Source organism: Salinibaculum sp. SYNS191 (assembly GCF_037338445.1).
In the GTDB taxonomy this organism is placed as follows: Archaea; Halobacteriota; Halobacteria; order Halobacteriales; family Haloarculaceae; genus Salinibaculum; species Salinibaculum marinum.
In genome coordinates this window covers 3,020,936-3,136,278 of record NZ_CP147838.1, presented here as the reverse complement: position 1 = coordinate 3,136,278, position 115,343 = coordinate 3,020,936, and the positions used below count along the sequence as shown (strand labels likewise).

Sequence of the window (115,343 nt, the reverse complement as noted above, 5' to 3'; positions counted from 1 at the left end):
GTGAACGGGTCACCGGCGTCGGGGGCTGACTACCTCGAGAAGCGAACATGCTTGTGATAGCGAAACGCGGCACGCCTCGACCACGCAATTCCGATGGGGAGCCCGAGCCACAGAGTCACAGTGGGAGTTCCTCCAAGACGCGCGTGTTGACGACGTGTTCCGGAACTTCGCCGTCGAGCACTGTTCGGACGTTCTGTGCAACCCGGTGGCGGAGTTCCCGCAAGCTCTCCTGTGAGTAGTATGCCATGTGTGGCGTGAGTACGACTGAGGGTTCGTCGAGGAGCGAGTCATCCGACGATGGTGGTTCCTCTGTCAGCACATCCAGACCCGCGCCACCGATCGTCCCGTCTTCGAGCGCTCGAGCGAGTGCGGGCTGATCGATGAGCCCGCCGCGAGCCGTGTTGATCAGTATTGCCGACTCTTTCATCACCTCCAGTTCACGACTGCCGATCATCTTGGCCGTTTCGTCAGTCAGGGGTGTGTGCAGCGAGACGACGTCAGACAGCGCAAGGAGGTCGTCGAGCGGGACCCGCTCGACACCGTGTTCTTCGGCCAGAGCCGGCTCTGGGTACTGCGTGGTGAGGACGTCCATTCCGAGCGCCTGCGCCTTGCGCCCCAACTCCTGTCCTGTCTGTCCGAATCCGACAACACCGAGAACCTGGCCGTCGATTCGGTGAATTGACTTCGTCGTTCGATTCCAGTGGCCCTCCCTCACTTCGGAATCGGACTCGACAATTCGCCGCTGGACTGCGAGCATCAACCCGAGTGTATGGTCAGAAACCTCGGAGATGCAGTGGTCTGGAACGTTCGTGACGACGATTCCGCGCTCTGTCGCCGCTTCCAGATCCACGTAATCAACGCCGATTCCAGTTCGTGAGACCACCTGACAGTTTGGCATTCTGTCCATGAGAGTTGCATCGACGGTCTGGTGACTCGAGATGATGGCGTCAGCATCGACAACCAGCTCCTCTACCGTCTGTTCGGATGCTTCAGCGTTGACAACCTCCGCGTCGATCTCGGTGAGAATCTCCCGCTCGATGTCGAGCGTTCTCGGAACGTTGTCCGTGAAAACGACTTTGTAAGTCATACGCACCAGTACCCAGCAATAAGTAATAATTGTTCGCCTCTCCCCGTTCGACATCTCCGATATGTCCACTGAGAAAGGCTAAAACTAAGTATGTCATGCACAGAGATTGAGAGTACTGGATTATATGTCCAAATTCCGTATCGAGGAGAGAAGGGCTCGGTTGACCGAGTCACTTCGCGAATTGGCGAGCGAGGGGAGGGGGTGGGCCCTGACCGTCGTTGCCCTCGGGTGGCTGTTATTGCTGGGAACACGCCTGATATTTCCAGCACTCCTCCCGGAGATCAAGACTGCGTACGGACTCAACAATGCAACGGCGGGCGGTATCATCTCCGCTATCAGCATCACAGTCGCGACGATGCAGTTCCCGTCGGGCGTGCTCGCCGATCGAGTCGGAGAGCGTATCGTCCTCGTCATCGGGATGGTCGTCGCGGCAATCGGGCTGACTATCCTCTCGACACTGCCCGTGCTACCGGCGTTCCTCGTCGGCGGCATTCTGTTTGGGATTGGGATGGGCTCCTTTGGCTCCCCGCGGGTAATGGTACTCTCGAACCTCTACCCGAAACGTGACGGGACGGCGATTGGCATCACGTTTTCCGCAGGTCACGTCGGAACGTCAACTCTCCCCTTCGTGGCTGGAACGCTGATGATTCTGTTTGGGTGGCAGGTTGGCTTTCTGTACGTCATTCCGCTGTTTCTGTTCACCGCGTTCGGTTTGTGGCGGTTCGTTCCGGCCCGGACCGAGCGAGCGAGCAGCGAAACGCATAAATCGAGAAAAGCAGCAATCAGAGAGATTCTGTCGGTCGTTACTCGGCGACAGATCCTTCTCACCTTCCTGGCACTGTCACTCTGGTCGTTCACGTTCGTCGGTATCACAACCTTTCTGCCGACGTATCTTATCACGGAGAAGGGTCTCAGCCCGCAGTCAGCGACGGCAATCTACAGCCTGCTGTTCGTAACCGGACTTTTCGCCCAGGCAGGGGCTGGGAACGTTGCCGACCGACACGGGTATCGGCGGGTGTTACTTCCGCTGTCGGCAATCAGTATCGTCCCGCTGTTTGTCTTCCCCTTCGCCGATGGCGTGTGGCTTCTTGGCGGACTCGTACTCCTCATGGGAACACGGCTAGGGTTGATGCCAGTGACGAATGCGTATCTCATCTCGGCTGTCCCGGATGAAAGTCAGGGGTCGAGCTACGGGCTTGTTCGCTCTTTCCAGGCATACATCGGCTCGACCGGGGCAGTATTCGTTGGCTTTTTGGCCGATAGCGGGCTCTTCGACGAGGCGTTTCTCATACTGGCCGGCAGTACAGTCATCATGACAGTGATCTACCTCGCGCTTCCCGTCGAAGGGTCATGAGGAGAGGAGGGAAAATCCAGAAGGACAAAACGCCAGCGGGAGAGCCGATTTAGACCGTTATTATTTTTCTCGGATAGTCACCGAGGACTTCACACCCGTCCTCGGTCACGACATACGTCTCGCTGTGGAGCATCCGGAGTCCTTCCTCCCCGATACCGCCCGGATAATTGAGCGTGTCGATAGACGGGTTCGAGTGGAACGTCATGCCAGGTTCGAGAACTGTCTCGTCGCCTTCAGTGAAGCTCGCGGTACCCTCCCCCCAGCTCGTCAGACCGAGGCCGATGGCGTACCCGCTTCGAGAGGCCTTCGGATGAGTGGCTTCGTTGCGATAGATTTCCTCGACTTCCTCACAGGTTCGTCCCGGTTCGACGGTATCGAGAATGAGCTGAAGGTCCTGATTCAGTTCCTCCCACAGCGCCACAAGATCGTCCGGTGGATCGCCGACATAGACGGTGCGGCACAACGGACTGTAGTAGTTGTGGAGACACCCTGAGAACTCGATGCCGAAGACGTCTCCATCCTGGAACTGCCGACCATTCGCAAAGCGGTAGTGATAGGGACCATACGCCGGCGTTGACGCTGGCATCTCACCTCCAGATTCCTCGGTACCGTTGAGCAGTGTGTGTAACACGTCAGCCACAGATTCGTTCTCACGAACGCCTTCAGCGATGGCTTCCTCGGCAGCTTCCATCCCCAGGTCTGTAATCCGGGCAGCCTCCCGCATATACTCGAGTTCGCGGTCGGTCTTGACTAGATACTGTCTGGTGACCATCTTGGAAACGTCCTGGAACGTCGCATTCTCGAACGACTTCTGGAGGCGTTCGAACGAATCAACGGTCAAATAATCGCTCGATTTTTCGACGCCGATTGTCCCATCAGCACAGCCCTCCTCTTCGACCAGTTCTTTCACCCACTCGACGGGGTGATACAGTGAATTGGGAGCGTAGTCGTCAGAGTAACACTGGACATTCTCATCATCCATCCACGTGGTGATTTCGGCTGCACGAATCTCCATGTTCCGTCCCGTGAACACCGGCTGCTCTTTATCACGGAAGACGAGCAGCATCTGGAACGTGAACCAGGAGTCGCTTTCGTATGCCGAAAGGTAATGCTGGTTCGTCGGGTCCGTCAACAGGAGAACGTCGAGACCCCGCTCGGCCATCTTTGCCTGGGTTTGTTCAACACGCTCTCTGTAGACTCTGTCTGGAAACGGCCGTTCGTAGTCGCTTGCAATCAGCGGCATCAAGCACTACTGCGCAAGATAGATAAATAAACTTATCCATCCAGTTAATAGATAATTGTGACTTTCACCGGACACACAACGTAAGTATGTACAGGAAAAGCGACGTGATAAGAGACACCCCCCACTTCCGCTGGGCCGCTCTGACAGGCGCCACTGGTTCTGTTTCGAATCTCGTTTAGCCTCGTTAAATTGTGTGGGTGTCTCACTGGACGTCATCGCTTCTCGAATATATCCACCGCGTGCCGACCGAGCGAAACGTGGAGTAGGCTGCGAGAGACGCGTAAATTACAGATACGACACGTTGATACCGATGACAGTGGCCGCTTGTTTGACCAGCTCGGGAATCTCGTCCCTGAACCGCGTGCCTTTCAATCGACTGGCAGGGCCCGAAACGCTCACCGCACCAAGAACACGGCTATCGTTGTCCGTAATCGGTGCAGCAACGCATCTGATGCCTTCGGCCCGTTCTTCACCGTCGAACGCGACACCGTTCTCCGCGACGGTATCGAGAATCTCCCAGAACGTGTCCCGATCGGTAACAGTATTCGGGGTCTGAGCAACGAGACCGTGCCTGTCAATAATCTCCGTCGTACGGTCCTTGGGGAGATGGGCCAGGATTACCTTTCCAAGCGCCGACGAATGGAGATATTGCCGAGTGCCGATTTTCGTATCCAGATTAATTGCTTCGTCACCCCTGGCAATGTAGAGGTAATATCCGCGGCCGTGTTCCTCGATCATCAGATTGGCCAACTCACCAGTCTTATCCGCCAGCTTGTCGAGTTCAGGTTTAGCGACTTCGTACAGATCGTGTTCCTGCCGAGTAGCTTCGCCCAGCTGAAACACCCTCATTCCGAGATGGTATTTGCCGCCTCTCTTCACGACGTATTCGTGTTCCTCAAGCGTGCTGAGATGGTGGTGGACAGTTCCTTTCGTATACCCTAGCTCGTCGGCTAATTCGGTGATCCTCGCCCCATCAGAGCCACTCAACGCATCCAGTATCGTGAGCGTCTTTACGCTGGTTTTTATAGGATTTTTCGCGACTGTCATTCGTTTCTATTCCCGGAGAGGGTTTTCAACCTATTAAATCCTGCCGTTTTGAGTTTACACATAGCCACTAGTAACCCATAAAAGTAGACGACCATAGAGAAAAATTCGAGGATATCAAAACAGCGGGTGCGCAATATGAGTGTGCATTTCACGTCGTTAAATCTCGATATTTGACCCGGTGCAACAAGCGAAAGAATCATAAGACGCTCAGCAGCGTAGAGCTCCATTACAACAATACGGTTGTAATTTCTAATCCACGCAAGTGAGACCGTGTTGAGCCGGCATAGATAACACCTTTTGCCTCAAATGGCATATACCGCTTCATTGGATGTTTGCCGACAAATAGTGGTATTTTAAGTCCATAGTGTGGAAGATATACATAATTGATGGGATAGAGTTCAGATATAGGTTTGGATTTTATCGGCCAAATATGTTTAATACGGTATAAAATATAAAAGGCCAGTATGAGATGTTTATGGCCCATATTCGCCCATTATTTTGTATTTTTAGCTCCAATTTTCGAGAACCCATCCTATAAAGTCCACAAGATGGGAAGCTGCCAGGAATGAACAGACGAAACGTACTCTCTCAGTGTGTGCTGTCAGAACAATTAAGCTCCAAGATATAAAGCGGATGCTTGCGGTTCAAAGCAATACGTTCACATATATCCAAGCTATACAATCGAATAGGTGTAGAACAGATGATTTTGTCATTATCCACTACACGTCCCTAGTAGTACCCGACATATTGCGGCAATCCAACTAGACTTTTACCGTAGTCGGCGACAACCCTGCCACGGGCATCCCCCACGTTCCGTTCGAGCGCTGGAAGCCCGTTAATCCAGTCTTCTTTGCCGTTCATGTGGCGTCAGCGCTACTCGATTCCGCCGGGCTGGATAGTTTCCCCACTCGGGAAGACAACAGCGAGACTGGCAGGTGCAGCGCCTGTGTACTCAAAAGACGTGAGAGTGGTCCCGACTGCCTCGAGAGCCTCACTCTCTGCTAGCCTGGACCGAGTGGCCGTTTCCCCGTTCGCTATGGTCTGACGCGCCAGGCGGATCTCGAGGCGGTCATCCTCCAACTGGGTATCCGACGGCCAAAAGTACGCAGGTGTAGCGATACCGGTTCGAAGGCTCGTCAAGAGAGCGAACTCGCCGGAAGAGAGAGCCTCAGTACTTCACAAAGCCGGTTAGTTGAGACGTCTGCTTGCTGACGGTGTGTCCAATACCCAGCAAGCAGACGGTGAAATCCACGAGGACCAGCTCCTTAACTTCCTCGTCAACCAGCTTGACGAGGAAGTAGGGCTCAGCCTCGGTAGCAACGCAGAAATCGATACTGAAGACATCTACGAGGTCCTCGTCGGCGCCTGCGCCGACGGGACCTCAATCTCCGAACTCTGTGAATCCAGTGACGATTCACCCCACAAAAACACGGTTCTGTACCATCTCCGCGAGAAATTCGACCTTGCGTCCGTTGAACGAGTTGGGAACGCGCTTCTCCAGAAGGACGTGCTGGAGATCCTTCCCGAGCAGGTGGAGGTCGTCGCCGACCTCCACCTGCGGCCCTACTACGGTGACGAAGACGAGACAGACGGCCTCTATCATTCAGAAGCCAAGCGTGGAACCACCGCGTTCCACGCCTACGCGACACTCTACGCGCGTGTGAAGAACAAACGCTACACGCTGGCGGTGCGCCGTCTCGTCGACGGCGACACCGCCAGCACTGTCCTCGCAGCGTTTCTCGGAATTCTTGACGGCCTTGACCTCAGCGTCAAGGCCGTCTATCTCGACCGCGAATTCTACGATAGCAAGTGTCTCACGCTGCTTCAGGTACACAACCACGCCTACGTGATGCCGATCGTCCGGTGGGGAAAGAAGATCAAGCAGGTCCTCTCGGAAGGATGGAGCCGTGTCATCCAACACGATCTGACGGCGAAACTCGACGGTCACAGCTGGACCGTCGAGTTTCCCGTCTATATCGACTGTACCTACCAGAACGGGCGATACGACGAACACGGGGTGGCGCGTCACGGCTACGCCGCTGACGCGCCGTTCATTGACACGCCACGTGAAGCCCGATACCACTACGCCAAACGCTTCGGTATCGAGGCCAGTTATCGGCTCTCCGAACAAAGTATTGCGACGACCACAACGCAGAATCCGGTCGTACGGCTGTTGTACGTCGTAGTGAGCCTGCTCCTACAGAACGTGTGGCGGTATCTGCACTGGGAGTTTGTGGCGACGCCCCGCCGTGGCGGGCGTCGCCTCTGGAAGTGGCCGTTCACGGAGTTCATCAGGATGATGTGTCGGGCAGCGTGGACGGCCCTCGCGACGCGTCGGGCCGTCCCCGCAAACCGGCCACCTGACGACCGGTTCCACCGGTAGTCACCGACCGAGCACGCCTCCACGTGAGTGGCGACGCTGTCGCGTCGGCGGCTGACCGCCGCCGACAGCGACAGCTCCCTCTTTTCCCAGCGTCACTTGCTCGCTACTAACGGCTCATCAGGACAGACTGGTGAGCTCAGATCGGGTTAGCTGGCGACACCTTGTGAGGTACTGAGCCTCGACTTTCTCCGCAAACGACGCGGCACCTTCCGTATCGGTCACGCGGAGTGACATACCAGGCTCGACCAGCCGAGCGTAGAGCTACTGGTCGGTGTCGGCGGTAAGTCCCTGCCGCACGAATGGCTCGTCGATCGGCCGTAAGTTTCGCCGGTTTGAGACCTCTCGGACCGTCTCGGAGCCATCATTCGATGCATCCGCCGTCGTGGAGGACGTCGACAACTCCTCCGAAGCGGGACCCAGGTTGCAACCTGCCAGCGGGGTGATGCCGCCGGTGAGACCGGCGAGGAGGGCACGTCGGCCCACATGCAAACAGGTTTCCAATACTACATGAGAGTTGTTCTGAGCTGCGAAGGAGGACTGTCCGCCCAGGCGGCCCGGAACGACTTGACAGCGGTGTCCAGCTCTCGGGTTTGTCCGCGGAGTACACCTCCGAGACCACGGGTGAACGGCAGCCCCTGACGAACTGGGCAACTCCGAACAGCCCAACCCGGGACGCCTCGATTCTCCTTACCCATAGTGAAAATTCATATTACCAATCATTCACACACGCCCACATATGACGAACGGTGACGCGGGTTCAGATTCGGACAGTGACGCCGACGAACTCCCACCGGGTCCCGACGGGCTCCCAGTGCTCGGCAATACACATCAATACATCAAACAGCCCATGGGGTTTTTCGACGAGCTGGCTGCGTACGGGGATGTCGTCCACTGTGAGTTTCCTCGGATCGACGCGGTGGCCGTCTTCCATCCCGATTACATCGGTGACGTACTGCTGGGACAGGGCACCTACGAGCGGTGGAACTTCGACGAGCTCAAAGAACTGCTGGATTACGAGATTGCACCGCGAGGACTCACCTTCACCCGTGGCGAGGAGTGGAAACGACAGCGACACTTCCTGCAGCCGATGTTCGGGCTGGACCGCCTGAAAGGGTTCAGTTCGGCGATGGTCGCCGCGACGGAAGAGATGGTGGCGGAGTGGGACGACGGCGAGGAAATCGTCATCAACGAGGAGTTCTCGCGGCTGACGCTCTCGATTCTGACGAACTCGCTGTTCGACTTCGACCTCGGGAAACACCAGCAGGTGATTACCGAGGCTGCTGACGAACTGCAGGCCATGGCCGATATGAGTGGTCTCGGCGCCGTCGAGATGCTCCTGCCGTCGTGGGTGCCGACTCACAGGAACCGTCGCTATACACAGGCCATGGATGCCTTCGATGCGACCGTCGACACGCTCATCCAGGAGCGTCGGGCGCATCCGGACCAGTACGACGACCTCCTGACGATGATGCTCGAAAAGGAAGACGACCACGACTACACGATGACCGACGAGGAAATCCACGATCACCTGATCACGTTCCTCATCGCCGGTCACGAGACGACAGCGATGGCGTTGACCTTCACCTGGCTGTTACTGGCGACCAACCCGGACGAACGCAGTCGGCTGGAGACAGAAGCGACGACCGTCCTAGACGGCCCACCGACCGCCGAGGACCTCCCCGACCTCACCGTCACCGAGCGAGTAGCCAAGGAAGCGATGCGGCTGTATCCCCCGGCGGGGCTGCTGTTCCGCGAGGCCGTCGAGGAGACAGAACTCGGTGGGTATCGAATCCAGGAAGGGACGAAGATCCTCCTCCCTCAGTTCACCGTCCACACTGACGACCGGTGGTTCGACGACCCCGAACAGTTCCGGCCCGAGCGCTTTCGTGCGGACCGGAGCGACCAGCGGCCGGACTTTGCGTACTTCCCGTTTGGCGGTGGCCCCCACCAGTGTATCGGGATGCACTTTGCGATGATGGAACTGAAACACATTCTCCCCATCATCGCCCGACGGGTAGAACTGGATCTGTTGAGTTCGCCACAGCCCGACGTGAACATGGAGTTGACGCTGCAGCCCTCCGACGACGTCCGGATGCGTGTCCACAAGCGATGACAGCGTATCGGGCAGGCGCTCCACTCGAAGAGACGCGCCTCGAAGGCGACAGACACCAGTTCACAACCCCACCCGAATCGCTCACGAGAGCTTCTAAGGCGCGAGAAAACCGGATGCTGTCCGCCTAGAGCAGCAAAGAGAGGTTATGCAGCGTGGCTGTGACGCCGATGACTGTGAGTGCCACAGGTGGCAAGTACAGCAAGAAGCGATCGTCGTCGCGAACGCCCCAGAGACTGATTCCCGCACAGAATCCGACAGCGAGAATCTTGACAGCGAGAAGTCCGAACCCACCAGAGGCACCGATAGCAGCGGTCAGAATCGGATTCGCCTCGCGATAGAGCGGACTCACCCAGACGATGATAGCCGTCGTCACGCCGTCGCCCACACCGTAGGTCGTGACTGCAAAGAGCCACAAATATCGAGTGAGACCCGTGGGGATGGTGAATCCCTCGAACGGCAGCCACGTTGCGTCCGTGGTGGACATACCAGAGCTAAGAAAATGGTGTAGTAAAGCCTTGACACCACAGAATCAGAGTTGAGATTAGGGTGGCTCGTCATCAGGGAACTCGAAGATTTCCGTACGATTCCGAGGCACTCACCTTGTCTGTAGACACTCAATCTCTGGAAAGCAGGGGGATTTTCGCTTAAATACACATATCAACGCAAATATATAGGTTAGTGTTCAGGACATCTATATGGCTGAGAGCACTCTCGGCACGATCGAAGAATTGCTGAACAGCACGATGGAAGAAACAGACGATGCCGAGGTCCATTACAAGCTCAGGAGTGCGCAACAACTCCTCGAAGTCGTCCAACAGCGTCACGACAATCTCGACCACGCCATCGAAGATGCTGTGACCGACGGAGAGCTACGAGAGAACCTCAGCGAACTCGGCTACCTAGAGTGAGGCTTTGTCGCCACCACTCGTCTGCAAAAACGGAGAGCCAACCCCTCCAAGGGCCCGTACCAGATGCACCCTATTCCGAAAGCTCTGCAGCTGAGACGCGCTCTCCATTACGTCTGAGGACGAAGTCGATGTCACCACTGACACGCTGGAAGTCGACAATCCGGCCGTCGATGCGGTAGGCGTCGCCGTAGCCTGGATTGCCTGTCTCTCCGTCGATGACGACCGTGCCGTCGCTCCGCCGGCGAATGTCGTCGTTCTCGCTGGCCCCAACCCGCTCCGAGAGTTCAGCCTTCTCTGCACTGCCGTCGACGATCACCTGATAGTGCACTTCTCCTTCCTCCTTGGCGATGATTTCGAAGAGTGAATTTCTCGACCGCTCGGGTGGGAGTGGCGTCGTCGGTTCGATTGTCTCTGGACCTGATGGGGTACCCGGCTTAACCGTCTCCACACTGTCCGCTGGGCCTCGGGAGAGTTCTTCGGCCGATACGGGCTTTCCATCGAATCTGAGTACGAACCCTATGTCACCGCTGACCCGCCGGAAATCGACCATGTCTCCATCGATACGGTAGGCATCGCCGTACCCTGGATTACCCGTCTCTCCGTCGATGACCACAGTGCCGTCACCCTGCCGGCGAATGTCGTCGTTCTCGCTGGCACCGACCTGCTCAGAGAGTTCAGCCTTTTTGGCATCCCCCTCGACGACGACTCTGTAGTGCACTTCACCTTCCTCCTGCGCAATTATCTCGAAGAGTGACGTTCTCGAATCGGGCGTTGCCGGAGGCGCTGAGGTATCCGGAGAGACGCTGCCTCCAGGAGTCCCTGCCGAGAGGTCGCCAGCAGACACCGGCCGACCATCGAGTCTGAAGATGACGTCGATATCACCGCTGACGCGCTGGAAGTCGACGATCTCTCCATCGATCCGGTAGGCGTCACCGTACCCGACGTTCCCCGTCTCTCCGTCGATGACGACGGTCCCATCACTCCGTCGGCGGATATCGTCGTTTTCGCTGGCACCGATGCGCTCCGAGAGTTCGGCCTTCTCGACGCTGCCGTCGACCACGACGCGATACTCGAGTTCCCCGTCTTCCTGCGCCACGATTTCGAACAGCGAGGAACCACCACGGCGGTCAGGTGCAACCGGAGTGTCCGCACTGCCGCCCCCGATACCGCCTGGGGACACTGGCGTGGAGTCGCCGCGGTCGGGCACGAGAGGCGTTGCAGGCGGGACGGGCGTCATTTCGGTGCCGTCCGGGGTTGCAGTCTCAGCAGGGCGCTGAGTCGGCGTGTCGCCACCGTCTACCGGGAGGATGGGCGTGAGTGTCTCGTCCGTTCCGCCAGCTGTGGACGTAGACGTATTGGCGCCAGTGAACGCACGAATCGACCCGTCTTTCAATATGTAGAGAGTCCCGTCGACGACGACCAGAGAGCCATCGGTATCACCAGCCTTTCGTGACCACTGAACAGTGCCTGTTTGCGAATCGATTCCAAATAGCGTCCGATCGTTGTTCGCGATGATTGATTTGTTCGTACTGCGAGCGTAGACGGTATCGTCGACGACAGTTGGCGTGTAGAAGAATCCACCACCGGCAGCTTCCCACTCTTTTTCGCCGGTTTCGGCATCAAGTGCATGTAGTTCGTTCTCGCTGTCGGGAACAAAAATCAGACCATTCGCGGCAGCAGGACTGTCGATCGCAGCATATCCAACCTCCCTGGAAATCGGATACGTCCATTTCTGACGACCTGTGCGTGCATCGAAAGCCTCCACGGTCGCAGAAGCCACATAGACTGTTCCGTTCATGACGACGGGCGAATAGCGTCCCTCACTGGACTGTCGCCACAGTTGGGCACCGCTGCGCGCATCCACTGCATACAGGCCAGAATTGCGACTTCGGAAATACACAGCATCGTTGGCCACAGCTAACGAGGAGGTGATTCTACCGGATGTGTCGAAGGTCCACAGTGTCTGGCCAGTTCCGGCATCCACAGCAGAGACAGTGCCGTTGTTATTCCCGACGTACACGCGGTTGTCGGAAACCGTCAACTCAGACCATTCTGTTCCCGCAAGTTGTCGTGACCACCGCTCGTCTCCTGACTCCGTTTCAAGCGAAGAAAGAGTGCCACTCTCCGAGAGGACGTAGATGCTCCCCTGCAGAACGACTGGAGCCGAATCAAGTCCGTTTCCAACCGCGATGGTCCGGATAGGGTCGCCAGTTCGGGCATCGAGCACGTAGAGCGAGCCATTCGCACCTCCAAAGTAGATTCTTTGATCAACCACCGTTACCAGTGTCTCGGCAGTAGCACCGTCGAAGGTCCATTTTCTGGTGAGGTTCCCCGAGAGACCGAACGATTCAGAGTTGTCGTGACTATTGGCTGGATTGTCCCCGGCCATGTGCCAATCGCCGTCAAATTCTCCCGAAGGCGAGGACTCTCCAGAGACAGATATATTCCGTGCCGCGGTGGCTTCGTTCGTGCTGGTATCTGTCACTGGTAGCTGGACGGAACGCTGTCGGGACCTGTCCAACGACCATCCAGCCGTGGTTCCTGATTGACCAGGTCGTCCATCGCCGTCGAAATCCCGGCCATGACTCTCGAGAGAACCGTTGGAGTCCGTCGAATTCGACGTCGAGAAGGTTATCGACTCGTCACGAGTGACAGTCGAGTGTCTGAGCGGGACGTTCCACGCCTGAGTGACCGAAGTGGGGTCGAGTACGCCGCCATGATTGGAGACGTTGTAATTATTCACTGCCCTGACTTCAGCGCTCGTTGCAGTGCTCCCAGAGTTTTCCGAATGTATCGCAGCAAACCTACGCACAACCCCTGGCAGCGGGTCTGTCGGCGAGAGAGCCAGGCTGTCTGCCGGCTCAGCAACTGAGTTGGGTAGGATGTCTGTGTTCCCCGTCTCGACACCACTGAATTGCAACGACATTTCGTGATGGGGCGTGGGCTCGGCTATCAGCCCGGGAGTCGCGACGGCAACACCACTGAAACCGCAGATAATCAAGAGAGTCAGCACTGAACCGATTACCAGCGGTTTATTCATGCCATTGCGTACCACAAATTGAAGGATGATACTACTCCACGCACTGTGTGCAGGGCTCTTTCAGTGTGCACCCCGCGTTCACAGAACGGCGAAGGGGGTGGAACGCCCGAATAGCTGAAATCCTCACTGGAGAGGCTCGGCGACTTGTTTGAACTGGGAATACCGCTGCTCAGCCCACTCCCGTACCGACTGGGACTCACTCTCGACGAGTGCCCTGGGAATCTGCTCAGCGTCTTCGACACCGATCTGGACTATATCATCGATCAACCCCAGGTAGAACGGAATCTCACCGTCGTACACGTACACGGAAAGTGCCGAAGTGCCCCGGATGTTCTCGAATAGCTCCGAGTACGTCGAATCCTCCTGGATGCTGGAGAGCGCACTCGCGGTGACGACGACCTCTCCCTTCCCACCATCGTCGACGACGCGCCGCCAGCTTTGTTCCATGGCGTCCCTACCAATGACCGAGGTACAGATACGAAATTCGTCGGCCGACTGCAACGCGTCGACGTGTCGATTCACGGGTGCATAGGGATTGTTCGAGGAGGCAACCGTCATCTCGGCGTCTGCAAGGTGCGCAATGTCGAGGTCGAACTCGTCGGGCGGCAGCCACCGGAGAAAGGGCTGCAGACGCTCTATCGTCTCGACCGAATCGGCAAACTCCGAAAAGGTCTCATAGAGTCGCTGTCCGGACGCATTGAGTTCGTATCCGTCGTTGTGCTCCCGGACCCAGCCCTGCTCGACGAGTGCGTCGAGATTTCGCTGGACAGTCGTCCGGGAGACACCGAGGTGTTCCTCACAGTCTCGACGACGACAGCACTCGCGGTCGTCGAGGAGTTCCAGAATCCGAGCCCGGTTCTGCGACCGAGTGAGGAAGTCGATGGCCTCGAAGACCCCGGACACCGATGACTCGTCTGGCACTGTTTTCGAGCGCGCGCCTCGCACCAATTGTAATTGAGCGGCTACCGTTGTGGCTCCGTTCCTAATCCCACCTTTGTCAGCGCCATCGAAGCCATTGCTCGTGAGTCCAGACCGAACAACAGCTTCTCAACTTCAACCGCCTAGCACAATACCCGAATGAACGTCTCGCTATACTAGGAAAATTAGGATGTATACCCACTAATCTTTAGTAAAGAAGTGTGTTTGACTGCTACTATGGGTGAAGAGCACTCATTCGTCAATTCCGAGATGACCACTTTCTCACGAGACATCGCCATCCTGGATAGCGATCCCAGACGGGCGGGATGGTGCTACGGTGAGGGCTTGCCGCTCGTGTACGCTCCCGGACTCGACTCGTACAATTGCCACACGGACGAGAGAGGGCGCTGAATACCCGAGAGACTGGCTATGTCCATCACCAATCTCCGTCGGATTCGCAAAGCGCACCCGGCCGCATTTGTCTGCGAGGAGTGTGGCTTGACGAGCGAGTTCAACCGGTACACCTGCCCTGGCTGTAACCTCGATACGCACCACTACCCATGACCGGCCGAGAGAACGCACACTCAGCAACGAAATACCACCCAGAGAATGTCTGAACGGCCCGAAGACCAGAGACAGGCCCACAGTAGTGGCATAGTTTCACCAGCCGAACCCGCCCCAGTTAGGCGAAGTGTCGAAGTGGAATACTGGGTCGTCGACGACGAAGGGTGGCTGACCGAGCCCGGCGACCTAGTCGAGGCATCGCCAGGGGTAGAGCGGGAGTTCGTCGCTCCCTTGCTCGAAATCAAGACCTCTCCCTGTACCTCGACAGGCGAACTTCGCACGGAACTCTTCGACAGACTGGCTCGCGTGCTCAGACAGGCAACGTCCCAAGGCAAACACCTCGTCCCGCTCGCAACGCCGGTGTGTGAGCAGTCTATCGAGAACCTCCCAAGCGAGCGCACGGAGATACAGGACCGCATCATCGGCGAGAACTTCGACTACGTCCGCCACTGTGCCGGGACGCACATCCACGTCGAGCAGCAACCCGAACGCGCAATCGACCAGCTGAATACGCTCATCGCACTCGACCCGGCGCTGGCGCTGGTCAACTCCTCGCCGTATTTCGAGCGGGAGTACCTGGCAACAGGGGCCAGGTCAGAGCTGTATCGCTGGAAGGCATACGAGACGCTACCACATCAGGGGCAACTCTGGCCTTACGTCGACGATATGGAGGAGTGGGCACAGTTGCTCGAGCGTCGCTACGGCGAGTTCGTCACAGAAGCAATCGTCTCGGGGTTCGACCGCGAGCGTGTCGAAGAGCACTTCGAGCCGGAGAGTGCCGTCTGGACGCCAGTCAAACTCCGCGAGGAGTTCTCGACTGTCGAATGGCGCTCGCCAGATACGACGCTGCCGAGTCAGGTCATCCAGTTAGCCGACGACGTTTCTGGGATTATCGAACACCTCGTCGACGCAGACGTCCACGTTGCGGGCACGACTGGCCGCATAACGGACGAGGAAATCATCCTGCCGGAGTTCGATGCAGTCCAGGAGTACGTCGCAGCCGGTATCCGAGCCGGTCTCTCCTCGAGTTCGGTCCGTTCGTATCTCGAGCGCATGGGATTCGACGTCTCGGCTTACGAGCCGATGTCGGAAGTGATCGGCTCCGAAGGGGACCTGACGGCGAGTGAGGCACGACAACTCCGTCTCGAATGTGCCGACCGCCTGGAGAAAGACGTTCGCCAACGGCGGGCGTTGCACTCTGAATAAGACAAATCGGTCAGGTCCGGACTGTCTCAGTGGTGAGGACTCAATCGTCGTTTCCCGATGAGACAAGTTGGTCAGGTTCGCAGCCGGCTGCCCCGATGGCAGCCGTCGCGAAGATATGGGACAGAATACCCGTGTGTTGTGCGCGCCGTCAGTACCGCGAGCGCGACGGGTATTAACCGTGTGTGCCGCGCCTACTCCTGCGTGAGGAGGCGGCGGAGCACGAGGTGGAGGACGCCGCCATTCTCTATATACTTGACGGCTGCCGGCGTGGACACCTGTGCCGTGACGGTGAACTCCGTGATTTCACCGTCTTCGCCTTCGGCAACCACGGTGAGTTCGTCGTTCATCTCCAGACCATCGTCCAGACCCTCGATTGAGAACACCTCGGTGCCGTCGAGGCCGAGTTCCGTCCAGCCCTCGCCCTCGTCGAACTGCAGGGGAAGCACGCCCATGCCGATGAGGTTGTCGCGGTAGATGCGCTCGTAGCTCTTTGCGATGGTCGCCCGGATTCCCAGCAGGTCCGTCCCCTTGGCAGCCCAGTCACGGCTGGAGCCGGTCCCGAACTCCTCGCCGGAGAGGACCACCAGCGGGATGTCCTCGTCGCGGTAGCGCCCGCTGGCCTCGAAGACGGTGGTCTCCTCGCCGCTTGGCAGGTGCTTGGCGTAGCCACCCGTCTTCCCGTCGAGCATCTGGTTCTGGATGCGGACGTTCGCGAAGGTGCCGCGCATCATAACCTCGTGGTTGCCACGGCGGGAACCGTACGTGTTGAACTCGTGGGGCGCGACGCCGCGGTCTTTGAGCCACTGTCCGGCGGGCAGGTCCTCACCGAACGGGCCGGCGGGACTGATGTGGTCGGTGGTGACCGTATCGCCCAGCGTCATGAGACAGCGGGCGTTGGCGATGTCCTCGACGCCCGGTTCTTCGAGCGGGAAGTCCTGGAAGAACGGCGGTTCGCGGATGTAGGTGGACTCGTCGTCCCACTCGTAGACGTCGCCGGTCGGCGCGTCGAGTGCCTCCCAGCGCTCGTCGCCCTCGTAGACGGAGGCGTACTTCTCCTCGAACATCTCGGGGGAGACACTGTTGTGGACCATATCGTGAATCTCCTCGGTGTCCGGCCAGATGTCCTCGAGGAAGACCGGTTCGCCCTGATCGTCGTGGCCCAGCGGCTCCTCTTCGAGGTCGATGTCCATCTTCCCGGCGAGGCCGTACGCCACGACCAGCGGCGGGCTGGCCAGGTAGTTGGCGGCAATCTTCGGGTGGATACGCGCCTCGAAGTTCCGGTTGCCCGAGAGGACGCTCGTCGCCCAGAGGTCGTGCTCGTCGATGGCGTCCTCGATCGGGTCCGCGAGCGGCCCGGAGTTGCCGATACAGGTCGTACAGCCGTAGCCGACGACGCTGTAGCCCAGTTCCTCCATGTAGTCCATGAGGCCGGACTTTTCGAGGTAGGCCGTGACGACGCGGCTGCCGGGTGCCAGACTCGTCTTGACGTAGTCGGGCACGTCCAGGCCCTTCTCGACGGCGTTGCGCGCCAGCAGGCCGGCAGCCAGCATCACCGAGGGGTTCGAGGTGTTCGTACAGGAGGTGATGGCGCTCACCAGGACGCTGCCGTGGCCGATCTCGACCTCCGTGCCATCTTCGAGCGTGACCGGAACCCTGTCACCAAGATCGAGGTCGTGCTTGACGGGGGCCGCGCCGTCGGCCTGGACGATGCCCTGCTCTTCGAGCAGGTTCGGGAAGTGCTCGTCCATGTCACCCATCGGGATGCGCGAGTGGGGCTTCTTGTGGCCGGCCAGACTCGGCTCGACGTCGCTGAGGTCGAACTCGACGGTCTCGGTGTACTCGGGTTCTTGCTCGCCAAAGAGACCCTGGGCGTCGAGGTACTCCCTGACGACTTCGATGTGGTCTTCGTCACGGCCCGTGAGTTCGAGGTACTCCAGGGTCTTGTCGTCGACCGGGAACATGCTGATGGTCGACCCCTGCTCGGGTGCCATATTGGCGATGGTCGCCCGGTCGGCGACGGTTAGTTCCGGCACGCCGGGCCCGTAGAACTCGACGAAGCGGTCGACGACGCCGACGTCACGGAGCTTCTCGGTCAGGTGGAGGACGAGGTCGGTCGCAGTCGCGCCGTCCGGGAGTTCACCTTCCAGACGGACGCCGACGACTTCCGGCAGGCCCATCGTGATGGGCTGGCCGAGCATTGCGGCCTCTGCCTCGATACCGCCGACACCCCACCCGACGACGCCGATGCCGCCGATCATGGGCGTGTGGCTGTCCGTCCCGACGAGCGTGTCCGGGAAGAGCCACTCGTCGCCGTCTTCCTCGCGCTCGTGGACGACCTGGCCGAGATGTTCGAGGTTGACCTGGTGGACAATCCCGGTTCCCGGCGGGACGACCTCGAAGTTCTCGAAGGCCTGCTGTGCCCACTTGATCGAGCGATAGCGCTCTTCGTTGCGCTCGTACTCGAGTTCGACGTTCTTCTCGTAGGCGTCCTCGCTACCGAAGTAGTCGACCTGCACGCTGTGGTCGATGACGAGGTCGCAGGGAATCTCGGGTTCAACGAGCGTCGGATCACGGTCCTTCCGGTCGACGGCCGAACGGAGTGCCGCCAGGTCCACGACGGCCGGGACGCCCGTCAAATCCTGCAGCACGACGCGCGACGGCTGGAAGGGCAGTTCGACGTCCGGCACGTCCGGTGCCCAGGAGGCAGCATTGCGCACGTCTTCTTCGGTGACGTTCTCGCCGTCCACGTTCCGGAGCACAGATTCCAGCAGGATCCGGATGCTCACCGGAAGACTATCCAGATCGCACAGTCCTTCCTCTTCGAGAACCGTGAGGTCGGCCATCTTGTATGCTGTCCCGTCGACCTCGAAATCGCGAATCGCGTCGAACGGATCGTTCGTTTGCATACGAGACCTACCACACACCCAATTATATATCATCGTATTCTCCCGTGAGACGGATACCGGGAGATAGCGGCTGTTTCGGGCGGGTTATACAACGATTTAGTGAACTGACCTGATATTTAGTGAACTGACCTGTTCGTGACGATGGAAACACTGCGGTTTTGTATAGAGAGTACAACAGTGAATCGAATGAGTGGGATTCGTCCCGACGAGCTTGACGAGCGACTCGACTCGAGTGCAGACGAGCCGTTTCTGCTCGACATCCGACCCCGAGAGTCCTATCGCGGACGTGCAATCGAGGACAGCCACAACATCCCCGTTTACAACGAACTGCGAAAGGGAGACGAGTCCGCACTGCGTCGACGACTGGGCGAGATACCCTCCGACGAAGAAATCGTCGTCATCTGCAAGATGGGTGTGGTCGCGAAACGCGCGACCAGTCTGCTCGACGACGAGGGATACGACGCAGCAACCCTCCGTGGCGGCATGAGCGGGTGGACTGGGTATCAAAGAGGGTCGCTCGGGTACAAATTACGGTCGTTGCTCTGGAAAATCTGGTAGTGTCGAGTCATCGAATATACGACTCGACTTCGACTCCGTCGAATTGGTCGAAATCATCGATATTCTGGGCGACAACAGTGGCACCGGTTGCTTTTATAACGGCGGGATTCTCTCCTCGAAGGACGATAAATTCATCAGTTATCATCGCGTTTGAGATAACAAGATAGACGATGACGAAGACCGACTTCATGGATCCTACCGCTGCAAAGGTCGTCTTGGCCGCACAGTGTGGCGATTCAGTCAATCGAATATCGAAGAAGATCGGCACGTCGTATTCGTGGGTCTACGACTGGGTCGAACGCTTGGCCGAAGAAAAAATTATCTCCAACACCGATAATGGAATTCGAGTCTGTGACTACGAGATGCGTCGGCGATACGAGGAGATGATGGGGACGTTGTTCAGCCGCGACGAAATTTCGCAGGACGACGCGTACATGATCCCGCACTTCAGCGGGATGGAATTCGCCTACACAGAGATTGACGCCGCCTACGTCTGGACGAACGGCGGCTTTCAGATCGCCAGAGGACACGACGACTATCCCGTATTTATCGAGGTTCACGACCGCGACGTCGACCGGTGGATCGAGTTCTTCGAGCGGTTCGGCGTTGACAGTAGCGTGGGTGAACGCCCGGACGCAGCCGATGTCGACGGGCGCGTCCACTACGTTTTGTTCCGGCAAACAGAGGGGTTCGATGTCGCGTGGGTCGACGGCAATCCCGTGATTCCGTTAGACGACGCGGTCAGCCAGATGATGGAGACCCGGTCGGCGTACGAGCCGGCGTTGGAGATAATCGCCAACGAGCACGACGTGGACATCGACGCAACTCATCACGACCAGATGAGTAGCGAGTAAACGATTCACAATGAGCCTGCAAGAGCGGCGAGCCAAACTCATCGACGTACACCGCGCCGTGAGGACTTCGAGTTATCTTCTGGCGAATCTTCTCCATCCCATCGTAACGTAGTCAGTCACACAGACAGACACCGCCTTCTCGGATCTGACTCACTGAGAACTGATGGACAGCGCTGGCGAGGTCGGTCATTGCTTCGGCCTGTTCTTCAGTTGGACGCCCGCCGCCATAGTAACTCTCTGTCCGGTTCTCTCTGTAGAGGTCCTTCATCTCCTCTGCAGTCTCCCTCTCAAACAGCCCGATCTGGTGGGCACGCTCGTAGGTAAACTGGTGGTCCTGAAAGTCCTGAAGCGTATCGTTCGTCATCGAGAGCGCGTACGCCTCGATCGACCGTTCAATAGCGCCGAAACAGACCTCGATGACGGCCGTGTAGTACCCGTCCTGTGACTGGAGGGTTTCGACAACCTCGAGGAGGCGACACGCTTTCGTCAGCTGTGTCTTCCAGTCTGCATCCGCACTAATCCCGTCCTCGAACGCGGTCCGACCGCGTCCGACCATCTCGAAGGCATCCTGTGCGCGTTCGAGTGCTGCGAGTACAGCGATCGGGTCCGAGCCGTTATTCATCGGCGGCCCTTTCCTCCAAGAGGAGGTTTTCGACGGTTTCGAAGTCACTCGTCTTGTAGACCGGAATTCCTGAAACGATGATTTCCCGAATGTCATCGGTGTAGGTCGGAATCGCCTGGGCGGCTTCGACGTCGATATCGTAGGCGTATCGGTCACCATCGAACTCAGCGTCCTCGAGATCACGTGCAATAGCGTTCGCTTCTCGCTGGCTTTCGGCCCGCCCGGCGCGAGTCAGTACCCAGAGATCGATATCGCTCCGTCGGTCAGCGTCGCCCCGAGCGACACTTCCGTACAGGATGATGCCGACGACATCACTGATGTTCTCGCGAAGCTTCGTGACCGCAGCTTTGACCGGGTGGTGATACTCCGGTTGGGGAATCCTGAGGATCGGATCGTCCGGGATAGACAGACGCTGTCTGTTGATCTGGATGAGTCGCTGGTTGCTTTCGGGGGATTCGACGACCAGATCATTCGCACTGAGAACGTCCACTGCCCGTCGGACGGACTGGTGGGAATGCCCGATCTGCGTTGCGAGTTCTCGCAGTGAGAAATCACTGAATCGGTGATTGGTTAAAAAGAGAAGGACATCGCTCGTCGCTTTGTGTTTGAATAGATCCGGATCCAAAGGAGGTATTGAAAGCGAAATAGATGTCCCGGCCGAATGATTACTTTCCGTCTCGCGGCTCATATGCCGTATTACGGACCATTACTATAAAAACATTATATGTGAATCGGGGTTAGCTTAAGTATTTCACGAACACCAAGTGCGTGCAGAGAAGGAGGCCAATCAGCTGGTGGCCTCACTACGGCAGTAATTCGACGATTGTCTGGCGATTGCTCCACCCGAAATCCGCCTCGCGTTGCAAGACAACCCCGAACTGTGGTTCTGACCGCTCACCGGCGTCGAGCGCGGCGACCGCTCTTCGTGGTCGTCGAAGACCCCCTCAGCTGCGCCAACCCGAACGGTCGTGCGGTCCCAGACTGTGCAGTCCGAAACTCACAGCTCGTCCAGTTGTGCCTGGTTCATCGCGAACTTCGCGTTGTCGCCGCCGCTGGGGACCATGGGATAGACGTCCTCTTCGGGGTCGATGTGGGCGTCGACGACCGACGGGCCGTCGTAGTCGTAGGCCGCCTGCAGCGTCTCGTCCACCTCGTCGTAGGTTTCGAGGCGGAAGCCCTTCGCACCGAATCCCTCGGCGATGGTATCGAACTGTGGCACCCACTGGTACTCCGAGGCCATGCGACGCCCCTCGAAGAAGGCGTCTTGCCACTGGCGAACCATCCCGACAGCAGCGTTGTTGAGCACGATGACCGTGATGTCGAGGTTCTCCCGGGCGGCCACCGCGAGTTCCTGAAGCGACATCAGGAAGGAGCCGTCACCGTCGAAGCAGACGACCGAGCGATCATCTTCAGCAGCGACGCGCGCGCCGATGGCTGCCGGCAGGCCGTAGCCCATCGTCCCCAGCCCGTGCGAGGAGACCCACGTCCGCGGGTGTCGGTACGTCCAGTACTGCATCGCCCACATCTGGTGCTGGCCGACGCCCGTCGTGACGATGGTGTCGTCTGGGGTCAGTTCGTCCATCGCTTCGACGACGAACTGCGGTTTGAGGAGCGCATCGTCCGGGATCGAATACTCCATCGAGTACTCGTCTTTCCACTGCTGGCACTGCTCGCGCCACGCCGCGGCATCCGGGGCGCGCGGTATCGCATCGAAAAGCTGGGTAAGGACAGTCGAGGCGTCCCCAACGAGCGGATAGTCCGCGGGGATGATCTTCGAGATCTCTGCGGGGTCGATGTCGACGTGGATGATCTCGGCGTCGGGTGCAAACGTCTCGACGCCGCCGGTCAGGCGGTCGTCGAAGCGCGTCCCGACCGCGAGCATCACGTCACAGAGCTGGAGCGCCAGATTTGCGTACCCCGTGCCGTGCATGCCGGCGACCTCCATCGCGAGGGGGTGATCTTCCGGGAACGACCCGATGCCGGGCATGGTCGTCACCACGGGGACGCCGTACTCGAGGGCGACCCGCCGGAGTTCGTCCCACGCTTCCCCTTTGATGACGCCACCACCCGATAAGATGACAGGTCGCTCGGCATTCGCAAACGCCGCAGCGGCGGCGGCCACGTCATCACCGTCGGCTGCATCCGGGACGTCGAAACTGTCGGGGAGTTCGGGTTCGGAGGGTGTCTCCGTCGTCTGGCTATTCGTGACGTCTTTGGGGAGGTCAACCAGCGTCGGCCCGGGCCGACCCTCGCGGGCGAGTGCGAACGCTTCGCCGACGGTCGCGCCGACAGTGTCCGGGTCGGACTGCAGGTAGTTCGTCTTCGTGACGGGCATCGTTATCCCCGTGGTATCCGCCTCCTGGAAGGCGTCGTTGCCGAGTAAGGCCGTCGACACCTGTCCCGTCAGGGCGACCATCGGGTCCGAATCCATGTTCGCATCAGCCAACCCAGTCACCAGGTTCGTCGCTCCAGGTCCCGACGTCGCCAGGCAAACGCCCGGCTCTCCCGAGACGACGCCGTATGCGTCGGCAGCGTGCGATGCACCCTGTTCGTGTCCCATCGTGATGTGCTGGATGTCGGCGTCGTACAGCGCGTCGTAGACCGGCATGATCGCGCCCCCCTGGACGCCGAAGATGTGTTCGACGCCCACGGTGTCGAGTGCGGCGACGACGGCCTCGGCGCCTGTCGTGACTGGTTGCGTGGACGATTCGTCGGTCGCTTTCTTTCCTGCTGCGGTGTTGTTTGCCATTCGTTGGGGTCGGGTGCTGTGATGTGAGGTCGCCGCCGAGAGCGATACTGGCGGTAGTTGTCGTCCGTTGCCGGCTGAAATCGAGGAATAGTGTGAAATAGGGCTACTGGGAAGCCCCAATAATCGCGAGCGTGGCGCCACCGCTGCCCTCGACTGCAAGTGCAACTGCGGTGGTAGTCGTCATCTACTGCTACGATGTATGGTCAGGTGTATTAAGGTTCCGTTCAGCGCCGGCGCTAACGTTCACGGAGAAATCCTCAATCTCCTGAAATACAAATACACTCGTGGCCCTGCGGTGAGCGGCCAACAACGAAGGCATGGATTTCGTTCGCCAGCGCGTACATCTTCTCAGCTCTCTCGGCGGCAGCGAGGCCGTCCTGGTAGTACGTGTTCGCCCGATGATAACGCCAGAGATTGTCGAGGTTCTCGGCGATGAGGTGATATATTTGGGAAGAAAATACTAATATAGTTTTACTATTTATTTTATATTGTCACTAGGTACAGTACATGTATATCTATGTAAATTAAGCTTATTCAAATCTAATTCTATTCATATTTTTGTAATAGGTTTTAATCTTGCAAATAGAAATTTAATAAAAGGACTTGGAGTGCAACGTGTGCCAGATAATAAAGACGATCTTAATGATAGTAAAGAATCTAATAACGTAAGTAAAGTAAATAAAATAAGAAAAAAAGAAGCCCAGCTTGGGAAAAAAGAGGGGATGAGATCAGTCAACCGGCGACAAATGCTACACCTAACGGGGGTTGGAATTGCTACAGGCCTAATCTCTGCTGGAGTAGGTGCGAATACCACTGACTTTCCGAATACAATCGTTTTTGATGGAACTGTGTCACGTGGAAAGTCAAGCTACGAGTTTGAAGTCTCAGGATCAGCAGAACCACATCCTGAAATTGGATCAGTAGAGGTGAAAGATACCATCGAAAATGGACGAGTTACGGGAGCAGTCCACCGTGATATAGACGCTTATCGCTTTAGCGGCAATCTCACGTATCTGGACGTGAAGGGTGATGCTGAAGTCTCTCTTAATTATGGTGACGAAGGAGACATCAAGGCCGACCGCATTGAGATCGTCGCATCTACCGACGCAACCGTTGACTATACTTTCGACGTGACTGACCGGATTAGTAAAGTCCTCAATAACGGTGACTACTCAGCCGAAGAAAACGGAGATACAGTCACAGAAAACAACGACGGGACGTGGACTGCCAAGGGTTCGACCAACAACGGGTCCGGTGACACCTACGACTTCTGGGGAGAACTCACTTACTTCGAACCAGTCACTGGCGAGTTTACCTTGTTCGTAAACGGCGCAGAGACAACAGTGACGGAGCTGACTGGGCAGGAGCCAAAGGAGACAACATATCCACTGACTGTTGACGACTTCGAGGATGGGATTAGCAGCAAGTGGGGGAATGCGAGCAACCACGCCACCACCACCAACTTCGCCCAGTCGGGTAGCAACTGTGCTTATCGGACCAGTGGGAGTTCACTCTACGATGACGGCACTGGTTTCCCTGACACGGTTCAGGAAGGTGGCCGATTCTTCTCTTGGTCGTACTACGTCGATACGATGGGTAACTGGACTTCTTCGCGTATAGGGTTCAACGCTGACGGCCCACCGGCACCAGCCAACTTCAGCGAGTGGTACGTGGACTTCGCCAACAACGAGATTCTACTGCGTGAACGGGTCAATGATGGTGGGACACAGATCACTGCCCGGACGACCACACAGACGTTATCGGCCGGTGAGTGGTACGAGATTATTGTCTGGTGGAACTACGACGCGATGGAGTGCTGGGTTTACGATAGCGCAGGCACAGAAGTCGGCCACCTACAAGTGTCCGACCACAGCTATCACGGTGATTACTGGTGGATTCTTGACGGGGAGACTGGCACTGCAACGGGCTTCGACGACGTTCGCTTCCACGAGACGCATCCACATATAGACCGCCACTACGATGACGATCCATCAGCGACGACCCAGCCACCAGAGACAGGTCTGCACGTCTCGCCTGATGGGAGCGATAGCAACGACGGGTCTTCCGACAACCCCTGGGGGAGTATCCTCTACGCTCTCACTGAAATGGAGTCGATGGATGCTTCGGGGGTGACACTTCACGTCCACGAGGGTACCTACAACGAATCCGCCTCCGCCAGCCAATATATCGAGATCGCTGGCTCAGAGAGCGACCCAGCGAAAATTGTCGGCTACGGTGACGCCATCGTCAATCTCTCTGGGATCAGCTCTGGCGAGTGGGGTGCTGCCATACTATTATACAGGTGCGAGCACCTGATTGTCGAGGGACTCACGTTCGAAGAGTCTCCGGGCTACGGCCTCCGAACAGAAGGTGAGTGTCTCAACGTCACTATCAGTGATTGCGTCGCGCGGTACAATGGTCTCTCCGGGTTCCTAATGAACCCTTATGGCGGTGTTCCAGAGGAGAGCGTCGTAGTCGAAGGCTGTGAATCCTACGCCAACTACCACGGCTCGAACCACGCCGACGGTTTCGGTGTCGGTCCTGATCATGAGTATCGGAGCGTTGTCTTCAGAGATTGCGTTGGCCACCACAACGAAGACGATGGCTTCGATACACACTTCGCAAACGGAGACAAGTTCGTCCGCTGTGTTGCCTACCGCAATGGGTTCGACCTCAACGAAGAGTTGTGGAATCCAAGCGATCCCGATGGCGACGGTTGGAAATGCGGTAGCGACAGTGCAAATGGCCCAATCTTCCTGTATGAGTGTCTCGCATGGGATAACTACCAGTTTTCCTTCCTCATGAACGCCCATCCAGACGCTTGTGAGTTCCATAATTGTACGGCCTTCAAAGAGGCACCAGACACATCGTCTGCGGCACATTGGGGTGAGTGGAGCGGAAGTGGACAACACGAACTCCGGAACTGTCTATCGTTCCACAAAAATGGCAATCACTTAAACAATCCAAATGAATTCGACGATCAAAACAACAGCTGGAACCTTGGAATATCTGACCCTGCAGTCCAGACGAAAGATACTACCAGCGAACTATTCCTGCATCTCACCAGCGGATCTGCAGCACGAGACGCTGGCATTGATGTCGGACGTGAATTCGGTGGTGAGGCACCGGACCTAGGTGCATACGAATATGCTCTGGACACGAACCCACTGCTCTAAACTCTTCGCACCGTTCAACTTGCCCTAAAGTAAAGTCTGGAACGGTGATGTCCTCAGGTTTCTGCCAAACCTGATGGGCTGTACGAGCGCTTCGCTCTCGTGAACGCCGAAGCGTGGATTTACCACCTACCCTGACGGGTTTGAGGCCGAACTCACGGACAGAACCCGCCCTCAAAGCACCGAAGGCGCTCATGATGGGGTAGTTGACCCAAAATATCGTATTCTTTAGCGGTACAGGCCAGTCACTCGGTAGGCCCAGATCTTCCCAATATTTTCCACCATTTGTTCCCCCATACACCACATAATTTATACAATATTTGTTTTCATAAAGTCCTAATACGACAATCCAGAGGAACTAATCGAACCGATGAAAATACTCTACTGTGCAGGTGAACAGGCCAGAGTGACACTCGATATACTCTCTCGGACTGAAAATGAAGAAACGATTGGACTATTAGACGATGATCAGGAGCGACACGGAGAATTGATCCATGGTCACGAAGTTCTCGGTGGCGCGGAGATGCTCGAGACCCTTACTCCCACAGGAAACCAAATGTTGGTCACACTTGGCCGGATCGACAGTGACCGAGTTGCCATTGCAGAGACCATCCGTGAAGCAGGGTTTTCGTTCTTCTCCGCTGTTGACCCGGAGACAACGATTGCAGAGACCGCGTCGGTCGGTGAAGGAGTCATTATCAATGCTCGTACATACATCGGCCCGGATGCTGTCCTTGCCGACCAAGTTCTCATCGACAGCACAGTAAACATTTCTCACGACGCGCACATCTCAGAAGGCGTGACAATTGCACCAAACGCGACGCTTGCCGGTGGGGTGACGATAGCAAAAAATGCCTACGTCGGGGCTGGTGCAACAATTCTTGACCACCATACCGTCGGTGAAGATGCCGTCGTTGCTGCTGGTGCAGTCGTCACCGAAGACGTCCGACCAGGAACAACCGTCGCAGGTGTGCCTGCTGAACAGATCGGACCGTGAGTTTCTCACTGCTTCTGGAAATAATACTGCGGCTGGGATATTGACGGTGCATCTAACTCTTCCCAATGATACCCGTGATCGTCAAACAGACGAAGTATCTGCTCTTCAGATTCGTCGGGTTCGAGCATTCGTGGATGTACTTCCAGGATTCCAGAAATATCTCTCCCATCTAGTTGGACAAGATCCCGTATGATTTTCTGTTCTTCTCCCTCCGCATCTATCTTCAGGAATGGCCGGTGCAGATCGTTGTATTGGATAAATTCACCGATTGATACCGCGTCTTTTTCGACTTCTTTGACAGTCATCTCACTTTTTGTCGCCGAGTGACTCTGCGAACCATTCTCATCAGACTCATAAAACGTGATTGTACCAGCCGTTTCAGATACAACTTCTGGCCGCACCTCTGCGCGGATATCGTTAATTTGTAATTGATGCTGGACCATTCTACGATTGAAATCATTGGGTTCGAAACAATATATCTCAGAATCGGGATTGAGTGTTCCCACAACAACCGAGTAAATACCATAATGCGCCCCAATATCGATAAAAGAGTCTTTACTACCAGAGAATTCCAGCATTTTGATGTTCGTTCCCTCGAATGTCAACACGTCACCGCTAATCAAGTTCCGGTACAGATGAAATCCGGTCTTGTCTGTGTACTCGAAAAGAATCTTCTTACCACGAAGTTCATACTCATACCTATTGTTGTCGAAGAGCTCATTTATACGTACGATTACCTCGGCTCCAAGATGGTTGAGAATCGATGGAGTGAGATAGACCACCCGGGATTGCAACTTGGATAGCGGCATAACTTCATCTACGCGAACGAATAATCTAATTCTTGGGATCAGCACTCCACTGACAGGCGTAGTTTGAGTGGCATGTGCCACGACAGATTGGTGGTCAACTGGGAATCCGGGATGTAGACCTCTGTTACATCCACAGAATCTAAATGAATCGTAGGTACCACTCATTTGTCATCGAGAATTACACGTTGTTTTGTCTCCTCTGATGGACCCCCTGTGTTTGGGCTGCCCTGTTTGTCAACGAGTGATTTTCAGTCAACAGCGAGGGACTATTTTCTGTTCAGAAGAATCTACTTACTCATGTTTTTCATCAAACATTTCATCTTGCTCTCCATAAATGAAAGTAGCCAAGCAAACTTCAGATTGTCTATCTACGTCTTGAGCCAATTTTCGCACCTTTACCATTACAACTCTATATATGTAAACATGAGCTTACCACTGTCTCCAAGGTGATTCTCCTTCTGGCCGTTGTCGCGAGTAGAGGTTGTGATCAGAGACGCCAATCAGCGGAACTCGATTTTTGTGAGAAATTCTTTGTCGATCTATGTAGGGGTGTTGACTCGCCAGCCTTCAAATCCTCCATTCTCGTATAATTTATTTACTGTTACGTCATCATGAAGTTTAGCTTTGTCCGATTCATTGAAAATAAATAAGGATTCCTGTTGATCAGGGAAAAAATACGACGCCTCATAGAACTTCGTATCGGCTTCCTTCGTCACGAGGAAGGCGTTTCCGAATGTTTCTGCCGCTGTATTATTCTTTGTATAGCCCAATCTATGTGGTAACTTCTTTCCTAAGCCACCGAAGTGGTAGGTCTCAATTTCGGATCTGGGAACTGAATGAAGATAATCTTCCATGTTGTCTGTCATCCTAACATTATATACACTGGCTGATGAGGCGTGGTATTCGTTCACGTATTTAGCTCCTTCAAATTCCGATTTAGTCATATGAATATTAGGTTGGTAAACAATGGCTACCGAAAGTGCGATGGCGACGATGATTGCCCCCGTAATGATGACAGTAAGGCTTCGCTGATAGTCCGTATATGTTGCCGAAACGAGAGCTGTTGAGACAAGAAGTACCGCCATAACTATCAGAAATCGAGAACTTCTAATTGGTGCAAACGATTCAATCGGCGAGATCAGGAGCGTGAGCGCGGAGAAAAATCCCATTACAAATAGCAATGATAGATACATCCCAGGGAACGTAACGCTGCCACGGGAGATTCGAAAGATCACTACCAATGTGACTATGGCCGCAATAATCAGATAAATAAACACGGCACCGTACAATTGGACGAAGCGTATCATTATTTGCTCAAAGGTGAGTAGTACAGTCTCCTCTGTCGTGGCCCCCACAGGAGACGCTGTGGCACCCGTCAGGGTCTTTAATTTCTTGTTCAGCATAAACCAGGTTTTGTCGAAACCCGTATACCAAATAAACAGTAACGGAATCATTGCAAGGGCAAGATTCCAGTCAGGGGTCGGAATGCGATGGCCGGTCAGCCACTCATAAACTTGGCCGAACAGCCACGTAGAGCACAAAATTCCTATCACGAATAACGAGGTGACCGGATGGAAGAGGATGATTGCGAATAATATAAGACAGAGCAAAAAGAAATATCGTTTATCCAGCGTTCGACGAAACCGATAACTGAACGTCAGTAGAATCGGTAGAAGGAAGACCGAAAAGATCGACGGCTGGGCGCTGACGGTGAAGGACGCCATCAATAACGGTGTCGCGGCGGCAGTGCCCGCTGCAAGAGCGAAGTTGCGTCGCAGTACCGAACGGAGAAAAACACCCGCAGTCGTAACAAAAATCAGTAAGAAAACCAGTGTAAACAACATGCTGGACTCTTCTAGTGGGACGCCAAACACCGCGAAGACCGCCATCAGTACGTGTTCGAAGGGGTACCAGAGATCGGGAACGTTCCCTTCCACGACGATTGTTCGGATATGCCCAAGATGGACGAGAATGTCACCATTGGCGTTATCGTGGAGCTGGTATCCCCGGAACGTTGGCAAGAACAAGAGTATCCCATAATTGGCGGCCAATAGTATCAAAGCCCGTCCGTAAAAGGACCGTGAACTGACCGATGCTGTGAGTAATACGACCACAATGAGCGCTATGCTCAGGAAGAGCGCGATCCAAAACGTGAGAGGATACGGCTCGTAAATCGACGTTTCGTAGCCGCTGACCGGTGGGACGACAGCGATGTAAACACCCTCAATCATCAGACAGACCGCAGCCAGAGCCAGCAGATACAGTTGTACCCTGCCAGAGACAAACAAACCTCGGATGAAGCGATAGACACGTGTCCTCGTCCTCATCCTATCTGTTGTTGACCGCTGAACGCGTAACTGGAGATCTGGACCATACTCAACGAGAACGTAATGCATTAACAAACCATTTTTGTTCACTCGTCTGTCTCAAATGGTACCTTGCCTGCCGGACCAATGTTTATTCCGTGAGAGACTCGAATTGGCTGTGATGGAATCTGAGACCCGGCTCGCATTTTATGTGCCATCTCTGACCGTTGGGGGGGCGCAGAGAGTGACCGTTAATCTCGCGAACGGATTTGCCGAACGGGGTGTGAACGTAGACTTGCTGGTCTCCTACCGCAGAGGGGAACTTGTCGAACAGGTAAAAAACGAGGTTACCCTTGTCGATCTCCAAACACCGCGCATTCCTCTCGTCGGTGCCGGTGCAAGTATTCCTGCACTCGTATTTTATCTCCGAAAGGACTCACCCGATATCCTTTTTTCCCAAATGCACTACGCTAACGTTGTCTCGGTCGTCGCCGATCAGCTAGCAGCCGGTGAGACGAAACTTGTGTTGACCGAACATACGATGTTCGGACAAGTGAGCCAGCAGAAGGATCGGTTGATGTTCGCACTCGCCCGCCGACTTCACCCGCTTGCAGACCACATCCTCGCAGTTTCCTCAGGGGTTGCGGAGAGTCTACAAAATGAAGTAGGTATTTCTGACGATAAGTTGACTGTGATTAACAATCCTGTTGTTACCCCCGCTGTCCGAACCGGTGCCGAAGCTTCGGCCGACCATCCATGGTTCAACACCTCCCACGTTGACGTTGCTTTAGGTGTTGGGCGGTTAGCACAAGAAAAAGATTTCGAGACGCTGACCAAAGCTATTGCCATTGCTCGGGAAACCAGCCCGTCTCTCCACCTCGTAATCCTGGGAGAAGGCCCCCGCCGTGAGACGCTGGAAACTCTCGCAGCTGACTTGGGCATCGAGGATAAAGTCTCTTTCCCGGGCTACGTTAAGAATCCGTACGCATACATGCGCTGTGCCGATATCTTTGTACTCTCCTCAAGACGGGAGGGTCTCCCGACCGCGCTAGTTGAGGCGATGGCCTGTGGCTGTCCGGTCGTTGCCACTGACTGCCGAAGCGGCCCTCGAGAGATTCTAGCCGACGGGACCTTCGGCCCGTTGGTGCCGGTCGGAGATGCAAGGGCGCTCGCAGCGGGTATAGAGGACGTCTTGCGAGAGCCAGCCTCATCAAAGATATTGAAAGAACGAGCTGAAGACTTCTCTGTCAACACAGTCCTCAATGAATACGAACATTTTGTAAACCGAATCTACTGATGGCTATACAATATCAGTACTAGCAAACTCCAGGCCAACTTTTGGTCAATATTGTGTTCTAAGCGTTGTAATCCGACGCCAACTAGTAGAAGAGTTGCTTCCACTCGACACTCATTCGAGTAAAAACGTTTTCACAGCCTCTGCCAACGATGTCCATATGGATGAACGAGATCAAGACCGGCTTGTGAACGGGTCGCTCAGGAAACTCGTAGGCAGTAACTCGCTCCTCTATAACCGTCTCAAACGAAATAACGACCTCATCTGACGATGTCTGTATCACCTGGCAACGACCAACTGCGGATCCTTCGCGTGAGCAGCGATACCTATCCGGAGGTTACCGGTGGGCTTGGCCTTCACGTTCATCTCATGTCAAAGCGGCAGGCCGAACGAGGGCATGAAGTAACGGTACTAACCTCAGATCACGGCGCACACGATTTGCCGAGACGCGAGCGTCGAGAAGGATATAGGATCCAAAGACACCGAGAGTTAGTGAACATCTGTGGAAACAGTATCCCACCTGGGCTCGTGCGGATGATCTACAATGCCAGTGATCAATACGATATTATTCATGCACACTCGCACCTGTTCTTCTCGACAAACGTTGCCGCAGCACTCAGCTATGTTGACGATACGCCGTTGGTGATTACGAACCACGGTGTGCGGTCGCAAGTGGCGCCAGAGTGGATACAGCGCGTGTATCTGCCGACCGTCGCACGATTTACACTCAATGCTGCCGACCGGGTCCTTTGTTATACGGACACAGACCGACAGCGAATTAGAGAACTCGGGGTGGATTCAGCTACTGCCGTTATCAGCAATGGCGTCAACTGCTCTCGTTTCCGACCAATGGCCGTCAACGCGAATAGTTCTCAGCTCCTCTACGTGGGCCGACTCACTGAAGGGAAAGGCGTCGACGTCCTTATCAAAGCGTTCAGTCAGATCGCTTCTGTGATTCCCGAGGCAACCTTGCTTCTGGTTGGCGGTGGCACAAAAGAGACCGAACTCAAAGCACTCGCCGCCGAAGAAGGAGTTGCACAACAGGTATCCTTCACGGGCGTCGTTCCAAACGAGCAACTGCCGAAGCTCTACAATGAGAGTGCGGTGTTCGTCTTGCCAAGTTTCAACGAAGGATTCCCCCGAACCGTCATCGAAGCAATGGCCTGTGGAACGCCAATTGTGGTGACAGATCTTGAGCAGCTTCGATCTGTCGTTCCGGATGTCGGCCGCACTGTCCCGACCGATGACCCGACAACCCTAGCCAATGCAGTGGTCGAACTGCTGTCCGATGATGGACTGCGCCAGCAACTCGGAGAGACAGCACGTGATCTTGCAGTCAGTCGTTACTCTTGGGAGACTACCGTAGAAAAGACGATTGAGGAGTACTACGATTTGTTGAACTGTGGGCCTGCCGAAAAAGAGTCCGTCGTACAGTGAGCGGTGACTGAGTTCACTTGTCCGTGATGTCATATAGTGGTGGGGCTCACCGGAGATTTATCACGATGAGTCGTTTCGATAGTACGTATGAAATTGATAGTCCTGTCACCGTGCCCCCGTCATGCGTCTGGAAACGTCGGTGACCAACTCCTCCTCGAATCTGCACTCGAACTCATCGAGGAGATTCACGGCTCGACCGAGTTTGAGATTCACTGGCGAGGGGAGGATTTCACATCTCGCTTGGAGTATCTAAATAGCGCAGACGCTATCCTCCTCTGTGGATTCGAATATCCGGAAGTCACCGACCCAATCCAGTATCGTCTAACCGAAGACCTTGACAAGATCAAGCCGCCGATGATACCCCTCAGCGCAATTCACCGGTTTTTCCCCGGGGATAAAAAAGAACTCACAAAACAGCGGATAGACACACAGACCAGATCGTTCTTGGATAGAGTCATTCAGAACTGTCCGAATGAACAGATCCCAGTCCGAACAAACTGGGTCGGTCAAGTGTTGCGCCAGAATGACTTCCAGACGATACTTACCGGCGACCCGGCTTGGTACGACCCCGATTTCATCGGAGAGCCGTTTCACGCGCCGGATGAAATCAACCAGCTCGTATTTACAACGCCACACTCAACGCTGTATGTCGAACAAGCCAAGGAGCTACTTCAGCGGTGTTCGAGGGTTTTCCCGCACGCTGACCGAACCCTAGTGCTCCACTCTGCTCCAAATGACGTCGACCGTGAATTGAGCCATGCCGGACGTAAGTCAGGATGGCAGACTCACTATGCTAGCCATGAGGTCAACAACATCGATTTTTATCGTAACTCAGATCTTCACATCGGCTATCGGTTCCACGGGCACCTCGCTCATCTCCGATGGCGTCGCCCATCAGTAATTCTCGCCGAGGACTCGCGCGCCCAGGGGTTGAATGAGACGTTCGGTACTGCCGGCGTCCGAGCATTCGACCCGAGAGAGGGGCTCGTTCGGACACTGGGTGAGATACACGACTGGTTCCCTGTGCAGGGAATTTATTACTTTTTTAAAAATTACGGAGCCGATGATCTGCTGCCACCCCAACAAAGTCTCATCGCGGGACCAAATCCAACTGCGATTGACGAAGTCTTTGAGTTCGTCCAGGAACAACGATCAAACGACTGGAAAGCCTACACAGCAGTACGGGACACAATCGACGAGACATATAAAAACGGTATGAAACCGTTTCTGAAGTCTGCATTGATGCCCTTCAGGAAATCCGAGCAGCTCTCACCATGATCCAAATTATAGAGAGCCCAATTCTGAACTCGGTTGACACCGGGATGGCTGAACTCCCGCTGCAGTGCGCAAACGATGTCAAGTGCGTGGATAACGTCTATTGAACAACCACACGAACTGTTAGCTAGCCAGAAAGCACAATTATTGGTTGTGTGAAGTTAACAATACCCATCATCAAATATGAAAGTTGAATATTTAAAGGACAGGTACAGCGGAGAACGCATCTTTATTCTTGGAAATGGACCAAGTCTCAAACATACGCCCTTGGAGCGTCTCTCCGATGAGTATACCTTCAGTGTGAACAACATCGCGAATATTTTCGACCAGACAGACTGGCACCCATCATTCTATCTCGGCATCCATTCGCCGCCTAGTATACCAAAAAAGAACATCATGAAGATGGTTAATCTAGACATCCCCTGTTTTTTACCTATGGATGATCTGAACTTCGTTCCCGACCGTGATAACACGATGCGGCTTACACTCAAAAATCTGGTCGATATGGATAAGGTAGACATCTCTGTTTTGGACGTCAACTGGGAGTCGGTAGATGATTTCCACGACATCTGGTCTATAGACGTCACAGATATTGTCTATCACTACACGACTGTTCTGTATCCCGTGATGCAACTCGCTCACTATATGGGTTTTTCCGAGTTCTATTTGCTCGGGTGTGATATGTACGATGAGTGGAATTTGCACATGCTTTTCGACAAAGGAGACGATCCGGCACTCTTCCGATCCGACAAGCCTACGAAGATCGGTCGGATCTACGAGTTCTTCTCCTCAGCCGAGTATCCTCTCCGATCGTGTCTAAACGGCGTAGCCTACGAATTGTTAGATTCGGTGGTCTTTCGAAAGGCACAGCCACATCTCATGAAGATCGACGACTGCTTTGCCAACCCAGCACATTTCTACGACACGTATGACGTCGGGCAGTATCTCGCTGGTAACAAACGTCGAAACAAAGAGATATGTCAGAGCCACGAACTGGCGAGAGAGGCCTCCTCGAAATTAGGCTTCAATATCTACAATGCCACTCTGGGTGGAGATCTCGAAGTCCATCCGCGAGTAGACCTGTATGACCTCCTGAACATCAAACGACCACCGGAGCCCGAGACTACTATAAAGTAACAGACAGAGGACCGAACAAAAATGAGGCTTCTCTGCAGTCATCGACATCTGAGTGGTATCTGTTTTAATAGGTCAGCCGCTTCCGGAGCAGAGAGGGGTTCAACTCAACTGTCGCGAGGCGGTCTGCGATCTTTGAGCCCGCGCCGCCGTAGTCATAGGGATTCTCACACACGGCTACCTGCTCACGTAGTGCGTCGTTGGTGAGACAGTCGCGTACGGCGCTCCGAATCGCGTCTATCTCGTGTGGCACTTCGACAGTGTTCGCCGATCGCTGACGGCTGTTCTGTCGAGGGCCGATATCGACCACGGGTAAGTCGAGCGAGGGCGCTTCGATGATACCGCTACTCGAGTTTCCGACCATCGTATCGGCGGCGTCCATGAGACCGAGAAAGTCGTGCCGTGGGAGGTTGGGGAACGTCAGAATCGAAGATTCCGCTTCGAACCGATCAATTACGTCGATCATCCGCCGACTGCCAGGATCAGAATTGGGGTAGACAACGACGATGTCGGGAGCGGATTTAATGGATGTGACTGCTTCTAGCGTGGCCGCCATCTGGTTGCCAGCCTCCTCTGCCATCGTCGTGACAGGGTGTTGGACGACGAGGACGAGCGAGGGGTCTGCATCGATCCCATGCTCCGCCAGAACTGCGTCCGGATCAGTGTACTCTCTCTTTCTGATGGCGTCAAGTCCAGGTGCTCCGACTAAGGTCACTCGGGCGTCCTCCTCGCCCAGTTCGAGAATCCGATTGCGACTTCGTTCCGAGGCCGGGAAGTGAAGATGGGCAAACTTCGTCAGTGCATGTCGAATACTGTCGTCGATCATCGCACCTTCCATCGCATCGCCGCCGTGTATGTGTGCGACTGGGATGTTCATATGTGCTGCTGCGACTCCGCCTGCGAATGCCTCGTCACGATCACCGAGAACGAGAACGATATCAGGATCAAGATCCCCGTAACTCTCTGCGAGACCACTGATTCCAGCTCCGAGTTCCTTCGCCATTGTCAGGCCCGAATCACCGGCCATTTCAGTGTGTACGCGCTGCGACACGTCGAACCCATCAGCCTCGATGTCTTCGACAGTACAGCCGTGTCGAGGGTCAAGATGCATCCCAGTGGCGACCGTAGTCAACTCCAGTGTATCGTGTGCTTTGATTGCTGCCATCGAGGATTTGAGGAGCCCATATTCAGCTCTTGTACCCGTGACGACCGTGACTCGCCGGACACTCATTGGAGGTCCTCCTCGGTGATCGGTTCGTCACGATTCACTGCTGTTGCAAGGGATCGACCGATGGCTGTCTGGAGTTCTCCCGGCGAGATGCCGTCGGCGGGACGCTTGATCGTAATGTCATCTGGCGAGAGAGTAGTGTCGGTAGCAAGATCTCGTGCCGCATGTAGACTTTTTCGCGTGACTCGCTTCATCTCTTCCTCGCCGGGCGTCGGCCGCTTCTCCGGGGAGCCTCGGACAATTGCTGCCTCACGGGCAAGCGACACGGCCCGATCTAATTCTGCAGGTTCGAGTGACGCGTGGTGATCCGGACCCGGAAGCGACTGATCAAGCGTGAAGTGTTTCTCGACGATCAGCGCACCGGCTGCTGTGGCGTACCCCGGCGTCGTAAGCTGTGTCGTGTGATCCGAATACCCAACCGGTACGTCGAATTTCTCAGCCATCCGATTCATCGCCCTGAGGTTCACCGTCGAAGAAGCGGCCGGATACATGCTCGTACAGTGGAGAAGGGCCAGATCGACATTTGAATTCGTCTCCCGAATCGCGGTGACGGCGTCAGCGACTTCACCCATTGTGCCCATCCCCGTACTAACGATCATGGGTTTGCCGAATTCAGCGACGTGGCGTAACAGCGGATGGTTCGTCAGTTCCCCCGACCCAAGTTTAATTGCCGGGACACCCATCTCATTCACAATGTTAGCACTTATCCGATCGAATGGGGTTGAGAGAAAAGTTATCCCGCGGTTCTCAGCGTACTCTTGTAGCAGTTGGAACTCATCCTTCGACAACTCGTGTTCCTGCAGCAGTTCGTACTGCGAATCTACATTGGTACTCGCTTTTTGATAGTCGGCGGTCTTCGCCCCCTTGCTGACGAACCGGTTCGCGGTGAACGTCTGAAACTTCACTGCGTCTGCGCCGCTCCCTCGCGCAACGTCGATTAGTTCACGCGCTTGGTCAAGATCGCCGTTGTGATTGACGCCAGCCTCAGCAATGAAGTACACAGAGTCCGCATCAAGACTGTTCCTCTCAATATGTAATGACGGCTCTGAGTTGTGCATCATTCCTTCCATGTATTCTTTCCACTAATAACAGTTGGCACCAAAGAAGCCAACAAAGAGAGTGACTCGAGTCTTTAGCACTGTCTAATTGTATAAGATTAACCGACAGGGGGAATATTTGTTGGGTGCTTTGAAGCGGACACAGATTAAAAATCAAAGATACCCCATATCTTGGAGACGTTCCACAGTTTCGTCATCTAATTCACGATTGCTCTGCTCGCTCCTGCTAGTGAATAGCGTGTCGATACTGGCACGTGCATCATTGCGGTCGAAATTTGGCTTCCCATACGTTTGATGACCGGGCGCAAAGCGTCGAAATAAATCCCTAAGTCCACCGTTGTGGAGGAGTTGGTTTCCAATAGGGCTCTGCACCAGAAGAACCAGGTAGACGAGCAAGGTAGGGAAGTATCCGCCCTCAACGAAAACCTGACCGCCGTGCTTGTCCCACATACTCTGGACTGTGCGTTCGAAGGTGCCAATGTGGTCGATGGCAGGTTCTACTATGTTGGGGAGATCCCCGTAGCGGACGTGTTCGAAGTGATTATACCCTCGCTCTCGACCCTTGCCAAACGGCTTGCCTCGCATCCTCCCACAGTCGAGGGGTTGATCAAGGATTTCAGATGCAGTGGGAAGCAGGTCGATATGATGTAAAAGGGAATCCATATGACCTTCATCCAGATCTGGATGAATGAACGTTGTCGGAACATAGACGATCTCTGGCGTCGCGAGATGCGTATGTCCGAAGAACCCATACTCGCCGAGCAATTCCCCGTGATCACTTGTATAGATGACGAGTGTCTCATGCCTCAAATTTCGATCATCGAGTACCTCCAAAACCCGTTTGAACTCGGCAAAAGAGCGTTCGACGCCCCTCGCGTAGTCCTCACGTGCTTTTTTTGGCTCGTCAGAGATCTCCCGAAGATATTCGACTGCAGTTTGGTCACAGTACTCGTAGGTATCCCACTCGAACCCGTTGTAAGGCGCGTGACCGCCAGGACGACGAACGATGTGAAAAAACGGAGGCTCCACCGCTTCAACTGACTCACGTGGTGGATTTCGAAATATGTCGGCGATAGAGTGATTCATACCGCCTTCTTCCGCGATGGTTACGTTGTGTCTTCTCCCGCCGAAGACAGACTGAACCGTTGATGGAGCAGTGTGTTTGAAGCTCAAAATGCCGTTCTCTGGGGGGTAGAGGCCAGTAAGTATACTACCAAAGGACGTTGGGGTATGCGTCGATGCAGCGACTGTCTTGTACGTTGGACCGAGTGACGCCAGTTCATCAACTATCGTTTCGTACCGAACGGCGTCGTCAACGTACAGGAGGACGTTTCGAATTCTATTGCCCATAGTATAAAACTCAGATGGAATGGTTATGAGGCTTTTCTGTCGTTGAAACGAGATACAACCTGTTGACTGAGGTACGATGTGCCCTTCAGCACGATATCTGTAGATCAGCTCTGTCGCGGTACGAGCAATGCATCAGTAACATCCTCCACCAATGCTGTGTATTGCGCCTGTTCAGCGGAAGGATCACAGCACAAGTTCAAGAACAATCTTTAATGTCTCTTTGCTCTCGGGCTTGTACTTGGTACATTGGGTACACCCCCTTTCGTTCCTGGGTCGCCCACGCAGGACGACTCTTCAGTGCAGGTTGCTTCGAGTGCGTGGCTATAACATCGCTCGGAAGTAGTGTTCGATTAGCCGACACACTAATGTTAATCGGTGCATTTCGGGCAAACACGGTGCGTCAAAAATGCTGTCTCCTGCAAAAACCCGCCAAGGGGATAATTGATGCGTATTCCACAACCAGAGGACTTTGAGGCGATCACCAACTGGGGAATGGTCGAGAACCCACACGCGGCCATCGACGATTTCTCTGAAGAAAAAGAACAGAGCCGGTGGAACAACGATTACCACTGCCGAGCGCGTCAGGTATACATCCAAAACCAATCTGAGGAAGCCGTCAACAACCCTCAATCATATCACCGAACAGTCGAACGTCCGATTGACCGGACAAAGTGGGAATATCTCAAGTGTAGAAAAGCGTGGTTCCACCCCCCAGTCGGGTGGAACCGGTTCAGCGCGCCGGGCGTCTCAAGAATCGTTGACTTCGGATGTGGGGACGGCGACCTCACGCAGCGCGTCGCGGATCACATCGCTGGAAACTGGTTGCGGGCAGGGTACGACGGCTTTCCGATTGAGATTGTCGGAGTTGATATCAACGAATCCCGCCTCAGCAACGCCCGCTCTCACACCCAATCGCCTCACGATGCTATCACGATGCGGTTCGAACAGGCAGACATTCTGGATGGTGTCATGTACGATGACGATTACTTCGACTACGGCCTCATGATCGGGTTCTTGGAACTATTCGACGACAACCAGCTCGAGAATGTGTTGACTGAGGTAACGCGACTCACAGCCGGCGGATTCTACATTCGAGACATCCTCGACGATTACCCCGGGATGTACCCGCGTCCCGAACTCGACTCGCTTCTCAGCGAACGAGGTTTCACGGTCCAAGAACAGCACAAAATCCTCAAAGAACCCTTCAGCAAGGATGGAACCAACGATCCGTTAGCCGTCTGGCCGATGGATCTCAATCAAGTTGCGTTCGCTAGCGCGGACTCCCTGACACCGCCTGAAGAGAGATATTGATATTCGCCAAGTCGCGCGAAACTCTGAAAGTCACTCACGCTGTCTGCCCGCCTCAACGAGGTAACAATTTGTAATAGGACTTCAGAGGTCGACAGTACTTATTTTGATAACTTCGTCAGAAACGTGGGCCCGTCGACCAGCGATAAGCGTTCGGATGACAGTCAGTGTCTCTTCCGGTGGGATAGCCGGGGATTTGGTTCGAATACTCTGGATGAAATGATAGAGTGTCCGCCTGAATGCCTGAAAGTTATCGGTGAGTTCGTGTCTTGTCGTCTTCTCCGAACCATAAATATCGATGTCGAACACGACGGGTGCATCTCCCAGGGCGTCGATCTGAATCGAATAGGCCGCGTCGGTCTCAATGGTCAGTGATTCGTGATCTGACGGCGTTGAGAAAACCGCTGTTGGTTGGGCGTCGACGACCGAGAGGATTGCCTCGAGGACGTGAATACCATAGTGCGTCCAGTCGAAGACAACACTTCCACGAACAGCTCTTAAGTCGCCGTAGGCTGCAAGATCACTCCGTGCATCGTCGAGTTCACGCGCGTACCGCAGCCCGGAGCAGGACATCAGCTGACCACTCCGGAGCGCTGGCTCGAACGCTGCGAGCTCCTCTACATCCATCGTCAGGGGTTTGTCAATGAACACAGGGGTATCGGCGTCAAGGAATGGCCGGGCGAAGTCAAGGTGAGTTTCATAGTCGTCTCGGAGGAGTAATATCCCGTCTAACTCGAGGTCAATCAATCTCTCAGGATTGTCGACTGTATGTGGAATCTTGGCGGCAGCACGGAGTTTTTCTGTTTCTTCTGGATCCTGGGTCCAAGCGTGGCTGACTTCGACGTTGCAGAACCCAAACTCCGCCGGATCGCGCTCCTCAAGATAATCGAGGATGACTTCCCACTCCGATTCGGCGAAGCCATCGGCCGAATAGCCGTTGACGATTGAAGCGAACGAGTACGGGTGGCCATTCCCCTTACTGATTCCGATAACGCCCAACCGAAGATCATCCTGGCTCATGGCTTGGGTCGGTAGGGCTCCCTGTCGAGTACACGCGTCATCTGCTCACTTCCGATCCCTTCCATCCACTGGACGTCGCCTAATTCGGGGAACAACGGGACTTCGTAGCCGAGCCAAAAGAACCGCCCAGTTGGACCGTCCTCGTCTATGGAGAGGAGGTAATCGACAGTAGGATGGCACGCGGCGGGATCGAGCGGCCCCTCCGGCGCCATCTCCGTTCGACACGGGCCGGGGCTCATCAGGTTGATCTTGATGTTTTCATCTTCCCACTCCGCTGCCGCCGTCACGGTCAGGCTGTTGAGTGCCCCTTTTGAACTGCTATATGGCCCAGCGCCCTCCGGACAGTTCAGCGGCGCTCCAGAGGTAACGTTGATGACACGCCCAAACCCCGCGTCTGCCATGCCGGGAAGGACCTCTTGGAAGAGCACAATGGGTGCGAGCGCGTTAACCCGCATCGAGCGGAGCACTTCTTTAGGATCAAGGTGGGCAATCTCCGCACTGATGTTGATACCAGCGTTGTTGATGAGATACAGCGGATCACCGTGTGTTTCCCGGATCTCGGCCATCCGATTCCGGATAGTGTCGAATTTCTGGAGATCAAGTGCATACGGCGTGACGTCGGGGTTCTCGTCGAAGGCTGCTTCCATTCGTTCGATTCGGCGAGAAAGGGCGATAACGTGGTACTCATCAGCGAGATGATGTGCAAGCGAGCGACCGATTCCGCTACTCGCCCCTGTCAGTACGAGTGGTTCCGCCATGGCGGAGCATGGCCTTGATTTCACATAAATGACTGGGTCAATGACGTCTGTCGGCGATCAGGCGAGCGAATTCGAGGTCAAGAGGTTGGTCAATATCCACAGAACGCTCGGGCGGCATTGTGATCGCCCCAGAGTGGCCAAACAATAAAGCCGGTCCGCTGTCGGGGAGCGCGTCCATGACGAACGCGTACACGCCGCCATTCAGTTCATACGCCTCGGGCAACGCCTGCCGCGGTTGCCAGGGACTTGCGGCGTCGGTGACCGTCCGCGGCTGATTATCTTCGATAGTCCAAGCTCGGTGCGGATTGAGTTTTGCGTCCGTGAAGCTGGCAACCGAATCGAAGTTCTCTTTCATGAGCAGGTCAAGAGCCGACTGGACATCCTTGGGGGCGCGAAACGGACACGTCGGTTCCAGCATCGCCATATACTTCGCTTGTTCGCCATCGCGCCGAAGTTTCTTGATGAGGTCTCTGAGCGTGTCGATAACCAACGCGTCGTCGGCTGCCAGCCGAGCAGGGCGCTCAGAGACCTCTGCCCCGTACTCTTTTGCGACGGCTGCAATCTCGTCACTATCCGTCGACACAATCGTTCGCCCGATTGCGTCTGTTTCGATTGCGACCTCGATCGACCAGGCCAGAAGTGGCTTTCCGCCGACCTCGCGGACGTTCTTTCGTCGCACCGACTTGCTTCCTCCACGTGCAGGAATGGCCGCTACGACGCGCTCTGCATTACTCATACTGTAACACTACGGGACTCTCAAAAAAAGAAGGGGGGCACTTAGTCATGCTCTCCTGACCTCGGGATGACTAACAGATAGTCCATCCGCCGTCGACAAGGAGATTGTGACCCGTTACGTATCTGGATGCGTCCGACGCCAGAAATATAATGGGGCCTTTGAAATCCTCGGGTTCAGCCATCCGACCGAGCGGCGTCCGGCGCTTGTACTCCTCGACGAAGCGCTGAGCCTGGTCGTTGAAAATCCCACCTGGACTCAGTGCGTTTGCACGGATTCCGAACTTCCCGAGATACGAGGCGAGATATCGCGTGAGGTTGATGACGCCCCCCTTGATACCTGCATACTCGACTGGACTCGTCATGTCTGTCCCTTCGTAGATAGAGAAATCCGGCGCTTGAGTGCCGTACGTCGATCCGATGTTGATAATGCTCCCACCATTGCCGTCCGTCATCATCAGCTTCGAGACGGTATAGGAGGTAAAGAAGTACCCGTCAAGGTGCATATCGAGGTTCTGTCGCCAGTTATCAAACGTCACCTCTTCGTACCGCTGTCCGTACGTATCAGTTCGGGGGTAAGCACTGTTGACAAGAACGTCGATTCCATCGTAAGTCTCGTGAACGTCCTGAATCGTTCTTTTGATTGACTTCTCCGACGTGATATCCAACTCTCGGAACTCGGCGTCGGAACCAAGATCACTTGCCAACGCAGATCCAGCTTGAACGGCTGTATCGCCGATTACCACCGAGGCGTCGTGTTCAGCGAGTCCCTCAGAAAGCGCGCGGCCGAGCAGACCGGCACCGCCGGTTACGAGCGCGACCTTTCCGCTCAGGTCGAACAGGCTTGCCATGTTGGTAGTGGTATTGCCTACAATAAATAGCTAGATATAGTGCGCTAGCGTCACAGGAAGGAATGCAATTCGAACGTGCCACTTGTACCAATGAATCCAACATTACGTCAGTAGGTAACGAGACGTTGACCGACGACGGGTGAAACTGTTCTCAATGTCGGTTGCGACACGAGGGATCTAGAATTGATTCCAACAAAGCGTTAGAGAACTACAAGAGCAAGGGATTGCAGAAAGGGAGGGAGGCCCCGAGATTATGATGTCCTGCTCAGCGAGCCCACCGCTGACGCATTTGATGATTCTCTCACGAACGAGTCCGCTCTCACGACCACAAAGCCGCGCTTGAGAGCTTAGGCAATTGATGCTTCGCCGTGTTCGTACTCATTGCAGTCTTTGCGGGGTAACGTAAGGGGTGCCGTTTGCATGTCATCCGGGGAGAAATTTCCAGCTTCGGTAGTGAAGGCGAGATCGCAGTCTTCCTTATCGAGTATACTCACTGTTGTTTTGTTGTACATCTCCGAGCCACCGTAGGGGTACGCGAAAGTGCGTACCGGTGGATCAGCGACATCCTGAATAAACTCGAGCGAACGATGGATCTCTTCACGCTGTGCTTCCGGTGACAGTCTCGACAGTGCCGGGTGAGTGACTGTATGCCCGCCTAAGAGCATCCCCGCCTCAGAGAGTTCGCGGAGTTGTTCACGAGTCATATAAAACTCAGCTGGGTCGACCTGCGTTGTCCCAGCCACACGATCATTCAGTTCCTCGAATATCGCCGGCAAACGGTCGTATGGGACGAGATAGTTCAATCCCCGTTTGAATCTCTGCGTTCTCTCCGCCGAGTCGTACTCCGAGTAGATCTCTCCGAATTCCTCAACTCCTGCGTCAGTGATATCCGACTCGTCGACGATATCCTCGTACACGTCGATTAACTCTTTATGGTCGACAGTTCCCAGTATTGAATGGATACGATGGACAGGCAATAGATGTTTCTGGAGCGGTCCAGATATGAAAAATAGCCCCCAGAGGCCTCGTCGCCGCAACTCCGGCAGCACCCACTCGTGGTGATCCCGCAAGCCATCGTCGAAGGTCAGGATGATCCCTTCACCTGTGGAACCAGTCTCGCCGTTCAGACATGACAAGAAGGTTTCCCGGCCGACGAACCCGTATTCTTCTTCGAAGTAATCGAGTTGACGCCTGAAATCCTCGAGATCGAGGTAGTAATACTCGTATGGCGGCTGATCCGTGTTCGGCCGGACGTAGTGATACATCACTGCCTGCATGTGTGAAGCTATACGCACCACCGAATAAAGAATTTATTTCGTGTCGCAGTTCGGTAACCGACGCTGTACAGGGACGTCTGCCGTTGCAAATCCATCTGTCAACAGGCCTTGTCGTAGATTACATTCATTCTACCCGATAAGAACGGTGATAGCGGTCTCTGTGGCCAACATTGATGTCTAGTCCTAATCTATGACAGTTTCAGTAAAAATTGAATTTATACGGCTGTAGCACTACACTCGACTCAGTCAGTATGATGAGCTTCGACGACCGTACTGGACGATCTTCTCTCCCGTCGTGGACGGCCTTTGTGCGATATGGAGCAGAAAAATAATGAGAAAAGATGACAAGCAAAGACACGTGCTCGAATCGCTAACGCGCCGGCAGCTGCTGGCAGCAGCGGCGCTCACCGGAAGCATTGGGGCAGTCGGCGCAACGACAGTCGAAAACATCACCGATTCCAACAATGAAAATCACCAGCCTGCAGGTACCCCTGATGGGAACGGGAGCGAAAGCGGATCTCCGATTGTCATAGACGATTTCGACAGTGGGGAGATACACAACAAGTGGGGAAATGGGGGAAATCACGCTACGACGACAAAATTCGCTCAATCGGGAAACCACTCGGCCTATCGTATCAAGGGGAGTTCGCTCTACGACGATGGGACCAGATTCCCGGCCACAGTGAAAAATGGCGGTCGGTTCATTTCCTGGTCGTTCTATGTTGAGCAAATGAACGAGTGGACATCCACCCGATTGGGGTTCAATGCCGACGGCCCGCCCGCACCCGCTAACTTCAGCGAGTGGTATATTGATTTCGCCAACGACAAACTGCTGTTGCGCGAGCGCGTCAACGGCACGACAAAAGTCACTGCACGGTCGCCGACGCAGCCGTTGACAGCAGGAGAATGGTACGAGATTATCGCATGGTGGAATCACGACACAATGGAGTGTTGGATCTACGATAGCGCTGGCACTGAGGTTGGCCACCTGGCTGCAGACGACCACCGTTATAAGGGTGATTACTGGTGGCTCCTCGATGGGGAGACTGGCACCGCAACGGGCTTTGATAGCATCAAGTTTCACAAAACGCACCCGCACAAAAGTCGCCACTACACTGCCCAGCCACCAACGGAGACGAACACGGACCAGCCGCCACGTTCGGGTTTACATGTCGCCCCCGACGGAAGCGACAGCAACGACGGCACTGCCGACAGCCCCTGGGGCAGCATCATATACGCTCTCAAAGAGCTGGCATCGATGGATGCTTCGGGGGTGACGCTGCACGTCCACGAGGGTACCTACAACGAATCCGCCTCCACCAACAAGTACATAGAAATCGCGGGTTCGAAGAGCAACCCGACAAAGATCGTCGGCCACGGTGACGCCGTGATCAACCTCTCTGGCATCGGTACTGGGGAGTGGGGTGCGGCGATCGCCCTCTATCGGTGCAAGCACCTAACGGTCGAGGGACTCACGTTCGAGGAGTCTCCCGGTTATGGCCTCAGTTCGCAAGAGGCGTGCGTCAATCTCACGATCCGCGATTGCGTGGCCCGCCGAAACGGTCTCTCCGGGTTCCTGATGAACCCCTATGGCGGCGTCCCGAAGGATGCTGTCGTGGTCGAAAATTGTGAATCCTATGCCAACTACCACGGTGCCAATCACGCCGACGGTTTCGGTGTCGGTCCAGACCACGAACATCGGAGCGTTGTCTTCAGAGAGTGCGTTGGCCACCACAACGAAGACGATGGCTTCGACACACACTTCGCCAACGGCGACAAGTTCGTCCGCTGTGTTGCCTATCGCAATGGCTTTGATCTTAACGAACAGCCATGGCATTCAAACAACAGCTCAGGTGATGGTTGGAAACTCGGGAGTCCAAATAGTGCCAGTGGTCCAGCTCATCTGTATGAGTGTGTCGCCTGGGATAACCGCGATTTCCAGTTAACCCTCAATGGCAACCCTCATACCTCCACGTTCTACAACTGCACAGTGTTTAATGAAGCCACGGACACTGCCGGGAGACCGAATGTCGCGGACTGGGCGGGCGCAGATCACGAACTTCGAAACTGTCTCTCACTACATAAAGACGGCAACCACCTGAATAGGCCATCTGAATTCGACGATCAGTATAATAACTGGAATCTTGATATCACTGATCCATCGCTCCAATCACACGAACCCAACAACAAACTCTTTTTGCACCTCACAGAAGGGAGTCCATGTATCGACGCTGGCGTTGACGTCGGACTCGAGTACAGTGGCCGCGCACCGGACTTAGGAGCCTACGAATATGCCCTCGAAACCACGCCGTTACTTTGAGTAGGAACTCACGGCGAAAGCGACGCACAGCGGAACAACTAATAGGGGTTGCCCGAGCCACGGCGTTATAGCCAGAGATCATCGTTATGTGACATCTTGTTACCGGATCAGAAAAACAATTACTATTGTTGAACTTCGTTATCACAGGTATGAAGACAACGCCACCGCAGCGCTTCGCTGTTGCACAACTCTCTCTGATGTTAGTGCTCCTCCTCTGGTTGGCGTTGACCGGAAACCTGCGCCTCGATGGTTTTCTCATCACCTCCTTCGCCCTATTCATTTTACTGAAAGAGTACACGGCGCCATATTCGATAAACCTACCATGGCGAAACCGGATGAGGTGGGCCAGTATCGTTGGATACGCCGTGTTTATTGCGTATGCACTTTACCTCACGTACACATCAGTCGACCAAACAGTTTTAGCGAGGCTATTGTAGCTGAATTCAAGCAGCAACCACTACCTGTGAAGAACGTACAACAACGCGCGAGTAGGGTGGGATAGGTCACCCGTCTTCGGAGAGAGAAGACACAGATTTCGCTCGGAGTCGACTCCGTTTCTCTTCAAGCCAAGCCCATTCCTCCCACCGACACGATATCGAGATCGAACCCTCCTCTACTCCCGTTTGCTCGACGATGACTGGTCGATCAAGGCCGTAGGCGAACACGGCACCGACGAAGGACGTGACAGGGTCGTCGAACCGCTGGCTGGGTTCGATAATACTACCTTCAATCTTGATGTCAGCCCGCTGTTTCGACCGATCGACGTCGCAGGTGGCTGTCGTTGCGAGTTCAAGTCCGTTCTTGAGGCCGTCAATCGTCTGCTGGGCGAGTTCCGTGGGCACATCAGACACTTCTCTTGAGAGTATTTGACAGTACTCGTCAAGGAGTGCGTCGCCAGTCGTGTAGAGCAGGGCGCCCGACCGTTCCTCGTGCACCTCCGACAGCGAGGGACAAGCGGACATATTATTCGCGGGCTCAACGGTATCGACATCTTTGGGAAGAAAAATCACTACCGCTCCGTTTCCGGGCTCCGTGCCGTTGCAGGGAATATAGAAACGCTCACTCTTGCGCTCTGCACTCGGGTAGTACAGTCCCATGTTCGAGGCCAAAACACCGTGTATTTGCTCAAACAGAGATGCGCGGACGAAGAACTGGGGCGTTATGAGATACAGCAACGCACCCGCAATGAGCCCTGTGGCCCCGAGCGCGAGGAGAACTGTCCGCGGAGCTGGCGCAGCCACACCGCTAATAATCGCTGTGATGCCGAAGCCTGCAAAGAGAGCCCAGATGCCCGGCATCTTCCAATAACGATTAATTCTACTCATCTAATTCATCTTTGGTGAGTGGAGTTATAGTTGCTTCCACTAAAACTCATATTAACTCATATAAATTCGTAGTTTAGACCCACTCGTCGGTGATGCTACCTAGCAAGGGGAGCGGGGAATTGAGAGGAGCCAGCGGTTCAGCTACGAACATCGTACAATCGGGCGTACGTTCCGCCCTGCTGGAGGAGTTCACTGTGGGGCCCACGCTCAACAATCTGGCCGTCTTCCATCGTGTAGATCCGATCAGCGTTGATCACAGTCGATAGCCGGTGTGCAATAACGAGTATAGTGTAATCCCGGTCGAGACGTTCGATGTTCCGGTGGACGCGCTCTTCCAGTTCTGTATCGAGATCGCTCGTGGCCTCATCCAATACCAGTAGCTCGGCGTCCTTCAGGAGTGCGCGAGCGATAGCGATTCGCTGGCGTTGTCCGCCCGAGAGCTTGATTCCGTCGTCGCCTAACACTGTATCATAGCCCTGTGGGAGGTCATCAAGGAACTCAGTCACCTGCGCGATCCGGCAAACGCGCTCAATCTCCTCTTGGGTTGCGTTGCGATTGCCGATGGTAACATTCTCTCGAAGGGTTTCGTTGAAGATGTGAGGATTCTGTCTCACGACTGAAATATGTGACCGCCACTTGGAGAGGTCGAACCGATCAATCGGAACTTCGTTCGCTTTGATCACCCCACTATCTGGCCTGTACATCCGGGCGATCAGGGAAACGATCGTTGACTTACCTGCGCCGGACGGCCCGACGAAAGCGGCGAATTCACCACGTTTTACCTGAAATGAGACGTCACTGAGGATCGCGTCGTCTTCTGCCTCGTAGCTGAAGTTGACCGAGTCGAAGGAGACAACATCTATCGGATCAGGGACAGGCTTTTCGCCGCGATTCCACTCATGGTTTGCTTCGAGTTCGTCGATAAACTGTTGTGTTCGAACGAGATGGGGAAGGTCCCCTTCAACGTTGTAAAGTTCCTCGTTGAGTTTGCTCAGGTAGGGTCCAAGTCGAAAGACAGCAAACAGGAAAATACCGAGCTTGCCGACCGTCAGCGCAGTAAAGGTTATTGCGAGATATATGAGAATGAAAACCGACATCGCAGTCGAGAGTTCGTGAAGATTTCGGATGCCCGCTGCGTTGCGCGAGAGCCGGATTTTCGAGCGTTCGAAACTCTCGACAGCGTCGGTGAACTGTGAGAGTAACTCCTGGCGCATCCCGAAGAGCTTCACATCGCGAATTCCCTGCGTACCTGCCTGCGCGGCTTCCTGAATCTGCTCGTTTGCACCGGCGACTTCGTCTCCAAGCGAATACGCACCCTCAAGAGCATACCTGAAGAGGAGTGTTAATCCACCGAAAAAGACCGCGAACAGAATCGTTAATACCGGAGCGACGATGAGCGCAACGGTGAGGAACATCGCAGCCATGAATCCCTGCTGCAGGATTTCAATCGAGCGCCTGATCACCTTGCCGGCGTATTCCGACTGCGTGACGATTGCGTTCAGGATGTCATCTGAGCCTTCATTATCGAAATAGGAAATACGAGCATCAACCGCGCTTTCGAAGCCCTCCTCCTGTAGATACCGGATGTATTGCGTCTGAATCGCCACTTTGAGCCACGCGACGAGAAAACTCAGCGTAAATCGAACCGTCATGACTATTCCGACTCCAGCGACAAGATAACCTAATGTGAACGGCACCCCTGCGGCTTGATATACGTTTAAGAACAGCCCGAGAAGCCCCTCTGCATCACCAGGGCTAATCTGATTATTCTGCGCAAGTTCGATGATTGGGAGAATAAAACTAATACCGATGCCCTCAAAAACTGCTGCGCCTATGCTGAGGATGATGATACCGGTTGTGTACAGAGGGCGAAACTGAGCGACTCGGTAGAGTGCAGTGAGTTTCGCCCGACGGGTGTAATTATCGCTCATCTTTTCATTGCATGCTAATTGTGGTCATAGATAGGACACGCTTGATACACTAAATAATTGATGAAGAGGCGGTACTCACACCCATCAGTCGCCCAGAGGAGATGGCACGTATCTCACCCAATTGCCTTTGAGTCCGTGCCACGCAGGGACAGACAGCCTTGCTGGAGGATGTATTTATCATGAACACTGTTAGTCTGTTCACGGGCTCAACGTATGGTAGTGACGGTTGAATACTGATCAGCCACGCTGGGCAGCGCGAACGAAGACTTTTATTTTCAGAGACAGAATCGCTGAATACCGATGGCTATCTCGACTGTCCGGCAGAGCGAAGACCTCGTTGCCGTCATGCTGGCTGCCGTCATTCTCTGCGGAGCGGTTGTGGTCACCCCAGTCAATCATTCGCTGCTGCTGACAGTACTCGCGTTGCCCCTCGCCCTCTTTTTTCCAGGGTACGCGCTGATTGCCGCTCTTTTTCCAGAGGAAGGAAAGGGGCCGCCAACGGATGACCCGGGCAGGGAAGGTACCGGCAGAGAGTTCATATTGGATTTGAATTCAGGGATCGACATGATCGAGCGAATGGTCTTCTCTTTCGTGATGAGCATTTTGATGACGTCATTCCTCGGAATTCTACTTGACACGACACCCTTTAGCTTGAGACGCGAATCCATCGCTGTTACGCTAACTGTAGTAATCGTCGTCACGGCAGGTGTTGGGATGGTCCGTCGGACCTCAATTCCGCCTGAAAATCGATTCAACATTCGTAAACACCTCGTCCAACAGGGTCAGCGGATGACGACTGCCTCGCGGTCGACTTTCGTGATTAATGGACTGATAATCGCCTGTCTCATAATCACGGCCTCAGGAGCAATATACGCAGCGCAAAAGGCAGACGAGGGAGAGACGTTCACGGAACTGTATTTGCTGTCAGAAGATGGCAGCGGCAATCTTATCAATGAAGTCCCACAGGAATTCACGAGTGGCAAAAACGAGACCGTCCACATCGGAATAGAGAATCATGAACAGAGAGAAGTGACCTACACTGTTAGTATCCAACTCCAACGGATCGATCACCAGTCAAACCAGATCGTGCGATCTGCGAAACTGGATCGCTACCAGGTCACGCTTGGAGAAGGCGAGGAGTCGGTCAAGAAGCGACAAATTCAACCTCCACTCGAAGGTGAAAATATGCGTCTCGTCGTATTCCTCTACAGAGGGACTCAGATGAGAGAACCGACGACAGAAAATGCCTATCGGGACGTTTACGCATGGGTCAACGTGATCGAAGGAGAAAGTACGTAATCAATTCGTTCTCCTCTTTTGACCCGGGAGACCATGCCGTTGTGAGCTCCGCTACATCGGGTCAACAGTGTTCAGATATTTGTCCACTGATTGTTTGTATAGGAAATGAGCTAGAGATATGGAAAGAAGTTTGCTCAAGAAAGTGCTTCGAACCGCTCGCCGCGGCGATCTCAGATCTCTCTGGGAGGGCATGATATCTCGTTTGCAGATACCGATCCCAGAGACAGTCGAAGTCATTACCGAGGAGAAGAGCCCGTGCTGGCTCATCTCAAGCGAAACTCGGCAGATGTTCCGACTCACCGAAAGCAACTATGCGCCTGTAATCGACGCTAGCCGGCTCACGCTCCAATCGGAGACCAATGCTGAACAAATAGAGGTCCCTATCATTGGGATCCACCACTCTGACAGTGTCTCCCTTCGGCAAATCGAGTCGGACTCGGGGAAGATTCTCGCAGAGACTTCAATTGAGATCGACCACTCTTTCGACTATCCGCCGGTCTTGTGGCAGACATTCGATCTTGCCTGTGATGATCGAGCGGTCACGATACAGATTAGTGCGGATGACGCTGAGTCCAGCTGGGACGTCATTCCTGCTCATCTCTTTGAACTCGACCGTCGGACAGAGCTAGCATCGACAAAACTCGGTTGCCCTGCCATCATTCCCGAACGCCCCCAGCCACCGATCCTGCTTATTTCAATTGACGCCCTGAGGTACGACTGTCAAGAGGAGCTCCGTCCCATGATTGACGAGCTTGAGCCGGACGCTATCTTTCCCTCGGAGCCGCGGACACAAGGAACCTGGACACCGCCATCCCACGCATCAATGTTCACCGGGACACACCCGGGAAAGCACGGATACGTCGGGTGGGGCGAAGGAAAAGGAGATAAACGCCCGATAGATCCCGACCTAACCACGATTCCGGAACTGCTGAGCGACGCCGGGTACAAGTGCTCTGGGCTGGTCAGTCACACACGGATTCTCCCAGAGTTCGGTTTTGGTCGCGGATTTCACCGATTTTACAGCGACAGAATGTCTTTCGCGGACTGGATCACTCGTTCAAGCGACGCAAAAGCGAGTGTTAATACGCTGATCGACTGGATCGAAAAGGATCTGAACAAGCGCGAGCACAGTTTATTCTACTTTCTACATGTCTTCGATCCTCACTACCCCTATATTCCCCCGACGGAGTCACTCGATTCACCAACGATCGACTTCACGAAACCCAAGAGATACTGGAGCCAGCGCGAAGCAGCGCGGGGAGACAACTGGAGCTACCTTGATGGGGCTCGCGGCGATCTTGATATAGATCCGCACCTCTCTGAAGAGATGAAAAGCTGGTACGCAAAGTCAGTTACGTATACCGCAAACCAGATCGCGAAACTGCTCCAGTATCTTAAAAGAGCTGGGCTCTTCGATCATGCCCTAATCCTGATCACTGGTGACCACGGCGAAGAGTTCGGAGAACGTGGATTCACGACTCATAATTCCCTGTACGATGAGAACATTCGACCATTCATGGCTATCAAGCCCCCTGCAGACAGTGACTGGGATAGCAGAGAACAGGTCGACGCTATTGATTTTCTCCCAACGATCGCTGAATTGGTAAATGCGGAGGTTCCCAAGCACTGTGATGGGACGGCACTGCAGACTGACGACCACAACGGAATCCGGATTACTGAGCGAATTTACCCAGATTGGTACAATGTAGCTGTAGAGAGCGATGGAATAAAAGGGATATTCACGTACGAATCAAACTACCCCGACCGGCCCTGTCGGGATGGTATAGAACGCGGCCCCCAGCTGAGTGAATATTACCGGCTCGAGAGAGTTCGATCAGGAAATTACGGTGAAGCAGACATTGCTCCGAGACAGAAGAATAAACTCCAAACAATAATCGAAGAGTTTGTCGTGGATACTATGAAAGAGTACACGGCGGACGTTACTGCGTCCCAACCGTCGTCTGAGACGATGAGCCATCTCAAAGATCTCGGCTACAAGTGAGGAAGAGGAACTGACAGTCACCCAGCGGTTCTTTGATTCTCCACATATTCTCTGATACTCTTCCGTTAGCCGTAGCACTCGTCATAGGCCTTCACTCTCAGTTTCGAAGTGGACCGGAAACGGGAGGGCCAAGCAAACACCATTCTTGAACAGTTCTCACAACCGTTTTATGTCGTGGACATTGCCGAGAAACTGCTTGAAAACGGCTGAGGAGTTATATATCCCAACAGAGGGATAGATTGATCGAGAGAATAGCAACGAGATTGATGTGAGACAGAGCGGTTGGTTCGGCTATATCAGACTATGTCTTCGCGACCGATTGCACTGCCTGTCTCGGCATCACTTGTGCGAGCGGTCATTGGTTGGGAACGCGCTCACTCTTCTCAGTCGAATCTCCTCCTTCGGACGTATACACCGATTCGAAATCGGAGACCATACTCGAGAGACTGTATTGTTCTGTCGCTTCACGCGAGGCTGACTGACCGAGTTCGTCTGCCAGTGTTCGGTCACCTAACAACTTGTTAACCGCGTCTCCAATTGCGTTAGGGGCCTCTGCTGGAATCAGCAGTCCTGTCTCTTCGTTGGTGATCAATTCGTCGTTGCCGTTGACAGCGGTAGCCACAATCGGGAGACCAGCCGCCATTGCCTCCTGTAACGCACCCGGGAGCCCTTCGAAGTAGGATGGGAAGACAAAGACGTCCATGAGCGCGAGGAGTTGTGGGATGTCGTCACGCACGCCAGTGAAGTGTATCGATCCGGAACAGCCAAGCGCCCGAGCCTGGCGACAGAGGGCATCACGTCTGGGGCCATCGCCCACCAAAACCATGTGTGAATCCGGATTGGCTGATCGGATCTGCGGCCACGCCGCAATGAGATCCTGATGACCTTTCCGTTCAATGAATCTGCCGACAGACCCAACAACCGGGCTGTTCTCGGGGACATCAATGTCGTCTCTGAGCCCCACCGGCGTTGCGTCCCGATACTTTCCGAGTCGCCGTCCATTTCTGATGACAGTGACCCGCTCAGCCGGCGCACCACGATCGATAGCGAACTCCGCTCCAGCTTCCGAGTTCGATACAATAACGTCCGACGCTCGGATAGTCGCCATATCGGCGACGGTTTTCAACGGGTGAGGATCGGTTGGCACTGACCGAACACCGGTAATAACTGTTGTCGCCGGCGAAACTAGCCCGGCCATTCTAGCTATCACGTTGTCGAAAAAAAGGAACGACTGGAGGACGTCTGGTTGCTCGCGTCGAACCGCAGACAAAAACCGAACCGGAGCCCGGAGATACTGGGTCTGATCGGCGGCGCGGTAGTGATACGACTGCTTGTCGTCGGCAGACGATCGAACGCCGAGCGACCGATGGCTCACACCGTCTAACTCACTCGCGAGCGGGTTCCGATCGAACACGGTGAACACAGTTGGATTAAACCGGTCTCTGTTGAGACTGGTGGCAAGGTCAACGAGGGTTCGCTCGGTGCCACCCACAGGGAGGGCAGCGATCAGATACCAGACGGACGTTTTGTCGTCGGTCATCTTGAGACGTGACCTCCTGTGCTCGCCAAGTGAGCCTCACGGTTGATATTTGCTGGCCCCTCTCGTTCAGGAGCGGTGTACCCCTGTTGATTACTGGTTTTTTTCATTGTGACCTGAGAAGTGCAGTCCCGTTGCTAAGCCTTCCCACAAGGCCGATAACTCTTTTAACGAGGAACATGCCATCGTATCAATACGACTCCGGAATTCGTATTCAAGCTTTGGACTCACTGAGTTCACGCTACAGCTTCGAGTGACTTCCGCCAACAGCAGACCCGAAATGGGTGCCAGAAAATGCGAAGATTCTCCTCTAGAAAGCAGCCGACAGCTCTCTCATTCCTTGCTTGAGGGCGTACTTGTTCCGAACTTTCTGTTTGCCGTCAACGAGAGTAATCGTCCCGCGTGACGACAACGTGTGCATACCGTCGCGGTAAGGGTATCGCGTTGTCGGTTGTAGTTCTGCAACCGCTTCCTCGGCGTACTGGGAGGGAGAAAGTTCGGTTACTCGATTAATCACGATCCGTTTTCCGTAATCTCCGGCACTATATTGGGCCGGCCGGTAGAGTTGCTCGTCCTTGACGAAAGGCGTTCCCCCGGGACGTGCAGTCCGGATATCTGTCTTGACGGGATTGTTTCGGTGAGGCCTCCAGTCTCCCGTTAGCGTCTCTGCATACCGGAGATAGAGTTTTGTATTGTCATAGGCCTTCTCTGTGTGAAACATCCACCAGCGACCCTTGTGTTCAAAAACAGTTGGATCGATACAAGCGACATCACGAGCCAATGTGGCTTTAATCTCCCACTCAGAGGGGCGAATTACCTGATAGAGTCGGATTTCCTCTGATTCGTGGACTTCAGGAGTGGCATATACATCGCCCTCGTGTTTGAATATATACGGATAAGACATGTGAAACGGCTCCTCGTGAGCCGTTTGGAGGGCACCTCTTTCGAATCCGTTTGGATACTCCAGATATGAAATTTTGCCTTTCCAATCCGGGTACGAGAAGTCTTCAACAAAAATGTACGTCGTCCCGTCGATTGTTATCGGAAACGGATCCGCAATGTACCCATCTTCTCTTGGTTGGGGACACCAGTTGATTTCTGGATCAACTGGTCCGTTCACACATTCTTCGATCGACGTCTCGAGCACTCCAACGTTCCAGCAGTCAATTCCGCTAAACAACTCTGTCCCCAACGAGTAGGTCCTCTTCAGATTGTACGAGAGAATGTGAAGCGGCGAGGGAGTGCTACGGTTGTGAATCTCGGTTTTAACAGGAGAAGTATCAGTATACTCGTCATTTTTATTGACGATGTCAATTGCAGCTTGCGTCGGCCACTCTGTCGTTCCGTAGAACACGTGGTCGAGATTCCTGGCATAGGAAAACTGGTTCGTCGAGAAGTAACCCTCCCTGAGAACTCTGTCTCGCTGGTCCTGGCCCATTATTTGATTCAAGCTGGCTTTTGTTACGGTCAGCCCCTCGTAAATTTCCCAGAAACCGGGGACATCACTACGGTCATCCTGTTCGCCTCCATGACAGAACGACCAAACTCCGTATTGCGGTATGTGAAGGATCTCCCCCTCAAGTGAGCCCGGGATAAACAGTAGCACGAAATCCAGATCGTAATCTTCGATTGTCCGGATATCTTCCTCTGTCAAACTCCGAGATGTGGCGCTTCCCTCTAACTGGCATCGAATGTGGTCGATTGAGGCTAGCTCTTTTGTTAAATCGACTGATGAGATGCAGGATGGGTGATCTATCGACGAGCGGTACCAGTCCCAAAACGTCCTGTATACACCTTCTCTGGAGGTTTCCCCAACGCCTGGGAGAGACGAATTTGGTATTGTTTCTGTCTCAGTATATGTAGGTTCTCCATCGTCAACGATCAGGAGTTCGAGGTGGGTGCATTCAAGATCGCGTAATTTCTTAAGACACTCCGCCTGCCAGTCCGGAAAAATGGTTCCAGCAGCCAGGATTCCAAACGTCAGTTCTGAAGAGCTCTCCGACATAATCTGTCTATTTCAGTGTAATGTGACTCGATTGTTATCGACACTTCACGATGTAGTCAGGTCTGTTCTTGCCACGGGCACGCACCCGTTGCCACAAACAACAGACGCCAATAGGGATCGAACGATCACTCTAATCCCACTGTGAGTCCCCCATGGGAGTGGTGCTAATTCCCTGCGGCACTCCTGCTGACGCTGTCTCCGTCTTGAAGACTTTTGTAGTTGTGATACCTTTTATCAGTGAAATCATCGAACTTACCATTCTCGAAGGCCTCCTTTATTTCATTGACTGCGCCACGGATAGTACGTTGAGTCTCGTAATCAACTGTCTCTCGGATCTTGGAGAAGTCTACCCTGTAGCTACGCTCGTCTTCCTCTTCGGGGTAGGGCTCAATCTCTGCCTGCGGGAAGCACTCCGAGACGATGGCTCCGATCTCTTTAATTCTGTAGTTTTGCTCATTGGATCCAACATTGAATACTTCGCCGCTCACTTCTTCGATTGGTGATTCGAGGCAGGCAATGAATGCCCGCGTAGCGTCGGCTACGTGGATATTCGGCCGATATTGGTTGCCACCGAAAATAGGAATCTCGCCCTTATTATATGCCTTGGCGGCCAGGATGTTCACAACAAGGTCAAACCGCATTCGAGGAGAAAGACCATACACAGTGGCCATCCTTAGGACAGTCGGATGAAAGGTGTTGTCTGCGAGTTCAAGTATGGCTTTCTCCGAATTGATTTTTGTTTTGGTGTACAGTGAGAGCGGATTGAGTTTGGACTCTTCGGTAAGCAATGAACTCTCGTCTTCAGTTCGCCCGTACACACTACAGGTTGAGGCAAAGAAGAACCGATTGACCTGGTGATAATCACAGAGTCTTGCTGCCATCGTGGCAGCGTGATAGTTCATCTCTAAGGTCTTTTGCGTATCGATACTGGAAGCGGGATCGCCGACCAACGCGGCAAGATAAATAACCGCATCAACTCCGCAAATCGCCTGTGTGACCGTTTCGATGTTTCTCATATCACCCTGTGTAAACGAAAAGCGGTCATGTGCAGTCAACGATCGAATGCCGTGGTTGCCGTAAAGCAGATTGTCCAAAACATTGACTTCGTATCCCTCGTCGAGTAACTGGCGGCACAAAGTCGAACCGAGATATCCAGCGCCCCCGATGACTAGCACTCTGTTAATGCCATTTCTGACCGCCGGCCGTTCCTCGATACCATCGCCAGTCACCGAAACATTCCGAGCATCGATGACACGATCGTTCTCGTCCAGAACGGGGATGAGCAGCGTTCCGCTCGATCCTGCCCGCTCCCGTACTTTCTGAAGGGGAAGGTTCGACATGAAGTCGGCTTCCGGCCAAGAATTGCGGATGTATACCGGATCCTCGGTTAGAACCCTTCTCACGGAGGCGTCGAGATCAAGGCCATCAAGGATTCCACGACGGATATCACCATCAGTTACCGTCCCAACAAGTCGCTCCTCATCGTTGACAACGATCACTGATCCCTGTTCGTTCCGATCGATTGCTTCCATTGCTTCAGTCAATGACAGTGTTTGTGGTATTCGATATTGTGTCATTTGATTAATTTATATTCACAGCATTCGTTGATTCCTTCTTCAACAGCCGTGACGATTCGTTCAACCTCTTCAGAAGAGAGGTCGGGGTGTAGCGGTAAGGAAAGTACCCGCGAGGAGATCTCGTCTGTTACCGGAAGCGATTCGCCTCCCTGCTTATGGGTATCTCGGTAATACTGTGTCGCATGAATCGGCGGGTCCCAGTAGACTTTCGATGAAATATCATCCTCAGATAACTTTTCAACGACAATATCTCTGTTTACATCGCTATCGAAAAGTACGGTGTACAGTTGGTAGACATGGCGACCATCTGTACCGCGTGCATGTGGTCTAACACCCGGCATTGATTCGAAAGCACGATTTAGGCGCTCGGCAACCCTCCGACGTGCTTCGATAATCTGCTTGACCTTGTCTATTTGTGCGCATCCGACGCTCGCTGTTAAGTCCGACATCCTGTTGTTAGTTCCAAGCGATACGTATGTTCCAGAGCCAGTATCCTCAAAGTATGCTGATGAGGCGCGACCATGCGACGTATACCGTTGGAGATTCCGAGCAATTGTGTCGTCGTCGGTGAGGACCGCGCCTCCTTCTCCAGTAGTAATAACCTTGTTCTGACAGAAGCTTAAAGCAGCACTATCGCCGAACGTCCCAACCTTCTTCCCGTTCAATTTGGCACCGAGTGCCTCCGCTGCATCTTCGACAAGGGCGAGATCGTATTCGTCTGCAAGTTTAGCGAGTTCATCAATTCGACAGGAAGCACCGTAACAGTGCACTGGCAGAATTGCTGCCGTATCTGCCGTTATCCGCCTTTGAACATCGTGTGGATCAAGTCCCAAGGTATCAGGTTCAATGTCTGCAAATACGGGTTCTCCACCAGCTAGTCTAACTGCATTCGCCGTAGCAATAAACGTAAATGAGGGAACGATCACTTCATCATCGCCACCAATACCGAGTGCTTTCAGCGCCGCGACGAGAGCCGTCGTCCCAGAGTTGACTGTGACGGCATGTTCACGGTCAAAATACTGTTCCAGTTTCGCCTCGAACCGGTCCACGTACGGTCCTTTCGCCCAATACCCACCTCTCGTGATCGAATCAATCGCGTTCTTTACTTCGTCCTCGTCCCAATAGATTTCGAATACTGGAATTGAATTTGTCATTGTTTGTGAATCTGTCCAAATGCCACCTCGGGATTCTACGTGAAAAAGGTTGGTCCACAATATATTTTACGTACAGAACGCCACGTAGAGGATTGGATCCACGAATCAAACGATATTGAGTTCTTCGGCCGCCCTTCTCCCGCTAGTCAGGTACAGACAGTAACAAGAACGACCGCGGTAGAAACTCGCGACATAAGCTACCCCCACTGGCAGAGATTACTCATTGGACGCTTCTCAGGCTCAACTACTGAGCAAATAAGAGGTTGCCCACCGGTACAGACTACAATGTCAACTACCCCTCCCTACTCGCTCCCTTCGCTCTGCTTCGGTCGCTCCTTGAGGAAGGGGACTCCGCGCTACCGTTTTAGTTGAAACTCATCAGGCGGCTACGACTCTTTCATCATATCTAATATCTGATTTAGCACAACTGCAGAGAAGAGGCAAAGCGTGCCGACAATGATACTAAACAAGCTGATGAGTAGACGCCACTGGGGGAAAATACTGGTTGATTGGTATAGCATTGCGCTGTGGCCGGCGATTACTCCACCAAGAATCAGCGCAAAGAGTCCAGGGACTCCAAAGAACACAAGCGGATGCTGATTTCGAATTAATTGTAACACGACTACTAATACTGAAAGACCATGGCGTAGTGGATTGGAGTTTTGTCCATCCACTTCTCGATATTTCACGTCAATCGGGACTTCCTTGATTTCAAGGTCCTCATCCATAGCCGCACTAATCATTTCGCTTTCGACGCCGTATCCATTCGTGGTTATAGAGAGTTCCTCAATTGCGGTTGGCGAGAGTGCACGGAATCCGCTCTGTGAGTCTGAGACGCTCTTGCCAGACGAACCCGCAGTAGCAAAATCAAGTACCTTCTGCCCAAGCCGACGATAGAGAGGTGTTTCTGTCTTGTTCTGGTCGATATATCGACTCCCAATGACCATGTCACACTCATGTTCAACGATTGGCTTGGCGACGCTACGGATATCTCTGGGTACATGCTGACCGTCACCATCTAATAACACCATCCCATCGTACTCCCCATTCTGAAATTGAGTAAATATCGTCTGAATAGCGGCTCCTTTCCCCCGGTTTACGTTATGGCAAATCACAGTCGCACCTGCCTCGCGTGCAATATTGGCGGTCGCATCTCCACTCCCGTCGTCGATAACAAGGACGTTATCCGTTAGCGTCCTTACAGACAGTACGATACTCCCGATGGCAATTTCCTCATTATAGGCAGGAATCCCGACGAGAATATTGGAAAATTTCTCTCTGGAGGCGACTGTACCTTTTCCGTCACTGCGACCGGATTCTATTGAAGCCATGATGATTAATAGCAGTAGTGCTTCATCGTTAGGTTCGTAATGACAATGGCCGTGGATGGCTACTTATCTCTTGTCCCACAAAGAGTGTTCTAACATTCTGTTTGCCAGGTGAACTACCCCTGCCTACTCGCCGCCTTCGGCGGCTCCTTGAGGCAGGGCTTCCTGCTTCTAAGATGCGCTTTGCAGGAACTATCGTGATTCCCGTGGGGACGCTGTATCCCCTCCTATTGCGCTCCTGAAGGGAGGGGGCTTAGCGCCTGCTAACAGCTAATCATAGCCCTGCGTAGCGTGATATCTCTAGTGCCGATTTCTACACATAGCCACATATTGATAGACTTTTAATAAGATGTCTTCCTAACCTATCAAATTATTTGTACAGAATAACATCCGAGTACTCAATGAACTATAGCGACTGTTAAGTGAGCGTAGTAATTGCCGCCCGAGTGCAAATTAATATTGAAATTACCAAAAATTGTGAAATGGTACGTAAAATTAATTTATTTGTTACTACATAACAAAAAACGTTGATAATAGACACTCCCGTCATTACACGGATACCTCTGTAGGAGGCTTGAGTGTGAACAAAAGTAAAAGCCAGAACGGAGAAGACTCGTCAATACCAAGAGCGCTGATACACAAGAAAATCCTCGATACAGCGAAAGAGCATCCCACAGCATCAATTCGAGAACTCGCTACAAAAGTCGACGGTGCTTCGAAACACCTCGTCGAGCGTGTGATAGAGCAATACGGAGATCCTGTTCACGATGAAGAAGAGGGCGACTCCGATAGTAACGGCGAGAGTATCATTGAAGACGAACAAAATAGTGAAAAATCGGTGTTGGGTCATGAACAAAGGAATGAGCAAACTCCGAATGAAAAAGAATCAAACATGGTAGCACATGCCGAAACGGAGATCGACAATATTTCAGAACAACAAGAAAAACCGCAGGAAGCCGCTAATACTCAGAAAGAAAGCGCCAAAACGGAGGCAGATGGTGAAACGGTTGCATCACCGGTGGAGAATTCCAGTAATGGAAAAAGGGAACCGAGTAGTAATTCTTCAGCTCCGGATCCAGATCAACTTACTGAAAAACAAATACGAGTTCTTCTCGCAATTCGTGATCGACCGCACGCAACCCAAGCAGAACTGTCGGAGCTCTTTGACATCAGCCGAGCGACTATCAGCCAACGAGTCAACGCTATTGAGGGATTCGAGTGGAGGAATAGACAAGAAATCGTTGATGCTGTATTTACCGAAAATGAATCAATGGCCGACAGCGAGGACACGCACGAATCTGTTGAAGAACTAAGGTCACATATAGATCAGCTTAGAAAGCGCATCGAATCGTTAGAAGGGGCCGTTGAGGAAGTAAACGAGTCCACGCAAACTCCCTTTGCGAATCCAGAACTCGCCACCAAAATTGTCAGAGCTTGTGTTGAGTCTAACCAGGTCACCGAAGAAGACGAAGAGGAAATAATAAAGGAATTGATCGGGTCAGGCTGTCCGTGAAACAAGCCTTTGAAATCGACCAGAAATTCTCTCGGGTCTAAGCAGTAGTTGCTGAAGTAGCGGAGAGTCGATTGTCATCGCTACCGTCCCCTTGATCTGGTCGAGACAGCCGAGCAAAACCGGTGAGCAGGCCGGCGTAGTCGCTGTTTCCTGAGATTGAGTTCGATGTCCCCGACAACGGGACATATCCGTACGAAGGACTTCCAACGAATCCTTCGCACGGATATCATTCGACAATGAGTTCGCTAACACGGGCGCGAAAGCCTATCAACTCGCTCACGGTGACAACGTTGCGGTCGACACACAGTCACAGCATTCATTAGCGAGAGCATTGCTGTAGCATCTTCGTGGGCTGGCTGCAGACAACGTCCACGGCCAGTTCGACCGTATCCGCAAACCCCCCGTCGGTCTCAGAATAACCTCTCTCCGTGAAGATCGGCTGAGCGCAGCTCTTATTTGAAGCCACGTGATACGCTATAGCCCGCTAAACGTGAATCGGCTTTTATAGTAATTAGTGTCGTACCAGGTTTAAAAGATTACAACACTATGTTTGTAATCTACTGTGCTAGGAATAACATACCTCCAGAAAGATATGCTGATTATAACGACAGTCAGTATCTAGTGTACCACATTTTATAGGCTAGATTTGGTATACGTGGCCAGATCTCAGGAAGCGTCTGTCTAGTCATATACATATTCCCCGGTAGCAAAAATCAAGTGGTGATATCACTGTACCTCTTATTAGTTATTTGATAGTATTTAAACGATTTTACTATGTGAAGATCACTGTTCACCGTTCATCCGATAACTTCCTCATGGCCGTAAGAAGCGCCAGGCGATCAGGCTGGCAGTTACAAACAACCCAAGTTCGAACCACACTGTAGTACTTAGGTCAAGTCGTGCCAAATGTGCGCCAAAGCTTTGTGGTGTAGAATATTCGAGTGGTGGGACAACCGGCCATAGCAGAAATCCAAGAGCCTCGAAATCGCCCTGGATAAGCGGGTAAAGCGCGTCACCGACAAGATGTGTACCGTAGCCGATACCAAATGCGGGGCCAAGGTCGGGAACACGATATCGACGAGCGAGAACCGTCACGCCCACAATAACAAGAGCAGTAACGAACACCGAGTGAGCGAGTGACCGACCATTTGGTAGGAGTTGTACCGTCCACGCAAGCGGTTTATCGACCAGATCAGGCAGCTGTGTCCCCAGTATGAGTGTCGCTATCGAGGCTCGTGTCATCCTTGCATCCTCACGGCTGCGGCTATATACAAAATAGCAGAGGTAGCCAAACGCAAGATGTCCCCATGGCCACATTAGTTACGTTTATGCGCGACATCAAATACCGGTTTCGATGCGATGAGTCTGTGACCTTGGCGACGCCATCTTTTGCGACGACGAGTTCCGACAGCACCAAACAAGATATACTACTTAAATCCCACAATATAATCTCTAAATTGTCCCTTTTGTATTTATTTTTTACAAAAGAACAATATAATTCTATTTAACATTATATATTCGCATACATTTACTAATTTTGTATTTGTAACCCTGTTTCGCTAAGATGTCTTTGTACAGAAGGCGATAGAAACTCAGAGGAGGAGACGTGGAAACGTGGGAAGCAGGACCACAATGACCGCCATCCAACCATAGAGGATTAACAGTGGTTGATTCAATCGTGTGCAACGGAAGCTCTCGCGGAAAGAACATCGCGCTGCCAACGGGGAGAATCAACAGAAATGACTGTCGATCGATACGCCGAATTTATAGGTAAATTTCGAGATTTCTCCACAAAGGGTCGAACAGCTACGCATAGTCGAACTCCCGGGAAATGCACGCCTGTCATGAACGCAGGCTCCGCTCCCCATCAGAGGGAAGTCTGGGCAACGCCAGTCTCGGCATCCGTTTCTGCCTTGCTTTCGATGATCGACAGTAGTTCTTGCATGAACTCCGAGACCGTATTGCCCATCACCAGGACAGGCCAGTCGTCTGCAAGCGCAGCTTCGAGGACATCTGCCGGGGACTCGGTATCCTCGTCGTGCACAACGGCAGGGAAAGAAGCGTGGCGGTCGAACAACGTCGCGTCCTGGCCGACGACCCGGGCCTGTGCGATGGCACCACGGTCGGCCAGCGCGTCGAGATAGTCGAGGAATCTCGCTGTCCGTCCACGGCGGTCCTCCCGGAGATAGAGCAACGGCTGGACAACGTCGCCGTCTCCCGCCACGAGTCGCCGCCGGATGAGCTCGGTACTCTGGACGTCGTTGGCCGCGGCAGCGTTGAACACCCGTCCATTCGACAGGTGCGTCCAGGCAACGTGCATCCGATCTAGATACGACATGAGTTTCTCCTCCTCCAGCGGTGGTTCGTCGACCGCTTGCAGGACCGGATTAAGGCCATAGACGATTTCGGCTCCCGGAATATCCTGATTTTCCTCGGGGACCCGGACGTGCGTGATCGTCGCGTCCCGCCGGTCGAGTTCCGCTTCGAGGTAGTCCCTGAGTGGCTGGTCTCGCTCACCGCTGATGACGTGGGTCCCTGCTGGAATCGACCGGGCGAGCGAGCGAGCAATCTGCAATCGGTTGGCGCCCAGTGTGTCCATATGGTCTTCGCGGACGTTGGTGAGAAAGACCACGTGCGGGCGGACGAACTGTTCGTTGACGAGCCGGGTCGTGTACCCCCGAATCCCCTGGTTCTCGACGACTGCTGCGTCGACGTTCTCGAACTGGCGGAGCTGGCGTTCGTTCTCGTAGAGCCTGACTTTCGCCGGCCGTTCGATCTCGTGGCGCGTCCCGTTGTAAATCGAGGTCGGGGCGACGCCGGTCACCTTCGCGTACGTATCGTAGTCTCGGTCGTGGAGGATATCGTGCAGCCACTGGACAGCGGTGGATTTCCCGCGCACCCCGGTGACCGAGATACGGATACCAATATCTGAGAGTCGCCGCCTGTGGATGGGGCCGCTGCCGGCGAATTCCTGTGCAATGGTGCGGAGTCTGCGTCCCAACTGGGGCAGCGATGGGACTCTCATGATGGTCGCTCCTCCGGATTGACGTCTTCAGCCTCCCAGATGGCACTGATGCTGTCGAGGTCAGATGGCCGGATAGCTTCGAGGTGATACCCCTCCAGCAAGGCCAGGCCAACGATCAGAGCCCCGCCGAGGAGGTGCTCGATGCCGATTTGGACGAGCATACCGTCAGGGAACGGCGTCAGAAAGAGCCTGGCAACACCCGAGAGTACCACGAAGACACCAGCCGCGACCACCAGCGACGCTCGCCGTTCGGCGGGAGCAACCGTGTGCAGGTTGTACGCGCCGACGCCGCCGAGGATGCCAGTGAAAAACGGGAGCAAGCCGTTGGCAAACGACAGCGCCGGGGCAATCGAGATTGTCACGAGGAGCCCGAAGATGACCCCCATCGAGAGTAACACCCGTCCGTAGATGAGCGTCCACGAGTGCAGCAACTGGATGCCGGCGTAGGCACTGACGGCCCCGACGAGGTACAGCAAGAGCAACCACTCGTTGCGGAGCGCGAACAGCACCAGCAGCGGCAACACGATGAGGCCACCGATGCGAAGCCCCCACCGCGCCCGGACGGCCTCGGAGAAGAACAGTCCCAGTCCGAGCATGCCCAGTTCCTTCGGGAAGGGAAGAATCGTCGGATGGCTACTCCCACGGACAACCAATCCGAAGGCATTCGCGATGTCCGACTTCGGGCCGAGCAAGACCGGCGGCGTCACCGTCGACAGCGGGGTGAGACCGACGAAAATCACCAGACCGATACCGACGACAACCAGGAACAGTAGCAATGCCATACTCCACAGGGCGTCGACGATACGGCGCTCTGATGGGAGTCGGTGGAAATTGTACGCCGCGATGCCTGGGAGCACGCTGCCGATGAATCCGAGTTCACTAATAACACCCGCGGGTCCCAGGCCGAGCGCGACGAACGCGTAGACAAGCAGTGGGACGAGTCCGCTGGTGACGATCGCGATGACGAACAGCGGACGGCCATACAGCAGGAGTCGTCGTTTGACGATCCACAGCGAGACGTACCCGCCGATGACGCTCATCACCAATACCGGGAATGTCCCGAAGGTCCGCAGCGTGTAGATTGCAAAGAGGGGGACGATGATCACACCACCCAGTCGCAGGCCCTGGAGTTGCGCGGCGATGATGCCGCCGAGCAGACCGAGTATCATCAAGACAGTGACGACGAGCATGTGTTGTGATTCGGGCGTCAGGTGTGTCGGCAGCCCTCGTCGGGACGGAGGCGACGGGTCCAGTTACTCTTGAAGGACAGCACAAGCGATGCCCTGTGCGTGCCCCGAGTGCTGAGTACCTTGGTTGCCACCCCAGTGCTCGACGTCGGCAGACTCATCTGCTGCCAATTGGTACTCATATTGAGATACTCTTCTATGTAATCTACATTGGACAATACAGTAAGTGTATATAAACCAATCGGCCAATTGTGAACCGCCTCGGGGTCAAGCCCCGAGGCACTCGTCTTGTTCATTTGTAGACTTCACGGGCCGTCGGGTAGTTGTCGTCGATTGCTGAGAGATTCAGGAGAGCCACCTCCGTAATCGGTGTGCCCCACTTGTGTTTCGCGATCATCGTCGCCAAGAGGGCACATTTCACCGACGGCTTCTCCATGGCCAAAGGATGAATTTACCCGTATATAAATGATGTTAATGGCTGTTAACAGTAGTGGAAACAACTATACACACGTAGTCGTTGTTTCTCTGTATGAGCAGTATGGACCACGAGGCCGATCGCGGGAAAAAGAAGGAACTCCGGAAGGAGCACCCCAGCGGATGGCTCTATCTCACACAGCACGACGCCATCCCGATCTTGGTAGACGCGTTGCTCGATCTGCCGCCGAACCGCGAGTTCAACAAAACCGAGCTTGCAGACCACGCCGGTGTCACGCGCCAAACCGTTGGCAACTACACCGACCTCCTTCTTGAGGTTGAACTCATCGAGGAAGTTCCGAACACGTCCCCACGTCGGTACCGGGTCGCAGACAGCAACGTAGTCCGAGAGCTCTTCGAGCTGAACAGCGCTCTCAATAACGTCGGTGGCGCTTGAAATCCTCCCACGCCGAAAGCGCGAGGCTTTCTCCTCGCATTTCCGCATACAGCAGTTGACTCCCTGCGAGAACTCCTCGAGACACGCTCTGAGAGACGCCTCTGCGATGGCCATGAGCGAACCACTGGAAGTACTGGCTTTGAATCCGACAGCGAGAGAGTGACAGCCAGGTGTACACAGTGGGGAAAATACCATCCAGATGGGAAATACTTTTTACAGATGCGTTGATATGTCAAGGTGCGGTGCGGTGATGGGAAGGCGCGGTTCGTCGACTCACGTCGAGTTGGATCGTTGGCCACAACCCAAATCCCCCCAAGGGCCACCCCCAACCCCCCTTTCCACTTTTGACTCCTTGCACCAGACGGGTTTCAGAGGCATCATCAGGTAGCGACGGGCGTCTGACAGGTGTCGAGCCGGTTGCTGTCACTCACGCCGAGACAGTAACCACTCAGCCCGTCTAAACTATGAGAGAACTGCAAGCGGGCGAATGCGCGAGAGGTACAGACTCGCCAGGAGACCACCGAGCAGACTCACGCAGACGGCAACTGAGAAGCCCGCACCCAGAACGCGAGGGGAGAGCGTCACGACGTTCTGAAAGCCAGTCAGCGACGCGGCGATGGCGTTGAGCAGCCAGACACTGGGGACCGTGAGCGCAATTCCGACGATGCCGCCGACAATACCGATGGTGAGGGTGTGGACGCTCACGAGTGTCAGAAGCGAGCCCGAAGAGGTTCCGATCGCCCGTAACGCGGCAAAGCCTCGCTTGTGCCGGACGATATACGAAAGCTGGAGATTGACGAGCAACAGGATACCTGCAACCACGGCGAGTAAGGCAAGACTCGCCCCACTGACGATGACGAGCGTCTGCTCCTCCGCAATTGCACGCAATTGCTCGCGATTCGTTCGAACCGTGTAGCTGGGATAGGTCTCCTCAAGGGCAGCCTTCACCGCAGAGACGTTCTCGCCATCGCGAACGTCGACGGTGATGAAGGTCGCGCGGTCGCTCGTCGTGGTGCCGACGATTTGCTGGAGTTCGCTCAGATGCAGCGTCACCGTCGGCGAGCCGATGAATCGCGAATACGTTGGGGAGACACCAACCACTGTAAACTCCTGCTGGCGCGCCGTTGCGAGCGTGCCCCCGACGTGAATCGAATCGTTGACGCCGACACCCAGCAAGTCGGCAGTCCGCTGGTCAATCACTGCCTCGTGAGTCATCGGGCCGTCGTAACTGCCGTTGGCATAGTGGACGTCTCTGGATTGAAACGGCCGCCCCGCAGTAATCCGCACCGAGGGGCCACGAGCGGGTGCGCCCGCAGCGACGATGGTCTCGAACTGTGAGGTGTTGCGACCAGCATACACCGTCTGGAAGCCCATCGGGACGGCCGTTGCGACAGTGTCGCGCTCGCTAATCTCCTCGGCGACGCTGTGAGCACCGACGAGCGAGCCTTCGAAGCCACCGACCGTGCCGGGCTGGAGTTCGATCGGCCCGCCCGTGATCCACAGGTCGCGACCGGACTGGTCGAATTTCGCCTGGCCTGTCTCGACCACGCCCAGGCCGACGCTGACGAGCAAGACCGCCGCGAGGACGGCCATCGCCACGCCGAGGACTGCAAGCACCGTGCGCATGCGTTCGTGACGCAGTTGGGCCAGCGTCACCCCCGTCAGGGCGCGCAGGCGAGTCAGCAGGCTCATCGACGTAACACCTCCAGCGCATCGGTGCGCCGGCCGAGCAAGGCGGGATAGAGCGCGCCGACGATGCCGATGAGCACCGTCACGACCAGTGCATAGCCGAGCAAGACGATGTCGAAGCGCGCGACGGTCTCGACGCCAAGCAGCGCGTGGCCGAAGGCGTTGACGCCCAGAATGGCGAGCACACCGAGTACGACGCCGACGAGCCCGCCCAGCATGGCGGCGATGATGGTCTCGGCAGCGATCAACAGCGAGAGCGAGCGCCGCGGAAACCCAATCGCTGCCAGCGTCCCGAGTTCGTGCCGGCTGGCACTCACCTCCAGCCCCATGAGCGTCGTGACGAACAACACCCCAACGACGGCTGCGGCGACGAAGGCGGCAACGGCGACTGCCAGCGGCAGGTTCGACGTCGAGATAGATTGTGCGCCAAGGCCGCTTTGCGTGACGACAGAGGTCTGGGGATACAGCTGTTCGAGGTCCTCTTTGACCTCGCTGTCGTCGGTACTGACGAGAATCTGGTCGGCCTGGTCACCAGTTGCCGCGCCCGTCACGGTCTGGAGTTCGCTCAGGTGAAGTAACGCAACCGGCGTCGCTCCGGCCCCCGTCGTAACGTCGCCCCCGGAGATATTCGCCACGGTGAACGAACGATTCACGCCTCGCTTATCGAGTGTCAGTGACGACCCGACCGAGGCATTCGTCACCGTCGCAGCAGCCTCACTGAGTGCAATCTCGCCAGTCCAGGTTCCGTTGTAGGTCCCGTTGGCGAAGTAGGGGTCGCCGGCGGAGAGTGTCGACGTCGAGAGCCCCAGGACGCTCGCGTCGGGTTCGGCGACGACGCCCATGGCCAGGATGTAGGTTCGCTCGCCGGTCTCCTGATCTCGCACCGGGAGTAACTCCAGTAAGACCGGGAGTGAATACTCGACGCGGCTGTCGGTGCTAATCTCTTGGCTCGTGGCGTGGACGTCGCCGAGTTGGAGGCCATCCGTCGACACTGCGACCGACTGGACGTTGGCGTTCTCCGGGAGAATCCAGTACTGGACGTCGTCGCTCTCGACGACGGACTGGGAGGCAAGCCCCAGAGAAACCCCCGTGACGGCGACCATGAGGCCAACGGCCAGCCCAACGCCGAGGACAGTAAGGACGACGCGCTGGGGGGCAACGCGGGTGCGACCGACCACCCGCGCCCAGGCCAGTCGAAGCAACGAGGCGAAGCGACGCATGGGCATGCTACGTTCGAGTGCGGATGCGGCCATCGCGCAGGTGGATGACCCGGTCACAGACGTCGAGTGCCTGTGGGTCGTGCGATGCGAGGACGACCGCTCTGTCGGCTGCGATCTCTCGAAGCAACGAAAGCACCTGCTCACTGGTCTCCGTATCCAGTTCGCCCGTCGGTTCGTCAGCCACGACGAGGCCGGGCTCGCTCACGAGTGCCCGGGCAATCGCAACGCGTTGTTGTTCACCACCGGAGAGCTGACCCGGCTTGTGTGTGAGCCGCTCGCCAAGGCCGACGGCTTCGAGGTGTGCAGTGGCACGCTCACGACGCGTCGACGTTCCGACGCCCAGTTCGACGAGTGGCAAGGCAACGTTCGCGCGTGCCGACAGCGCGGGGAGGAGATGAAAGCGCTGGAAGACGATGCCAACGTGTTCGAGGCGAAAGCGAGCCCGCTGTCGAGAGCCGAGCGATGAGACGTCCTCGCCATCGAGCGTGACCGTCCCCTCCGTCGGCGTATCCAGCCCAGCCAGCAGGTGAAGTAACGTGGACTTGCCGCTTCCAGAGGGGCCGGCAATGCCGACGAGTTCGCCTCGCGCAATCGAGACGGAGACGTTCTCGAGTGCGGTGACGGTACTCCCCGAAGCACCGAGGACGCCAGTGCTCCCCCGGGTGTACTCGCGAGTCAGGTTCTGTGCGCTGACGGCCGTCTCGGTCTGCTCCTGAGCGGCTGTGTCACCGTCCGTCTGAGCCATCAGTCAGTAAGTATGTTCACCCAGAATGTGCCGACTAATGAAACCTCCCTTACTCGGCGGCGAGGGTGAGCGTCCTGGGAGGACACTATCACGGCAATAGAATGTGGACAGAGAGTGCGACATCAGTACTCAGCCGCGAAGTGAGTGCCAGAAAAGAACGCTCGCGACGAAAAACAGCCCCACCTCGAATCCAACGGTCGGACTCACCTCCAGTCGGGAGACGTGTGCACCGAAGCTCTGTGGCGTCGAATACTCGATTGGTGGGACGACGGGCCAGAGTAGAAATCCAAGGGCTTCGAAATCGCCGGCGAGGAGTGGATACAGGCCATCGCCGGCGAGATGGGAACCGTAGCCCAGCCCGAAGGCAGTGCCGACTGCAGGGACGTCGTATCGTCTGGCGAGGACGACGACGGCGCCGATGACCAGCGCCGTGATGAATACCGAGTGTGCAAGCGAACGCCCATTCGGAAGAAGGGAAACCGTCCAGGCAAGTGGTTTGTCGACCATATCCGGAAACTGTGTCCCCACCGCGAGTGCTGCCGTCGGGGCGAACCCTCCTGATGTGGCGGTATCACCACGGTCGACGAACAGTGCCAGGAGGTATCCCAGCCCAAAATGTCCCCAGGGCCACATCGTGTCGCAACTCGCGCAAGCAGCGGTTATCCGTTTCGGTCGAAGAGAGTCCCCACAGTGTCGCCGTGGGCCATCATCGAATGGGTGGTGAACCATCGAGACAGCAGGGAGGACAGACTGTGCTGTCGTCTGAGGGTGGTGAGAGAACCGGAGTCGGGAGGACGCCTGCTGCTAGATTTGGGATGTGTGAAGGAGTGGCCCAGGCGTCCATCTCACCTGTGGATGGTGAGTTCCCGACTGCCACCCCGACGGCGGCATGTCGAATGTAAAACCTTTGCCAATTATATATTTTGGTTTTGAGAGGATGTGATGCTGTTTGGTAGAATACACCAGTTGAGTAGCTGCTCGTGCTCTCGCCAGCAACCGATGAGACGGCACAATTTAGAAAGTTAAGAGAAATTATATTTTTGGCTCTGTAGTTTCGGTAGACGCGAGGGGTACGACTGCGTTATTGCCGTAGAAAGCGAAGAGACAGATTAGTTTGACATCCGAAATCCGTCTCTTCACTCGTGTTACGGTGGCTGAAGGTGAATCAGTTGTCAATAACCCCCGACGAACCCGCCGACCCCGAAGGGGATGGCGGGTTCGCCAAGTGGGCGATGCTCTCGCTGCATGCACTTCGCATCGAGCTGGGCAAATCCTACCGGGTCGCGGTGGATTTGCTCAGCGAAATGCCCGGCGTCCTAGAAGAGATTGGCCTCACGCGGCTGCCTCACTACACGGTTCTCCGCACGTGGTTCGCACGGATTCCCACCGCGACTTAGCGTGCGTTTCTCGGGGCCTCAGCCGAGAAACGCACTGGCCACGCCGCCATCGATTCGACCGGCTTCGACCGCGATCAACCGAGCCGCCACTACGCCAACCGCACGCACTACCACGTTCGAGCGTTGAAAGTCACTGCCCTCGTGGATGTCGAAACTCTGTACATCACCGACATCCACTCGACGACCTCGAAGAAACACGACGCAAAGATCGGCCCGCAGGTCGCCCGGCGCAACGCCGGCGACCTGCGAAGCCTTGCCGCTGAGCGAGGCTATGACGCGAAAGCCTTCCGCGACGAACTCCGTGAAAACGGCATCAGACCGCTGATCAAGCACCGGATCATGAACCCACTCGATCACGCCCACAACGCCCGCATGGACGGTGATCGGTATCATCAGGGTTCCATGTCAGAAACTGTCTTCTCGTCAATCAAGCGCACGCTCGGCGCTGCCGTGCATGCGCGGAGTTGGTGGCTTGAGTTCCGTGAAATGCTGCTGAAAGCGACCGTCTACAACCTCCGCCGGAGCGTCCGACACCCGTGAAATCGACCGCAGTGTACCGAAACTACAGAGCCATATTTTTGAGAGTACCTCCGTAGAAATATGGCTAATATGATATTGACAATAATGGGAGAGACAGCCAGTGACAACGAAAATCAAGTGACTGACGATGGCCGAGACATACTGTTATAACTCAGGTGTCAGTTTCTATCGACAGGTCTTTGTGAGCATTGTCGAAAGTGTGGCGCATGTCGGTTATCGATGAAGAGGGAGACCTGTTCGGGGTCGTGAACGCTGTCGATGCCGCGGCCCTCCTTCTCGTGTTCCTGGTGGGTGTTGGCTCTGTTTTCGTACTGACTGGTCCCGCACCAGCCGAGGAAGAGACGATATTGACCCAGTCAGTAACGATCGAAACGAGCGGCAATACAGCAAACGTATCCACGCTGCAATCGGGGCCAGTAGAAAGTCCCGACGTTGTGAATATCACTGACGTCAGGCGTCTCGACAGCGATGGGAAGCGCTGGGCGCTCGATGTTCAGCTGGTCATCAATACGACTGAGGAGGGACTGAGTTCCTTCCACGGCGAGCGACTGTTCATCGGTCGGAGTGTGACGCTTGAATTGGGTGGTACATCGGTGTCGGGAAGGATTACGGACGCACGCGAACCCGAAGAGATTGCAAAACAGGCGATTCCAACACCGACGCCCACTCCGACGCCGACTGCGACGGCAACAGCGACTGGCACACCAACGGCTACTGCGACGGCGACTGCAACTGCGACCGCGACACAGGAACCCGTCACTCGGACAGTGACTGTCAAAACTGAGGTAAACCAGAGCGTTGCAAACGCTCTCGATGAAGGGCCAGTGTCAGCATCGGATGTACAGGAGATCCGTGGTATCACGCAGATTCTCGATTCCGAGGAGACGGTTGAGCTGGAACTCCAACTCGAACTTGTGGTCGAGGAACGTGATGGGAGGGTATACTTCCGCGGCGTGGCTATCGACTCAGGGACACAGCTCCGGCTGGATTTGGACCCCGCAGTGACTGTGACCGTGACTGACGTATAGTACGTCCTGAATGCGAGCGGCTACTCTCTGTTATCGTGACCTTCGTTCTCTGGGTTTGAATTCCTGTCAGTCTCGGGTGGCTCGGGTGGAGTGAGTACACGTCCCAGAAGTCGTCCGAGACGCGTCTCTGACGCTGCGTCGAGCATCTGCACGCCTCGGTGTTCGATACGCTTGAGCGTGGACGTTCTGTAGGACCGCGCCAGGGGTTGGATGATTCGATCGAGGACCGCGAGGAGTGGGCCGACAGTGTAGGTCTCGCGCAGGTCGATGACGATTACCTCGGGGTCGGGCTCTGCAGTGAGCCACCGGTAGAGAAAGGAGTGCTGTAGCCAGTGACTGACCGTTGTGGTTGTGCGTGCAATGGTACTGGCCTGCAGCGCTCGTTGGAACGCAGCCATACCCTCAGAGAGCAGACTGCGCACCATCGCGAAGAGCGAGAAAAGCTGTGAAGATGTGAGTGCCGCAGTGAGACGCGAGGTGTCCACAGCAGTCTGGAGACGGCGTCGAACCGTCCTCAGTGATGAGTCCTCTGTTGCCATCGGTAGTTAGGAGCGCATATCGACGACCGTTCCCTGGACGATCGTGGTGCCAAAATCAAGCTGGAGTTGCCGCCCGATATAGAGGCGTTCGCCCCCGAACGTCGGGAGGCCATCACCTGTCTCACTGACGGTGAGATTGACCGTCAGCCGGAGGTCCGTGCCGTTTTCCGTGGATTCGACGACAGATTTATTCTCGATTGCAATGACGTTGCTCGTCCCGACAGCCCCCTCCTGGATGGCGTCAGCGACGTAGGCGGGCTGGTCGGTCGTCTGGAAGACGATTGTCCGGGTGATGGTCTCAGAATTGGTAGTGTTCCCGCCGCCACCACCCCCACCAGTGACGAGGGCGACCCCCGCGACGGCGATCGCGAAGACGAACAGGACGACCAGGGCGTCGATGATGTTGACAGTCCCGAACAGCCGCCCGTCCTCGTCGATAAGAGGCATTCGTTGTCTCGGAAAAGACGGGAGACGTATATAGAAATTGGGTTATTTTTCGAGGTGGGTGCAGGATGGGTATCTCGCAGGTTTTATCTCCATTGCTGATAGATTAAGCTCTGATGAATGGGGGTCGGCGGTACAGGGTCACGAGCGTGGTAGGGACGGCTTTCCTCACCTTCGTGACCGTCATCGTCGCCAACCAGCCACTCGTCCGGGCCGGGCTCGACTTGCTGCCAGTCCTCCAGACGCTTCCAAGTGAGCGCGCAACGGGGGCAGAACTTACCTTCGAGGCGCTGACGACGACCGCGGTTGCGCTTGCAGCGCTGGCCCCCCTGTACAAGCCCCGGCCGCAGCGGATTCTCGATATCTGGATATACGGGGTTCGCCGGACGACGCTTGCGGTGTTGGCGCTGGCGACGATCGGGTACTTCGACTATACCTATCGGTTGCCGCGGGCGACGCTGCTGGTCACGGGTGGGCTCTTGCTTTTCGCGCTCCCACTGTGGTTCGTCGCCATACGTCGCCGGCCCGCTGGCGATGGTGAGCGGACGATCGTCATCGGCGACGAGCCCGAGACGATGAGCGACATTCTAGAGGCCGTCGACGGCGCAGTGTTGGGCTACGTCTCGCCGCCGACTGCGTACACAGGGGCGGAGTCACTCGAACCCGAGCAACTAGGCTATGCCGACGGTGGGGCGACGCGCACGGTACGGAGTCTCGACGAGTTGCCCTGTCTCGGCGGGCTGTCGCGGCTGGACGAGGTGCTCGTCGACCACGACGTCGACACGGCAGTGCTGGCGTTTGCACGCCCTGACCGTGCGGAGTTTTTCGGGGCGCTTGACACCTGCTACGAGTTCGGCGTCGCGGCGAAGGTCCACCGCGACCACGCCGACATCGTGTTGACCAGTGACTTCGAAGGGGGCGAGCTGGTGACTGTGGATTTGGAGCCCTGGGACTGGCAGGACCATCTCGTGAAGCGTGCATTCGACGTTGCGTTCGCTGGTGTGGGGTTGGTAATACTGTCGCCGGTGATTACTGCGATTGCACTGGCAATTAAACTGGACGATGGCGGGTCGGTCCTGTACAGCCAGGAGCGGACAGCCAGTTTCGGAGATACTTTTACTGTGTACAAGTTTCGGACGATGGCTCCGGATGGCGAAGATGAAAATCCTGGCGAAGAGGACGACCGAGTCACACACGTCGGACAGGTGTTACGTCGGACGCATCTCGACGAAATACCCCAGCTGTGGTCGATTCTCGTCGGGGAGATGAGCGTCGTCGGTCCGCGTGCCGCGTGGACGACCGAAGAGATGTTGCTCGAAAATGAAGTTGACGCCTGGCGACAGCGGTGGTTCGTCAAGCCGGGGTTGACCGGGTTGGCCCAGGTGAACGATGCCTCAAGTGAAGATCCACAGGAGAAGATCCGGTACGACATCGAGTACATCCGGCGGCAGTCCTTCTGGTACGACGTGCAGCTCGTGATTCGACAGATGTGGAAGGTGCTGATGGATGTGGGGAAGACAATACGAAATTAACCAGAGCGAATTTCTTTGAAACAGACGTCGTTGCTACTCTGAGAATCGGATTGGAGACAATAGATTGTGTCACTGCGTTCGAGATCACCGACAGAGGTCAGACTTTGTGAAACTTATCTCAAAAGAGCTTACCAAGCTACAACAGACTGGAATGTATAACTGAATTCTCTGAGTTCCGTGTCGTGATGCTCAACTCGGAGATTTTTTACGAGTGGTCGCTTCGATTAGCAGTATGAGAGCTCCTACTGTTGGCGGGACTGGTTTCATCTGTGGTGATTTATCGGAACGATTCGTCGTCGATGGTCATAGTGTCGTTCTCGACAACTTCGGTCCAGTCTGCAATCGTCGTATCAATCGTCATACAGTCGGCGTCTGCCGAGAGTGTGTATTGACCAGTACCAACTCGTCTCATCGTACCAATGGCGTCCGAAACCAAGTCGCGCCGAATCTGGACATCAAGTGTGCCGAGTGCCACGGCTCTGACGCCGGATACGCGCACGCGGACAGCTTGGTGGCTCACAAGCGACCGGGATACGAACCGAGTCAGACGCTTTTCGATGGCATTGAAAATTACATTGAGTGGTACTGGACAAAGCAAGAGTGGCACGCGCTGTTCGTGCTGGAGAACTGACGATGCGTATCCTGCGCGTTGCCCAGAACCTCTACCCGGAAGTTCCCGGTGGTGGTACGTACCATGTCCACGCGATGAGTCGGGACCAAGCGGCGATGGGTCACGATGTGACCGTACTGACAATCCGTCACGACGAAAATCTTCCGCACGTAGAGAAGCGCCACGGTTACAGAGTGGTGCGATACGATTCACTCGCCAGCCCGCTCGGTAACGATGTCGCCCCCGGCCTAGCCCGGCACTTGGCGTCCGCCGACAGGTTCGACGTAATCCACGCACACTCGCACTATTACTTCTCGACGAACCTCGCGGCATTAAAGCGCTCAGTGGGGAACACGCCACTAGCAATCACGAATCACGGTCTGTATAGTCAATCGGCTCCTGAGCGAGTGTTCCGGTGGTACCTGAAGACGCTCGGACGGTGGACATTCGATCAGGCTGACGTAGTATTCTGTTACACCGAAACGGATCGGGAACGGGTGCAGGAACTGGGCGTATCGAGTCAGATCGAGGTCGTCCCGAACGGCATCGATACGGACCGGTTCACACCGAAAGGACCAGAGAGTAAGTTCATCGACGCCGAGGGGCCAGTAGTATTGTTCGTCGGGCGGTTTGCCGAGGGAAAGCGACCGTTGCTGGCGGTCGAGGCGTTCGCCGAGGTGCTGGAGAAATATCCCGAAGCAGAGCTCTACCTGTGTGGTGAGGGGCCGCTGCGCGAGGACATCGCAGCGAACATGAGAGAGAGGGGAGTCGAATCATCCGTCACCTTCCTCGGACAGGTGCCTTACGATGATATGCCGGCGGTATACCGGAGTGCAGACGCCCTGATATTACCGAGTCGGGCCGAGGGAGTGCCGCGAACCGTGATGGAGGCGCTATCCTCGGGACTACCCGTGGTAAGTTCCGAGTTACCGCAGATCCGGTCGGCCTTCGGAGACACCGTGACATATGTTCCAGAGGAGGACGCATTCGGGGAGCGACTCGCCGACGTACTGGACGGTGATAGGGAACGGTCGACGCTTGACGAACAGTTCAGCTGGGACCGGACAGTTGAGGAGACGACCCGGGCGCTCGAAGAACTGTGACATGCGTGTAGTCCCACTTATTCCGTTCGTACCGACGCAGACGTGAATCCAGAAGTGTACCGGCCGGTACTCCTTGGCGATCTCTTTGAGTATGAGCTGGAACCTGGGTAGGGTCTAGCTACTGTCAACGACGATCGACTGCCAGTCATGTCGCCAACTTCTCCGGAAGTCAGGTACGCGACGGCGTGTCCGATGTCTGCGGGCGTTTACTCGGCATCCGTCTCGTCGGTTTAAAGATGACGACTGTCATGACTTTCTCGGAGATCGCAATCCCCTCTCGCACGTCCGTGACGATCGTGAATCGGTCGGCGAGGCTTGTGGGTCCCTCTCGGGAGTAGGGGGCGACGTGGATTAGTTTCAATTGAGGATGTAAATTTGAGAGTCTTTGGTCGCGTCATTCGAGTAATCCGGAAGTTATCTTCGCTATTCCTGCAAATACCCGAGGTCCTCCAGGCGGGCCTTTGCGTCCTCGGACATCGCGACCTCGTCCGTGTAATCGGCCTGCTCAAAGGAGTTGATCCACTCGTCGAGGATCACGTCCAAGTCGGTGCGGATGTTCTCGTGTGAGTCGGCAATATCACTCGTCTCACCTGGATCTTCCTGAAGATCGTAGAGTTCCTGGCTGCCGTCCGAGCCACGGATGTACTTGTGGCGGTCGGTGCGGATCGCTCTGAGCGAGCGGTCGTACCTGCGGACGTGGTTGGGGAGATCGCCGACACGCTGTTCGAGAGCGTCCATCGACGGTTGAGGAGCCATGTACTCGGCGACGGCGTACTCGCGGGTTTTGTCGGCGTCCGGGTGAAACGAGATTCCCATGAACTGTTCTCGCGCATCGGAGGCATCGATGTCGAGAACATCAAGGATCGTCGGCGGGATATCGAGAAGCTGAACGAGGTCGTCAATCTCTTCATCCTCAAAGGGGTAGCCGTGGACGTACAATGGGACGTGCAGCAGAGTATCGTAGAGGGCATACTGGTGGTCCATCAGACCGTGTTCGCCGATGTTCTCACCATGGTCGCTTGTAATAATAAATAGGGTATCATCCCATTGCCCCTCAGCTTTAAGTAGGTCAATGACTTCCCCAATCTTGTCTTCGAGATAGTCGATCTCTGCTCGATAGAGCACGCGGAGGATTTCGAAGTCCTCGTCGGTTAGCTCAACCTTGTCGGTGATGTATCCCCAGGCGTCCTGGGGGACCTCCATTGCTTCCTCGTAGGTGACATCTTTGGGGAGGTATTCTTCGGCGTAGGCTTTTGGCGGGCGGTACTCAAGATGCGGTTCGAGATAGTTGACGAACAAAAAGAACGGACGCGAGTCATCTCGGGTCGTGAGCCAGTCTTCGATCCACTCGTTGGTGCGGGCGGCTCCGTTGTCATCAGTCTTCCTGAAGAACTGGCCATAGATTGCGTTAGTGAGGTTGGTTACAGGGTTGCCGTCAAAGAGCGCTTTCGTAGCCTTAGTGAGTTTGTCTAACCCTTCTTCCTGGCGAGCAATTCGTCCGAGGTCGGTGTCGCTCTGAATATATTGCCAGGTTTTGTAGAAGGTCTCGAACCCCTGATCAAAGCCGAACTCTTCGCTGATCCAAGTGTTGTTCGAGACAGCGACAGTTTCGTACCCTTCATTCTGGAGGACTTCGGGAAGAGTCGTGAGTGTACCATCAAGATGTTTGTGGTCCGCGTGTGCGCCGTGTTTCGAGGGTGGTGTGCCAGTAAAGAGAGATGCATGGGAAGGAAGTGTCCAGGGAGAAGAAGTGAATGCTTGTCTGTAAGAAGAGCTGTCTGACAAAGACATCTTAAGATTGAACCTGGCAGGGAACGCATCATCGTAGCGAATGGTATCTGTGATAAAAATTACAATGTTATTTTTGTGCATGTCTTAGGACTGTGATAACGTGTGTTATCAATATGAAGAAGACCAATATCCTTTTGTTTTACAGCCAGTCAGTTTATAGTACTTGAAGATGACCTCTCCGATTCGAGTTGTGTTTTTTCATATCAGCAGCAGTGAATTCAACGGTGGTTCGAAGATGCTACTGCGCCTCCTAGATTCTCTCAATAAGAGTCGTTTCGAACCAGTCTTACTCGCTCAGGCAGAAGATGAACTCTGTCAACGTGCCCGGCAACGAAGTATCAACGTAACAATCGTCCCATTCCGAGGGGCTCTCAACACATATAACCGGGGACTCCTCTCAAACCCAATTCTACAGATTCCAGCACTCTTCCGCATTCTACAATTTAATTTCGAAGCACGATCAGAGTTACAAGAAGCAGATATAGTCTGGTGTCAGAATATGCGTGCAGTGCTCACGCTGCTGCCGTATCTATTGGTGAGCGAGACTCCCACTATATGGAATATCGGTCTCGGACTAACAGCAGAAGGGTTCGTCAGGAAGCTTCAGTGGATCTCCTTGAAAGCCATTGATCACGTATTTATTGAATCCGAAAAGCAAGCGCGCCGCGTTTTTAATAAGAAGCGCTTCGCAAAGCATAGACATAAGTTTACGATATTCCACAAGGGAATCGATACCTCAAAGTTCAATCCATCACAGTTTGAATCCGCTGGAAATCACGATCAGTATCGGATCGGAACTGCAGCTTCAATAACCCCTCGGAAAGGACTGATACACCTCATCGATGCGCTTCCCACAATCATTGACGAACACAAAAATATCGAACTCTTGATCGCTGGGAAAACCCCAAAAGGGAACGAAGCGTATAGGCAGAGAATAGAGGAAAAAATTCGCACTCTCCGCATTGACGAGCACATAGAATTCCTCGGGTGGGTGGAAAATATGCCTTATTTTCTTGATTCTCTCGATATTTTTGTGTTACCCTCTCTAAACGAAGGTGTACCAGGTGCAGTTCGAGAGGCAATGGCAATGGAGGTTCCCACTATAGCAACTGACGTTGGAGGGACCGCAGATTTAATCACTAATGATGACAACGGGATACTCATTCAACCCAAGAGCTCAGACGAAATCAGCGATGCAGTCATAACACTATTAAATCACCCTGAGAAGCGTGTTACACTCGGGAAGCGCGGTAGAAAGACAATTAAAAACAGGTTTTCGATGGAGTCTTACATCCGAGACTATGAGGAGTTTCTTACAGAAATCAACCAATCATAACAACCGAACTGAGAATCCACAAAACGCTGGCTCACAGCCTTCGCGCACTCCACAATGCTCTAAACGCGTAGTTCAAACGATTTTTGTATAATTAAGGAGAACGCTTCTTTCAAATGAAGGAGTTCTCAGTTCGGGTTCGTAGATCGAGTGTCTGGTACTTTGCTCGGAACTTATTTTTTGGTGTCATGTTGTCTGTCATCGTCTATTTGACCGGACAGATTATTTTCTCTGTTAGTTATAAATATGTCCCTATTGGAAAGATTATCTTTACCGTCCTCTTTTTTATCACTGCATGTCTGTTCATTATCCCGTTCGTTATGCAACTCCGGAGCAAGGGAGAGATAGACATCTTCGCACCGTCAGTGTTCATTCTCGGCTTCTTCGGCATCGCGTACCTCCTGCGGCCGCTGCAAATGATACTCACCGGGAAGTATCGACTACTCTACCCGGCCTACGCTGGTCTTTCCTCGTCTACAGTTGTCGCCTATGGCTGTCTCGTCTTGCTGTACATGAATGTTGGCTTCGTCTCGTTCTTGTTCGGCTACTACGCCAAGTGGGGCAAGCGACTCTCCGTGACACTGCCAGTTCCGAGCGACGATTGGAAGCGAGGGCGGTTATGGACCGGCGTCACCACCTATTCGTTGATTTCTGTAACCTCGCTACTGATCGTGATTCATCTGACGACAGGTTCGATAGTCACACTTGTTCAACAGTGGGATAATAGGAGTCAGCTGTTGGCGGGACTCCATCTGTTCACTATACTGGCTAGGGCGTCAGCTATTGCCTCAATTGTGTTGTTACTTTATTATCGACGGCTTCATCCCACTATAATCGCCCACCTGTTCGTCTCTATCTTCATCGTCCTAACATTCGGCCGACGAGCGTTCGCATTGACACTCGTGCTCATCTTCCTGATTGCGTATCACTACGCCGCACGGAAGATCAAGATATCTGAGGCGATTCCAGTAGGTATTGGTCTCTTCTCCATCGCCGGAGTGGTGCGGGTACTAAGGACCGGCGAGATGACGAATCTCTTTTTATATTTGCTCAATATTCCGACCAACTTGCTGGCGAAGCTGGCAGATGATCTTGGTCGCGGATTCGATAATTTCGTCCTGCTTCTCTGGGGGATGCCGGAATTATGGGGACACCAGTTCGGGACGACATTCCTGCGAGTACCTTTGAACTTCGTTCCTCGCGTATTCTGGGCCGGGAAACCCTCACTCACGGTTGGGAGCGAGTTCGCAAACATCTTTTTCCCGGGGCGTTCCGGTGGAGTCCCTCCCGGCCCACTAGCACTCCAATACCTCAACTTCCACGTAGTCGGTATCGTACTCGGTATGTTCGTCTTTGGGATTCTTTTCAGGGCACTATACTATCAACTCAAAACGAACATCAGTAATCGAGCCATCGTCCTCTTGTACGCCGTAACCATAGTCCACTTCAGGAAGGGCATCAACAACAATAGTCTTTTTATATGGATATTTACAATTTCGATCACGGTTGGTCTCCTCCTCATATTGAGTGTAGACTATCCGTCTTCACGGTTCCATTCCTCAGAGAAAGATTCTATCTGAATCTGAGATCGTCAGGACGCCCAAACACTTCTAATGGGTCGTACTAGACTCTCGATTTCGGACCGCGTCAGCCCACCTATTAAGAACAGAACGAGGAAGTAACAGACGACCGCAAGCGGAATCACGATTAGTAGCCCGTCGAAGCCGGAAGTGCTGACCACCGAGTACATGCCGATTGATGCGAACCCGATTTTGTGGATCCGATATCTTCTGTTGTCCATTCCGAGCATGTTTCTTGAGTACCACCACATAACAGTAAAGATGCAGAAATACGATACCGCAGTCGTCACGGCGGCCCCGACGAGTCCAAATATTGGTATTAATAGGACGTTTAAGAGTATATTCACGCCAGCACCTATTATTCTAATATATGAAACCGGCTTCGTCAACTCGGCAGCATAGTACAGACAACTGTACAGATGGGTAAGCCCCCAGAATGATACTCCGATGGCGATGATGGGCAGTGCAAGCCCTCCCTCACTCGCTACCTCAGAAGTGGAAATGAGGGCAATGAGTCGTTCACCAACTAGAGTAAATCCCACAACCGACGGGACCGCCAGGGTGAGGAAGTACCGTGTCCCGGCGTGGAGATAGCTTCTCGCGTCTTCTCGCTTGTTGTTCTCCCACAGATTGCTGAACTCTGGGAAGAACGAGTTCGAGAGTGGGCGGGAGAACAGCAAAATTTGGTTCGCGAACTTGTACGCGACAGTATAGGCACCAACTGCGAACGGGCCAATAAAGTACCCGAGGAGCAGTCGGTCGGCACGCGTCAGGAAGTTTCCGGAGATCTGCCCCGCCATCACCGGGAGCGAGTAGCGGAGGCTCTTTGGGATAGTCCGAAACCGGGGGAACTGCACACCAAGATGGCGAAACACGTCGCCTTGAATCAGCAAAAAAAACGAGAGTTCTGTAAGAACAAGGTACAGTACCAGGTCCGTCAAGGTGCCAGACTGGAAGAGGACAACGTAGCCCACAGCAACCATCGAAAGATACGTCTTCAATCCGTTCAGTAGCGAGTACGACTTGATGCGTCGTTTCGCACGGTAGTAGTTTTCTGCGATAATCAACGCGCTATTGATGGGAATAAGCAGGGCGCCGAGGCGATACACATCCGCATAAGTCGCGTCGTTGAGCGTTAGTTGCGAGATCCGCTCGGCAAATACGAACATGCCTCCCGCAACAAGGGTACTGAGGACAAGGATGAACCCGAGTACGTCTACGTATAACTCCCGTCGTTCGGACACGTAATCGTACGACTGGAAGTACCGAATGACCGCGGAGTGCAATCCCAGTTCGAATGTGCCAGCCAGCAGTCGTGTTACGACAATTAGCTGGGCGTACACCCCGTACGCGTTCGCCCCCAGGTACAGGGTAATTAGAGGTATAAAAAGGATCCCCCTAGCCTTCTCCCCGATCTTGATTACCGTCGCAAAAAGCGTATCGGAAACAATCTTGTCCTTCAGTGTCACGTCTGTCAGGCCCCGTAGTTAGAGTACAATCTCCCCGGTACACCACACTGGCTTCTCTCGGCCGATAAAACCATTATCGTTTGAGTCTGACGCGTTGTCGGACCAGTTGAATTCACAATTTGATTACCGAACACTTTTTTCTTCTATTCCACTGTATAACTTCGGTCCTACTTTTATCTCATGTGCTCATAAGATCGTATCAGCGTACACCTGCTCTAGTCGGGACGAAAGCTCGGTTACGGAAAATGAACGGCCTATCGTTTCCTTCGCTTCTTTTTCCATCTTCTTCTGCAATTGGTCGTTGTTCACAAGTTCCTCTAATCGATTCACGAACGTTGCAGGTTTCTCCACGATGAACCCATCTTTTCTATCCGTGATTATTTCGTCCACACCAGTAGTTCGGTTCGTGACAACTGGAAGACCGAACGCCATGCCTTCAAGAACTGCTCGGGGAAGTCCTTCGCGATGTGAGTATAGCGCGATTGCATCCAGGCTGGTGTACCACTCAAAGATATTCGATTGATACCCTGCGAAGGTGACAGCGTCAGAGATACCTTTTTCCACTACGAAATCCTTACACTTGCGCTCGTATTCATTTTGTTTGGTTCCCCCGAGGAAGTAGAACCGTACGTCGGGACACCGTTTGACCGCCGGAACGACGATATCTTTCAAGAAAGAAAACTGGTTCTTTCGTTCGTCTATAGACCCAATGTATCCGATAGCGAATTCCTCCGCTGTGAAGCCCAATTGTCGGCGGAGAGCAGAGCGGTCGTTGTCTTCAAGGAACTGTTTAGCGGTGTCAACGCGGACTGGGTTGTGAATCCTCGTGGTTTTTCCTTTCACCCGGTTCCAGAGATACGCTGGCAAGTGTTCTTCAAGGCCTTTGACGACGCCATCAGAAACACAAATACACCGGTCAGCACGAGCAAGGCTGACTCGCCAATACCACGGTGTACCTTGTGGCTTAGTCCGGATGTGGAGAACCGTGGGAAGCCGATCCATCGTCACTGCTGGGTGCGTGAGAAGGAATCCAAAAATGTTGTTGTAGTGGATCAAGTCGAAATCCTCTTGTCGCAAATACTTCCAGAGTCGGAAGTTGTACCGTGCCATCGTAAGCCATTTTGAGTGTCCCTCTCGAGTACTCTTGAGTTCCCGATATGCATCAGGAACTGGACCTTCGGGAGAGATGACTTCAAAATCGATGTCCCGCTCTTCCAGGTGGTCAATGAGGTTTGACTCTCCGTAGAGAATCACCGTCACCGAGTGGCGCTCGGCGAGTTGCTCAATAAAGTTCAATGAGCTTTTTTCGCCTCCATACACCTCTTCAGACGAGGTATAGAGGTAGTGAGCAATTCGCATCAAGTCGTCCTTTCTCTCACGATATACATATTAGTCCCGAACTGCGACGCCAACCAACTGATCGTGATGGGTCTCCGGTGACCCAACCCCGAACTCCACGTAGGGGTTGAATCCATGGTAACTGATGGCTTTGAACAGACCTCGAATGCCTTTCATCACGGGACGGACGGTCCAGTCATCTTTGTATAGGCTGTCTATCCATGACGGGATGTACCCGTTTACCTCAACAGTGTCGAAAACTGACGACAGAAGCGACTGAAGGCCCTCAGGTCGGTATTCTTCCTCATGGTGTTCCTCATCGTGATACGATCCGTCCTCATCCGGTCCGAACGGGGTAGTGAGAACTAGTACTCCACCACGCTTCAGTAAGGAACGAGCCTGTTGTAGGGCCCGTTCCGGTTCTGAAAAGTGTTCAATGACATCTAGCATGGTCACGAAATCGAAGCATCTATTTGACAACGGCAGGTTGTAGACGTCACCTTGCACTACCGGGCAAGGGTCATAACTGTACTTACCATAGAGGTTCAAACACTCCTTTTCAAAGTCGATACCGACCGTTGACGCCCCCCGTTTTCTCAGATACTCTAGCAGAACTCCGTCGCCACAGCCAATGTCGACGCCCTGACTAGCGGAGAGATCAACGTGTTCCTCCAGAAGGCGAAGAGCCACCGTGTACCGTGCTGCGAGACGTGGGTTGTATTCGAATCTCCCGGCAGCAAGCGTGGCATCCCAATGATATGCGCCTTTCCGCTCGTACTTGTCGAAACTACTCATTCAGATAGAGGGGTTCTCTTTCTACCCTTGAAACTACTTCCATTTGTCGATCAGTGAGAAGAGCTGTCATTCTTTCAACTCTTTAAAGAAGCTGATATATTTCTCGTTGACCGCCTCTGGTGAGAACACGTCCTTGGCACGCTGCCGTGCTGCGTTCCCTTTTCGCTCTGTCAGCGCTTCGTTGGAGAAGTACCGGCCAACCGTGCTTGCCCAGTCGTCCGCGTCGAAAGAGGAAGCAAAGAGTCCGGTATCACCAACGGCCTCGTGGAACACTGGAATATCCGAAACCACGACCGGTGTCCCGGTAATCATCGCCTCAATGAGTGCCACGCCGAGCCCCTCAGCCCTCGAGGACATCGCGAACACGTCCGCGGCCGACACGCTAGCGGCAACCTCCGGACGGGACAGCCACCCCGTGAACACGACATTGTCAGAGATCCCCCGCTCGTTCGCCTGCCGTTCGAGATCGCCTCGCAGTTCGCCGTCACCTACGATGACTAGACTCATTTCTGGATAGGTTTCGACGATCTTGGCGGTCGCATCAATGAGTACCTCGTGGTTTTTCACCGGAATGAGGCGTCCGACAGTCGTCACAACTGGCCCGTCACCATCGAAGTGCGTCCGTAACTCCGGCTGGAGTTCCGGTGGCGATTCGAACATTGTCGGGTTGACAGCGTTGTAAATCACTCGCTGGTCGACGTTCCAGTTTAGCATTGTCGAGATCCATCGTGGAAACGAGTCGGCAACAGCGTTCGATATTGACGTCATGCCATCCGCAAGCGGGAGGGTCAGACCCTTCGTAAGTCGCTGTTTTGCTGTGTGTTCGTGGTGTACCTTCTGCTGTGTCGAGACGACAACCGAGACATCCGAAAACAGGGCGACCATCCGGCCTACTACTCCTGCACGGACTAGGTGGGTGTTCAGGACGTCGACGTTGTTGTTCAAAAATTGGAGTAATTCCTTACTTGCGGTTACGAAGTCTGTTCTTCCAAACTCAAACCGCACAACCTTTGCACCGTTCTCCTTCAACGACTTAGCTGCGGTGTCGTCGACACCTCCCAGAAGCGCACCGGTGTATACCTCGTGTTCCTCGGAGAAGTACTGTGACAGGTCAATGAACTGGTTCGTAATCGCGCCCTCCGTGAGATTGTTCGTAAGTAGTAGAAGTCTCATTGATAAATGGTATCCAAAGGTCGGGTATCTCTGATTATTCTCGCGATTAGGTGTTGATCACTATTTGCTTACGATTAATTTAAGGACACCGATAATAGTCCAGCTCTCGCCATTCCCACGTTTTGCTCCCGTTCGTTGGGTCTTGTGTTACACGGTCAAACGTAGCCGAGGCTTTTAAGACGGGACTCAAGATCCGCTTCGGACCGTTCCCGTTCCTGGGTTGGAGTATATTCCCCGATATCTTCCGCCGATGTCGTGTACCACGGCACCCTGATTACTGACGAGACGATAGTCGGATTATGTCCATAGAAACCATACTCTCCGAAGGCGTTTCCGTGGTCCGCCGTTAGGACTACTGTCTCTGCATCGATATTGTCGAGAAGAAGGGAAATGTCGTCCAGCACGTAACGGAGATTGGCCTTGTAAGCTTCCCACACCTTGTCCGCCGACAGTTCTCCAGTCCGTAGTCGATCCCAGACGTTCCCTGTCCACTTCTCGCCAACCCGATCAAGGTCGACTCCGGAGGCGAGTTCCGGATGGTTTACAAATGGTGCATGTGGCTGCATGTAGTGGACCAGCATCTGGTCGGGCGAGCAGTTTCGCCAAGTCGCTATCGCCCTGTCTGTGACGGATCGTGCCGGTACAGTACCGAGATTCTCGTCCCACGCATACTCCCAGACGTTATCTAGCAATGCGAAATCGTTAGGGTCAAGTTCGAGTTCGGAATGAGGGTTCGCGTTGACGTATGCTGTTCGTGCGATCTCATCGGCGACACCATCGACGAACGTTCGTCGCATCCAAGTCGAAGATGTGGCTCCGACCGAGAGAATTGAATCCGGCACTTGCAGGAACGGGTACTCTGGTTCGAGTTCCTGCATGAGATCTAGACGGCAGGCATCAAGAACAAGGAGCACGTTCCAGTCCCGGTCGTAAACGTTCGTCCGGTCCAAGTCAAACGAAGCAAAACGCCTCGCAAGGAACCGCTCATAGAGACGAATACTTACCCAAGGGATGGCTTTCCAGCGCTGGTATCGAATCTGATCTGCCAGTTCGCGTGTGAAGCTTCGAAGATTCATATGTTCGTATTCAAGTGGTTTTGGGTAGTATTATTATCCTGTGCAAAGATGGAGGCAAGTACCTCACCTCTTCTGGACTACTGGTGACAAGTCCGGAACCGACTAGGTCGTACCACAAGAATGATTCCTGTGAGGTTTCACTCTGTTGGTACGCTATGATAAACACTCCTGAAAACATCCTTCTCCTCACGGTTGATGCCCTCAGAGAGGACGATTCAGATCCACTCCGCAATGCAATCCCTGCCTCTTATGATATCATTACTGTCGATCGTTGTATTGCAACTGGGTCTGGAACGTCGACTGCCTTCCCTGGAATATTGACTTCTACACACCCCCTTGAGTATGGAGGATACAGCGGCATCGGATCAGATCGGGTTCCGCTTGCGGAGGTTCTGTCTGATTCCGGATTCGAAACGGCAGGATTTCACTCCAATCCTCTTCTGTCTCGAAAATTTGGGTATAATCGTGGATTCGACAAGTTCTACGATTCCGTCGGTTCAAAACGACGGTTGAACAGGGTTCTCAGAGATTTCCTCCCCTCGTCCATCCACCGCCTCATAAAGGAGGTGTATTTCCGACTCACCGACTACCAGCAGCTCCCGTATGATCGGGCCGACGATATTAACAATCGTGTTCTGGACTGGCTGAATGAGGTTGAAGAGGCGTGGTTCTGCTGGGCCCACTATATGGATCCACACCACCCCTACAAACCACCGTCAAAATACACGAACGTCCCGGAAGACGATATCGATCAGTTCTGGCAGCAGCTCAATGACGACCCTAATGAGATACCGGACGCCGAAGTAGAGACTTTACGGAATCTCTATAGGTCGGAGGTGTCGTATCTCGCTGACTCTCTCTCCTCTCTGTTTGAACAACTTGAGCAAGAAGGACACCTCAACGAGACGCTGGTTGTGCTGACGGCTGACCACGGAGAGGAGTTTCGTGACCACGGAGATCTCCTCCACAAACCGAAACTCCATCGTGAACTCGTTGAGGTTCCCCTGTTATTCACCGGTGGTTGCGTTACCGAAACCAAAACGATCCATGGACTGTTCTCGGCACTAGACATTCCGGCGACGATCATCGATTCCATCGGGGAATTGCCTCCGGATAACTGGCGGGGAAGACCGGTTCGGGAGGAGGAGACAAGGGACGCGTGTTTCACCGAACTCAGTCACACGTCGGGTGAGGGCGGGGAAGTAGCTCCGGAGCGTATCAAGATTTCGTATCGCACCGACGACTGGACCTTCATCCACGATAGACAGGCTGATACCGACCGGCTGTATTCCCGGCACAGCGATCCCATGGAGAAGGAAGACGTCAGCAGCGAACATGAAGGCTTGTTAAAAGACATGCGTGAGGCAGTCAAGATACACCTTGAGGATGTAGTCGACAGGACGACGACCGGCCGACAAACCAAGGTTGACGAGTCGGTCGAAGAACGATTGAGTGACCTCGGTTATCGGTGAGTGGTGTTCGATCTTTTTGTGCGACAAGTCAACGCGGAACAGAAGCGCCGCAAGGGACACGCCACTCGGTCGGCCCATGTCCTCACGCGAAAGTACTTTCTGCTGGCGTGCCCTCTCAACCAGGCAGTCGAGCATTGCTGGTTCACCATCACAAGCTAGTGGTGCGTCAACCGTCGACTGATGAGCCCCTTAGTCTACAAGCTGAGGGAACAATTCAATATCTGATAAAAGCGGCGTGCGAAATATAGAGGAAGAATCCATCACATTCCACCCTTATATACGACCAAATAGTGAATTTATGAAGTGTGTATAAACGATATTATATTAAATTCCGTCGAGATCGCCGCTGCTGTGGGTTTGTGAAATGATGATGTTGTCGCTAGCCATACCATGAAGAGGGAAAATAAAAATAACGGCTCTGTAGTTTCGGTACACGGCGGTTGATTTCATGGATATCTCACGCTCCGGCGAAGGTTGTAGACGGTGGCTTTGAGCGGCTCTGTAGTTTCGCTAGACGAGAGCGCCGCGACTACGTTATCGCTGTAGAAAGCGAAGAGGCAGAGTGTTGTGGTATCGGAATTCCGCCTCTTCACTCGTGTTACGGTCGCGAAGGCTAAATCTGTTGTCGCTAACCCGGACGAACCCGCCGACCCCGAAGGGGGTGGCGGGTTCGCCGAATGGGCGATGCTCACGCTGCATGCACTCCGCATCGAGCTGGGCAAATCCTACCGCATCACCGTGGATTTACTCAGCGAGATGCCCGGCGTCCTCGACGAGATCGGCCTCAGGCGGCTGCCTCATTACACCGTTCTCCGCACGTGGTTTGCAAGGATTCCAACTGCGACCTGGCGTGCGTTTCTCGGCGCCTCAGCCGAGAAACGCACCGGCCACGCCGCCATCGATTCGACCGGCTTCGACCGCGACCAACCCAGCCGCCACTACGCCAACCGCACGCACTACCGCGTCCGAGCGCTGAAAGTCACTGCTCTCGTGGATGTCGAAACGCTATACATCACCGACATCCACTCGACCACCTCGAAGAAGCATGATGCGAAGATCGGCCCGCAGGTCGCCCGACGGAACGCGGGCGACCTGCGGAGCCTCGCCGCCGACCGAGGCTACGACGCGAAAGCCTTCCGCGACGAACTCCGCGAGAACGGCATCAGACCGCTGATCAAGCACAGGATCATGAATCCGCTCGATCACGCCCATAACGCCCGTATGGACCGTGATCGGTATCATCAGCGCTCCATGTCAGAAACCGTCTTCTCCTCAATCAAGCGCACGCTCGGCGCTGCCGTGCGTGCGCGAAGCTGGTGGCTGGAGTTCCGTGAAATGCTGCTCAAAGGGCTCTGTAGTTTCACTAGACGGAGACGCCGCGACTGCGTTATTGCCGTAGAAAGCGAAGAGACGGAGTGTTGTGGTATCGGAATTCCGTCTCCTCACGCGTGTTACGGTGGCTAAGGCTAAATCAGTTGTCGCTACCCCGGACGAACCCGCCGACCCCGGAGTAATCATCTCAACTTCTGAATGTTAGCAGAGAACGATCCGTTCTAACGATGATTTTCCACCACGAGGTCACCAGCAACCGCAGACTGGCCCAGCTCTGCGTTTCGAGTCCAGTATTCAGGACAACGCATATCACTCAAGTAGTGCCCGATAGGCATGATTCCGCTGGAAGTGTTCAGTTCGGAATTGGTCGTAGCCGACCTGTTATGGTAGGTCCGCTGGAACGACAGTATCTACTGCCCTCACTGCCGATCCGACCGAACGACCGGATACGGCAGCGATCAGAAATTTCAGCGGTATCTCTGTAAGGATTGCGGACGCACGTTCAACGCCAAAGCTGGAACCATCTTCAAACACTCAAAACTCCTACTCAGGAAGTGCCTCTTCTTGATTTATGCATTCTTGCAGTTCAACACAAGCGTGCGGCAACTCCAGTGTGAGATTGAGATCTCCTAAGAGGCGGTACTCAGGCATGTCGAACCCTCAGTAAAGCGCTCAACGCGCCGACGCTGAGGGTCGACGGCCCTGTCGGATCAACGAACTATACATTTCCGCGGGGCTGAAAGGCCGCGACACGACGGTTGGTCGCGCTCGCAAGGCCTTCGAACTGACGGACATGGCCCGTACAACACCGACAAGCCACCGATCTTTCTGCTTGTTAATTGTGGCACCGATTGGCGGTGGACTATCCGGCCAAGACTGTTGATTTCGACACGATAGGACTCCTGCTGGCCGACCGCCAGCCGGAGTCTCTGACTGTCGACACCGACGGCTACCTCTCGTATGATGCGTTCGAGCGGCACGACTCGTTCACTCATTAGTATATCGTCCACAGCGACGGCGAATATGCCGCGGCGACACTCATATCAACACCTGCGAGAGCCACGCATCGCTGGCGCAACGCGTGGCTCTTGGGCCATCGTGGTATCTCGGAAGATCGCCTCGCACAGTACTTCTGAGCCTTCAAGTTCCGCCGCCAGCTCTACTACAAACCAGACCGACAAGCACTCACGAGTGCTATCCATACCACACTCTATCAACAATCTCCCTGAGAAGAGCGTCTGCTCGTTATGGTACCTCAGTCAGGCTGAAATTACGCGTGGTTTCATTGCAGCTTCGCTCAGGGATTTCACCAAGAGTCACAACCTCGGCAGAGATATCATCAGGCATCGCATTCCGAGTGTCGAAGATCAGGGAGGCCTGTTCCCCGATTGACTTCAGGTCAAAGGTCTTGTGATCAACAAGAAGGACAACGATATCTGCCGACCGGACGTTCTCTGGATCAGGGGTTTGAACGAGTTTCCGAGAGACATCACAAGCATCAGCATGGGGGTCAGCGATCGTCACTTCTGCTTCATCAGGAAGTGCTTCTATCACCTGTAGAGCGGGGGAGTTCCGAGTATCACCAACATTGGGTTTGTATGCAGCACCAAGGGCGAAAATTGAGGCATCCTCAGGTTCGCAGTGATTCTCACGAAGGAGTGACTCAATACGGTTAGCGACAAGTCTAGGCATCCGGTCATTGACGCGTTGGGCACCATTTAGCAGAGAAAGTTCGATGCCAAGGTTTTCAGCGCGCCAAGTTAGGAACTGTGGATCTATCGGAATACAGTGACCGCCGACACCGGGCCCCGGTCGAAATGGTTGGAAACCGAATGGCTTCGTTGCCGCAGCGTCAATCGCCTCCCAGACATCTGCATCAATATATTGGGAAAATGTGACAAGTTCGTTTACAAGTGCGATATTCACCATTCGATATGTGTTTTCCAGCGTCTTCGCTAGCTCCGCCGTGTCAGTCGATTCGACGGGGTAGGTTCTGGAAACGACCGTTTCGAACAGTTCGGTCGCGACTGCGCCAGCGACCTCGCTATCCGCACCGACAACGAGCGGAATTTTCGAAAATTCGAGGTCACCACCTGGATTCAGACGTTCAGGTACCATCGCAAAATACGTCGGTCCCTCCGCTGCGGGTTCAATACTCGGCTTGACAATATTTCGGGTCGCACCAGGATAAACGGTACTGGTGACAACCACCAACGTCTCACGCGATCCAGCCTGTTCAGCGACCGTCTTTGTCGCCGCTTCTACCGCGGCCATATCTGGTTCGCCCTCATTTATTCCAGTCGGAACAGCGAGAACATACACATCGCAATCGGCGATGACGGATGGATTTGCTGAAGGTTTAAACCCATTTTCGAGCGCTGCACGGATGCGGGTATCGGAAACATCGTCAATGTAGCTTCTCCCCGATAGAAGTTCATCAATCCGGAATTCGTCGATATCAAAGCCTCTGACTCGGAATCCAGCCTCCGTGAACGAGAGACTTACAGGAATCCCAACATAACCGAGACCGATAATGCCGACTGATACTTTTCGATCGGCGATCCGCTGAAAGAGCGGCTTGCCAGTCATGTCGGCACCTCTGCACCACTTTGCTGGGCGTCTACAACGTCTTCTATAATCTGATTTAGACTTGTTTCTGGTGCCCATCCGATAGTCTCCCTAAGCTTTGATACGTCCGGTTTGCGATGGCGTGGTTCCTCAAAGTCCTCCTCAAAAACCTCTGCAAATGGGACATGTTCGATTTTCGAATTTGAATCTGTTACTAAAATTATTTGTTCGGCGAGTTCGTTAATACTGATTGACTCGGAGGAACCAATGTTGAACACATCACCATCTGTATTAGGGGTGTTCATCAAATCACGGACTACTTTCACAGCATCGCGAACATGTGTGAAACTCCGTGTTTGCGTACCGTCGCCGTACACCTGAATCGGTTCATCCGCGAGCGCTCGCTCAACGAATGTCGGGATTACCATACCGTAGTCACCAACCTGTCGCGGTCCAACGGTGTTGAAAAACCGCCCGACAACAATGGGTAAATCGTTCTCGGCGTGATGGGCAAACGCGTAGAACTCGTCTATTGCTTTCGCAGTCGCGTATCCCCACCGCGGCACCGATGTCGGGCCTAGAACGCAGTCATCCTCCTCACTGAATGGAAGATCTGGCGACTTCCCGTACACTTCCGAAGATGATGCGACGAAGACGGGCGTTCCGTCCTTTGCAGCGGCGTCCAAGATGTTTTCTGTTCCTCTAATATTTGTCTGGAGCGAACTCAGAGGATTATCGACGATCCGTTCCACACCTAGAGCAGCAGCGAAATGGTAGACGATGTCCGCTCTTGAAACAGCTTGATGCATCTCTTCTGTCTCGCGAACGTCCACATCGTCTATCTCGACACGCTCGTTGGCCAGAGTGTGCTCTATATTTGACCGCCGACCGGTAGAGAAGTTATCAACAATGTGTATGTCTTGGTCTGTTTCAGTCAATAAATGATCAACAAAGTGGGAGCCAATGAGCCCAGCGCCGCCGGTGATGAGGGCATTCATATCACAATAATTTGTATTTTCTGTATTTAAAGATGTATCGGTTCACAATCGTTGACATGGTACTATCGGCTTAACATTTTGACGAGTATTTTCTCTTACCATTATGGGCTTTCTAATCAAGACTTTTGCGAGAGTATCGCGGAGGTCTTCAGTGGTAACCGTGTCGAGTGAAGTCATATCCTCAGATCAAGTTATAGCCTAAAGAATTTTTAGCCGGTAGTATAATCCTACTCCCCGATGGATACACGTGTCCCGTTCAACACTTCAGCTTCGGAAACAGCAACTGTCCGCAACTGCTCGCCAACACGCACGTTATAGGTCCCGGGGTAGGCGACACGAACACTGACGTTCCCTGACCGAACCCACCGCTCGTATGTGAACGACGCCCCCGGAATCGAGACGTTTGTCGCAACCGACACCGTTGTATTCGACCCGACTGTACCGGAAAGCCGCGCGCCCGGGACGCGCACGAACGCCGTCCGGTCGTTGGTCGCGTACATCGCACGGAACTGCCCGAGCCCGGCTACGCCGTCACCCCGACTCCCGAAACGCTGGTGCAGCCGCGCCTGCATGGACATCCGGTTCGCGTCCGCACCGTCTTCAATCACCACGAACCGAACCCGATTGACCAGCTCCTCGGTCGCCGCGTCTGGATCGCTCTGATTCAAGAACGACCCGTAGACAGAGCGAGCATACCCGTACGACCGTGACTGCCCGTTGACGAAGTAGTTGTACATCCGGTTCTCACCCCAGTTCGACAGTACGTAACTCTCCTCGGCGTTATCCCACCCGTGCTCGTCGGCAAACGAAGCAATCGCGGCGGCCGTCTCGTAGGAGGCATCGTCGGTCGTCACCTGCTCGACTTTGATCGCCGACTGCACCACGCTCAACCCGGCAACTAACACGAACAGCGCCAGCACCAGCGACACCGTCGACCGATCCACACGCCCGGGCACCCACGCCGCGAACTCCCGGCCCGTCGACAGCGGCCGTGCCAAATCAACCTTCTCGGCCAGCCAGACGAACCCAACCCCTGCAAACAGCGCCGTAAACGGCGAGAGTTCACCCGCAAAGCGCACCTGGAACACCGCCAGCACGAGGAAGTACCACCCGTATGCGGCCGGCACCAGCCAGCGTGCTGTGCCGTCAACGAGCTGGACCGTTGCCCAGGCCAGGGCCGGCACCGCGATGAACAACACGAACCCGAACAGCAGGAGAAAGCCCAGCGTGTCCCCGCTGAACAGTGACTCAACCTCCGCGATGTCCTGTCGCTGTGTGATACGACCAAGTCCCTCGATCGCCCGCGACCAGTAGTCGGGTAGGAACACGGCAACCCCAGCCACACTTCCGAGCCCGGCGACGGCTTCAACACCAGCTGTGACACGAACCCCAAGGTCGAACCGATACGCACCCTCTCCGACCGCGACGATGGCGAGCGCACCACCGAGGAAGATGGCAGGCGTCAGCGCCACGGTCTGGGTGTGCCATCCGACCGTCGTGTGAACAGCGTAGGTCACACCCGCAGCCAGCGCCAACCCTCCCAGTATCGGTCCCGCCTCCCGGACCGGCGAGCGACCCTCACGAACGGCCAGCAGTACCACCCCGACAACGACGGCAGCCAGCGGAACAACCAACAGCGGGCCGTTGTCCCACGCGAGCACCTGTCCAGTAACACCCACACCAACGCCGAGTGCACCGAGAACGGCCACAACAGGGCCCTCACGCTCGGAACTGACGAGCACGGCAAGCGCGAGTGCAGTCAGAATCAACCACACGAAGTCGAAGGCGTGGTGGTCGGCAAACCCGAGTGCCGTCCGCAAGGAACTCGCCGGCGTGACTGCGAGCATCAACACGGCAGACAGGGCAACCCGGCGATCCGCCGTGACGACCATCGTCAGGAAATACAACCCGAGACCAACCAGCACAGCCGCGACGACGGGATACACCGCAAGCACCGCACCGGAGGCGTCTACACCACCGAGCAATCCCGAGACCCACGCCAGCGTCGCGACGAGAAACGGTTCGCCGAGTGCAATTCCCTCGGGAACCTCGGCAATCGGCAGTCCCCCGACCATGCCCTCGGCAAAGGCTTGCTCAACCCAGTAGCGATAGTAGTAGGGATCATTCGCCGCTAACACGACGGCATCGGGACGGAACACCGACCCGACGACGTACGAACGGATGACGACTATGAGGGTAAGTGCACCCGCAAGCATCGCAGCTGCTCGGCCATCGACGCTCGGCAGCGAGAGCGACACCTCATCGAGCGAGGGCGTGTTGACCGACCCCCTCTCTGTGTCATCACTCGTTGGTTGCTCCCCGAGCGCACGCCGCACGGCGTCGGGCTCTGCGAGGCGGTACTCGCCATCGACTTTCTCGACGACACCCTCGGAGACGAGCTGGCCGAACGTCCCGGAATCCAGGGAGATATCGTCGAACGTCCACGTCTCGTGTGCCTCGTCGATTTCGAGAAGGTCTTGGAGTGGGGCTTCCAGTTCGGGCCGGTCCGCAAGCAACTCCGTGGCCCGACTGCCTTCAGTCATGATTTACGGGTTTCGCGTGGCGGTCATAAAGCCACCGAGGCTAGATGCTCACTCAATATTCCAGATTCGCAGGTCGACAGAAAGACACGGGGTGACGCTCGGCGAAAGTGCCGAGTTCAGTCTCTTCGGCTCTGTTGAAACCCTCAGTTGATGATAAATTCGGCGTGCGAGATACAGGGCGCGTATCGGGCAGCAGAAGCAGACCAGAATGTGAGGCTGGCGTTCGGTCAGGACAGTATAAAATACATATCCCAAAATAAATGTATCATCGCTCCTTTCAAATATCATGAATAGACGCGAGGTACTTGGGATCGTCGCCACGACCGGAGTTATCACGATAGCAGGCTGTTCTGGTAGTGAAGATACCGATGCTGATAATAAAACTGATACACCTGAAGCAGACAGCTCAGATGAAGCTGACACATCAAATACCGAGATCTCAAACGAAACTGAACAAATAGCGTCAGAAAATGATTCAACAACATCAGAGTCGGAGTTAATCGATACCTCACCGGAAGACGTCATATTGTTACCGAAGGACCTCCCCGGTGAGGGATGGGAAGAAAGTCTGAGTAACACCGAATCTTCGGACGAAAGTACGTCTTTGCTCAAGAACTATCAGAGAGAAAATGAAGAGGGCAACAGGGAAAGAATCTCCACTCAAGTAACGCGGTCAGAGAGTGTAAGCGGGGCAGAAGCGAAATTCGACGAGATTGGGTACGCGCAAGTTGTTGGGATGGAGCCTGAAGAATCACAGGAGCTAGAAATTGGGCATGAAAGTTCGTGGGCTGCGGGCACGCAATCAGGTGACGGTGGTGACATCGAACCGTTCTCTGCTGACGTAATCCGAGTCAGGGATACAAACCTGGCCGCCTATGTCGGGTGGGTCATCGAAGGAACCGAGGACATCGGTGTCATCGAATTAGATGAAATCAGGAGCCTTGCGGATACGATGGTGACAAAGTGGAGCTAACTTACCATTCCAGAATAGAGGCGTCGGCCTGTTTTAGTCTTCAGTTGGTTAGGTTCGAAAAATAATAACCACAAGAACTGAGTGAATAATTCAGTATTTCCAGAGGGAAAGAAATGAGGCCGTCGGGCTGATAATATCCTTTGTATGTAGCACGGTCGCTGAAACATATCACCTACGGAGGGTTTCAACAGAGGCGTCTCTTCTCACTTCGACAGGTGCTCACCAGCGGTTCTTATCAAATATCGGATTGCCCCACGTTGTTCATCTCGGGCGATATCCCGAGTAAACAGTCGGGTCTGCCTGGGGACATCCTCACAGTCCGTGTACAAATACAAATTGAACAGAGGGTGTTCCGAACAGTTGAGAGGCACGTGCCTTTGGTACTGGCTACGGAGACTCACTCCAGTAGCAGTAGCAACAGATTACGCGATCAACAGCGCCTGCCAGTGCATTCCCTGCCGTTGCACCCATCGCACGGTCAGATCGAACTCACCAACCACACTCGCCACATTCGGTGAGACACCACCTGCTGTCGGCCGGAGAAGCACGTCAAGCGTTGGTTTGCCGACTGGATCTTCCCCTGCCGCGATCACAGTAACGTCCAGTACATCTTCGCACTCTACCAACGCATACTCGGCCCTCTGGACCCGGCGATGTTGCTCCGCGCGACAGCTCATGCGTCGAACTCCGGCAAGTGATAGATCGCACCGCGGTTGTGACCACGCACAGCCAGATCGTTGGCGAGGTCATCCCAGTCATCGACGGCCTCGAAGCCGACGAGTTCCTTGCCGACCGCGCGCCTCTCGTAGACCAGAACGCCACCTGCGACAGAAACGCGGGTCCGATCGCCAGAGGCGGGCTGAATTGAGGTGTCGATACGCTCTTCCGTGATGGATTCGTTAGTTGCCATTGGGTTCAGTCTCAGTTTGGAACCCACGCGCCTCGGTGCTGGTACACCGGGGCGATTTTCACCAAATCACCCAGCTGCACGTGTGTTCCGTATACAAATATACGGAGTGGGGCCACTTAGTACTTGCGCTATATGGCGCAATTTTGAGTTTTAGTTAGTCGTTGAGATAATAATCTCGACCTGCGGGGGTTGCCTGGTAGTATCCCCTCTTTTCATCAACTTTCTTGATGTAGCCTTCGTCAAGTAGCTCTTCTATGTAATTGTCCAGAGTGCGGCGCTCAAACGTTGCGCCCTGGTTTTTGCAATTCCATAGGATAGCCGTCGGAGGGAGTGCTAAACCAGATTCGACGAGGAGCCCGAGGACCTGACGTTTGCGCTCCTCTTTTCCCATGCCATTGGATTCAACGTTGTCCGCTAAACCTTCACCGGAATTATTAGTGTCGTAATTCGGTTTCTTGTATTTCACCATATACTCTATTTATGCGTTATACAGCGCAAACATTATGTACCTTGTGCAAGCTCTTTCCTCATATGGCCGCCGCGACAATCCAGTAAAATCGTCTCTCAGATGAGTGACAAGGAGCGACATCCCCGAGGCACCGGGAATGTCGCGACGGCCTCCAATCAGACCGCATGACACCGCACGCACCGCGGGTCCAAAAAGGACTCGCACGGCCAGTTGCATCGCTCGTCAGCCAGCAGCGCAAACACACCTTCTCTCCCTAGCTATGCCCTCAGAGACTGACTCCCCCGGCCAGGCCACCTCATCCAATGTATCGCCAGACCACATCGACGCCCTCCTCGCTGAATGTCGAGACCTCCGCGAGACCGTTGCCGACCAGCAGGCCACAATCAAGGCCCAACAAGCAGAGATTGCAGACCTCCAATCCCGACTCTCCTCACTCGAAGAGACAACCACGGACCTCCAGACAGAGACCGACGCACTCGAAACAACCACCCAGATCAACACCACCCGAATCGACAGCCTGGATGGGGCGATCGACGCCCACGACCAGGCCCTCGCTGAACTCCAGAGTCGCGAACTCGAAAAGAACGCCCACCTCGCCGTGGCGAGTGTCTCTCGCTTTCTCGAATCCGGCCAAACTGCTGATCTGAAAGTCGATGGCGAGCGCCTCGAACGCTTCACCACCAAAGATGGCACGCAGTACGTCCGCCTGCCCGATGCGTCCGATCCACTCGAACGCTCGGGCACGTCGGCACTCGCCCGCGGTGATCTCCTGCCGATCCAGCAACTCGCCCGCCTCGATGACGACATGCTTCGGGCGAACGTGAGTACACTCCCGACGCGGCTGGCAGTCAGGTGTTGGCGCGAACGCCACAGTGAGGACTCGGAACCCTGGAAGCGTGGCAGCAACACAGTCCGGCAGTATCTCGATGCGAGCGTCCTTCGAGAGTGGATTCGCCGCGTCGAAGACGGCATCTCACTCACCTATGCGAAAAAGCTCGCCCGTCGGACGATGGACGCACTGACTGACCTCACACAGGGTCGCCTCTACCAACAGAAAATGACTCGGCGCAAAGACGGCCTGCAATACAAGGAGACTCGGTTGATCCTCCCGAGTGATTCTGAGATCCCTGGCGAACAGACTGGAAGCGACTAGTCCGAAGACAGCAGTCGTCGCCGGTCGGGACTGTCTCCCACTCCACGACCGGCCCTGTGAAGGATATCACACGACCTAACCCATCACACGCACAAGCGCGGCCGGGACTGCCTGCGGTCTCTCTACCTGCTGGTGCGTCCTGAGTGCGGGCGTCGGCGGGCACACGCCAGTGACGCACCCAAAGCAGGGACCGTCGACGACAGTTGTCGCCGGAGCATTCCAGGAGTTTCTCTTAAGATGTCACTCACCGCTTTTGAGGCGGAGGCTCGCAGAAACGCAGAAGTAAGCAACCCAACTCACGTAGCGTGGGGGAGTCAAGCGACGCTCACCAGCGGTGATGGCCGACCATCCCACGGCGGGAGACCTCTTGCTGCGGTCAGGCGGCAGCGCAAGGCGGGAGGTAGCAGTGGTACGAAGCGAACAGTTCGGCCGCGACTGGTTTGGCTGGTCGTGTCGCTACCTATATCATGGCCATTGACATCCTCCCACGCCTAAACAGTAGTTGCCGATTCAGACAGCAGAGCACTCGCTGAAGTACGACGAGATGGCGGAAACCCAGCTTGAGTCGGTTGTTCGAGCGGTAATTCGAGTATGTAGCGATAGACGAATTCGACGCCACAGAGTTTCGGTGCACACGTCGCCCGACTGGAGGTGAGTCCGACCGTTGGATTCGAGGTGGGGCTGTTTCTCGTCGCGAGCCACCTTCTCTGGCGCTCACTTCGTGGCTGAGTCCTGACGCCTCTTTCTGTCCGCATTCCATTGCTGTGTCCCGTCCTCGAGAGGCTCTGGGGCATCCATCTAGAGTAGTGACTGAACCCGAGCGTAGGCCGGTCAATCCACTCCGCCACTGGTTAGCGTTCGACTGGGTCCTGCATGGACCCGTGTGTTCCCTCGGGCTCCCTGACAGCGGGGCCCCGGTCGAACCTGAGCCGGAGCGGTCACAGCCTGGTTCGGAGCAGAACGACAGTTAGCAGGGCAGCGAGGGCTGCCACCACTCCGAAGCCCGGCCCAGTCGCGCCCGGTGTTGGCTGCTCGTCGGGAACTGGCGTCCCCGTTTCCGTCGGCGACTGGAACGAGGGCGTTGCGTCAACCGTCGGTGTGGCCGGGTCGGGCGTCGCTTCTGGCGGTTGCACGCCGTTGTCCGTCGAAGTGGCCGGGGTCTCCGTCGGCGATGATACGTCCGACCCACGGGTCGCCACCACGAGCGAGTCGAGGTCAGTGACGGTTGCCTCGAACACTGGGTCGGGTCCGCTCCTGTCGATCGGCCGAAGGTCGACGGCCACCCACTCGCTACCCGCCAGACGGTAGAGGCGAACGTCGCCAACACTGGCATCCCGGGCTGTGAGTATCTCCTGGGTGAGAGAGAACCGGATCGTCGCCGTCGTCACGTTAGCGTCTGGAACGGTCAGGGAGGCTATTGCAGTGCCCGCTGCTGGTGGGAATGTCGTCCCGGACGGCGTCGGTCCGCCAGTCACCTGCAGGTCGTGGTCACCGCCCGATGCGAAGCCCAGCGAGAGGTGCTCGACGGAGACACCGGTCGACCCGAGCGCACCGTCCGTGACGGCTGTCGAGAGCAGTTCGTTCGCCGCTGCGTCTCTGACCTCGACGCGGAATCCGTCCTTGTCTGCGAGGACAGCAATGGACGACTCCGGGTCGTCGGCCGGGGCACTTCCGATAGACGAGGGGGGCTGGCTCGACCCACCAGACGAGGGGGACCCGCTAGACCCACCGGAGGACGTAGACCCGCTAGTCCCACCAGACGACGGGGACCCGCTAGACCCACCAGACGACGGTGCCGTCGCCACGCTGAAGGCGACCGTCTCGGTGTGGACGTTCCCCGCCTGGTCCTGGACGGTCACCTCGAACTCATGGTTCGAGCCGTCGGTCAGGCCGGCGGCCGCGAACTCGACCACGTCGCTCGTTATCGACGTGGCCGGATCGCCGGTCACCGGCATGTCGTCGAAGAGGACGGCCGTCTCGCCTGTCTCGACGCCAGAGAGCAGATCTTCGAACGCGACTCGCAGCGTGGCAGTCGTCGTCCCAGCCGGGAGTTCTGCACCGTCGGTCGGACTCGTCGACGTAATCGAAGGGGGCATCGTGTCGGTGGTGACCGCCCCGTACGTCGAGAAGTGCGTCACAGTGGCGACCCAGTAGCGGTCGGTCGTGCCATTTAGCGTGACGTTCTCGATAGTCGTCGTGACCGGTGTCCACTGGCGTCTCGTCTCGTTGAAATACCGGAAGGTAACGTCCTCCTCGTCGGCCCCCGACGGGAGGAGCGACGGATTGACCGGGATGCCGATGGTGGCGTAGGTGAGGTTTCCGGTGAGCTTGGTTCCAAGCTCGGCGTCCAGGAACGCCAGCCCGGCCTGGCCGCGGACGAGCGGTTTGACAGGTACCTTGCTCTCTGTCATCGTGACGAACGTATTGTTGACCGACCGGTTCGTGTTGAACCGGACGAACAGCCCGGAGGGCTGCATCCGGACCGTGATGGTGTTGTTGACTGTACTCTCGGTGGCGAACCGGGCAGTCGCGGTGTCAGCTCCCTGATAGCTCACGAGGTCGAACGCACTCGCAGAGAGGCCGTACTGGCCGTCACCGGCGAGTGCGAAGGTCCCGTTCCAGGCGTCGCCCGCGTCGGTCATGGTGACCGAGAACGCCGACCCGCTCGGCGGATCGACCTCGACGTCGAGGGTCCCGGGTCTGAGCGCTTCGCTGGCCGTGACCGTGACGTTCGCATGCGTCGCGTTGAGGCGGGTGGCCGAGGCCGAGAGTCTCGGCACCGACCGGTCGACGACGACGGTGTGGTTCGTCTCGACGATTCGTGAGTTCCACCGCTCGTCGACGGCTTCGACGATTACGTCGTAGCGGCCCTGTGCCAGGCCATCGAGGTCCACGGCGGCCGTCCAGTTGCCCGACGGCGCGTCTTCCGTGGCAGCGACAGTTCGCTCGCCGCCCATCGAGGCGGCATCGAGGGTGACGTCGACTGACTGGATCGAGCTGTACGCGTCTGTCACGTCCACCTCGACGGCGACCGTCTCGTTCTCGTAGACGACGGACCCGTCCGGGCGCGAGCTATTCACGGACGCCCCCGTCAGATTCACCGCGTGGATCGTCGGCGCAGCGTCGTCGTTGCTCTCACCGCTGAGCGCAATCCCGACTGTCGGCTCGTCGGGGTCGTCGGAGTGGACCGTCAGTGTTGCATTCGCCGTGCTGGGGGCGGTCGGCCCGTAGGCAACGGTGAACGTGTTGGTCCCGCCGTAACCGAGGACGGCGGTCGCGTTCCCGCCGACCACTGCGAAGTCGGAGGCGTTCGGCCCGGAGAGCGTCGCGCCGTCGACGGTGAGGTTGAGATCGCCGACGTTCGCGACGGTGAACGTCGCCGTCTCGGTCGTTCCGGCCGGGACGCTTCCGAAGTCGAGGGTGTCCGTCGCGACCGCGATGTCTGCGTTGCCGGTGGTCGAGGCGTCGACGACCGTGATCGTCACCGTCTCGAAGTTCGAGTACGCGCCCTCGTCGTCGCGGACGCGGTAGACGTAGGAGTCGACGCCGGTGAAGCCCGGGTCCGGCGTGTACTCCAGGCTGCCGTCGGTGGCCGACAGCGTGAGGGTGCCGTGGTCGACGTCGCCGTGGTGAGACGCCGCGAAGGAATCGGTGTCCGGGTCGTAGTCGTTGGCGAGTCGGCCGGGCGCACCCACGGAAAGCGTCTCGCCCTGGAGGACGGCGTAGTCGTCTTCGATGACGACCGGGTCGCGGTTCGGCTCCGGCAGTACCTCGATGGTCACCCGGGCGAAGTTCGAGTATGCGCCGTGTTCGTCTCGGACGCGGTAGACGTAGGAGTCGGTGCCAGTAAAGCCCTGATCCGGCCTGTACTGGAAGGAGCCGTCCTGTGCCGAGCGGTGGAGCGTTCCGTTGTCGACATCGCCGTGGTGAGACGCCGAGAAGGAGTCGCCGTCCGGGTCGAGGTCGTTCGCCAGCCGACCCGGGGCCGAGACGTTCAGCCACTCTCCTGCGTACACCGAGTAGCGGTCCTCGGTGACCACCGGCGCGCGGTTGCCGGTCGCGCTCGGGTCCGGAACGACCTCGATGGTGACGGTACCGAAATTCGAGTACGAACCGTGTTCATCCTGGACGCGGTAGACGTAGGAGTCGGTGCCGGTAAAGCCCGGATTCGGCCTGTACTGGAAGGTGCCGTCCTGTACCGAGCGGTGGAGCGTTCCGTTGTCGACATCGCCGTGGTGGGACGCCGAGAAGGAGTCGCCATCCACGTCGTAGTCGTTCGCCAGCCGACCCGGAGCCGAGACGTTCAGCCACTCGCCCTCGACGACCGTGTACGTGTCGTCGACGACGGTCGGGTCGCGGTTCGCCGTGGTGTCCGAGTCCGGCAGCACCTCGATGGTGACGGTGGCGTACTGCGATCGGTTGCCGTTTGCGTTCTCGATCAGGTAGACGAAGCTATCGGTGCCGGTGAACCCCGGGTCTGGCGTGTACCGGAAGGCGCCGTCGGCACGGAACCAGTCGAGAGATCCGTCGTTCGGGCTGCCCCGGAGCGGGGTGTCGAACGAGTGGTTCCGCGGGTCGAGGTCGTTCAGGAGCACTCCTGGACTGGCGACGGTCAGCGATTCGCCCTCGGTGACGGTATAGTGGTCGGCGACTGCGACCGGGTCGGTCGCCGTCGAGTCGATCACCTCGATGGAGACTGTCTCGAAGGTCGAGTACTCGCCGCGGGCGTCCCGGACGCGGTAGACATAGGAGTCGGTGCCCGTGAAGCTCTGGTTCGGCAGGTACTGGAAGGAGCCGTCCTGTGTCGACCGGTGGAGGGTGCCGTTGTCGACGTCGCCGTGGTGAGACGCCGAGAACGAGTCGCCGTCGGGGTCGTAGTCGTTGGCGAGTCGGCCCGGGGCCGAGACGTTCAGCCACTCGTCTTCGAGGGTCGCGTAGTGGTCCTCGACGACCACCGGCTCGCGGTTGTCGTCAACGACCTCGATAGTAACCCGGGCGAAACTCGAGTACGCGCCGCGGTCGTCGCGGACGCGGTAGACGTAGGAGTCCGTCCCAGTGAAGCCCGGGTCCGGGGTGTACTCGAAGCTCCCGTCCTGGGCCGACCGGTGTAAGGTACCGTGGCTGGGCTGGCCGTGGTGGGACGCCGAGAACGAGTCGCCGTCAGGGTCGTAGTCGTTGGCGAGGCGGCCCGGCGCGTCGACCACGAGCGTCTCGCCCTGTGAAACCGAGTAGGTGTCGGCGACCGCGACCGGCTCACGGTTCCGGGGCGGGAGTACCTCGATGGTGACGGTGCCGAAGTTCGAGTATGCGCCGTGTTCGTCCTGGACGCGGTAGACGTAGGAGTCCGTCCCGGTGAACCACTGGTCGGCCCTGTACTCGAAGCTGCCGTCCTGGGCTGACCGGTGGAGGGTGCCGTGGTCGACGTCGCCGTGGTGAGACGCCGAGAACGAGTCGCCGTCCGGGTCGTAGTCGTTGACGAGCCGACCCGGCCCGGAGACGTTCAGCCACTCGCCGGCGTGGACCGAGTAGTGGTCGTCGACGACGACCGGCTCGCGGTTCGGGTCCGGCAACACCTCGATGGTCACCGGGGCGAACGAGGAGTACGCGCCGTCGTCGTCACGGACGCGGTAGACGTAGGAGTCAGTGCCAGTAAAGCCCGGGTCCGGCCTGTACTGGAAGGAGCCGTCCTGTGTCGACCGGTAGAGGGTGCCGTTGTCGACATCGCCGTGGTGGGACGCCGAGAAGGAGTCGCCGTCCGGATCGAGGTCGTTGGCGAGTCGACCCGGCGCCGAGACGTTCAGCCACTCACCCTCGACGACGGTGTAGTGGTCTGAGACCGTGACCGGTGGCCGGTTAGCGGTCGTGATGGTCCCGTTCCCGGAGAATGCAACGCTCACCGTCCCCTCGTCGGCGTCGTCCGTGGCGATTTCGAGGGTTGCGCTGGTCGCTCCGGTGGCGACCGGTGCGAACTCGACCGTGACGTCGTGCGTCCCGCCAGCCGGGATGGTCGTCGTCCCGGCCCCGCCGACCACCGTGTACAGGGCCGCGTCGGTCCCGCTGACCTGTGCGCCATCGAACGAGAGGTCCGAGCCGCCGACGTTCGAGACCGTGACGGTCGCCGTGGACGTGTTCCCGACCTCGATGTCGCCGAAGTCGACGCTCGTCGGGGAGACGTCGACCTCGGGCGGGCCGACGACGGTCGCCGAGAGCGCGACATCGACGACTGGGGTGTCCGTGTCGTTGCTGGCAATCTCAAGGGTCGCGTGCTTCGTGCCGAGCGTCGACGACTGCACCCCGAGAGTCGAGATCCAGAGGACGTCACCCGGCTGGACGATACCGCTCGTCGTCGAGACCGAGAACGCCGACGCGTTCGGCCCGGTGATCGTCGCGCCGGTCACGTTCAGTGGAGCGGTTCCAGCGTTTCTGACGTATATTTGAGAGAACGCGTAGACGGACTCGCTCTCGTTGACGTCGCCGAAGTCGTAGCTCGTTCTCGAGGGAGCGATGTCGGGCTGTGGGCCGGTGACGGTCACCTGCTTCGTCGGCAGGTCCGCGATGGTGACGTTGTAGGTGCCGGTGCTGGCAAAGGAGTAGTCGAACTCAACAGTCTCGTAGTAGTTGTAGGAGCTGGATCCGAGCGACCCCGACGTACTGTCTACGACCGAGCCGTCGACCGAGAGTTCGGCCGTGTAGTCACACGACGTGCTGGCGCGGTTCGCGACGGTCGCGGAGATTGTCACCTGCTCGCCCTCGGTGACGTTCGCGCTCGACACCGAGAGCCCCGAGTAATCGAACAGGGTCTTCGGTTCGTCGGTCGCCCCGCCCGCCAGCGCGATCAGCGAGTAGGTGTAGTCGCTGTTCTCCAGGCCCGTCGCGTACAGCGTGCCACCGACGACAGCCGGCGAGAACGCTTCCCCATCGTACCCGTCGTAGCGCCATACAAGGTCGCCGGTGGTGGCGTCGTACGCCTGAATCGTACTGTCGCTCATCGGGACGTAGACGACGCCGTCGGCGTACACGGGTGAGTGCTCTGCGGCCACACAGACCGTGTTGGTCCACCGCGAGTCGCCGCTGCTGGCGTTCACGGCCTGGATTGCACCGTCGGCGGTGAAGTACAGCGTGTCGTTCGCCAGCGCGGGCGAGGACCCGGTGTAACCGTCGACGTTCGCGGCCGTGCTCCAGAGGGTGCTGCCGTCCGCCGTGTCGAGGGCGTAGATGTTCGCGTTCGTGCTGCTGTGCCAAGTGTCGTCGACGTAGACGATGCCGTTCTCGACGACGGGCGAGTGGAGACTCGATCCGGAGCTAGCTATCGGCCGGCTCCACTGCTCGACGCCAGTTGCAGCGTCTACTGCGTAGGTTGCCTGACCGGAGTGGGTCACGTAGACAGTCCCGTTCACGACGGCCGGTGTTGCCATTCCGTAGCCAGTGGAGGGCTTGCCGAACGTCCACAGGATCTCTCGTGTCGTTGCATTCAGTGCGTAGAGGACGTTCTCGCTGGAGGTCTCTCCGGCAACGTAGACGACGTTGTCGACGACCGAAATGCCGCCGTCGTCGCCCGCTTCGAACGTCCAGAGGCGCTCGCCGGTCGTGGCGTTCAGTTGGTAGACCTTCCCGTAACTGGCGACCGCGTAGAGGTAGCCGCCCGCGTACACCGGCGGAACCTCGATGTCGTTCGACGTTGCGTACTGCCAGCGGAGCGAGCCGTCGGTCGCGTTGTACGCGTAGACCGAATCGTCCCCGCCGTTGTAGCCACCGACGAATACAGTGTCGTTCGCCAGCGTCGGGCCGCTGGTCCACTCGTAGGAGTGGTTCACCCACCAGGTCACCGGGTTCGAACTGACCGACGTCGGAGCGCTGTTTCCGGACGCGTTGCCGGTGTTTCCGGCGTCGTAGCTCGCCGTCGGCCAGGAGCCGACGTCGGGAGCGAGGTCGCGCGGGCCGCCCAGGTCGTAGACTGCGCCGTCACGGCCGTCCCCGACGTTGACAGTGGCGCTGCCCGCCCGGTCGTACATGTGACGAGCCATGTCCTGGTCGTCGACCAGCCGAAGGACGAACACGGCGTCACCACGTTCACGGAGTTCGACGACCCAGGTGACCGTCGCACTCTCGCCGGGCTGGAGCAGCCCCTCCCGGTTCGCGGAGTTCCAAATGTAGTGAGAGGAGAACGAATCCGGTGCGACGTCGAGGTTCACGTCGTACTCCCGAGCAACGGAACCGACGTTCGTCACCGTCGCGGTCACCGTGACGTTCTGGTCCTCGGTGACGGCGTCTTGGTCCACGGACAGGTCGGTGTACTCGATGATGCCGCCCTCCCGAAGGACGCGGAAGTCGTTCGGGGTGGTCGAATCTGCGTAGACGATCATCGTCCCGTTCGCGAGCGCCTGAACGCTCCCGCGCTCGCGGGACCCGAGGTCGGTGCGGCTGTAGTACTCGCCGGTCTCGGCGTCGAAGATGTAAGTGTACTGCCCGTCACCGCCGTAGAAGAGTCCGTCGACGACGAACCGGGTGGTGAGACTCCGCGTCGACGTGTTCCAGACGATATCGCCGGTCGCCGGGTCGAGGCGGTAGAGTTCGTTGGTGTAGGGGAACGAGTCGAGCATCATCTGCCGGACGTACACCCCGTCGTCGGTGACGGTCGGGTCGTATATCCGCCACGTGTCCGTCTCGGTACTCTGGTCTGGCGGGACGAACTCCCACTGCTGGCTGCCGTCAGCCAGGTCCAGCGCGAACATCGTCTCGGGGCTGCTCTCGTTGACCACGTAGACCGTGCCGTTCCGGACGACCGGCGGGTCGACCAGGTCGACGGTGAGACCACTCGTCGACCACTGGAACCCGCCGTTGGCCGCGTCGATCGCGACGAGGCGGTCGGTATACGAGGTAGAGGACGGGGCGTCCTGTGCGTGGAGCGATGCGACGAGAGTTCCGTTCTCCACTGCGACCGTGTAGAACGCCTCGGTGGTGCCGTCGCCGTTCACGTCGTAGCGCCAGGCTGTCGTCCCGGTACCGGCGTCCAGTGCGAGCACGGACGCGTTCTCGTCGTCGGTCCCGTCCACACGGGCCCCTGCGACGTACACGAGGCCGTCGTCGACCACCGGTGCGCGGTCGTTAGTGATCCGGGAGTAGTTCATCGGAGTGTCATGTCTCCAGCGGAGGGTTCCGTCGCTCGCGTTCAGGGCGAACACGGAGGCGTCGTATACGTTCTCGCTCGTGAACGCGCCGCTCGGCGTGGCGTAGAGATACACCGTGCCGTTATCCGCGGTCGGCGACCCGGCCAGCACTCTGTTCTGTGCGGAGACGTTGAACTCCCACTCGAGCGCGCCGGTCGTCTCGTCGTAGCCCCGGACAACCTCGACTTGCGTCCCGTCGACGTACGGTTCCTGGACGACGAAGACCGTGCCGTCGGAGATGACCGGCTGTACCGTATCGTCGAAGGCCGTCAGGTTCCAGACCTCCTGGAGGTGTTGTTTCGGCCCGAACGTGTCGGGGTTGTACTTCGAGCGCCCGCCGTCGAAATCGATCTGCGCCCAGTCGTCGTCCCGCGTGGGGTGGACAACCTCGACAGTCACCGGATCGACCGCGGCGTCGGGTTCCAGCGCGCGCTTCACCGAGACGTTCCACGAGCCGGAGACGTTGAACCGGCCCGCGAAGGTGAACTGGCTGGATTCCCCGGGGTTCAGCGTCCCGTTCGCGTCGTCGAGTGCCCACCAGTCGACGGGCAGCGGCGGGTCGGCCATCAGCGAGAGGTTGTACGTTCGACTCTCGTCGTCGACGTTCTCGACGGTCACGGTCGCGGTGAACTCCTCACCGGGCGCAACGGCCGTTTTCGAGAGGGAAAACCCCGAGAACTGGAACGGTGGGTCCTCTAGCGCGTAGACGCGAGAGTAGTCCGTGGTGGTGTCTGTGGTATCCCTGACGTGGACGTAGACCCGGTCGTCGGCCACTGCGGGCCGGGTCGCCTGCCCCTCGAGTCGGTAGCTCCACAGCTCAGTTCCGTCGAGTCCGTCGAGTCCGACCAGGTGGCCGCGGTCGTTCAGGGCGTAGACGACGCCATCGGCGACGGCGGGTGCGAGGGCGTCGATGCGGGTGTAGGACAGCCCGTACTCGAGACTCCCGTCGAGTCGATGGAGCCACTGGCGCTCGCCGGTCGCGTCGTCGAGTGCGTGAATCGTGTTCCCCGCGGCGAGGTAGACGAAGCCGTCTGCGACCGCTGCGCCGTGAGGCCTCGTATTCGCGTCGAAGATCCACTCAACGTGGCCGTCGGTCGCGTTCAGTCGGTAGAACCTGGGATCGTAGGCCCCGTTGGTCGAGTCTCGTGGTTCGGAACCCGCCCCCACGTACACCGATCCATCGACGGCCACCGGGTGCATCGAGACGGGCCCCTCCATCTCGAACCGCCAGCGCTCGCTTCCGTCGGAGGCGTTCAGCGCGTAGACCGCGTAATCACGGCTGTTCATCATCCCCGTCGCGTAGAGAGTTCCATCGGCGGCCGACAGGCCGTTCGAGACGTCCTCGTTGACGTCGACCGACCAGCGCTCGCCGCCGGCCTGGAGGTCGAATGCGTAGAGATACTCCCCGCGGGTTGCATAGAGCGTCCCGTCGAAGACGACGGTCGCGTCGGCCTGGAAGGCTGTCTCGTTCCACAGCTCCGTGCCGGTGGTTGCGTCGTAGGCGCGGATCTCGTCGCCCGAGTAGGCGACTTCCGTGGTGACGACCACGCCATCAGAGACCGCGACCGACTCGATGTCGAGGCCCGAATGGTTCCAGACCACCTGACCGGTGTCGTTGTCCACCGCCCGGAGGCTCTCCTGGCCGGAAACGAACACGAGGCCGTCCGCGGCGACGGTCGGGATATCGTTGTCGTCGTTTTCGAACTCGTAGATCCACCGTGGGTCGGGGTCGGTCGTCGGCCCCGACGCGTTCGGGTTGTACCCTGACCGGCCCGGGTCGCGGCCGAGGGTCCCCCAGTCGCCTGCGTCGAGTGTCGGCCAGGTCATCACAGCACTGAGGACGCCACCACCGGGACCGAAAGCGGTGGTCGCGGTCGGGTCGACGAGCGCCGCTGATGACGAGACTGCCGTCTCCTGATCGAGCGCCTGGACCGGGTCGGGACCGAAGGTTGCCCCGGCCGGGCCGACGATGCTCACACAAACCAGAAGTGCCGTGAACGCCACGGCAAGCGCAGAAATTATACCTGAATCGGAATCGAGAACGTCCATGACCGACATTGATGCCTACCAGTCTCCCGGGTATCTCCTATATGCACCTCCCGTGTCAGCTTCCATCCGACGCCTGGAATCCGGGGTATGGAACGCGTTCCAGTTGTCGAAACAGCTATGAATACGTGCGCAATTGCTAGGTCAATGGTCACCAATCCGTCAGTGGATGCCGACGATGGGCTTCCGCTCGCGGCGCTCAAGCGGGCCGATGCACTCGCGACACTCCGCGACGGCTCGATGACCCGTCGAGAACTCATGGATACCCTCGATGTATCCAGAACCACGATACACCGACTGGTCCGGGCACTGGAGGCAGCTGATCTCGTCGACCAGCAGGGAAACGACTTCGTACTCACCGTCTTCGGTCACACCGTTGCCGAGGAGGTTAGCACCTACCGCCGACGGATCTCGGCCGCCAGTCGCATGCAGCCGTTTCTCGAAACGGTCGATGCTTTCCCGGGCGAAATCGAACTTTTTGCCGAGGCGACAGTGACTGTGACTGAGCCGACCAACCCGTACGCACCGGTCGAACGGTTCATCAACCTCGTCACCGCCTCGGGGACGCTTCGGGGCTTCGATACGACGGCAATCGCACCCATCATCGTCCCGGATATCCGCGAGGCGATACTGAGCGGGATGGAGACCGATATGATCTACCTGCCGCCTGTCGTCGAGTCGATCGTCGAGGAATACCCCGACGACATCGCCGAGGTAGCCGACAGTGGCCGTCTGACGCTCTCGACTCACTCGAACCTCCCGTTCGGACTTGCGATATTCGACGACCGAATCGGCCTCGGTGGCTACGACGCTGAGACGGGAATGCTACGGACCTTCGTCGATACCGACGACGACCGCGCCCGCACATGGGCACTCGATCTTTACGACGAGTATCGTGAAGAAGCGACCGCTAAAGACCTCTCGCAACTCGTGAACGCTTGAGACCCCGCCGGTGACTGCTCTCTCGCCACGCCAGCAAGTCAATCAGGCGCATCCAGACGGCCGTCTTTTCACAGGCGGTACGAGGCGGATGCCCCGACCCTTGAGGTCGGGGAGGAAGCCGACACCAGACGACACAAACCACGCTACGATGGCAGGCCGACTCCCGACGTATAAGTAACTGCTACCGTACGTGTGAAGATACAGTGGAATACCGCCGTACCGCCGTCATCAAACTCGACACTCCCGAAGGAGCCGACGATTCGCTTCGAGAGACTGTCGAGCAGTTCAAACACTGCGCCAACACCGCGAGCGAATGGTGCTGGCACGGCGACGACGGCTCCCACGTCACCTCCAAGGCCAAAGCCGAAACCGCACTCTACGACCACCTCCGCGACGAAACTGACCTCACCGCGAACCTCGTCCAGAAAGGGATTCGCAGGGCGGTCGAAGCCATCAAAAGTGGCGTCGAACGCCTCAAACGTGGTGAGAACACGTCACAACCGCACTTCTCGGCAGACAGCGCGGTGTACGACAAGCGAAGTGCGACGTTCCACCGTGACCACGGTTCCCTCTCAACCGTAGACGGGCGCGTCGAGTGCGAGTACATCCCTTGAATCGCGGGACGCTGAACGTGAGTGGGGAGTACGTCCCCCCTGCCTCGGTTGAGGCATAGAATGGGAGTCCACGCGAAAGCCTCGGGGTCGTACGGAAATCTACGATTTCCGTGATGACGAG

At 55.8% G+C, this 115,343-nt stretch carries 77 protein-coding genes and 4 pseudogenes; 33 read left to right on the top strand and 48 right to left on the bottom strand.

Annotation, left to right across the window (positions count from 1 at the left end; all coding sequences use genetic code 11):
- Positions 1-115 precede the first annotated feature (115 nt).
- On the bottom strand, positions 116-1,087 hold the full coding sequence (locus tag WDJ57_RS16295) for a C-terminal binding protein (RefSeq protein ID WP_338901941.1): 972 nt from the start codon (positions 1,085-1,087) through the stop codon (positions 116-118).
- 124 nt (positions 1,088-1,211) lie between these two features.
- On the opposite strand from WDJ57_RS16295, the gene WDJ57_RS16290 reads away from it, so the two are divergent.
- On the top strand, positions 1,212-2,441 hold the full coding sequence (locus WDJ57_RS16290) for an MFS transporter (protein WP_338901940.1): 1,230 nt from the start codon (positions 1,212-1,214) through the stop codon (positions 2,439-2,441).
- Between the two features lie 49 nt (positions 2,442-2,490).
- Here WDJ57_RS16290 and WDJ57_RS16285 read toward each other — a convergent pair whose 3' ends face one another.
- Complete coding sequence (locus WDJ57_RS16285; RefSeq protein WP_338901939.1) at positions 2,491-3,684, bottom strand: Xaa-Pro peptidase family protein; 1,194 nt, start codon at positions 3,682-3,684, stop codon at positions 2,491-2,493.
- A 285-nt stretch (positions 3,685-3,969) separates the two neighbouring features.
- Entirely contained in the window at positions 3,970-4,731 is a 762-nt protein-coding gene (locus WDJ57_RS16280; protein ID WP_338901938.1) for an IclR family transcriptional regulator, read from the bottom strand.
- Between the two features lie 1,216 nt (positions 4,732-5,947).
- Between WDJ57_RS16280 and WDJ57_RS16275 the strand changes: the two genes are divergently transcribed.
- Positions 5,948-7,114: an ISH3 family transposase gene (locus WDJ57_RS16275; protein WP_338901937.1), complete on the top strand. Its 1,167-nt coding sequence runs from the start codon at positions 5,948-5,950 to the stop codon at positions 7,112-7,114.
- Between the two features lie 736 nt (positions 7,115-7,850).
- Entirely contained in the window at positions 7,851-9,227 is a 1,377-nt protein-coding gene (locus WDJ57_RS16270) for a cytochrome P450 (protein ID WP_338901935.1), read from the top strand.
- 124 nt (positions 9,228-9,351) lie between these two features.
- Here the strand turns inward: WDJ57_RS16270 and WDJ57_RS16265 are convergent, their stop codons facing one another.
- Positions 9,352-9,711, bottom strand: coding sequence for a hypothetical protein (locus WDJ57_RS16265; protein WP_338901934.1), 360 nt, complete (start codon positions 9,709-9,711; stop codon positions 9,352-9,354).
- 211 nt (positions 9,712-9,922) lie between these two features.
- Between WDJ57_RS16265 and WDJ57_RS16260 the strand changes: the two genes are divergently transcribed.
- The gene (locus WDJ57_RS16260; protein WP_338901933.1) at positions 9,923-10,135 is read left to right on the top strand and encodes a hypothetical protein; all 213 of its coding nucleotides are present in this window, start codon (positions 9,923-9,925) and stop codon (positions 10,133-10,135) included.
- A 70-nt stretch (positions 10,136-10,205) separates the two neighbouring features.
- Here the strand turns inward: WDJ57_RS16260 and WDJ57_RS16255 are convergent, their stop codons facing one another.
- A complete protein-coding gene (locus tag WDJ57_RS16255) occupies positions 10,206-13,175 on the bottom strand; it encodes a PQQ-binding-like beta-propeller repeat protein (protein WP_338901932.1) in 2,970 nt (989 codons plus the stop codon).
- 123 nt (positions 13,176-13,298) lie between these two features.
- The gene (locus tag WDJ57_RS16250; protein ID WP_338901931.1) at positions 13,299-14,096 is read right to left on the bottom strand and encodes a helix-turn-helix transcriptional regulator; all 798 of its coding nucleotides are present in this window, start codon (positions 14,094-14,096) and stop codon (positions 13,299-13,301) included.
- Between the two features lie 606 nt (positions 14,097-14,702).
- On the opposite strand from WDJ57_RS16250, the gene WDJ57_RS16245 reads away from it, so the two are divergent.
- Positions 14,703-15,863: a glutamate-cysteine ligase family protein gene (locus tag WDJ57_RS16245; protein WP_380630248.1), complete on the top strand. Its 1,161-nt coding sequence runs from the start codon at positions 14,703-14,705 to the stop codon at positions 15,861-15,863.
- A 191-nt stretch (positions 15,864-16,054) separates the two neighbouring features.
- Here the strand turns inward: WDJ57_RS16245 and acnA are convergent, their stop codons facing one another.
- Entirely contained in the window at positions 16,055-18,769 is a 2,715-nt protein-coding gene (acnA, locus tag WDJ57_RS16240; RefSeq protein WP_338901929.1) for an aconitate hydratase AcnA, read from the bottom strand.
- Between the two features lie 186 nt (positions 18,770-18,955).
- On the opposite strand from acnA, the gene WDJ57_RS16235 reads away from it, so the two are divergent.
- Positions 18,956-19,327 carry a rhodanese-like domain-containing protein gene (locus WDJ57_RS16235; protein WP_338901928.1) on the top strand — a complete coding sequence of 124 codons (372 nt, stop codon included), beginning with the start codon at positions 18,956-18,958 and terminating at the stop codon, positions 19,325-19,327.
- Between the two features lie 188 nt (positions 19,328-19,515).
- Positions 19,516-20,181, top strand: coding sequence for a helix-turn-helix domain-containing protein (locus WDJ57_RS16230; RefSeq protein ID WP_380630250.1), 666 nt, complete (start codon positions 19,516-19,518; stop codon positions 20,179-20,181).
- A 112-nt stretch (positions 20,182-20,293) separates the two neighbouring features.
- On the opposite strand, the gene WDJ57_RS16225 is transcribed toward WDJ57_RS16230, so the two are convergent.
- The 3 genes from WDJ57_RS16225 to ilvB all read right to left on the bottom strand — a co-directional run bounded on the left by WDJ57_RS16225 (position 20,294) and on the right by ilvB (position 23,552).
- Positions 20,294-20,803, bottom strand: a complete 510-nt coding sequence (locus WDJ57_RS16225) for a DNA-binding protein (RefSeq protein ID WP_338901926.1) — start codon at positions 20,801-20,803, stop codon at positions 20,294-20,296.
- Positions 20,796-21,491 (bottom strand): nucleotidyltransferase domain-containing protein, encoded by a 696-nt coding sequence (locus tag WDJ57_RS16220; RefSeq protein ID WP_338901925.1) that lies wholly within the window; start codon positions 21,489-21,491, stop codon positions 20,796-20,798. Before WDJ57_RS16220 ends, WDJ57_RS16225 begins: the two co-directional genes overlap by 8 nt.
- A gap of 309 nt (positions 21,492-21,800) precedes the next feature.
- On the bottom strand, positions 21,801-23,552 hold the full coding sequence (ilvB, locus tag WDJ57_RS16215) for a biosynthetic-type acetolactate synthase large subunit (RefSeq protein ID WP_338901924.1): 1,752 nt from the start codon (positions 23,550-23,552) through the stop codon (positions 21,801-21,803).
- A 617-nt stretch (positions 23,553-24,169) separates the two neighbouring features.
- Between ilvB and WDJ57_RS16210 the strand changes: the two genes are divergently transcribed.
- Together WDJ57_RS16210 and WDJ57_RS16205 are read left to right on the top strand one after the other, a co-directional pair.
- Entirely contained in the window at positions 24,170-26,728 is a 2,559-nt protein-coding gene (locus tag WDJ57_RS16210; protein WP_338901922.1) for a right-handed parallel beta-helix repeat-containing protein, read from the top strand.
- Between the two features lie 367 nt (positions 26,729-27,095).
- A complete protein-coding gene (locus WDJ57_RS16205) occupies positions 27,096-27,722 on the top strand; it encodes a NeuD/PglB/VioB family sugar acetyltransferase (RefSeq protein ID WP_338901921.1) in 627 nt (208 codons plus the stop codon).
- A 5-nt stretch (positions 27,723-27,727) separates the two neighbouring features.
- Here the strand turns inward: WDJ57_RS16205 and WDJ57_RS16200 are convergent, their stop codons facing one another.
- Both WDJ57_RS16200 and WDJ57_RS16195 read right to left on the bottom strand, forming a co-directional pair.
- Entirely contained in the window at positions 27,728-28,504 is a 777-nt protein-coding gene (locus WDJ57_RS16200; protein WP_338901920.1) for an FkbM family methyltransferase, read from the bottom strand.
- Positions 28,505-29,070: 566 nt separating this feature from the next.
- Positions 29,071-30,762 carry a hypothetical protein gene (locus WDJ57_RS16195; protein ID WP_338901919.1) on the bottom strand — a complete coding sequence of 564 codons (1,692 nt, stop codon included), beginning with the start codon at positions 30,760-30,762 and terminating at the stop codon, positions 29,071-29,073.
- A 256-nt stretch (positions 30,763-31,018) separates the two neighbouring features.
- Here WDJ57_RS16195 and WDJ57_RS16190 point away from each other — a divergent pair, with 256 nt between their 5' ends.
- The 4 genes from WDJ57_RS16190 to WDJ57_RS16175 all read left to right on the top strand — a co-directional run bounded on the left by WDJ57_RS16190 (position 31,019) and on the right by WDJ57_RS16175 (position 35,980).
- On the top strand, positions 31,019-32,134 hold the full coding sequence (locus WDJ57_RS16190; RefSeq protein WP_338901918.1) for a glycosyltransferase: 1,116 nt from the start codon (positions 31,019-31,021) through the stop codon (positions 32,132-32,134).
- 267 nt (positions 32,135-32,401) lie between these two features.
- The gene (locus tag WDJ57_RS16185; protein ID WP_338901917.1) at positions 32,402-33,568 is read left to right on the top strand and encodes a glycosyltransferase family 4 protein; all 1,167 of its coding nucleotides are present in this window, start codon (positions 32,402-32,404) and stop codon (positions 33,566-33,568) included.
- Between the two features lie 87 nt (positions 33,569-33,655).
- Entirely contained in the window at positions 33,656-34,846 is a 1,191-nt protein-coding gene (locus tag WDJ57_RS16180; protein WP_338901916.1) for a hypothetical protein, read from the top strand.
- Positions 34,847-35,026: 180 nt separating this feature from the next.
- Positions 35,027-35,980 carry a hypothetical protein gene (locus tag WDJ57_RS16175; RefSeq protein WP_338901915.1) on the top strand — a complete coding sequence of 318 codons (954 nt, stop codon included), beginning with the start codon at positions 35,027-35,029 and terminating at the stop codon, positions 35,978-35,980.
- 64 nt (positions 35,981-36,044) lie between these two features.
- On the opposite strand, the gene neuC is transcribed toward WDJ57_RS16175, so the two are convergent.
- From neuC to WDJ57_RS16160, 3 genes are all read right to left on the bottom strand, one after another.
- A complete protein-coding gene (gene neuC, locus WDJ57_RS16170) occupies positions 36,045-37,208 on the bottom strand; it encodes a UDP-N-acetylglucosamine 2-epimerase (protein WP_338901913.1) in 1,164 nt (387 codons plus the stop codon).
- Positions 37,205-38,266: an N-acetylneuraminate synthase gene (gene neuB, locus WDJ57_RS16165; RefSeq protein WP_338901912.1), complete on the bottom strand. Its 1,062-nt coding sequence runs from the start codon at positions 38,264-38,266 to the stop codon at positions 37,205-37,207. The genes neuC and neuB overlap by 4 nt, the downstream gene beginning before the upstream one ends.
- 150 nt (positions 38,267-38,416) lie before the next feature.
- Entirely contained in the window at positions 38,417-39,613 is a 1,197-nt protein-coding gene (locus WDJ57_RS16160; protein ID WP_338901910.1) for a sulfatase-like hydrolase/transferase, read from the bottom strand.
- 444 nt (positions 39,614-40,057) lie between these two features.
- Between WDJ57_RS16160 and WDJ57_RS16155 the strand changes: the two genes are divergently transcribed.
- Positions 40,058-40,924: a class I SAM-dependent methyltransferase gene (locus WDJ57_RS16155; protein WP_338901909.1), complete on the top strand. Its 867-nt coding sequence runs from the start codon at positions 40,058-40,060 to the stop codon at positions 40,922-40,924.
- 81 nt (positions 40,925-41,005) lie between these two features.
- Here the strand turns inward: WDJ57_RS16155 and WDJ57_RS16150 are convergent, their stop codons facing one another.
- From WDJ57_RS16150 to WDJ57_RS16130, 5 genes are all read right to left on the bottom strand, one after another.
- The gene (locus WDJ57_RS16150) at positions 41,006-41,941 is read right to left on the bottom strand and encodes a Gfo/Idh/MocA family protein (protein ID WP_338901908.1); all 936 of its coding nucleotides are present in this window, start codon (positions 41,939-41,941) and stop codon (positions 41,006-41,008) included.
- Positions 41,938-42,699: an SDR family NAD(P)-dependent oxidoreductase gene (locus WDJ57_RS16145; protein WP_338901907.1), complete on the bottom strand. Its 762-nt coding sequence runs from the start codon at positions 42,697-42,699 to the stop codon at positions 41,938-41,940. The genes WDJ57_RS16150 and WDJ57_RS16145 overlap by 4 nt, the downstream gene beginning before the upstream one ends.
- A 37-nt stretch (positions 42,700-42,736) precedes the next feature.
- Positions 42,737-43,435 (bottom strand): acylneuraminate cytidylyltransferase family protein, encoded by a 699-nt coding sequence (locus WDJ57_RS16140; RefSeq protein WP_338901906.1) that lies wholly within the window; start codon positions 43,433-43,435, stop codon positions 42,737-42,739.
- Between the two features lie 70 nt (positions 43,436-43,505).
- Positions 43,506-44,282, bottom strand: a complete 777-nt coding sequence (locus tag WDJ57_RS16135) for an oxidoreductase (RefSeq protein ID WP_338901905.1) — start codon at positions 44,280-44,282, stop codon at positions 43,506-43,508.
- Positions 44,283-44,629: 347 nt separating this feature from the next.
- Complete coding sequence (locus WDJ57_RS16130) at positions 44,630-45,559, bottom strand: polysaccharide deacetylase family protein (protein WP_338901904.1); 930 nt, start codon at positions 45,557-45,559, stop codon at positions 44,630-44,632.
- 331 nt (positions 45,560-45,890) lie between these two features.
- On the opposite strand from WDJ57_RS16130, the gene WDJ57_RS16125 reads away from it, so the two are divergent.
- Both WDJ57_RS16125 and WDJ57_RS16120 read left to right on the top strand, forming a co-directional pair.
- Positions 45,891-47,879 (top strand): right-handed parallel beta-helix repeat-containing protein, encoded by a 1,989-nt coding sequence (locus tag WDJ57_RS16125; protein WP_338901903.1) that lies wholly within the window; start codon positions 45,891-45,893, stop codon positions 47,877-47,879.
- Between the two features lie 149 nt (positions 47,880-48,028).
- Entirely contained in the window at positions 48,029-48,316 is a 288-nt protein-coding gene (locus tag WDJ57_RS16120) for a hypothetical protein (protein ID WP_338901902.1), read from the top strand.
- 66 nt (positions 48,317-48,382) lie between these two features.
- Here WDJ57_RS16120 and WDJ57_RS16115 read toward each other — a convergent pair whose 3' ends face one another.
- Both WDJ57_RS16115 and WDJ57_RS16110 read right to left on the bottom strand, forming a co-directional pair.
- On the bottom strand, positions 48,383-49,204 hold the full coding sequence (locus tag WDJ57_RS16115; protein WP_338901901.1) for a hypothetical protein: 822 nt from the start codon (positions 49,202-49,204) through the stop codon (positions 48,383-48,385).
- A gap of 137 nt (positions 49,205-49,341) precedes the next feature.
- Positions 49,342-51,135, bottom strand: coding sequence for an ABC transporter ATP-binding protein (locus tag WDJ57_RS16110; RefSeq protein ID WP_338901900.1), 1,794 nt, complete (start codon positions 51,133-51,135; stop codon positions 49,342-49,344).
- Positions 51,136-51,435: 300 nt separating this feature from the next.
- Here WDJ57_RS16110 and WDJ57_RS16105 point away from each other — a divergent pair, with 300 nt between their 5' ends.
- Positions 51,436-52,434, top strand: coding sequence for a DUF1616 domain-containing protein (locus WDJ57_RS16105; protein WP_338901899.1), 999 nt, complete (start codon positions 51,436-51,438; stop codon positions 52,432-52,434).
- A 118-nt stretch (positions 52,435-52,552) separates the two neighbouring features.
- Positions 52,553-54,436: a sulfatase gene (locus tag WDJ57_RS16100; RefSeq protein WP_338901898.1), complete on the top strand. Its 1,884-nt coding sequence runs from the start codon at positions 52,553-52,555 to the stop codon at positions 54,434-54,436.
- Positions 54,437-54,791: 355 nt separating this feature from the next.
- Here WDJ57_RS16100 and WDJ57_RS16095 read toward each other — a convergent pair whose 3' ends face one another.
- The 5 genes from WDJ57_RS16095 to WDJ57_RS16075 form a co-directional block, all read right to left on the bottom strand.
- Positions 54,792-55,976 (bottom strand): glycosyltransferase, encoded by a 1,185-nt coding sequence (locus tag WDJ57_RS16095; RefSeq protein WP_338901897.1) that lies wholly within the window; start codon positions 55,974-55,976, stop codon positions 54,792-54,794.
- Positions 55,977-56,283: 307 nt separating this feature from the next.
- Positions 56,284-57,978: a hypothetical protein gene (locus tag WDJ57_RS16090; protein ID WP_338901896.1), complete on the bottom strand. Its 1,695-nt coding sequence runs from the start codon at positions 57,976-57,978 to the stop codon at positions 56,284-56,286.
- A 164-nt stretch (positions 57,979-58,142) separates the two neighbouring features.
- Complete coding sequence (locus WDJ57_RS16085; protein WP_338901894.1) at positions 58,143-59,510, bottom strand: NAD-dependent epimerase/dehydratase family protein; 1,368 nt, start codon at positions 59,508-59,510, stop codon at positions 58,143-58,145.
- A gap of 41 nt (positions 59,511-59,551) precedes the next feature.
- On the bottom strand, positions 59,552-60,709 hold the full coding sequence (locus tag WDJ57_RS16080) for a DegT/DnrJ/EryC1/StrS family aminotransferase (protein WP_338901892.1): 1,158 nt from the start codon (positions 60,707-60,709) through the stop codon (positions 59,552-59,554).
- A 386-nt stretch (positions 60,710-61,095) separates the two neighbouring features.
- On the bottom strand, positions 61,096-62,040 hold the full coding sequence (locus WDJ57_RS16075; protein WP_338901891.1) for a glycosyltransferase family 2 protein: 945 nt from the start codon (positions 62,038-62,040) through the stop codon (positions 61,096-61,098).
- Between the two features lie 577 nt (positions 62,041-62,617).
- Here WDJ57_RS16075 and WDJ57_RS16070 point away from each other — a divergent pair.
- The gene (locus WDJ57_RS16070) at positions 62,618-63,550 is read left to right on the top strand and encodes a MarR family transcriptional regulator (protein WP_338901890.1); all 933 of its coding nucleotides are present in this window, start codon (positions 62,618-62,620) and stop codon (positions 63,548-63,550) included.
- A gap of 813 nt (positions 63,551-64,363) precedes the next feature.
- Here WDJ57_RS16070 and WDJ57_RS21655 read toward each other — a convergent pair.
- The 4 genes from WDJ57_RS21655 to WDJ57_RS16055 form a co-directional block, all read right to left on the bottom strand.
- Complete coding sequence (locus tag WDJ57_RS21655; RefSeq protein WP_380630243.1) at positions 64,364-64,867, bottom strand: metal-dependent hydrolase; 504 nt, start codon at positions 64,865-64,867, stop codon at positions 64,364-64,366.
- Between the two features lie 550 nt (positions 64,868-65,417).
- A complete protein-coding gene (locus WDJ57_RS16065) occupies positions 65,418-66,575 on the bottom strand; it encodes a Mur ligase family protein (protein ID WP_338901888.1) in 1,158 nt (385 codons plus the stop codon).
- The gene (locus WDJ57_RS16060; RefSeq protein ID WP_338901887.1) at positions 66,572-67,765 is read right to left on the bottom strand and encodes a poly-gamma-glutamate biosynthesis protein PgsC/CapC; all 1,194 of its coding nucleotides are present in this window, start codon (positions 67,763-67,765) and stop codon (positions 66,572-66,574) included. The genes WDJ57_RS16065 and WDJ57_RS16060 overlap by 4 nt, the downstream gene beginning before the upstream one ends.
- A 289-nt stretch (positions 67,766-68,054) precedes the next feature.
- A complete protein-coding gene (locus WDJ57_RS16055) occupies positions 68,055-68,198 on the bottom strand; it encodes a hypothetical protein (protein ID WP_338901886.1) in 144 nt (47 codons plus the stop codon).
- Positions 68,199-68,291: 93 nt separating this feature from the next.
- On the opposite strand from WDJ57_RS16055, the gene WDJ57_RS16050 reads away from it, so the two are divergent.
- Positions 68,292-68,633, top strand: coding sequence for a hypothetical protein (locus WDJ57_RS16050; protein ID WP_338901885.1), 342 nt, complete (start codon positions 68,292-68,294; stop codon positions 68,631-68,633).
- Between the two features lie 462 nt (positions 68,634-69,095).
- Here the strand turns inward: WDJ57_RS16050 and WDJ57_RS16045 are convergent, their stop codons facing one another.
- The 4 genes from WDJ57_RS16045 to WDJ57_RS16030 form a co-directional block, all read right to left on the bottom strand.
- Positions 69,096-70,325 (bottom strand): ABC transporter permease, encoded by a 1,230-nt coding sequence (locus WDJ57_RS16045; protein WP_338901884.1) that lies wholly within the window; start codon positions 70,323-70,325, stop codon positions 69,096-69,098.
- Positions 70,322-71,548, bottom strand: a complete 1,227-nt coding sequence (locus WDJ57_RS16040; protein WP_338901883.1) for an ABC transporter permease — start codon at positions 71,546-71,548, stop codon at positions 70,322-70,324. Before WDJ57_RS16040 ends, WDJ57_RS16045 begins: the two co-directional genes overlap by 4 nt.
- 1 nt (position 71,549) lies before the next feature.
- Positions 71,550-72,287, bottom strand: coding sequence for an ABC transporter ATP-binding protein (locus tag WDJ57_RS16035; protein WP_338901882.1), 738 nt, complete (start codon positions 72,285-72,287; stop codon positions 71,550-71,552).
- Positions 72,288-72,416: 129 nt separating this feature from the next.
- Positions 72,417-72,920: a metal-dependent hydrolase gene (locus WDJ57_RS16030; protein ID WP_338901880.1), complete on the bottom strand. Its 504-nt coding sequence runs from the start codon at positions 72,918-72,920 to the stop codon at positions 72,417-72,419.
- Positions 72,921-73,401: 481 nt separating this feature from the next.
- Here WDJ57_RS16030 and WDJ57_RS16025 point away from each other — a divergent pair.
- Together WDJ57_RS16025 and WDJ57_RS16020 are read left to right on the top strand one after the other, a co-directional pair.
- Positions 73,402-74,224 (top strand): annotated as a pseudogene (locus WDJ57_RS16025) (IS5 family transposase).
- A 206-nt stretch (positions 74,225-74,430) separates the two neighbouring features.
- Positions 74,431-75,252: a DUF4330 family protein gene (locus WDJ57_RS16020; protein ID WP_338901878.1), complete on the top strand. Its 822-nt coding sequence runs from the start codon at positions 74,431-74,433 to the stop codon at positions 75,250-75,252.
- A 545-nt stretch (positions 75,253-75,797) separates the two neighbouring features.
- Here WDJ57_RS16020 and WDJ57_RS16015 read toward each other — a convergent pair.
- A complete protein-coding gene (locus WDJ57_RS16015; RefSeq protein ID WP_338901876.1) occupies positions 75,798-76,238 on the bottom strand; it encodes a DUF4330 domain-containing protein in 441 nt (146 codons plus the stop codon).
- 113 nt (positions 76,239-76,351) lie between these two features.
- Here WDJ57_RS16015 and WDJ57_RS16010 point away from each other — a divergent pair, with 113 nt between their 5' ends.
- Together WDJ57_RS16010 and WDJ57_RS16005 are read left to right on the top strand one after the other, a co-directional pair.
- The gene (locus tag WDJ57_RS16010; RefSeq protein WP_380630242.1) at positions 76,352-77,767 is read left to right on the top strand and encodes a sugar transferase; all 1,416 of its coding nucleotides are present in this window, start codon (positions 76,352-76,354) and stop codon (positions 77,765-77,767) included.
- Positions 77,768-78,400: 633 nt separating this feature from the next.
- Positions 78,401-79,480, top strand: coding sequence for a glycosyltransferase family 4 protein (locus WDJ57_RS16005; RefSeq protein ID WP_338901874.1), 1,080 nt, complete (start codon positions 78,401-78,403; stop codon positions 79,478-79,480).
- A 423-nt stretch (positions 79,481-79,903) separates the two neighbouring features.
- On the opposite strand, the gene WDJ57_RS16000 is transcribed toward WDJ57_RS16005, so the two are convergent.
- The gene (locus WDJ57_RS16000) at positions 79,904-81,352 is read right to left on the bottom strand and encodes a sulfatase-like hydrolase/transferase (protein WP_338901872.1); all 1,449 of its coding nucleotides are present in this window, start codon (positions 81,350-81,352) and stop codon (positions 79,904-79,906) included.
- A gap of 418 nt (positions 81,353-81,770) precedes the next feature.
- Between WDJ57_RS16000 and WDJ57_RS15995 the strand changes: the two genes are divergently transcribed.
- Positions 81,771-82,607, top strand: a complete 837-nt coding sequence (locus WDJ57_RS15995; RefSeq protein WP_338901871.1) for a glycosyltransferase family 4 protein — start codon at positions 81,771-81,773, stop codon at positions 82,605-82,607.
- 113 nt (positions 82,608-82,720) lie between these two features.
- Entirely contained in the window at positions 82,721-84,184 is a 1,464-nt protein-coding gene (locus WDJ57_RS15990; protein ID WP_338901870.1) for an O-antigen polymerase, read from the top strand.
- An 11-nt stretch (positions 84,185-84,195) separates the two neighbouring features.
- Here WDJ57_RS15990 and WDJ57_RS15985 read toward each other — a convergent pair whose 3' ends face one another.
- The 5 genes from WDJ57_RS15985 to WDJ57_RS15965 form a co-directional block, all read right to left on the bottom strand.
- Positions 84,196-85,653 carry a flippase gene (locus tag WDJ57_RS15985; protein WP_338901868.1) on the bottom strand — a complete coding sequence of 486 codons (1,458 nt, stop codon included), beginning with the start codon at positions 85,651-85,653 and terminating at the stop codon, positions 84,196-84,198.
- Between the two features lie 186 nt (positions 85,654-85,839).
- Positions 85,840-87,012 carry a glycosyltransferase family 4 protein gene (locus WDJ57_RS15980; RefSeq protein WP_338901867.1) on the bottom strand — a complete coding sequence of 391 codons (1,173 nt, stop codon included), beginning with the start codon at positions 87,010-87,012 and terminating at the stop codon, positions 85,840-85,842.
- A 30-nt stretch (positions 87,013-87,042) separates the two neighbouring features.
- Entirely contained in the window at positions 87,043-87,786 is a 744-nt protein-coding gene (locus tag WDJ57_RS15975; protein ID WP_338901866.1) for a class I SAM-dependent methyltransferase, read from the bottom strand.
- Between the two features lie 66 nt (positions 87,787-87,852).
- Complete coding sequence (locus WDJ57_RS15970) at positions 87,853-88,959, bottom strand: glycosyltransferase family 4 protein (protein ID WP_338901865.1); 1,107 nt, start codon at positions 88,957-88,959, stop codon at positions 87,853-87,855.
- Between the two features lie 155 nt (positions 88,960-89,114).
- The gene (locus tag WDJ57_RS15965) at positions 89,115-90,035 is read right to left on the bottom strand and encodes a hypothetical protein (protein ID WP_338901863.1); all 921 of its coding nucleotides are present in this window, start codon (positions 90,033-90,035) and stop codon (positions 89,115-89,117) included.
- A gap of 155 nt (positions 90,036-90,190) precedes the next feature.
- Between WDJ57_RS15965 and WDJ57_RS15960 the strand changes: the two genes are divergently transcribed.
- The 3 genes and pseudogenes from WDJ57_RS15960 to WDJ57_RS15945 all read left to right on the top strand — a co-directional run bounded on the left by WDJ57_RS15960 (position 90,191) and on the right by WDJ57_RS15945 (position 94,068).
- On the top strand, positions 90,191-91,507 hold the full coding sequence (locus tag WDJ57_RS15960; RefSeq protein ID WP_338901862.1) for a sulfatase-like hydrolase/transferase: 1,317 nt from the start codon (positions 90,191-90,193) through the stop codon (positions 91,505-91,507).
- A 567-nt stretch (positions 91,508-92,074) separates the two neighbouring features.
- Positions 92,075-92,887, top strand: a pseudogene (locus WDJ57_RS15955) (IS5 family transposase); the annotation flags it as partial.
- A gap of 285 nt (positions 92,888-93,172) precedes the next feature.
- A pseudogene (locus WDJ57_RS15945) lies at positions 93,173-94,068 on the top strand (IS1595 family transposase).
- Positions 94,069-94,084: 16 nt separating this feature from the next.
- On the opposite strand, the gene WDJ57_RS15940 reads toward WDJ57_RS15945, so the two are convergent.
- The 3 genes from WDJ57_RS15940 to WDJ57_RS15930 form a co-directional block, all read right to left on the bottom strand.
- Positions 94,085-95,428: a nucleotide sugar dehydrogenase gene (locus tag WDJ57_RS15940; protein ID WP_338901860.1), complete on the bottom strand. Its 1,344-nt coding sequence runs from the start codon at positions 95,426-95,428 to the stop codon at positions 94,085-94,087.
- The gene (locus WDJ57_RS15935) at positions 95,425-96,405 is read right to left on the bottom strand and encodes a GDP-mannose 4,6-dehydratase (protein WP_338901859.1); all 981 of its coding nucleotides are present in this window, start codon (positions 96,403-96,405) and stop codon (positions 95,425-95,427) included. The genes WDJ57_RS15940 and WDJ57_RS15935 overlap by 4 nt, the downstream gene beginning before the upstream one ends.
- Positions 96,406-96,632: 227 nt before the next feature.
- Positions 96,633-98,948: an STT3 domain-containing protein gene (locus WDJ57_RS15930; protein ID WP_338901858.1), complete on the bottom strand. Its 2,316-nt coding sequence runs from the start codon at positions 98,946-98,948 to the stop codon at positions 96,633-96,635.
- A gap of 286 nt (positions 98,949-99,234) precedes the next feature.
- Between WDJ57_RS15930 and WDJ57_RS15925 the strand changes: the two genes are divergently transcribed.
- Complete coding sequence (locus tag WDJ57_RS15925; RefSeq protein WP_338901857.1) at positions 99,235-99,921, top strand: hypothetical protein; 687 nt, start codon at positions 99,235-99,237, stop codon at positions 99,919-99,921.
- A gap of 673 nt (positions 99,922-100,594) precedes the next feature.
- On the opposite strand, the gene WDJ57_RS15920 is transcribed toward WDJ57_RS15925, so the two are convergent.
- The gene (locus tag WDJ57_RS15920) at positions 100,595-100,831 is read right to left on the bottom strand and encodes a hypothetical protein (protein ID WP_338901856.1); all 237 of its coding nucleotides are present in this window, start codon (positions 100,829-100,831) and stop codon (positions 100,595-100,597) included.
- Between the two features lie 154 nt (positions 100,832-100,985).
- A complete protein-coding gene (locus WDJ57_RS15915; RefSeq protein ID WP_338901855.1) occupies positions 100,986-101,222 on the bottom strand; it encodes a hypothetical protein in 237 nt (78 codons plus the stop codon).
- 337 nt (positions 101,223-101,559) lie between these two features.
- Here WDJ57_RS15915 and WDJ57_RS15910 point away from each other — a divergent pair, with 337 nt between their 5' ends.
- Positions 101,560-102,453, top strand: coding sequence for a hypothetical protein (locus WDJ57_RS15910; protein WP_338901854.1), 894 nt, complete (start codon positions 101,560-101,562; stop codon positions 102,451-102,453).
- Between the two features lie 938 nt (positions 102,454-103,391).
- Here WDJ57_RS15910 and WDJ57_RS15905 read toward each other — a convergent pair.
- Positions 103,392-113,597: a PQQ-binding-like beta-propeller repeat protein gene (locus WDJ57_RS15905; RefSeq protein ID WP_338901853.1), complete on the bottom strand. Its 10,206-nt coding sequence runs from the start codon at positions 113,595-113,597 to the stop codon at positions 103,392-103,394.
- Positions 113,598-113,756: 159 nt separating this feature from the next.
- Between WDJ57_RS15905 and WDJ57_RS15900 the strand changes: the two genes are divergently transcribed.
- Positions 113,757-114,608 (top strand): helix-turn-helix transcriptional regulator, encoded by an 852-nt coding sequence (locus WDJ57_RS15900; RefSeq protein ID WP_338901851.1) that lies wholly within the window; start codon positions 113,757-113,759, stop codon positions 114,606-114,608.
- A 203-nt stretch (positions 114,609-114,811) separates the two neighbouring features.
- A pseudogene (locus tag WDJ57_RS15895) lies at positions 114,812-115,216 on the top strand (RNA-guided endonuclease TnpB family protein); the annotation flags it as partial.
- Between the last annotated feature and the right edge of the window lie 127 nt (positions 115,217-115,343).

Coding starts and splice junctions, on each gene's coding strand:
- WDJ57_RS16115 (WP_338901901.1), bottom strand. CDS start 49,204: ATGAGTAGAATTAATCGTTATTGGAAGATGCCGGGCATCTGGGCTCTC.
- WDJ57_RS16160 (WP_338901910.1), bottom strand. CDS start 39,613: ATGGGCAATAGAATTCGAAACGTCCTCCTGTACGTTGACGACGCCGTT.
- WDJ57_RS15940 (WP_338901860.1), bottom strand. CDS start 95,428: ATGACTGGCAAGCCGCTCTTTCAGCGGATCGCCGATCGAAAAGTATCA.
- WDJ57_RS16120 (WP_338901902.1), top strand. CDS start 48,029: ATGAAGACAACGCCACCGCAGCGCTTCGCTGTTGCACAACTCTCTCTG.
- WDJ57_RS15995 (WP_338901871.1), top strand. CDS start 81,771: ATGCGTGCAGTGCTCACGCTGCTGCCGTATCTATTGGTGAGCGAGACT.
- WDJ57_RS16255 (WP_338901932.1), bottom strand. CDS start 13,175: ATGAATAAACCGCTGGTAATCGGTTCAGTGCTGACTCTCTTGATTATC.
- WDJ57_RS16185 (WP_338901917.1), top strand. CDS start 32,402: ATGTCTGTATCACCTGGCAACGACCAACTGCGGATCCTTCGCGTGAGC.
- WDJ57_RS16245 (WP_380630248.1), top strand. CDS start 14,703: ATGTCTGAACGGCCCGAAGACCAGAGACAGGCCCACAGTAGTGGCATA.
- WDJ57_RS16195 (WP_338901919.1), bottom strand. CDS start 30,762: ATGATTGAGGGTGTTTACATCGCTGTCGTCCCACCGGTCAGCGGCTAC.
- acnA (WP_338901929.1), bottom strand. CDS start 18,769: ATGCAAACGAACGATCCGTTCGACGCGATTCGCGATTTCGAGGTCGAC.
- WDJ57_RS16100 (WP_338901898.1), top strand. CDS start 52,553: ATGGAAAGAAGTTTGCTCAAGAAAGTGCTTCGAACCGCTCGCCGCGGC.
- WDJ57_RS16135 (WP_338901905.1), bottom strand. CDS start 44,282: ATGGCAAGCCTGTTCGACCTGAGCGGAAAGGTCGCGCTCGTAACCGGC.
- WDJ57_RS16285 (WP_338901939.1), bottom strand. CDS start 3,684: ATGCCGCTGATTGCAAGCGACTACGAACGGCCGTTTCCAGACAGAGTC.
- ilvB (WP_338901924.1), bottom strand. CDS start 23,552: ATGGCAAACAACACCGCAGCAGGAAAGAAAGCGACCGACGAATCGTCC.
- WDJ57_RS16270 (WP_338901935.1), top strand. CDS start 7,851: ATGACGAACGGTGACGCGGGTTCAGATTCGGACAGTGACGCCGACGAA.
- WDJ57_RS16020 (WP_338901878.1), top strand. CDS start 74,431: ATGTCGGTTATCGATGAAGAGGGAGACCTGTTCGGGGTCGTGAACGCT.
- WDJ57_RS16050 (WP_338901885.1), top strand. CDS start 68,292: ATGAGCAGTATGGACCACGAGGCCGATCGCGGGAAAAAGAAGGAACTC.
- WDJ57_RS16140 (WP_338901906.1), bottom strand. CDS start 43,435: ATGAGTAATGCAGAGCGCGTCGTAGCGGCCATTCCTGCACGTGGAGGA.
- WDJ57_RS16000 (WP_338901872.1), bottom strand. CDS start 81,352: ATGCACAAAAATAACATTGTAATTTTTATCACAGATACCATTCGCTAC.
- WDJ57_RS15915 (WP_338901855.1), bottom strand. CDS start 101,222: ATGGGAAAAGAGGAGCGCAAACGTCAGGTCCTCGGGCTCCTCGTCGAA.
- neuC (WP_338901913.1), bottom strand. CDS start 37,208: ATGAGTGTCCGGCGAGTCACGGTCGTCACGGGTACAAGAGCTGAATAT.
- WDJ57_RS16090 (WP_338901896.1), bottom strand. CDS start 57,978: ATGTCGGAGAGCTCTTCAGAACTGACGTTTGGAATCCTGGCTGCTGGA.
- WDJ57_RS16055 (WP_338901886.1), bottom strand. CDS start 68,198: ATGGAGAAGCCGTCGGTGAAATGTGCCCTCTTGGCGACGATGATCGCG.
- WDJ57_RS15980 (WP_338901867.1), bottom strand. CDS start 87,012: ATGCGAATTGCTCACTACCTCTATACCTCGTCTGAAGAGGTGTATGGA.
- WDJ57_RS16095 (WP_338901897.1), bottom strand. CDS start 55,976: ATGACCGACGACAAAACGTCCGTCTGGTATCTGATCGCTGCCCTCCCT.
- WDJ57_RS16060 (WP_338901887.1), bottom strand. CDS start 67,765: ATGCTCGTCGTCACTGTCTTGATGATACTCGGTCTGCTCGGCGGCATC.
- WDJ57_RS16225 (WP_338901926.1), bottom strand. CDS start 20,803: ATGAATAACGGCTCGGACCCGATCGCTGTACTCGCAGCACTCGAACGC.
- WDJ57_RS16155 (WP_338901909.1), top strand. CDS start 40,058: ATGCGTATTCCACAACCAGAGGACTTTGAGGCGATCACCAACTGGGGA.
- WDJ57_RS16015 (WP_338901876.1), bottom strand. CDS start 76,238: ATGCCTCTTATCGACGAGGACGGGCGGCTGTTCGGGACTGTCAACATC.
- WDJ57_RS16035 (WP_338901882.1), bottom strand. CDS start 72,287: ATGGCTCAGACGGACGGTGACACAGCCGCTCAGGAGCAGACCGAGACG.
- WDJ57_RS16005 (WP_338901874.1), top strand. CDS start 78,401: ATGCGTATCCTGCGCGTTGCCCAGAACCTCTACCCGGAAGTTCCCGGT.
- WDJ57_RS16040 (WP_338901883.1), bottom strand. CDS start 71,548: ATGCCCATGCGTCGCTTCGCCTCGTTGCTTCGACTGGCCTGGGCGCGG.
- WDJ57_RS16030 (WP_338901880.1), bottom strand. CDS start 72,920: ATGTGGCCCTGGGGACATTTTGGGCTGGGATACCTCCTGGCACTGTTC.
- WDJ57_RS16190 (WP_338901918.1), top strand. CDS start 31,019: ATGGAATCTGAGACCCGGCTCGCATTTTATGTGCCATCTCTGACCGTT.
- WDJ57_RS15970 (WP_338901865.1), bottom strand. CDS start 88,959: ATGAGACTTCTACTACTTACGAACAATCTCACGGAGGGCGCGATTACG.
- WDJ57_RS16075 (WP_338901891.1), bottom strand. CDS start 62,040: ATGGCTTCAATAGAATCCGGTCGCAGTGACGGAAAAGGTACAGTCGCC.
- WDJ57_RS16180 (WP_338901916.1), top strand. CDS start 33,656: ATGAAATTGATAGTCCTGTCACCGTGCCCCCGTCATGCGTCTGGAAAC.
- WDJ57_RS15900 (WP_338901851.1), top strand. CDS start 113,757: ATGGAACGCGTTCCAGTTGTCGAAACAGCTATGAATACGTGCGCAATT.
- WDJ57_RS16295 (WP_338901941.1), bottom strand. CDS start 1,087: ATGACTTACAAAGTCGTTTTCACGGACAACGTTCCGAGAACGCTCGAC.
- WDJ57_RS16290 (WP_338901940.1), top strand. CDS start 1,212: ATGTCCAAATTCCGTATCGAGGAGAGAAGGGCTCGGTTGACCGAGTCA.
- WDJ57_RS16265 (WP_338901934.1), bottom strand. CDS start 9,711: ATGTCCACCACGGACGCAACGTGGCTGCCGTTCGAGGGATTCACCATC.
- WDJ57_RS16280 (WP_338901938.1), bottom strand. CDS start 4,731: ATGACAGTCGCGAAAAATCCTATAAAAACCAGCGTAAAGACGCTCACG.
- WDJ57_RS16080 (WP_338901892.1), bottom strand. CDS start 60,709: ATGACAAATTCAATTCCAGTATTCGAAATCTATTGGGACGAGGACGAA.
- WDJ57_RS15975 (WP_338901866.1), bottom strand. CDS start 87,786: ATGAGTAGTTTCGACAAGTACGAGCGGAAAGGCGCATATCATTGGGAT.
- WDJ57_RS16175 (WP_338901915.1), top strand. CDS start 35,027: ATGAAAGTTGAATATTTAAAGGACAGGTACAGCGGAGAACGCATCTTT.
- WDJ57_RS15920 (WP_338901856.1), bottom strand. CDS start 100,831: ATGGCAACTAACGAATCCATCACGGAAGAGCGTATCGACACCTCAATT.
- WDJ57_RS16150 (WP_338901908.1), bottom strand. CDS start 41,941: ATGAGCCAGGATGATCTTCGGTTGGGCGTTATCGGAATCAGTAAGGGG.
- WDJ57_RS16085 (WP_338901894.1), bottom strand. CDS start 59,510: ATGGAAGCAATCGATCGGAACGAACAGGGATCAGTGATCGTTGTCAAC.
- WDJ57_RS15930 (WP_338901858.1), bottom strand. CDS start 98,948: ATGACTGAAGGCAGTCGGGCCACGGAGTTGCTTGCGGACCGGCCCGAA.
- WDJ57_RS15925 (WP_338901857.1), top strand. CDS start 99,235: ATGAATAGACGCGAGGTACTTGGGATCGTCGCCACGACCGGAGTTATC.
- WDJ57_RS15960 (WP_338901862.1), top strand. CDS start 90,191: ATGATAAACACTCCTGAAAACATCCTTCTCCTCACGGTTGATGCCCTC.
- WDJ57_RS16110 (WP_338901900.1), bottom strand. CDS start 51,135: ATGAGCGATAATTACACCCGTCGGGCGAAACTCACTGCACTCTACCGA.
- WDJ57_RS15965 (WP_338901863.1), bottom strand. CDS start 90,035: ATGAATCTTCGAAGCTTCACACGCGAACTGGCAGATCAGATTCGATAC.
- WDJ57_RS16045 (WP_338901884.1), bottom strand. CDS start 70,325: ATGAGCCTGCTGACTCGCCTGCGCGCCCTGACGGGGGTGACGCTGGCC.
- WDJ57_RS16145 (WP_338901907.1), bottom strand. CDS start 42,699: ATGGCGGAACCACTCGTACTGACAGGGGCGAGTAGCGGAATCGGTCGC.
- WDJ57_RS16105 (WP_338901899.1), top strand. CDS start 51,436: ATGGCTATCTCGACTGTCCGGCAGAGCGAAGACCTCGTTGCCGTCATG.
- WDJ57_RS16230 (WP_380630250.1), top strand. CDS start 19,516: ATGGATCCTACCGCTGCAAAGGTCGTCTTGGCCGCACAGTGTGGCGAT.
- WDJ57_RS16010 (WP_380630242.1), top strand. CDS start 76,352: ATGAATGGGGGTCGGCGGTACAGGGTCACGAGCGTGGTAGGGACGGCT.
- WDJ57_RS16220 (WP_338901925.1), bottom strand. CDS start 21,491: ATGAGCCGCGAGACGGAAAGTAATCATTCGGCCGGGACATCTATTTCG.
- WDJ57_RS16125 (WP_338901903.1), top strand. CDS start 45,891: ATGAGAAAAGATGACAAGCAAAGACACGTGCTCGAATCGCTAACGCGC.
- WDJ57_RS15910 (WP_338901854.1), top strand. CDS start 101,560: ATGCCCTCAGAGACTGACTCCCCCGGCCAGGCCACCTCATCCAATGTA.
- WDJ57_RS21655 (WP_380630243.1), bottom strand. CDS start 64,867: ATGTGGCCATGGGGACATCTTGCGTTTGGCTACCTCTGCTATTTTGTA.
- neuB (WP_338901912.1), bottom strand. CDS start 38,266: ATGATGCACAACTCAGAGCCGTCATTACATATTGAGAGGAACAGTCTT.
- WDJ57_RS16065 (WP_338901888.1), bottom strand. CDS start 66,575: ATGAGAGTCCCATCGCTGCCCCAGTTGGGACGCAGACTCCGCACCATT.
- WDJ57_RS16205 (WP_338901921.1), top strand. CDS start 27,096: ATGAAAATACTCTACTGTGCAGGTGAACAGGCCAGAGTGACACTCGAT.
- WDJ57_RS15935 (WP_338901859.1), bottom strand. CDS start 96,405: ATGAATGCCCTCATCACCGGCGGCGCTGGGCTCATTGGCTCCCACTTT.
- WDJ57_RS16235 (WP_338901928.1), top strand. CDS start 18,956: ATGAGTGGGATTCGTCCCGACGAGCTTGACGAGCGACTCGACTCGAGT.
- WDJ57_RS15990 (WP_338901870.1), top strand. CDS start 82,721: ATGAAGGAGTTCTCAGTTCGGGTTCGTAGATCGAGTGTCTGGTACTTT.
- WDJ57_RS16260 (WP_338901933.1), top strand. CDS start 9,923: ATGGCTGAGAGCACTCTCGGCACGATCGAAGAATTGCTGAACAGCACG.
- WDJ57_RS16130 (WP_338901904.1), bottom strand. CDS start 45,559: ATGCAGGCAGTGATGTATCACTACGTCCGGCCGAACACGGATCAGCCG.